The organism is Synechococcus sp. W55.2 (assembly GCF_047461635.1).
Lineage (GTDB): Bacteria > Cyanobacteriota > Cyanobacteriia > Thermostichales > Thermostichaceae > Thermostichus.
Window position 1 is genome coordinate 1 of record NZ_JANSHM010000004.1, and the last position, 92,468, is coordinate 92,468.

Annotated in this window: 80 protein-coding genes, 1 tRNA gene and 2 pseudogenes; 42 read left to right on the forward strand and 41 right to left on the reverse strand. The window is 58.4% G+C overall.

The features are described from left to right. Positions 1 to 120: 120 nt before the first annotated feature. Both NW828_RS01575 and NW828_RS01580 read left to right on the forward strand, forming a co-directional pair. Positions 121 to 894, forward strand: a pseudogene (locus NW828_RS01575) (cryptochrome/photolyase family protein); the annotation flags it as partial. Between the two features lie 166 nt (positions 895 to 1,060). Further along, positions 1,061 to 1,965 (forward strand): annotated as a pseudogene (locus tag NW828_RS01580) (IS630 transposase-related protein). A 68-nt stretch (positions 1,966 to 2,033) separates the two neighbouring features. Here NW828_RS01580 and glp read toward each other — a convergent pair. After that, the gene (gene glp / locus NW828_RS01585; RefSeq protein WP_414380990.1) at positions 2,034 to 3,293 is read right to left on the reverse strand and encodes a gephyrin-like molybdotransferase Glp; all 1,260 of its coding nucleotides are present in this window, start codon (positions 3,291 to 3,293) and stop codon (positions 2,034 to 2,036) included. Positions 3,294 to 3,625: 332 nt separating this feature from the next. Here glp and NW828_RS01590 point away from each other — a divergent pair, with 332 nt between their 5' ends. From NW828_RS01590 to NW828_RS01620, 7 genes are read left to right on the forward strand one after another with little or no spacing between them, the layout of a single operon-like run. Continuing rightward, positions 3,626 to 3,988: a cation:proton antiporter subunit C gene (locus NW828_RS01590; RefSeq protein WP_414341900.1), complete on the forward strand. Its 363-nt coding sequence runs from the start codon at positions 3,626 to 3,628 to the stop codon at positions 3,986 to 3,988. Then, positions 3,981 to 5,453, forward strand: coding sequence for a cation:proton antiporter (locus tag NW828_RS01595; protein WP_414380991.1), 1,473 nt, complete (start codon positions 3,981 to 3,983; stop codon positions 5,451 to 5,453). The genes NW828_RS01590 and NW828_RS01595 overlap by 8 nt, the downstream gene beginning before the upstream one ends. Then, complete coding sequence (locus NW828_RS01600) at positions 5,437 to 5,841, forward strand: Na+/H+ antiporter subunit E (protein ID WP_414380992.1); 405 nt, start codon at positions 5,437 to 5,439, stop codon at positions 5,839 to 5,841. Before NW828_RS01595 ends, NW828_RS01600 begins: the two co-directional genes overlap by 17 nt. Next, a complete protein-coding gene (locus tag NW828_RS01605; protein ID WP_011431878.1) occupies positions 5,838 to 6,089 on the forward strand; it encodes a hypothetical protein in 252 nt (83 codons plus the stop codon). The genes NW828_RS01600 and NW828_RS01605 overlap by 4 nt, the downstream gene beginning before the upstream one ends. 19 nt (positions 6,090 to 6,108) lie before the next feature. Further along, a complete protein-coding gene (locus NW828_RS01610; RefSeq protein WP_011431879.1) occupies positions 6,109 to 6,390 on the forward strand; it encodes a monovalent cation/H(+) antiporter subunit G in 282 nt (93 codons plus the stop codon). Between the two features lie 9 nt (positions 6,391 to 6,399). Then, complete coding sequence (locus NW828_RS01615) at positions 6,400 to 6,921, forward strand: DUF4040 domain-containing protein (RefSeq protein ID WP_414329833.1); 522 nt, start codon at positions 6,400 to 6,402, stop codon at positions 6,919 to 6,921. Next, positions 6,918 to 7,598, forward strand: a complete 681-nt coding sequence (locus tag NW828_RS01620; protein ID WP_414380993.1) for a Na(+)/H(+) antiporter subunit B — start codon at positions 6,918 to 6,920, stop codon at positions 7,596 to 7,598. The genes NW828_RS01615 and NW828_RS01620 overlap by 4 nt, the downstream gene beginning before the upstream one ends. On the opposite strand, the gene NW828_RS01625 is transcribed toward NW828_RS01620, so the two are convergent. Beyond that, positions 7,593 to 8,018 (reverse strand): type II toxin-antitoxin system VapC family toxin, encoded by a 426-nt coding sequence (locus tag NW828_RS01625; RefSeq protein WP_414348624.1) that lies wholly within the window; start codon positions 8,016 to 8,018, stop codon positions 7,593 to 7,595. The genes NW828_RS01620 and NW828_RS01625 overlap by 6 nt on opposite strands. Then, complete coding sequence (locus NW828_RS01630; protein WP_071818136.1) at positions 8,002 to 8,235, reverse strand: FitA-like ribbon-helix-helix domain-containing protein; 234 nt, start codon at positions 8,233 to 8,235, stop codon at positions 8,002 to 8,004. Before NW828_RS01630 ends, NW828_RS01625 begins: the two co-directional genes overlap by 17 nt. Before the next feature lie 278 nt (positions 8,236 to 8,513). Between NW828_RS01630 and carB the strand changes: the two genes are divergently transcribed. Next, positions 8,514 to 11,729: a carbamoyl-phosphate synthase large subunit gene (gene carB, locus NW828_RS01635; RefSeq protein ID WP_414380994.1), complete on the forward strand. Its 3,216-nt coding sequence runs from the start codon at positions 8,514 to 8,516 to the stop codon at positions 11,727 to 11,729. Positions 11,730 to 12,070: 341 nt separating this feature from the next. Next, positions 12,071 to 13,126, forward strand: coding sequence for a photosystem II q(b) protein (gene psbA / locus NW828_RS01640; RefSeq protein ID WP_414329388.1), 1,056 nt, complete (start codon positions 12,071 to 12,073; stop codon positions 13,124 to 13,126). Between the two features lie 6 nt (positions 13,127 to 13,132). Here psbA and NW828_RS01645 read toward each other — a convergent pair whose 3' ends face one another. The 3 genes from NW828_RS01645 to NW828_RS01655 form a co-directional block, all read right to left on the reverse strand. Next, positions 13,133 to 14,983: an aspartate kinase gene (locus NW828_RS01645; RefSeq protein ID WP_414380995.1), complete on the reverse strand. Its 1,851-nt coding sequence runs from the start codon at positions 14,981 to 14,983 to the stop codon at positions 13,133 to 13,135. Between the two features lie 44 nt (positions 14,984 to 15,027). Further along, positions 15,028 to 16,563, reverse strand: a complete 1,536-nt coding sequence (locus NW828_RS01650) for a site-2 protease family protein (protein ID WP_414380996.1) — start codon at positions 16,561 to 16,563, stop codon at positions 15,028 to 15,030. A gap of 238 nt (positions 16,564 to 16,801) precedes the next feature. Then, positions 16,802 to 17,056 carry a DUF751 family protein gene (locus NW828_RS01655; RefSeq protein WP_414356569.1) on the reverse strand — a complete coding sequence of 85 codons (255 nt, stop codon included), beginning with the start codon at positions 17,054 to 17,056 and terminating at the stop codon, positions 16,802 to 16,804. Between the two features lie 524 nt (positions 17,057 to 17,580). On the opposite strand from NW828_RS01655, the gene NW828_RS01660 reads away from it, so the two are divergent. Further along, the gene (locus NW828_RS01660) at positions 17,581 to 18,120 is read left to right on the forward strand and encodes a hypothetical protein (protein ID WP_414380997.1); all 540 of its coding nucleotides are present in this window, start codon (positions 17,581 to 17,583) and stop codon (positions 18,118 to 18,120) included. A 166-nt stretch (positions 18,121 to 18,286) separates the two neighbouring features. Next, the gene (locus NW828_RS01665) at positions 18,287 to 18,934 is read left to right on the forward strand and encodes a flavin prenyltransferase UbiX (RefSeq protein WP_414380998.1); all 648 of its coding nucleotides are present in this window, start codon (positions 18,287 to 18,289) and stop codon (positions 18,932 to 18,934) included. A 125-nt stretch (positions 18,935 to 19,059) separates the two neighbouring features. On the opposite strand, the gene NW828_RS01670 is transcribed toward NW828_RS01665, so the two are convergent. Beyond that, positions 19,060 to 20,166, reverse strand: coding sequence for an alpha/beta fold hydrolase (locus tag NW828_RS01670; RefSeq protein WP_414380999.1), 1,107 nt, complete (start codon positions 20,164 to 20,166; stop codon positions 19,060 to 19,062). Between the two features lie 99 nt (positions 20,167 to 20,265). Between NW828_RS01670 and NW828_RS01675 the strand changes: the two genes are divergently transcribed. From NW828_RS01675 to cbiE, 3 genes are read left to right on the forward strand one after another with little or no spacing between them, the layout of a single operon-like run. Further along, the gene (locus tag NW828_RS01675; protein WP_414341560.1) at positions 20,266 to 20,919 is read left to right on the forward strand and encodes a cobalt-precorrin-8X methylmutase; all 654 of its coding nucleotides are present in this window, start codon (positions 20,266 to 20,268) and stop codon (positions 20,917 to 20,919) included. Between the two features lie 33 nt (positions 20,920 to 20,952). Then, positions 20,953 to 21,699 (forward strand): hypothetical protein, encoded by a 747-nt coding sequence (locus NW828_RS01680; RefSeq protein WP_414381000.1) that lies wholly within the window; start codon positions 20,953 to 20,955, stop codon positions 21,697 to 21,699. Further along, positions 21,700 to 22,959: a precorrin-6y C5,15-methyltransferase (decarboxylating) subunit CbiE gene (gene cbiE, locus NW828_RS01685; RefSeq protein ID WP_414381001.1), complete on the forward strand. Its 1,260-nt coding sequence runs from the start codon at positions 21,700 to 21,702 to the stop codon at positions 22,957 to 22,959. It abuts the gene before it with no gap. A 46-nt stretch (positions 22,960 to 23,005) separates the two neighbouring features. Here cbiE and NW828_RS01690 read toward each other — a convergent pair whose 3' ends face one another. Further along, positions 23,006 to 23,608 carry an NYN domain-containing protein gene (locus tag NW828_RS01690; protein WP_414351935.1) on the reverse strand — a complete coding sequence of 201 codons (603 nt, stop codon included), beginning with the start codon at positions 23,606 to 23,608 and terminating at the stop codon, positions 23,006 to 23,008. Positions 23,609 to 23,912: 304 nt separating this feature from the next. Here NW828_RS01690 and sfsA point away from each other — a divergent pair, with 304 nt between their 5' ends. The 3 genes from sfsA to xth all read left to right on the forward strand — a co-directional run bounded on the left by sfsA (position 23,913) and on the right by xth (position 26,788). Further along, positions 23,913 to 24,632 carry a DNA/RNA nuclease SfsA gene (gene sfsA, locus NW828_RS01695; RefSeq protein WP_414381002.1) on the forward strand — a complete coding sequence of 240 codons (720 nt, stop codon included), beginning with the start codon at positions 23,913 to 23,915 and terminating at the stop codon, positions 24,630 to 24,632. Positions 24,633 to 24,730: 98 nt separating this feature from the next. Next, positions 24,731 to 25,990 (forward strand): GTP cyclohydrolase II, encoded by a 1,260-nt coding sequence (locus tag NW828_RS01700; protein ID WP_414381003.1) that lies wholly within the window; start codon positions 24,731 to 24,733, stop codon positions 25,988 to 25,990. Positions 25,991 to 26,002: 12 nt separating this feature from the next. Next, positions 26,003 to 26,788 carry an exodeoxyribonuclease III gene (gene xth, locus NW828_RS01705; RefSeq protein ID WP_414381004.1) on the forward strand — a complete coding sequence of 262 codons (786 nt, stop codon included), beginning with the start codon at positions 26,003 to 26,005 and terminating at the stop codon, positions 26,786 to 26,788. 157 nt (positions 26,789 to 26,945) lie between these two features. On the opposite strand, the gene NW828_RS01710 is transcribed toward xth, so the two are convergent. The 3 genes from NW828_RS01710 to NW828_RS01720 all read right to left on the reverse strand — a co-directional run bounded on the left by NW828_RS01710 (position 26,946) and on the right by NW828_RS01720 (position 28,379). After that, entirely contained in the window at positions 26,946 to 27,368 is a 423-nt protein-coding gene (locus tag NW828_RS01710; RefSeq protein ID WP_414343944.1) for a Spy/CpxP family protein refolding chaperone, read from the reverse strand. A gap of 109 nt (positions 27,369 to 27,477) precedes the next feature. Continuing rightward, entirely contained in the window at positions 27,478 to 27,828 is a 351-nt protein-coding gene (locus NW828_RS01715; protein ID WP_414343942.1) for a hypothetical protein, read from the reverse strand. Next, positions 27,825 to 28,379, reverse strand: coding sequence for a sigma-70 family RNA polymerase sigma factor (locus tag NW828_RS01720; RefSeq protein ID WP_414381005.1), 555 nt, complete (start codon positions 28,377 to 28,379; stop codon positions 27,825 to 27,827). Before NW828_RS01720 ends, NW828_RS01715 begins: the two co-directional genes overlap by 4 nt. Positions 28,380 to 28,822: 443 nt before the next feature. Here NW828_RS01720 and NW828_RS01725 point away from each other — a divergent pair, with 443 nt between their 5' ends. Together NW828_RS01725 and msrA are read left to right on the forward strand one after the other, a co-directional pair. Beyond that, a complete protein-coding gene (locus NW828_RS01725; RefSeq protein ID WP_414381006.1) occupies positions 28,823 to 29,755 on the forward strand; it encodes an ABC transporter permease in 933 nt (310 codons plus the stop codon). Positions 29,756 to 29,836: 81 nt separating this feature from the next. Beyond that, complete coding sequence (gene msrA / locus NW828_RS01730) at positions 29,837 to 30,505, forward strand: peptide-methionine (S)-S-oxide reductase MsrA (RefSeq protein WP_414381065.1); 669 nt, start codon at positions 29,837 to 29,839, stop codon at positions 30,503 to 30,505. A 16-nt stretch (positions 30,506 to 30,521) separates the two neighbouring features. Here the strand turns inward: msrA and cysW are convergent, their stop codons facing one another. From cysW to pflB, 10 genes are all read right to left on the reverse strand, one after another. Beyond that, on the reverse strand, positions 30,522 to 31,349 hold the full coding sequence (gene cysW / locus NW828_RS01735; RefSeq protein WP_414343939.1) for a sulfate ABC transporter permease subunit CysW: 828 nt from the start codon (positions 31,347 to 31,349) through the stop codon (positions 30,522 to 30,524). Next, complete coding sequence (cysT, locus tag NW828_RS01740; RefSeq protein WP_414381007.1) at positions 31,339 to 32,151, reverse strand: sulfate ABC transporter permease subunit CysT; 813 nt, start codon at positions 32,149 to 32,151, stop codon at positions 31,339 to 31,341. The genes cysW and cysT overlap by 11 nt, the downstream gene beginning before the upstream one ends. Positions 32,152 to 32,157: 6 nt before the next feature. Continuing rightward, positions 32,158 to 33,201 carry a sulfate/molybdate ABC transporter ATP-binding protein gene (locus NW828_RS01745; protein WP_414381008.1) on the reverse strand — a complete coding sequence of 348 codons (1,044 nt, stop codon included), beginning with the start codon at positions 33,199 to 33,201 and terminating at the stop codon, positions 32,158 to 32,160. A gap of 174 nt (positions 33,202 to 33,375) precedes the next feature. Then, complete coding sequence (locus tag NW828_RS01750) at positions 33,376 to 34,485, reverse strand: sulfate ABC transporter substrate-binding protein (protein ID WP_414381009.1); 1,110 nt, start codon at positions 34,483 to 34,485, stop codon at positions 33,376 to 33,378. A 153-nt stretch (positions 34,486 to 34,638) separates the two neighbouring features. Beyond that, positions 34,639 to 37,425 (reverse strand): GNAT family N-acetyltransferase, encoded by a 2,787-nt coding sequence (locus tag NW828_RS01755; protein WP_414381010.1) that lies wholly within the window; start codon positions 37,423 to 37,425, stop codon positions 34,639 to 34,641. A 10-nt stretch (positions 37,426 to 37,435) separates the two neighbouring features. After that, positions 37,436 to 40,066, reverse strand: coding sequence for a bifunctional acetaldehyde-CoA/alcohol dehydrogenase (gene adhE, locus NW828_RS01760; protein WP_414381011.1), 2,631 nt, complete (start codon positions 40,064 to 40,066; stop codon positions 37,436 to 37,438). Positions 40,067 to 40,158: 92 nt separating this feature from the next. Beyond that, positions 40,159 to 40,569 (reverse strand): OsmC family protein, encoded by a 411-nt coding sequence (locus NW828_RS01765; protein ID WP_414343934.1) that lies wholly within the window; start codon positions 40,567 to 40,569, stop codon positions 40,159 to 40,161. Positions 40,570 to 40,751: 182 nt separating this feature from the next. After that, positions 40,752 to 41,501, reverse strand: a complete 750-nt coding sequence (pflA, locus tag NW828_RS01770; protein WP_414381012.1) for a pyruvate formate-lyase-activating protein — start codon at positions 41,499 to 41,501, stop codon at positions 40,752 to 40,754. Between the two features lie 225 nt (positions 41,502 to 41,726). After that, positions 41,727 to 42,131 (reverse strand): pentapeptide repeat-containing protein, encoded by a 405-nt coding sequence (locus NW828_RS01775; RefSeq protein ID WP_414381013.1) that lies wholly within the window; start codon positions 42,129 to 42,131, stop codon positions 41,727 to 41,729. 86 nt (positions 42,132 to 42,217) lie between these two features. Further along, entirely contained in the window at positions 42,218 to 44,524 is a 2,307-nt protein-coding gene (gene pflB / locus NW828_RS01780) for a formate C-acetyltransferase (protein WP_414381014.1), read from the reverse strand. Positions 44,525 to 44,937: 413 nt separating this feature from the next. Here pflB and NW828_RS01785 point away from each other — a divergent pair, with 413 nt between their 5' ends. Next, complete coding sequence (locus tag NW828_RS01785) at positions 44,938 to 46,014, forward strand: VOC family protein (protein ID WP_414381016.1); 1,077 nt, start codon at positions 44,938 to 44,940, stop codon at positions 46,012 to 46,014. A gap of 91 nt (positions 46,015 to 46,105) precedes the next feature. On the opposite strand, the gene sufU is transcribed toward NW828_RS01785, so the two are convergent. The 5 genes from sufU to cobM all read right to left on the reverse strand — a co-directional run bounded on the left by sufU (position 46,106) and on the right by cobM (position 51,870). Next, positions 46,106 to 46,588: a Fe-S cluster assembly sulfur transfer protein SufU gene (gene sufU / locus NW828_RS01790; protein ID WP_011434254.1), complete on the reverse strand. Its 483-nt coding sequence runs from the start codon at positions 46,586 to 46,588 to the stop codon at positions 46,106 to 46,108. Between the two features lie 167 nt (positions 46,589 to 46,755). Further along, entirely contained in the window at positions 46,756 to 47,934 is a 1,179-nt protein-coding gene (locus NW828_RS01795; RefSeq protein WP_414381017.1) for an NAD(P)/FAD-dependent oxidoreductase, read from the reverse strand. Next, positions 47,931 to 48,758: a sulfurtransferase gene (locus NW828_RS01800; protein WP_414381019.1), complete on the reverse strand. Its 828-nt coding sequence runs from the start codon at positions 48,756 to 48,758 to the stop codon at positions 47,931 to 47,933. The genes NW828_RS01795 and NW828_RS01800 overlap by 4 nt, the downstream gene beginning before the upstream one ends. Before the next feature lie 38 nt (positions 48,759 to 48,796). Then, complete coding sequence (locus NW828_RS01805) at positions 48,797 to 50,881, reverse strand: tetratricopeptide repeat protein (protein ID WP_414381021.1); 2,085 nt, start codon at positions 50,879 to 50,881, stop codon at positions 48,797 to 48,799. A gap of 188 nt (positions 50,882 to 51,069) precedes the next feature. Then, the gene (gene cobM, locus NW828_RS01810) at positions 51,070 to 51,870 is read right to left on the reverse strand and encodes a precorrin-4 C(11)-methyltransferase (RefSeq protein ID WP_414381023.1); all 801 of its coding nucleotides are present in this window, start codon (positions 51,868 to 51,870) and stop codon (positions 51,070 to 51,072) included. A gap of 414 nt (positions 51,871 to 52,284) precedes the next feature. Between cobM and NW828_RS01815 the strand changes: the two genes are divergently transcribed. Beyond that, the gene (locus tag NW828_RS01815; RefSeq protein ID WP_148202775.1) at positions 52,285 to 52,644 is read left to right on the forward strand and encodes a DUF559 domain-containing protein; all 360 of its coding nucleotides are present in this window, start codon (positions 52,285 to 52,287) and stop codon (positions 52,642 to 52,644) included. A 40-nt stretch (positions 52,645 to 52,684) separates the two neighbouring features. On the opposite strand, the gene ispD is transcribed toward NW828_RS01815, so the two are convergent. The 4 genes from ispD to NW828_RS01835 form a co-directional block, all read right to left on the reverse strand. Next, positions 52,685 to 53,392 carry a 2-C-methyl-D-erythritol 4-phosphate cytidylyltransferase gene (gene ispD, locus NW828_RS01820; protein WP_414381026.1) on the reverse strand — a complete coding sequence of 236 codons (708 nt, stop codon included), beginning with the start codon at positions 53,390 to 53,392 and terminating at the stop codon, positions 52,685 to 52,687. Positions 53,393 to 53,541: 149 nt separating this feature from the next. Next, on the reverse strand, positions 53,542 to 54,948 hold the full coding sequence (locus NW828_RS01825) for an ammonium transporter (protein WP_414381028.1): 1,407 nt from the start codon (positions 54,946 to 54,948) through the stop codon (positions 53,542 to 53,544). Between the two features lie 160 nt (positions 54,949 to 55,108). After that, positions 55,109 to 55,447 (reverse strand): P-II family nitrogen regulator, encoded by a 339-nt coding sequence (locus NW828_RS01830; protein WP_011430352.1) that lies wholly within the window; start codon positions 55,445 to 55,447, stop codon positions 55,109 to 55,111. Positions 55,448 to 55,598: 151 nt separating this feature from the next. Beyond that, a complete protein-coding gene (locus NW828_RS01835; protein ID WP_414381030.1) occupies positions 55,599 to 57,014 on the reverse strand; it encodes an IctB family putative bicarbonate transporter in 1,416 nt (471 codons plus the stop codon). A 975-nt stretch (positions 57,015 to 57,989) separates the two neighbouring features. On the opposite strand from NW828_RS01835, the gene holA reads away from it, so the two are divergent. Continuing rightward, positions 57,990 to 58,982 (forward strand): DNA polymerase III subunit delta, encoded by a 993-nt coding sequence (gene holA, locus NW828_RS01840; RefSeq protein WP_414381032.1) that lies wholly within the window; start codon positions 57,990 to 57,992, stop codon positions 58,980 to 58,982. On the opposite strand, the gene NW828_RS01845 is transcribed toward holA, so the two are convergent. From NW828_RS01845 to NW828_RS01855, 3 genes are all read right to left on the reverse strand, one after another. Continuing rightward, a complete protein-coding gene (locus tag NW828_RS01845) occupies positions 58,970 to 59,581 on the reverse strand; it encodes a cytochrome c oxidase subunit 3 (RefSeq protein WP_414341934.1) in 612 nt (203 codons plus the stop codon). The two genes, holA and NW828_RS01845, sit on opposite strands and share 13 nt — an antisense overlap. Before the next feature lie 118 nt (positions 59,582 to 59,699). After that, positions 59,700 to 61,406, reverse strand: coding sequence for a cytochrome c oxidase subunit I (gene ctaD / locus NW828_RS01850; RefSeq protein ID WP_414381034.1), 1,707 nt, complete (start codon positions 61,404 to 61,406; stop codon positions 59,700 to 59,702). 77 nt (positions 61,407 to 61,483) lie between these two features. Next, positions 61,484 to 62,488, reverse strand: coding sequence for a cytochrome c oxidase subunit II (locus NW828_RS01855; RefSeq protein WP_414381036.1), 1,005 nt, complete (start codon positions 62,486 to 62,488; stop codon positions 61,484 to 61,486). A 492-nt stretch (positions 62,489 to 62,980) separates the two neighbouring features. On the opposite strand from NW828_RS01855, the gene NW828_RS01860 reads away from it, so the two are divergent. From NW828_RS01860 to NW828_RS01875, 4 genes are all read left to right on the forward strand, one after another. Further along, complete coding sequence (locus NW828_RS01860; protein ID WP_414381038.1) at positions 62,981 to 64,108, forward strand: FAD-binding oxidoreductase; 1,128 nt, start codon at positions 62,981 to 62,983, stop codon at positions 64,106 to 64,108. A gap of 260 nt (positions 64,109 to 64,368) precedes the next feature. Then, a complete protein-coding gene (locus NW828_RS01865) occupies positions 64,369 to 65,064 on the forward strand; it encodes a TPM domain-containing protein (protein WP_414329371.1) in 696 nt (231 codons plus the stop codon). Positions 65,065 to 65,147: 83 nt separating this feature from the next. Beyond that, positions 65,148 to 65,220 (forward strand) — tRNA-Thr (locus NW828_RS01870). 189 nt (positions 65,221 to 65,409) lie between these two features. Continuing rightward, the gene (locus tag NW828_RS01875) at positions 65,410 to 67,008 is read left to right on the forward strand and encodes a DUF6930 domain-containing protein (RefSeq protein WP_414381040.1); all 1,599 of its coding nucleotides are present in this window, start codon (positions 65,410 to 65,412) and stop codon (positions 67,006 to 67,008) included. A gap of 271 nt (positions 67,009 to 67,279) precedes the next feature. Here the strand turns inward: NW828_RS01875 and fni are convergent, their stop codons facing one another. Further along, complete coding sequence (fni, locus tag NW828_RS01880; protein ID WP_414381042.1) at positions 67,280 to 68,341, reverse strand: type 2 isopentenyl-diphosphate Delta-isomerase; 1,062 nt, start codon at positions 68,339 to 68,341, stop codon at positions 67,280 to 67,282. 275 nt (positions 68,342 to 68,616) lie between these two features. Here fni and NW828_RS01885 point away from each other — a divergent pair, with 275 nt between their 5' ends. Further along, the gene (locus NW828_RS01885; protein WP_414381044.1) at positions 68,617 to 69,411 is read left to right on the forward strand and encodes a response regulator transcription factor; all 795 of its coding nucleotides are present in this window, start codon (positions 68,617 to 68,619) and stop codon (positions 69,409 to 69,411) included. Positions 69,412 to 69,430: 19 nt separating this feature from the next. On the opposite strand, the gene NW828_RS01890 is transcribed toward NW828_RS01885, so the two are convergent. Further along, positions 69,431 to 70,477, reverse strand: a complete 1,047-nt coding sequence (locus NW828_RS01890) for a tetratricopeptide repeat protein (RefSeq protein WP_414381046.1) — start codon at positions 70,475 to 70,477, stop codon at positions 69,431 to 69,433. 412 nt (positions 70,478 to 70,889) lie between these two features. After that, a complete protein-coding gene (gene glgP, locus NW828_RS01895) occupies positions 70,890 to 73,490 on the reverse strand; it encodes an alpha-glucan family phosphorylase (protein ID WP_414381047.1) in 2,601 nt (866 codons plus the stop codon). Positions 73,491 to 73,642: 152 nt separating this feature from the next. Here glgP and mnmE point away from each other — a divergent pair, with 152 nt between their 5' ends. The 4 genes from mnmE (at position 73,643) to gpmI (ending at position 78,013) form a co-directional block, all read left to right on the forward strand. After that, on the forward strand, positions 73,643 to 75,022 hold the full coding sequence (gene mnmE, locus NW828_RS01900; protein WP_414381049.1) for a tRNA uridine-5-carboxymethylaminomethyl(34) synthesis GTPase MnmE: 1,380 nt from the start codon (positions 73,643 to 73,645) through the stop codon (positions 75,020 to 75,022). A 110-nt stretch (positions 75,023 to 75,132) separates the two neighbouring features. Continuing rightward, positions 75,133 to 75,633 (forward strand): DNA starvation/stationary phase protection protein Dps, encoded by a 501-nt coding sequence (gene dps / locus NW828_RS01905; protein ID WP_414344460.1) that lies wholly within the window; start codon positions 75,133 to 75,135, stop codon positions 75,631 to 75,633. A gap of 39 nt (positions 75,634 to 75,672) precedes the next feature. Continuing rightward, a complete protein-coding gene (locus NW828_RS01910; protein WP_011434229.1) occupies positions 75,673 to 76,191 on the forward strand; it encodes a tetratricopeptide repeat protein in 519 nt (172 codons plus the stop codon). 229 nt (positions 76,192 to 76,420) lie between these two features. Continuing rightward, on the forward strand, positions 76,421 to 78,013 hold the full coding sequence (gene gpmI / locus NW828_RS01915) for a 2,3-bisphosphoglycerate-independent phosphoglycerate mutase (protein ID WP_414381051.1): 1,593 nt from the start codon (positions 76,421 to 76,423) through the stop codon (positions 78,011 to 78,013). 13 nt (positions 78,014 to 78,026) lie between these two features. Here the strand turns inward: gpmI and NW828_RS01920 are convergent, their stop codons facing one another. Continuing rightward, positions 78,027 to 78,341: a hypothetical protein gene (locus NW828_RS01920; RefSeq protein WP_414381053.1), complete on the reverse strand. Its 315-nt coding sequence runs from the start codon at positions 78,339 to 78,341 to the stop codon at positions 78,027 to 78,029. Next, complete coding sequence (locus NW828_RS01925) at positions 78,338 to 78,925, reverse strand: DUF3177 family protein (RefSeq protein ID WP_011434226.1); 588 nt, start codon at positions 78,923 to 78,925, stop codon at positions 78,338 to 78,340. Before NW828_RS01925 ends, NW828_RS01920 begins: the two co-directional genes overlap by 4 nt. Before the next feature lie 517 nt (positions 78,926 to 79,442). Between NW828_RS01925 and NW828_RS01930 the strand changes: the two genes are divergently transcribed. From NW828_RS01930 to NW828_RS01965, 8 genes are all read left to right on the forward strand, one after another. Continuing rightward, positions 79,443 to 79,847 (forward strand): hypothetical protein, encoded by a 405-nt coding sequence (locus NW828_RS01930; protein WP_238376806.1) that lies wholly within the window; start codon positions 79,443 to 79,445, stop codon positions 79,845 to 79,847. Positions 79,848 to 79,852: 5 nt separating this feature from the next. Then, a complete protein-coding gene (gene atpB, locus NW828_RS01935; RefSeq protein WP_414330483.1) occupies positions 79,853 to 80,599 on the forward strand; it encodes a F0F1 ATP synthase subunit A in 747 nt (248 codons plus the stop codon). 221 nt (positions 80,600 to 80,820) lie between these two features. Continuing rightward, the gene (atpE, locus tag NW828_RS01940; RefSeq protein WP_235280127.1) at positions 80,821 to 81,066 is read left to right on the forward strand and encodes an ATP synthase F0 subunit C; all 246 of its coding nucleotides are present in this window, start codon (positions 80,821 to 80,823) and stop codon (positions 81,064 to 81,066) included. Positions 81,067 to 81,168: 102 nt separating this feature from the next. Beyond that, positions 81,169 to 81,642: a F0F1 ATP synthase subunit B' gene (locus NW828_RS01945; protein ID WP_414349846.1), complete on the forward strand. Its 474-nt coding sequence runs from the start codon at positions 81,169 to 81,171 to the stop codon at positions 81,640 to 81,642. Positions 81,643 to 81,677: 35 nt separating this feature from the next. Further along, complete coding sequence (locus NW828_RS01950; RefSeq protein ID WP_414381055.1) at positions 81,678 to 82,241, forward strand: F0F1 ATP synthase subunit B; 564 nt, start codon at positions 81,678 to 81,680, stop codon at positions 82,239 to 82,241. 20 nt (positions 82,242 to 82,261) lie between these two features. After that, positions 82,262 to 82,810 carry an ATP synthase F1 subunit delta gene (gene atpH / locus NW828_RS01955; RefSeq protein WP_414381057.1) on the forward strand — a complete coding sequence of 183 codons (549 nt, stop codon included), beginning with the start codon at positions 82,262 to 82,264 and terminating at the stop codon, positions 82,808 to 82,810. A 43-nt stretch (positions 82,811 to 82,853) separates the two neighbouring features. Further along, positions 82,854 to 84,374, forward strand: a complete 1,521-nt coding sequence (gene atpA / locus NW828_RS01960; protein WP_011434218.1) for a F0F1 ATP synthase subunit alpha — start codon at positions 82,854 to 82,856, stop codon at positions 84,372 to 84,374. A 61-nt stretch (positions 84,375 to 84,435) separates the two neighbouring features. Next, a complete protein-coding gene (locus NW828_RS01965; RefSeq protein WP_414330493.1) occupies positions 84,436 to 85,380 on the forward strand; it encodes a F0F1 ATP synthase subunit gamma in 945 nt (314 codons plus the stop codon). A 5-nt stretch (positions 85,381 to 85,385) separates the two neighbouring features. On the opposite strand, the gene NW828_RS01970 is transcribed toward NW828_RS01965, so the two are convergent. The 3 genes from NW828_RS01970 to NW828_RS01980 all read right to left on the reverse strand — a co-directional run bounded on the left by NW828_RS01970 (position 85,386) and on the right by NW828_RS01980 (position 89,674). Further along, entirely contained in the window at positions 85,386 to 87,086 is a 1,701-nt protein-coding gene (locus NW828_RS01970) for an ABC transporter permease (RefSeq protein ID WP_414381059.1), read from the reverse strand. 93 nt (positions 87,087 to 87,179) lie between these two features. After that, positions 87,180 to 88,448: an esterase-like activity of phytase family protein gene (locus NW828_RS01975; protein ID WP_414381060.1), complete on the reverse strand. Its 1,269-nt coding sequence runs from the start codon at positions 88,446 to 88,448 to the stop codon at positions 87,180 to 87,182. Positions 88,449 to 88,621: 173 nt separating this feature from the next. After that, positions 88,622 to 89,674 (reverse strand): Fe(3+) ABC transporter substrate-binding protein, encoded by a 1,053-nt coding sequence (locus tag NW828_RS01980; protein ID WP_414381062.1) that lies wholly within the window; start codon positions 89,672 to 89,674, stop codon positions 88,622 to 88,624. Between the two features lie 461 nt (positions 89,675 to 90,135). Between NW828_RS01980 and NW828_RS01985 the strand changes: the two genes are divergently transcribed. Further along, complete coding sequence (locus NW828_RS01985; protein ID WP_414381064.1) at positions 90,136 to 92,316, forward strand: NAD-binding protein; 2,181 nt, start codon at positions 90,136 to 90,138, stop codon at positions 92,314 to 92,316. The last annotated feature ends 152 nt before the right edge of the window (positions 92,317 to 92,468 follow it).

Sequence of the window (92,468 nt, forward strand, 5' to 3'; positions counted from 1 at the left end):
GTCTGCCCCCCGCGCACCCCAGCCGGGGGGCACGCCGCGGCTCACGCCTTTTTGTAATATTTTTGTCTGGGTTGGCTCTTTTTGCACAACCCCCGCCCCCCAAACTCCCGGGGTGAGCGGGGCACTTCTCTACTGAGCCCCCACTTGTGCTGGGGAACGATCGGCATTCGCCAGGTGTGGCAAGCCACGCGGGAGGTGGAAGCCGAGGTGCGCAGCCAAGAGGCCGAAAGCAGCTTGCAAACTTGGCGGCAGGAGCTGTGCTGGCGAGAGTTTTACAAGCATGTCTTGGCCCACTGGCCCCACGTGGAAACCGGAGCCTATCGACGAGCCTTTGATGCACTGGAGTGGGACAATCGGCAGGACTGGTTTCAGGCTTGGTGTGCGGGGCAGACGGGATACCCCATTGTGGATGCGGCCATGCGCCAACTGAACGAAACTGGCTGGATGCACAACCGCTGCCGCATGATTGTGGCCAGCTTCCTGACCAAGGATCTGCTTATCGATTGGCGCTGGGGGGAACGCTACTTTATGCAAAAGCTAGTGGATGGGGATCTGGCGGCCAATAACGGCGGTTGGCAGTGGAGCGCCAGTGTGGGCACGGATCCCAAGCCCCTGCGCATCTTCAACCCGGCCACGCAAGCAGCCCGCTATGACCCGGAAGGAGAGTACATCCGTCGCTATCTGCCGGAGCTGGCACGGCTGGATACGCCGGCTCTGCTGTGGGTGGGAGATGACCCCAAGGGAGCCTGGGCTTTGCGGGAACGGCGAAGTTGTGGCTATCCGGATCCCATTGTGGATCACAAGGTGCAGCAGCAGGCGTTCAAACGGCGCTACCAGGCGGTGCAGCAGGCCTACTCTAGGTCTGTTCGAGACGGTCTCCCCCCTCCTTCCTAGTCCTCTGTGCCGCTGCCCCCTCTCTCGACGACGGCAGACAAAAGGCAAGACAGGTGCCATTTGAAATGACCACAAAGCAGGTCTGTGTAGTTGTAGTCAATTCAGTTGACAATGAGACGGTGTTAAAGGCAAGATGACGTGGGGGTAGACCTCAGGAGGAAGCTTTATGACCTATAGCTTAGACCTGAGAGAGAGAGTCGTAGGGTATGTCCAGGAAGGGGGCAGCCCCACTGCAGCTGCACAGATGTACAAAGTCAGTCGTGCAACGGTTTATCGCTGGCTGAACCGAGAAGACCTGAGGCCGACAAAAGTCAAGACTCGGAAGCGAAAGATAGACTTGGTCGCTCTGCAGCAAGACGTAGAACAGTACCCAGAAGCTCGACTGAAGGATAGAGCCCAGAGGTTTGGCGTCCATCCCAGCGCTATTTACTATGCTCTTAGGAAGATGAAAACAACGCGAAAAAAAAGAGTTAAGGCACCGAGAGCGGGATTGGCAAGAGAGAATCCAAGAGAGAATCAACGACTCTAGGGTCTTGAGGGAGTTGGTTCAGAAGTATGGAAGTGAGAGTTTAGCTTACAATGGGCTCTGCACCGCTGACGCGAATGATGAGAGAATGACGGGACAGGGTTTGGGGAGATACGCACCTGTTTTATGCTTGGCCAAAGAGAGGGGAGAAAGTTTATGGGAAGAGAGAGAGCTGAGTAGCCGGTAGGAGGAAGGAGAGAGGGGGTTTGATAGCCCCGACGCTTTTTCAAGTAGCTCGAATGCGGAAGAATTTGAGGGACACTAAATGCCGAGTTTGGAGAGGACATCTGTATTGACTCTGAGCAATGGGCCGATTCAAAGGCCTAGGGCCTGCTCGGCGAACGGAAGGGAAGGATAAAGGATTTGATGAAAGCGGCAGGGCAGGAGGTGGTTTTTTGCTGAGGCCCTCGCCAGACTTGAATGAGATTGAGGGTGACTTTAGTGCTCTCAAGAGGGCAAGGATGCATGCTGATAGAGGAACTTCTGTGGATGAAGTGATAAGGCCTGCGGTCCGCTGTTGCAGACGGAACTGTTGTACTGGCTAGCGTCTCATTGTTATTTGGATTGACTATGGCGGCTATTCCAGCAGCAGCGAGAGGAGGGCTAGGGATCTTCAGGGCAGTTGCAGCACCTGAACGGGCGAACCGGCAGGGATCTGGGTTGTCCCTACTGGCAGCACAGCCAAGGCATTACAGCCGGCCAGACTGATGAGATTGCCGGAATTGAGGTTGGCGGCGGGCTGAAATTGGATCCCCTCAGGCCTGACCTGCAGCCGTCCCCAGAGATAGTGTTCCCGCTGACCGTCGGCATGCAGATCCACCGGGCTGAAGGCGGAGAGGATCTGCCAGTAGGGGGGCAGGGATCCGCCCATTTTTCGCAGGGCCGGGTGCAAAAAGCGCCAGAAGGTCACCAGGGCAGAGGCAGGGTTGCCCGGCAGGCCAAAGTAGAGCTTGGGGGGGCCGTGGGGATTGGGAAAACGAGCCACCGTCAGGGGTTTGCCCGGCTTGATGGCCACACTGCGGATGAAAATCTCGCCTCCCAACTCCTCCAGCACCTTTTCCACCAGGTCAAAATCCCCCACCGATACCCCTCCGGAAGAGATCACCCCATCGGCGGAGGCCAGGGCCTGCTGGACGACCTGCCGCAACACCTGGAGCCGATCCGGCACGATGCCCAACTGGATCGGGATCCCACCCGCTGCCTTGACCAGAGCCGCCAGGCCGTACTGGTTGGAATCCACGACCTGCCCCGGCCCCGGCACCTGCTGGATGGGCACCAACTCATCCCCTGTCGAGAACAGGGCCACCCGAGGCTGACGAAACACCGGCACCATCGCCTGTCGGATGGCAGCCAAAACGGCCAGCTCCGCTCCACCCAAAGCCTGCCCTGCCGGCAGGAGGGGATCCCCCTGGCGGGCAAAGTCTCCCTGAGGCCGGACAAATTGGCCCCGCTGCGGACGCTGCAAGAGGCGAACGGTTCCTGGCGAAGGTTGCTGCGTGTATTCCTGCATCACCACGGTGTCCGCACCGCTGGGCAAGAGGGAGCCGGTGTAGAGACGCACCGCTTGTCCAGGCTGGAGCTCTCGGGTGGGTGCCTTTCCGGCGGGGAGAGTCTCAATCACCTGCAGCTCACAAGGGATCCCCACTTGCACATCTTCATGGCGCACGGCATAGCCATCCATACTGGAGGTGGGATGGGCCGGAAAATCCTGGGGGCTATACACAGTTTGGCTGAGAACGCGGCCTTGGGCGGATCCCAGCTCCACCCACTCTGGGCCCAGCGGCTGAGCCGCCTGCAAAATCAGGGCTTCTGCTTCGGCCACCGGCAGCATCACGGCTTTTAAACCCCCTTCTCCAACACCTTTCTTCAGCATCCAGAAGTCGGTTCCGCCAAGGCCATTAAATTACAACTTAAACTGCGAACAGCAGCCATGAATTCCGACCTTGGCATGAGAGGTGTATGACCAGGATCCCACCAAGCCCCAGAGCTGGCAAGAAGTCGCAGCAAGTTGCCCATTGGGAGCTGCAGCTCTTTCGAATTCGGGATCCCGGTCTTGCTGGGGAGATGGGGATCCCGGCAGCGTTGCAGCCGGCCACAGGCTATCTGGCTGCTGTGACTGCGGAAGCTGGATACTGGTCACGTAGCGGGCGTAGCCTTGGAACGACTGAGCGACCAGATAGCTCGAGCGCAGCAAGCGAGGTGTCTATGTTAAATGCCGCCGTCATCCTCACGATCTTCCTTGGCTTCTGGGGAGTCGTGGTCAAGCGCAACCTCATTATGAAGATCCTATCTATGGATGTTATGAGCACCGGGGTCATCGCCTTCTTCGTGATCTGGGCAGCCCGGAGCGGTGTGTTCACCCCCATCTACAAACCCTGGCGCGAGCTGGACTATGCCGACCCGGTGCCTCAGGGGATCATCCTCACGGCCATCGTCATCGGCCTATCGGTACAAGCCTTGATGTTGGTGGGGGTGATGAAGCTCTCCCGCAATCATCCCACCCTCGAAGTCGAGAGCATCGAACAGGCAGTCGCGTCAGGGGCGCAGAGCACTTTTACCGATGACTGAGCTGACGCTGGTGTGGGTGGCATTGCCCTTTCTGCTGGCCTTCACAACCTACTTGATGCCGGCCCTGACCCGTCCCAGCTTGGTGGGGATGGCCGCGCTGACGGTGGCCTATGCGGTGCAGCAGGGGGGCTTGCCCGGCACAACCGCTGCGCCCTTGGAGCTGCAGCTTTTGGATCACTTCGGGGTGACGCTGCGGATCGATGCCAATGGAGCAGCGATGCTCTTGGCCCACGGCCTGGTCACGCTGGGGGTGGCCCTGTATTTGGATAGACGCTTTGCGGGCAGCCGCTTTCTGGCCATGCAGTTGCTGATCGTCCACGGTAGCGCCAATGCTGTCGTCATCAGTGCCGACCTGATCAGCGTCTACGTTTCCCTGGAGGTGCTCAGCATCGGCGTGTTTTTGCTGCTGACCTACGGGCGGCGGGCTGAGGGCCAACCCACAGTGGAAGAAAATGCTCCGCACCGCGATCGCCAGCTCTGGGTGGGGCTGCGCTACCTTTTCATGAGCAATGTGGCCATGCTCTTCTACCTGATGGGCGCAATCCTGGTCTATGTGCGCACGGGATCCCTGGCGATGAGCAGTTTGGCTATGGCCGACCCCACGGCCTTGGCGCTGATTGCTGTGGGTCTTTTGGCCAAGGGGGCGATCTTCGTTGCCGGCCTGTGGCTGCCCCTCACCTACGTTACCGCGGATCCCGTTGTTGCGGCGGTGCTCAGCGGTTTTACGACCAAAGCAGGAGCCATGGCTTTGGTGCGCTGCAGCGAGGCTTCGCCGGTCTTGGCCCAGGGGTTGCCCTACTTGAGCGCTGGTTCAGCCGTTTTCGGGATCCTACTGGCCCTGATGGCGAGCACGCCCCAGCACCTTCTCGCCTGGAGCTCGGTATCGCAGATGGGATTTGTGATTGCTGCCCCTCAATGGGCGGGTTTGTACGGTCTTGCCCATGGGTTGGCAAAGCCCTTGCTGTTTGTTGGAACAAGCGTGACCCATCCCTGGCGTTGGCCGATGCTGCTCTTGGGGACGGCTTCCCTGGCAGGGGTACCCGGCAGTTTGGGGTATGCGGCCAAGGCCCTCAGCTTGTCTGCTCTGGATCCCTGGCACGAGTGGCTGTTGGTGGGGGTTACCGTCGGCACCACTTGTTTAGGCGTGCGAGTGCTGCGGGCACCTGTTTCTCCAATGAAGGGGGCAACCACCTCTGCAACTCCTTGGCAAGATAAAGTGGCACTGGTGCTTTGGGGTGGGGGCTTGCTCTGGGGCTGGCTGCCGGCGGCCTTTGGCGCTGACAATCTTCTCAAGGCGCTCCTCAGTTTGGGCGTTGGGATCCCGCTGGGCTGGTTTTGGGAGCGGATCCCTTTGAAGGGAGGGTCGGTGAACGAAGGGCTGGAAGCAGTGGTGGGCGGCTTGAGCATAGTGTTGGTGCTGGTTTGGGCTCTGTTAGCTGTGGGGAACTATGGGACGCTACCCTGAGTTGGGTCTATTGGAGATCGGCCTGCGGCTCTTGATTTGGTTTTTGCTGACGGGCAATTTGAGCTGGGACAATGTGGCCATTGGGGTAGCGGCAACGTTGCTGCTGCCGCGCCAGGCTTTCGCACCGGTGCAATGGCGGGATTGGGGGCGAGTGCTCCAGGAAATTCTTCTCGCCATCCCAAGAGCCTACTGGGAAGCCTTCGAGATGATCCTCAAGCCCCACACTGTTGAGGAAGTTGTATACAAACAAACCCTGCCCAACCGTTCAGCAGGGCTGGTGTTTCTGGATATCTTTTTAATTACCTTCACGCCCAAAACCATCGTGCTCAATTGCAATGCCCAAGGCACTTATGAAGTCCATGTGCTCAAGCCGCGGGAGGACGTGTGAACCTACTGCTGTTTCTCCTGACCCTAACGCTGTGCTTGCCCCTGTATGCCGCTTGGCTGAAGGAAGATATTTGGCAGACGATGCTCGCCTTTGCCAGCCTGGCCACGAAGACGGCCATCCTGATTTTGGTGGTGTCGGTGGTGCGGGATGATTGGATGATCGGGATTGTGGGGGTTTTGATTTTGTCGGTGGGCAATGCGGCCTTAATGCTCTTGGCTCATGTACTGAAACGGCTGGAAATGCTTTAGAAAGGCCCTGGGGGTAGGTATGGAAGTCTGGGTGGAAGGTCTGAGCTATCTGTTGTTTGGGATTGGTGTGCTGTTTTGGTTGTGGGGAACGGCGCCGCTCCTTGGGGATCGCTCGATTTTATTTAAGCTGCACGGCCTTTCGGTGTCGGACACCCTGGGCTCTATGAGCATCATGCTGGGGCTGCTGTTGCGGATCCCACGGGAATGGCCCCTGTTGGTGTTGGCACTGATCTCCCTGGCTATTTGGAATACCATTCTGGGCTATGTGCTGGCGTTTTGCTCGCAGCGCAAGTCCCTATAGGAGGGCAGGATGGAAGAGACCCTGTTGCTGGTGATGGCGTTACTCCTGCCCCTGACGGCAAGCTTGGTGGTGACTCAGACCAATCCCTACCACGCCTTGGTAATGCGAGGGATCCTGGGGACGATTGCCGCCTTGATCTACGCGCTGTTTGGGGCGGCGGATGTGGCTCTGACCGAGGCGCTGGTGGGCACTATGCTTTCCATTACCCTCTACGCCATTGCGGTGCGCTCTTCGCTGAGTATGCGCCTGGGCGTTCTTGAAGGCAGCCCTGTGCTGGAGGCCAGTACCTCAGCAGCACGGCAGTTGTTACAGCAGATGCGCCAAGGGCTACAGCGGTACCACATGCGCTTGGAGTTGACCGCCTATGGGAGTTCGGAGGCGTTGGTGGCTGCTCTTCGCAGCCGGGAGGTACACACCATTGCCCTTGAGCCCGCCGGAGAAGCAGCAGAGTATCGCCTGGTTACACGCGTGCCCCGCCTGCAGGCCATTTTGGCGCAGCAAGCTCTGGCCACTGAGGTGATGGCGACATGAAGTGGGTGTATGGGATAGCGGTGTTGCTGGCAGCCCTACAGCTCATCGTGGGCGAGGCGGGATCCGTGTCCCCCAATCGCGCAGCGGGCGTAGCTTTAGTCGAGGCAGTGGAGATTCTGGCCAGCGAAAGCGGTGTGCCCAACACGGTGACGGGTCTCATTCTGCGCAACCGCCTCTACGATACGGTCTTTGAAGTGGTGGTGTTTTCTACGGCGATTTTGGGCGCCCAATACCTGCTGGCGGATGAGCAGCCGACAGCCAATGTAGCTCAATTTACCGATATTCCCTCGATTGTGTTGGCGCGAGTGGGGGCCACCATTTCGGCTTTGATCGCGGTGGAGCTGGCCATTCGAGGGCACCTGACGCCGGGCGGAGGCTTTGCTGCCGGGGTGGCGGGGGGGACGGCCATTGGCTTGGTGGCGATCACCGCCTCTTCCACCTGGATGGAGGCCATCTACAAACGGTGGCGGGCTGCGATGTGGGAGAAGCTGTCGGTGGTGACGTTTATCGGGGTGGCCGTGGTGGCTCTGGCCGGCTGGGAATTGCCCAGAGGGGAGTTGGGGGATCTGTTTAGCGGCGGTTGGATCCCGATTCTTAACATTTTGGTAGCCATCAAGGTGGCGCTGGGATCCTGGGCGGCAGTTTTGATCTTTATTCGCTACCGCGGCTTGTTATGAGGGTCTAAATGGGTTAATGAGAGGTACCCCTGTCCCGGCAAAATCACGGACATTGCGAGTAACCAGGGTAAGTCCGTAAACCAAGGCTGTAGCAGCCAGTTGTTTGTCAATTGCATTTTGAGAGTGAGGTACGCACAGGCTTCCCCATACCTGGGCTTCGGTAATTGTGAAATCAAGAATGTGATCGGCATAGTCATCGACAACCGTTTGCAGCCACCTCTCCAGAAGGTTGGCTTGCAGATGATCGCCGCGATGGCGCATGAGTTCAACGCCTCGGCGGAGTTCGCCCAGCGTGATCACGCTGATGTAGATGCGGGCCTCTTGCTCAATGGCAGTTTGAAGAAATTCTTGAACCCCGGAGTTGGCTTGACTGTGTTTGCGCAGCTCACTGATGACGTTAGTGTCAAGCAAATACGTCATGGGCAGTGTTATCTTGCACCCGCTCAAAGTCTGAATCGTTGCCAACGTTAGGTATCGATCTGAGCACTTCGGCAAAGGACTGTTTCGCAGGCTGGAGTAAGACTTGCTCTAGAATTTTGCGGTGTTCGGCCTCTGCACTAACGCCGTGACGACTAGCCCTTTGTTTGAGAGCTTTGACAATGGCTTCGTCAACATTGCGAACAATTAACGTGGCCATAGAGCGTTTCCTCGATCGGCAGATCCCTGGGCGGCTTTGCTGCGACGATAGCATTGATATCATCTAAAGTTCAAGTTTTCCCGTCTATTGATACTGATGAAGAAGCTGCCCTTTTGCGGGTTGCCCCAGAGAACTCCTGCCTGCCAGGGATCCAAGCTCTGCCTGCTGTGCATAGCCTTTGCAAGTGCAACACCCAAAAAAGAGGGATCCCGATGAGCAACTTGACCTGCAGGTGACCTCTACAATAGAAGGCTGACCCTGCCACCTCTGGGATCCCTATGCCGCGCCGCACCGATATCCACAAAATCTTGCTCATTGGAGCGGGGCCGATCGTCATTGGCCAAGCCTGCGAATTCGACTACTCGGGCACCCAAGCCTGCAAAGCCCTGCGGGAAGAGGGCTATGAGGTCGTTTTGGTCAACTCTAACCCCGCCACCATCATGACGGATCCCAGCATGGCGGAGCGCACCTACATCGAGCCGGTGACGGCGGACTTTGTGGCCAAAATTATCGAGCGGGAACGCCCTGATGCTTTGCTGCCCACCATGGGCGGCCAGACGGCCCTCAACGTGGCGGTGCAACTGGCCCAGCAAGGGATCCTGGAGCAGTACGGGGTGGAGTTGATTGGGGCCAAGCGGGAGGCCATTGAAAAAGCCGAAGACCGGGATCTCTTCAAGCAAGCCATGCAGCGGATTGGCTTGGCCGTGCCCCGCTCTGGCCTGGCCCACACCCTGGAAGAAGCCAAGCAGATTGCCCAGGAGATCGGCTATCCCCTCATCATCCGCCCGGCCTATACCCTGGGGGGCACCGGTGGTGGGGTGGCTTACAACCAGGAGGAGTTTGAAGAGATCTGCGCTGCCGGCTTGGAGGCCAGCCCCGTTTCCCAGATCTTGGTGGAGGAATCGGTCATCGGCTGGAAAGAGTTTGAGCTGGAGGTGATGCGGGATCTGGCGGATAACGTGGTGATCATCTGCTCCATAGAAAACATCGACCCGATGGGGGTGCACACTGGCGACTCCATCACCGTGGCCCCGGCCCAAACCCTCACCGACAAGGAATACCAGCGGCTGCGGGACTATGCCATCGCCATCATGCGCGAAATTGGCGTAGAGACCGGGGGATCCAACGTGCAATTTGCCGTCAACCCTGCCAACGGTGAGGTGCGGGTGATCGAGATGAACCCGCGGGTCTCCCGCTCTTCCGCTTTGGCCAGCAAGGCCACCGGCTTTCCCATCGCCAAAATTGCCGCCAAACTGGCAGTGGGCTACACGCTGCCGGAGATCCCCAACGACATCACCCGCAAAACTCCGGCCAGCTTCGAGCCCACCATCGACTATGTGGTCACCAAGATCCCTCGCTTTGCTTTTGAAAAATTCCCCGGCGCAGAGCCGGTTCTCACCACCCAGATGAAATCGGTGGGGGAGGCGATGGCCATTGGCCGCACTTTTCAAGAATCCATCCAGAAGGCCCTGCGCTCTTTGGAAATCGACCGTCCCGGTTTTGGCAGCGATAGGCCGGAGGTTTTCCCCAAGCCGGAGGAAGTGCGGGCCAACCTGCGCACCCCCAACCCCTTCCGCCTGCTCACCATCCGCACCGCTCTGCTCATGGGCTTTTCTGCCCAGGAAATTGCCCAGCTCACCCACATCGATCCCTGGTTTATCGACAAGCTACAGGAGTTGGTGGAGGTGGAGCAAGCCCTCAAGGGGCGGGAGCTGGGATCCCTGAGCGCTGACGACTTGAGACACCTCAAGCAAATGGGCTTCAGCGACCGACAAATTGCCCACCTCACTGGATCCACGGAACATCAGGTGCGGGCCTGCCGCAAAAGCCTGGGGGTGATCCCCACCTACAAAACTGTAGATACCTGCGCCGCCGAATTTGAGGCTGCTACCCCCTACCAGTACTCTACCTACGAGAGCGAGTCGGAGATTTTCCCGGCCCGCAAAGAGAAGGTGATGATCTTGGGAGGTGGCCCCAACCGCATCGGCCAGGGGATCGAATTCGACTACTGCTGTTGTCATGCTGCCTTTGCCCTCAGCCGCCTGGGTTACGAAGCGATCATGGTCAACTCCAACCCGGAAACCGTTTCTACCGACTACGACACCGCTGATCGCCTCTATTTTGAGCCGCTCACCCATGAAGAGGTGATGAACTTGGTGGATGCTGAGCAGCCGGTCGGCCTGATCGTGCAATTTGGCGGTCAAACTCCCCTCAAGCTGGCGCAGGGGCTGGCAGCAGCCCAGGCTCCCATCTGGGGAACTTCCCCCGACTCCATCGACATTGCTGAGGATCGGGGGCGCTTCGAGCGCATCTTGCGGGAGTTGGATATTCGCCAACCGGCCAACGGCATTGCCCGCAGCGTGGAAGAAAGCTTGGAAATTGCCCGCCGCATCGGCTATCCGGTGGTGGTGCGGCCCAGCTACGTCTTGGGGGGACGAGCCATGGAGATCGTCTATTCCGACCAAGACCTGCAGCGCTACATGCAACTGGCGGTGGCGGTGGATCCGGATCGTCCGGTGCTGGTGGATCAGTTCCTGGAAGAGGCGGTGGAGGTGGATGTGGATGCCATTGCCGACCGCACCGGCGCCGTAACCATCGGCGGCATTCTGGAGCACATCGAGCAGGCCGGGATCCACTCGGGCGATTCGGCCTGTGTATTGCCCAGCCGTACCCTCAGCCCCGACGTGCTGCAGGTGATTCGCCAATGGACGGTGAAGTTGGCCCAAGCTCTGAAGGTGGTGGGCCTGATCAACGTGCAATACGCCGTCCAAAAAGGTCAAGTCTATATCCTGGAGGCCAATCCGCGCGCCTCTCGCACCGTACCCTTCGTCAGCAAGGCTATCGGCCATCCGCTGGCAGACTACGCCGCTCAAGTGATGAGCGGCAAAACCCTAGCCGAGCTGGGCTTTACCCAGGAGGTGATCCCCTCCCACATTGCCGTCAAAGAAGCGGTTTTGCCCTTCCACAAGTTTCCCGGCACCGACACGCTGCTGGGGCCGGAGATGCGCTCCACCGGTGAGGTGATGGGCATTGACACGGACTTTGGCCGCGCTTACGCCAAAGCCCAACTGGCGGCGGGGCAGAATCTGCCTCTCCAGGGGACGGTGTTCATCAGCGTCAGCGACCGGGATAAACAGGCGGTCATCCCGGTAGCCCGCGAGTTTGTGGGGCTGGGCTTTCGCCTGTTGGCCACCGAAGGAACCCAAAAAGTTTTAGCCGAGCACGGGATCCCGGTGGACAAAGTCCTCAAACTGCACGAGGGACGGCCCCACGTCATCGACGCCATCAAAAATCACCAGATTCAGCTCATTATCAACACCCCTTCCGGTGTCGAGGCGCAGCAAGATGGCCAAAAGATCCGCCGCACTGCCCTGGCCTACAAGATCCCTCTGGTGACAACCCTGGCAGGAGCCAAAGCCACTGCGGCTGCCATCCGTGCTTTGCAGTCGGGATCCCTGCAGGTGAAGTGCTTGCAGGATTTTTTCTCTGTCTAGGATTCTGGAGGAAAAAAAGCAGGTCCCGGACGGCACCTCTTTCCTAAACCCATCCTTAAGAAACGTCTGCTCAAGCTTGGCTGCCATCAACTGCCAGTGACCGACCTTCGCCGGGAAGCTCTCAAAGACCTCCAAATTGCAACATATCGGTGCTGATTTGTATCGACAAATCCATTTTTTTCACATTCCCGTTGCGGAAGTTAGGGATCCCTGTCGGCATCCCTAAAACTGTCTAGCCTGAAAGGAGAGGATGCTTTTAGCGGTCGGCGCGGGAAGAGTTTTGCCCCGTTCAAGGAAGCCGACAAAGCAAAGAATGGTTTTGTCTCTTTAGGAGTTGGCCTATGAGTACGGTAATTCGCCGCTCCTCGGCTGCGCGGCAGCTCTGGAGTTGGAATGGCTTTTGCCAATGGATAACCAGCACCGAAAACCGGCTTTACATCGGCTGGTTTGGCGTATTGATGATCCCGACCTTGTTGGCAGCAGCCTTTTGTTTTGTAATCGCTTTTATTGCTGCTCCGCCGGTGGATGTGGATGGGATCCGCGAGCCGGTGATCGGCTCTTTGATAGGGGGGAACAATCTCATCTCGGCGGCGGTGGTGCCCACGTCGGCGGCCATCGGCTTGCACTTTTATCCCATTTGGGAAGCCGCCTCTTTGGATGAATGGCTCTACAACGGCGGCCCCTACCAACTGATCGTGCTCCATTTCCTGATCGGGGTGTGGTGCTACCTGGGCCGGCAGTGGGAGCTGAGCTATCGCTTGGGCATGCGTCCCTGGATTGCGGTGGCGTTTTCCGCTCCGGCGGCGGCGGCTACGGCAGTGCTCTTGGTCTACCCCATCGGCCAGGGCAGTTTCTCGGAGGGCTTGCCCCTGGGGATCGCCGGCACCTTCTACTTCATGCTGGCTTTCCAGGCGGAGCACAATATCCTCATGCACCCTGCTAGCTGGCTGGGGGTGGCCGGCGTCTTTGGCGGCGCTCTGCTGGCCTCCCTGCACGGCTCCCTGGTGATCTCCAGCCTAATCCGCGAGACCTCGGAAGAAGAGTCACAAAATGCCGGCTACCGCTTCGGGCAGGAGGAAGTCACCTACAACTTCCTGGCCGGGCACTACGCGTTCTTGGGGCGGCTGGGGTTCCCCGGCCTGGGCCTGAGAAACAGCCGTTCCGTCCACTTCTGGATGGCGGCCCTGCCCACAGTGGGGATTTGGGCGGCGGCAATAGGTATCGGCATAATGGCCTTTAACTTGAACGGCTTGAACTTCAACCAGTCCATCCTGGACAGCCAGGGCCGGTTCATCCCTACCTACGCCGATCTCCTCAACCGCGCCAATCTGGGGATCCAGGTGATGCACGCCCCCAACGCCCATCATTTTCCCTTGCTGCTGGCGGCTCAACCCTAAGGCAGGCTAGGGGCAGTCCAGCCGGAAAGCGCGGTGAATAGCTTGCAAGGCCGGGATCCCTCGATCCCGGCGCACTACACAGCTCACCTTGATCTCCGAGGTGGCGATCATCTCGATGTTGATTCCGGCTTCGGCCAGAGCTGCAAACAGGCGAGCAGCCACGCCAGGGTAGGTTTCCATCTCGGCGCCGACAATGCTGACCTTGGCAATGTCGTGATCCGCGTCAACTCCTGCCGCCTGGAGCTCTTCGGCCACCTGCCGGCAGACTGCCTCAGCAGCCATCGCTTGATCCTGAGGCACGGTAAAGGCAATGTCGGTACTGGGGATCCCGTTGTGGTAGCCCCGCTGGCTTTGGATGATGGTGTCCACGATGATCCCGGCAGCCGCCAAGCGCCCGAACAAATGGGCGGCAGTTCCCGGACGATCCGGCACTTTGCGAAGGCCCAGCCGCGATTGCTTCAAATCCAAGGCAACACCGCGTACCGGGTGGCTGTCTTGAGGGGCAGCCGGCATCTTTGCCCGATGCAAGTGGGGGATCACCTGGAACGACTCTCCCAGAGCCAAGGCGGCATCACCGGCCCGCTCCGCAGCCACCACACAGCTCACCTTGATCTCGGACATGGAGATCATCTGCAAATTGATCCCGGCCTCGGCCAGCACCTGGAACATTTGCGCCGCGATCCCAGGTCGGCCCATCATCCCCACCCCGGCAATGCTGACTTTGGCCACCGCCTCATCCACAATCACCGCTGCACACTGCAGCTCTTGGCCAATCCGCCGGGCAACGGCTGCAGCCTCGGTCACCTGCGACCGACTGACCGTAAAGGCAATGTCATTGGTGGGCTGGGGCACGGATCCCTGCGGCAAGGAGTCCGTCCCGCTGGCGTGAGCGGCTGTGAACTGGAGCGACTGCAAAATCAAATCCACATTCACCCCTGCCGCCGCGATCCCCTGAAAGAGCTGGGCGGCAATGCCAGGGCGATCCGGCACCCCCACCAACACCAACTTGGCCTGATCCCGATCCAGCTCCACCGTATCCACCGCCAGGCCCAGCTCGATACTGCTGTCGGCAGCACGAGGACGGGGGGGAGGAGAAAGAATGAGAGTGCCCTCGCATCCCGCCTGCAACGGCTCCAAGCTGGAGCGCACCCGCAGCTTCACACCGTAGTTGCGGGCAATCTCCACCGAGCGGGGATGCAGCACCTGGGCCCCCAAGCTGGCCAGCTCCAACATTTCATCACTGGTGATCTCCGGCAACAGCCTGGCCTCAGGCACCTTACGCGGATCCGTGGTGAAGATCCCCGGCACATCGGTGTAGATCTCACACAGCTCTGCTCCCAAAGCCACTGCCAAGGCCACCGCCGTGGTGTCGGATCCCCCCCGACCCAGGGTGGTGATCTCCAGCTCCGCCAGGCTGGTAATCCCCTGGAACCCGGCCACCACCACCACCTCTCCCCGCTCCAGATGCTGCCACAGGCGGTCGGTGTGGATGTGCAAAATGCGGGCCCGGCTGTAATCTCGAGTGGTGACAATGCCCACCTGGGCTGCCGTCATGGAAAGGGCAGGACACCCCAGGCGTTGCAGCGCCAAAGCCACCAGGGCAATGCTCACCTGCTCACCGGTGGAAAGGAGCATATCCCATTCCCGCAACTGAGCCGGCGTGGTCGGGGATCCCTGCAAGATCTGCTCCCCCAAGCCCACAAGGCGATCGGTTTCATCCCCCATCGCCGAGACCACCACCACCACCCGATGTCCCCGCTCCACCGTGTGGGCCACCCGTTGGGCCACGGCTTGGATACGCTCGACAGAGCCGACAGAGGTACCGCCGTACTTTTGAACGATTAAGCTGCGTTCCATGAGAGAAGAACGAGGTCAGGGGCGGTTTGGATCCTACCCCGGATCTAGGTCAAGCCCAGCCCATTTTGCAAAAACGGCGGCACCGGCAGCAGGATCAGCACCAGCAGCGTGAGCATCCCCAGCCCCAGCAGATCTCGGGCCTCGTCCAGTTCCGTCACATCGTTGAGGGCCGGCTCGTCGGCACTGGAAATCACAAACAGCAGCAGCGCCCAGAGCAACAACCAGGGCTGCACCGTCAAGGCCAGCAGCAGCACCAACCAGCGGGCTACCCGGCCTACATTCGCTCCCATCTGCTGTCCATACACCGCGTGGACAATGTGCCCCCCATCCAGTTGGCCCACCGGCATGAGGTTAAAGGCAATCACCACCAAGCCCAGCCAGCCGGCAAAGGCCAGCGGGTGCAGATCGATCACCTGCCCCGGCTGCAACTGATCCCCCAGCACCATGCGGGCCAGAATTGCCAGCAGCACCGATAGGCGCGGGTCAAGGCGATGAAAACTAATCGGGGTCGGCTGCCCCTCGGGCACCGCGGGAGGATCTACAGGCGCCGAAAACACCAGCCCCAGCAACAACATGCCCAAAGCAACAAGGCTCCCTGCCAGCGGCCCGGCGACGGCGATATCAAACAACACCTTGCGGTTGGGCACCGGCTCTTTCAACTGGATAAACGCCCCAAAAGTCCCTAGGACAAAAGGCACCGGGATGAAATAGGGCAGCGAGGTTTGGATGTGGTGGCGGCGGGCCACCCAGTAGCGAGTCCACTCATGGGATCCCAAAATGGCAAGGATCCCTAGAGCATAAGGCAACCCTTGCATCAGAGAGGGCAAATGCAGTAGCCGGTCAGGGCTGACCCCAGCCGCTTGGGCCCCAGCACTGAGGGTGGTCCAGAAGGTGAACAGCAATAACCCCAGAGCCAGCAGCGGGAACTCTCGACTGTCCGCCGGGGAGCGCCGCGCCGCCGGGTTGGGCACCAGGGCAAAAAAGGGCTTACCGGCAAACCCCTCCTGCAGCACCACCAAAAAGCGTTTGCCGAAAGTGGTTTCCACATTCTGCTGCACCCGCTCATAGGCTTCACTGGGATCCGCCCGCAAGTTGCCCCGGCAGATGATCGCCTGGGGACGGTACTCCACGTTTTGCAAATAAAAGACGCTCCAGGGGAAGCAGTGGCTCAGCTTTTCCCGCGGCACTTCGGAGATGGGGGTGTGGGCAAGAGCCACCGAGACCGGATCTGCGGCGCTGTCTTCTTCCTCTTCCTCCGGCTCAGGTTCTGCAGCCGGCGAGGGATCCGCTTCTGGGGATGCGTTTTCCACTTCGGGCCGAGGGTCTACGGTTGGGGGTCGAATGCCCCCTCGTCTCACCAAGGTCATGCTGGTAAAGTAGGAGGTGAGAAACAGCAGCAGCATCAGCAAGGGGGGCACCTCGTACTGGAACACCTGACGCCCCAGCACCCAGACCAAAGGGGGCAGCATCATCACCAGCCACAGGATCCGCCACGGCACCTTTGAGAGGCGGGCCACACTTTTTTGCAGCAGCAGGTAGGTTGCAGAACCCACCAGCGCCAACAGGATCCAATCTGCCATGAGTTCAAAAAACGGAGGAGAACACCTCTACCAAGCTAGCGGCAAATCCAATCCCCTTGCTACAGCTTGCAGCCGGGATCCCTCAAGAGCCCAATTGTTGCGTGGCCTGCTCAGAGGTGTCCACCGTATCTGCTGGATCCCCAATTTCCGGGCGAGCTTTTCGCTTTTCTTGCGGGCGGCGGGGCGAAAAAAGGAATCTCCTTGAGGCGTGCCTCTGCTTCCGGCGTCCACTGTACGGCTAACCCAGCAGCCATTCTGGCAAAAAGGTATTCCCTGTCATGCCTCGCAGGGTGAAATAAACAAACAGCAGCAACAGCAGGGATCCCAGCGTCACCATGGCCGCCGCTGTTGGACTTTTGCGATACAGGCTAACAAAAGGCTGGAGGCCGGCCCAGATCCCCCCCAGCAAAACGGTAATAAAGTAGGTGGGGTAACGGGAGACATTCTCCACAAATTGGTCTTCCAGTCTGCGGGGGGGCTGCGGCTGTGGCATGAGCAGCTCGGGCTCTAACTCCTTTCTCCTCAGTGTGCCATAGGTAGCTGTCAACCATCTGGAGGCTGGCCATCTTCAGGGAACTGGCGGCAACTCAAAAAGTGTAGTCATCTCAAACTAGATTGAGACACTCCCCAAACGCTCCGCGCCGCTGTCGCGACCCCCCAGCTCATCTCTCTGGGAGAGGGGGGTTGGAGAGCAAGGCAACGGAAATGTTTTATTTCCATTCAAAATGACTATAAATCTCCTCCATTGGCGCTCTTTTGGCAGCCGAGCAACCTCGGCTCCCCAGCCGCTGTGGCACCAACCGACCGGTAAGCAGCCTCTCTGCCGCTTGGCTCACAGCCTCCGCGAGGGAGAAAGTCCATCGTCCCCTCATATCAAAAAGAACATCTACTTCACGAAGAGTGGTTGGAGCGAAGGGGAGACTGCGCAGATTCAGGAAACCGAGAACCTGATATGGTAGGCGTTATCCTGCCTGATCTGCTCTTTTGCTCAGTGCAGCCTCCCCTCTTCATAGACTGATGCGAGAATTGCCCTCTGATCCTTCCAATCGTGCCGGCGTACCCTTTGGGGATCAGACCCTGGCTCTGATGCGCGTCCAGGAGGCCCTGGATCAATTGGAGGCAGCCATTCTCAGTAGCCCTCGCCTGTTTTGGTCTCGCACCCTTATTGAAGAGGAAAAGATTCTGGAGCAGTTAGACTTTATCCGCCTGAACCTGCCGACAGCCCTGGAGGAAGCGGAGGAACTGCTGCGCCAGCGGGATCGGATCTTGGCAGAGGCCAATCGCTACGCCCAAGAAATTGTGGCCGCGGCCCAACGTAGGGCTGAGCAGCTCCTCAACGAATCGGCGATTCTGCGACAGGCCCAAGCTCAGGCGGAGCAGTTATTGCAACAAGCCTATCAACATAGTGAGGAGGTGCGGCGACAGACACTGCAGGAATCGGAGCGCCTGCAGCGGGAGGCCCACCGTTACGTGGATCAGGTGTTGCAAGACTTGGAGTTGCGGTTGGTGGAGTCCTTGCGGGTGATCCGCAACGGGCGGCAAAATCTGCAAACCTAACAGCAAAGAGCCAGACTGCGACTTGAACGCTGCCTTCAACCTGTGCCAGGAGCATTTTTATCCCGCGTTGTGCAAGTCTTTTGGAGCGGTGGGTTAGGGATCTCCTGAGCAGGCGAGGGACGGCTCCCCTCGCTAGACTTGAGCAGAAGACGTTCCCCAGCGGCCCTTGACATCCTCTCTGCCCATCATCCTTGGCGTATCAGGCGCTTCAGGGATGCTCTATGCTGTGCGCGCTCTGCATGTTCTGCTCAGCCTGGACTACTGTGTCGAAGTGGTGGTCTCCAAAGCGGCCTATCAGGTGTGGCAGGGAGAACACGGGGTGCTGCTGCCGACAGACCCCCGCAAGCAGGCCCACTTTTGGCGACAACAAGCCGAGAGCAGCGGTGGATCCCTAGTTTGTCATCGCTGGCAGGATGTGGGGGCAACCATTGCCAGTGGCTCCTATCGCACGCAGGGGATGTTGGTGATCCCGTGCAGCATGGGTACAGTTGCCAAGTTGGCTGCCGGCTTGAGCTCGGATCTGCTGGAGCGGGCTGCTGATGTGCAGCTCAAGGAGGGACGACGCTTGGTGGTGGTGCCGCGGGAAACCCCCTTTAGCCTGATCCACCTGCGCAACTTGACCACTCTGGCAGAAGCGGGGGCGCGTATTGTCCCGGCCATTCCGGCTTGGTACCACCAGCCGCGCACCATCTTAGACTTGGTGGATTTTGTGGTGGTGAAGGCGCTGGATCAGTTCGGTATTAATGGCGATCTCATTCGCCGCTGGCAGGGGATGCGCCAGCATCAGATCCTCAAGCTGCCCCCTGATCTCTGAGCGGGATCCCTTTTCCCGGCGGCAGGCTGGGATTTGGCTTGGGGGTGTTCCAAGCTGGGGGGGCCCTGTGCCGATAGCCCTCACTTGTGGCACCTTGCCGGGAATAGCTCAGATCACTTGCTGAGCTAGCCGACTCGGGGATCCCGCCGAAGGTGGGTGGGCAAGTCAGGGCAGGTCTCCAGACTGGCCGCCCATTCCCCGATGAGGGTGTTGACCCAGTGAGGCAGCTCGTCGTGGGCGCAGTGGCCTACTCCCGGCAGCTTCACCAAGGCGAGGGCAGGCTGCCAGCGCTTAAATTGGTCTGCCAAAAAACTAGGCACTGCCGGATCTTCTTGGCCCCAGAGCAACAAGATGGGCGTTTTTAGGGTGGGCAGCAGGCGTTTGGGGCTGTCGAAGCGGCGGCAGAGAATGGCTCTCAGACCGTCCAAAAACACGTGGGCTGCCCCCGGTTCAAAGGCCGGTCTCTGGAAGATCTGCACCAGCTCCTCATCCACCTGCTCATCCCGCTTGTAGACGTTTTTGATCCAAGCCCGCAGCACCTCGGTTTGCCGCAGCCAGTTAAACAAATGGGGATAGGTGAGTGGGCAGCCCAAGACGGCCAGGATCCCGTCGCAAAGGAGCTGCACCAAGACATCCCAGGGAGGGGGTAATTCTTCGGGGTGAGGCCCATCGGCGCAGCTAATCAAGCACAGGCCCTTCACCATCTGGGGATAGCGGGCGGCGGCAATTACCCCCACCAAGCCCCCGATGGAATGGCCTACCAGGATGCTGGGCTGCTGGATGTGAGTTTGCCAAAACTCGTACACCTGCTCCACCCACAGATCAACGCTGTAGGCGATCTCCGGCTTGGCACTCTTGCCAAATCCCAGCAAGTCGAGGGCATAGACGGAGCGCTGGGATCCCAGAGGGACGATGTTGTGGCGCCAATGGCCCACCGAAGCCCCAAATCCGTGGATTAAAAGGGCCGGAGCTGCCGTTAAGTTGACTACACCGGCAGGGGTTTGGGCACGACTGGGAGTGTAAGTGAAATGGATGGGCCAGCCCCGCCAATGCCAGGTTTGGGGGTAGCCGTAGCGAGGCAAAGCCGACAAGGGATCCCTGTCGCTACCCGTTGGGGAAGGGGAGGGCGCATCAACAGAGGAGAAACCGGGATTGCCGACGGAATTGGCGCTGACCCGAGCAGAAGGGGAAGGATGGGAGTTGAGTCTGTGCAAGGGAGGAGTGGGTGACAACAATAGGCTCATCTCCAATTTAGGCTAGACCAATCTTAGTGGTTTTCTCGGCTCGCCCAAAGCTACTTTGCTACCGGTTCTTCTTTAGGACATGCCAGCATGACTGTGCCCCTGACTCCAGACCCAATGAATGAAGCCTTCCAGGTAGACCCAATCACTGCTGCCAGCTTCCGCCAGATCGATCAAGAGATTGGCCCCCACCCCTGGCAAGGGATCCCTTATGAGGTGGTGCGCCGTGCCATTCATGCCACTGCCGACTTTGAGCTGCGGGATCGCTTTTTCTTCGGCCCCAACGCCGTTGAACACGCCCTGGCAGCCCTACGGCAAAAGCAGCCTGTCATTGTCGATGTCAGGATGGTGGCAGCTGGGATCCAGTCAGGTCTGAAAGCCCAAGGGATCCCCCTCTACTGTGCTTTGGACTGGGTGGAGGAGCCCCGTTGGCCCGGTCAAACCCGCGCCGCCAATGGGATGGTGAACTTGGCACGCCGCTATCCAGAAGCCCTGTTTGTCGTTGGCAATGCCCCCACCGCGTTGCTGGCTTTGGTGGAGGAGATTCGGGCACAGCGGGTCAAGCCGGCTTTGGTGATCGGAGTGCCGGTGGGATTTGTGGCGGTGGAAGAGGCCAAGCAGGCGTTGGCGCAAACGGATGTTCCCCAGATTCGGGTGGAGGGCCGCAAAGGCGGATCCCCAGTTGCTGCTGCCATTGTCAATGCCCTTCTCTTGGCAGCTCAACGGGATCCCATCCCCAACTGACTAGAATTGAAGGGATATCTTCAGACCTTTCCCATGACCCCAGAACAAGAGGAGTGGCTGATTCGCAACCTTCAGCAACAACAAGAACAAATCCAAGAAATGCGAGCCGAGCAGCAGCGGTCGGCTGAGCGCTTTGAGGCTCAGATGGTTGAGATGCGGCAGGCCTTTGCAGCCCAAATCTCCGAGATCCGGGCTGAACAGCAACGATCTGCCGAGCGCTTTGAGGCCCAGATGGCCGAAATGCGGGCCGAGCAGCAGCGGTCGGCTGAGCGCTTTGAGGCTCAGATGGTTGAGATGCGGCAGGCCTTTGCAGCCCAAATCTCCGAGATCCGGGCTGAACAGCAACGATCTGCCGAGCGCTTTGAGGCCCAGATGGCCGAAATGCGGGCTGAACAGCAACGATCTGCCGAGCGCTTTGAGGCTCAGATGGCCGAAATGCGGGCCGAGCGGCAGGCTATGGAAGCCCAACTCCAGACCGAAATCCAGGAGATCAGGGCGTTGATCCAACAGAACCAGGAGCGGATTCGACAGAACGAAGAGCGGGGAGACGAGCTGGAGGTGGCCATACAGGAGTGCCGCCGAGATATGCAGGCTGGGTTTGCCGAACTGAGGGAAGCGCAAGCCATGATGATGGAGCAATTTCGGGAGCGCGATGGCCGCCTGATCGAGGCTCAACTCAGCTTTATTCGGGAGATGCGGGAAATGCAACGGGAAGTGGCGGAGCTGCGACTGGATTTTCTCAATCACATGCGCCAATACCACCCACCTGTCGAACGTTAAATGGCTACGGCAGCACCTGGGCGGTCACCTCAGCTTGCGGTCGTAGGGGTAGCGGGGGATGGCTCTGTGGCTTCCTGGGGGATCCCCCCCCTTTCCCAAGCCAGGGTTTTGGCAGGAGCCCCTCATCTGCTCCGGCACTTTACCGATCATCCGGCCCGCAAGATCCCGCTCACTGGGCCGGTGGAAAGTTGGATCCCGCTTTTGCAGCAGGAGATGGCTCAGGGATCCCTAGTTTTGTTGGCCAGCGGGGATCCGTTTTTCTTCGGGATCGGGCGGCTGTTGACGGAGTATTTCCCAGCGGAGCGGTTGGCCTTCTATCCGCAGGTGAGCTCGGTGCAGCTGGCCCTGAACCGCCTGCAGATCCCCTGGCAGGAGGCGACCATCCTCAGCCTGCACGGGCGGGGAGTGGAGCGGTTGGAAGCCGTTCTCAAGCAGGGATCCCCTGTGATCGTGGTGCTCACCGATCTGGAGCACACGCCGACGGTCTTGGCCCGCTTCATCTCCGACCTGCGGCTGCCGGTGCGCTACCAAGCCTGGGTATGTAGCCAACTGGGATCCCCTCAAGAACAGGTCGTGCCCCTCCAAGAAGGGGAAGACGCCGTTTTCCCCAGCCCCAACGTTGTGGTGCTGCGACGAGTAGAGCCGGAGCCAGATCCCCATCGCTGGCCTTTGGTCGGGATCCCGGACGACCAGTTCTACACCTTTCCCGACCAGCCCGGCTTGATCACCAAGCAGCCCATCCGCCTGCTCACCTTAGGATCCCTGCAGCTCCCCCAAGAGGGCGTGGTGTGGGATATCGGTGCCGGCACCGGCTCGGTGGCCATCGAAATAGCCCGCCTCTCTTCTCGGCTCCAGGTCTATGCTGTCGAGCGCAACGCCATGGGCATCTGTCTGATTCGGCGCAACCGGCAACGCTTTGGCCCAGAGAACCTGCAGGTGATCCCGGGGGCAGCCCCCCAAGTGTTGGCCGACCTGCCAGATCCGGATCGGGTGGTGCTGGGCGGCGGCGGCAAAGGGATCCGCGACCTGCTGCCGGTGGTGGAAGCCCGCCTGCGGCCTGGAGGGATCTTAGTGGCCAACTTCGCTACCCTAGAAACCTGCAGTGAAGCCCTGCAATGGCTGCGTTCTCGGGGCTGGCAAGTTCGAGTAGATCACGTTCAGATCTCCCGCTCTGCCGTCCTGGCCGAGGGCACCCGCTTTGCCCCCCTGAACCCGGTTTACCTGCTGCAAGGGATCCCTTCAAATTGGAAAGCCCAGTAAGCCCCCCGTTGCTCTGCTTTCCCTTCTCCCTGTGGGGGAGGGAAAGTTATCCCTCGTCCTCCTCATCGGCGGTGAACCCCGGTCGGTACAGGTAGGGAGAGGAGGGACGGTTGGTCTTCTTAATTTGGTCTTTGATGGATTCCAGGTCGATGTAGCGATCCGCCAAGTTGATCAGTTGATCGCTGGTCATGGAACGCAGGCTAACCACCTCCACTCGCGCCCCTTGGTAGCTGACGGCATTGACCGCGTAGGCCAAGTCCCCATCACCGCTCACCAGCACAGCCGTCTCATACCAGCGCACCAGCGACAGCATATCCACGGCAATTTCCACATCCAGGTTGGCTCTCTTGGATCCATCGGGCAACTGGGTTAGCTCTTTGGTAACCACGCGGTAGCCATTGCGGCGCATCCAGAGCAAAAACCCCTGCTGCTTTTCGTTATTGCGATCGACGCCGGTGTAGAAAAAAGAGCGCAAAAGGGGCGACCGACCACTCAGAGTCTTCAGCAGACGGGTGTAGTCGATCTCAATGCCCAGTTGCAGAGCGGCATAGAACAGATTGGATCCGTCGATGAATATGGCCACACGCCCACGGTTGTCCTGCAAGGGATCCGCAGGCTGAAAGCCGGGATCAGGATCAAGACGCAGCATTCGGGTTTTCTTCTCCAAGTTTTGACAAAAGGGCAGAAAAAAGAGGTGTTAAATGGGTTTAATCGCCAATACAGCTCTTTCCGGCAGCACTGACTACAGCTAATGCAGACGCCTCTCTTGTGCGATAGGGATCTTACTGCTTCCCAGAGTGATCTGCAGAATTCCCATGAAGTCGGAAAAAGCCGTAAAAGGCTGCCCCAAGCCTTGGGACACATGATTCACCCTAGCGCAGGAGAGACGATCCCCGGAGAAGATTTCCAAAATCCTAAAGAAAAAATACCTACGATAAGGAGAGGCTTTGGGGATGGAGTGCGGGGATGGGCCGGTACCTTACCGCTTTTCGAGCCCCTTGCACAGAGGGGTGCTGCGCAGCCGCTACAAGCGGTTTTTGGCCGATGTGGAGCTGGAAAACGGGCAACAGATCATCGCCCATTGCCCCAACACAGGGCCGATGAGTGGGGTCTGTCAGGTGGGGGCACCTGTGTACCTCTCCCATCACCCAGAGCCGAAACGGAAACTGGCCTACACCTGGGAGATGATCCAGGTGGATGGAGTATGGGTGGGGATCAACACCAGCTTGCCCAATCGCCTGGTGGACTGGGGGCTGGAGCGAGGGTGGTTTCCTCAATTGGCAGGGTTTTCTCGCCGGCAACGGGAGGTGACCTGCGGCAGGAGCAAAATCGACTTTCTGCTGACAGGAGACGCTGGCTCGGCCTATCTGGAGGTGAAGAACACCACCTGGGCTGTGGGATCCCGTGCGCTGTTTCCCGATACGGTGACCACCCGCGGCCAAAAACACCTGGAAGATCTGATCCAGATCCGCCAACAGGGTCAGCGGGCTCTGCTGATGTACTGGATCAATCGCGCCGATTGCACCGAGTTTGCCCCCGGCGAAGAACGGGATCCCCGCTATGCCCGTCTGTTTCGTGAGGCCCTGCAGGTCGGGGTAGAGATGTTGCCCTATCGGGTCGAGGTTTCGCCGGCAGGGATCCGCCCCTTGGGTTTGGCCAAAATCGTTGTCTAGGCACCCCAAAAGAAGGGTCAGGCTCTCTGGAAACGGCTGGGGATCGCCTATAATTCTGTTTTCTCCAGATTCTTCCATTTTCCAGGCATTTGAGGACCATGAGCGAACCTTCCTCCCGTCCTCATCACATTGTTCTCACCTCCCATCCCTCCCCTCATGGGACGCAAGCCCAGCCGATTCGCTGGGGATCCTTGGATCCACTGCAGCGGGGGCCGGTGGTGGGTAGCCTGACCAATCTTGCCCATCGCAATGTCATCGGCACCCATGCGGGAGCCTACGCTGTCTATCGGGCATTGGCTGTGGCCAGTGGCTCTTTGCAGGCGGATCACCGCGCCGATTTAACCAATACTGCCCCGGTGGTGTCGATTGGCCCTCACCCAAGCTGGGGAGATCCAGACCGGATTGTGTCTTTGGATCCCTGGGGAGCGGTTGTGGGAGAAGTCTTTGCCCCCCTCTATGCCCAGGGCTACGACATTCGTCCCACCATTGCCATTACCCAGGCCCACATCCACATGCCCGAACTGCAGGAGGCGGTCAACAAAGGGCGGTTGCGGGTGGATGGCCGGATCCTCAAAGACAATGGCAGCCTGGTGGTCACCAAAGCCGCAATCGAGCCGGTCTGGTACCTGCCGGGGATCGCCAAACGATTGCAGGTGAGCGAAAGCCTGCTGCGCCGCACCCTCTTCGAGCAAACGGGAGGCATGTTTCCAGAATTGGTGACCCGTCCAGACCTATCGGTGTTTTTGCCGCCCATCGGTGGCCAGACGGTGTACATCATCGGGCAGGTGGCTGCCATCACCGACCCGGCCTTGCCCCTGGCGGTGCGGGTTCACGACGAATGCAATGGTTCCGATGTGTTTGGCTCGGATATTTGCACCTGCCGCCCCTACCTGGTGCATGGCATTGAGGAATGCGTTAAGACGGCCCAGGCCGGTGGAGCTGGGGTGATTGTGTACCTGCGCAAAGAAGGCCGCGCCTTGGGGGAGGTGACCAAATTTTTGGTCTACAACGCCCGCAAGCGCCAGGAAGGAGGGGATCGGGCCGATGCCTACTTCGCCCGTACCGAGTGTGTGGCAGGGGTGCAAGACATCCGGTTTCAGGAGTTGATGCCGGATGTGCTCCATTGGCTGGGCATAACCCGAATCGATCGCCTGATTTCCATGAGCGACCTCAAGTATCGAGCCATCACCAACTCCGGCATTGAGGTTCTGCAGCGGGTGCCCATCCCAGAAGAGCTGATCCCGGCGGATGCCCGTGTGGAGATCGAGGCCAAAAAAGCTGCCGGCTACTACACCGAGGGGGAGGTGCTGGATGCGGAGCGGCTGGCCCAAATCCGAGGAAGAGCCTTGGTGGAGTGAGCGGGATCCCTCATGCAAGTGGCCACCTGGAATGTCAACTCCATTCGCACCCGGCTGCCTCAGGTTTTGGCTTGGCTGGACAGCCAGGGATCCCTGGATGTGCTCTGCCTGCAGGAGACCAAGGTGGTAGATGAGGACTTTCCCCGGGCGGCCTTTCAGGAGCGGGGCTTTCATGTGGAGGTCTACGGGCAAAAGTCCTACAACGGTGTGGCTCTGATCAGCCGGGATCCCCCGGAAAAAGTAGAACGGGGGTTTGGTGCGCTGCTGCCTTCGGCGGCAGATTTGGACGAGCAAAAGCGGCTGATGAGCGCCATCTACCGCGGGATCCGTATCCTCAACCTTTATGTGCCCAACGGTGCTGAGGTGGGATCGGAAAAATATGCCTACAAATTGCGTTGGCTGGCCACACTGAAGGATTACCTCGCCGTTGCCCTGAGCCAAGGGGATCCCATCCTGCTCTGCGGGGACTTTAACATTGCCCTGGAAGATCGGGATATTTATGATCCCCAAAAAGCGGGAGAAATCATGGCTTCCGAACCGGAGCGACAAGCCCTGCGGGAGATCCTGGCTTTAGGGTTTGAAGATGCGTTTCGCAGGTTCACCCCAGATCCCGGCCATTTTAGCTGGTGGGACTATCGCTCGGGGGGGTTTCAAAGGAATCGCGGCTGGCGCATTGATCATCATTATCTGTCTCGTGAGCTACAGGAGAAAGCCACCGCTTGCTGGATCGATGTTGAGCCACGGCGGGCCGAAAAACCCAGCGATCATGCCCCTGTCATTGTTGCCCTGGATATTTAAGCGCCTTGTTATAGTCATTTCAAGCTAGGTTGAGACACTCCCCAAACGCTCCCTGCCACTGCCTTCACCCCTTCTCTCAGAGGAAGAGGGGAGCCAGGCGGAAATGTTTCATTCCTGTTTAAATGACCATAACAGCTCATACCAACCAGCCATCCAATTAAAATGGAGCGGCCTCTTCGAGAATTTTCAGCAGGTGTTGCCGCTGTTCTGAGCTGAGGACCTGTCGCATTTCCAGAACTGCCTCAAAACGTTTGGCATTTACTTCTTGGCTTAGCTGTTGTACCCGCTGAAATTGAGCTGCCACTTCTGACTCAGGGGCATCGCCGACCAGCAACTCCCGCAATCGACCGCGGGCTGCCCTCAACTCCAAAATGCGCTCCAACAACTCTTCCTGTTTGCGGTGGCGGATCTGCTGCAATTGCCGCAACTGCTCGTCGGAGAGGTTCAGCTCCCGCAAATTGCGAGCAAAGGGGCGGCGCAAATCCATCATTCGCAGGGGGCGGGGTTGGCCCATCACCGGTTCACCCAGGGATCCCAGGTAGAGTGGCAAAATGGGGATCCAAATCCAAGCATTTCTCATGGTTCTTTGCAGGCTTTTTCTAAGAATCTGACCAAGAATCTGACCAAGGTCTCAGAAGTCTCAGCGGTGTAATGGTCAATGAAGGGGGATATTCGTGAGGCTGATGGATTTAGGATCCCTCTGGATCGCGTTCTATCCACCAAGTTTCGGTTTCTGTTCCCTCTGGGCTCAGCAAGCTTCCCCAAGTGCTCACCAAAAAACTTTCTAGGGCTTCGGTCTCCTGGGCCACCACCTGTACCTGCCAGCGCTGATAGCCAATCCAGCCCAGCAAAGCGCCCGCCAAAAGGGAAATGCCAACCCAACGCCAAGGGTGCTTGAGCCGGCCATGAAGTGGATGAGTCGCCACAACTTGAAGGATCTGCTCCTCCAGCCCAGAGGCCGCAGGGGGAGGGAGGGGGCGATATTGACGCAAAAAGTGGCGCAGCCGCTCGTCTGCTAGGGGGTTGGGGTGCTCACTCATGGGGTAATGCCCTCCTGAAGTAGGTGTTGACGGATGGTGGTACGGGCGTGAAACAGCCGGGACTTCACCGTTCCCACCGGGATCCCTAAAATCTCGGCGATTTCTTTCTGGGGCAGATCTTCTAGGTCGTGCAGAATCAGAACCATTCTGTGTTCAGGGCTAAGCTGAGCCATGCTTTGCTGTAGAGCCTGTTGGTAGTGCAAGTGCATCAGGTCGGGGCCAGGGTGAGCGATATCCGATCCGAGGGCCAGGTTTTGGGTTTGGGAGTGTTGCCGGGCGCAGCGCCGTCGCTGATCTGAGGCCACATTCCAGCAGATGCGATACAGCCAAGTGGAAAACTGGGCCGAGCCGCGAAACCGAGGCAACCCTTTCCAGGCACGAATAAACACTTCCTGTACCAGGTCATCCAAAAGATCGGCTCCACACAAGGGATAGAGGATATTCCGTACCGACTGCTGGTATTTGCGGTAGAGTTGGCGAAAGCTCTGGCTGTCGCCGTTGAGGCAGCGCTGGATCAGCTCCCAATCGGATGTATCCTTTGCCGCCTGCACGAGAGGACGCTCCCTTGTTCTCAACCTTGCTTTGTCTGACTCCCAATGCCCCCAAAAGGTTCAAAGGATCCCTGTCTACGATGGCCCTCCACTTTCCGCCAAGCAAGATATGGTCGTTTAGGCTAGAGTGAGACACCTGGGCTATACGAGAAAAGCCTTATGGCCCCATGCATTATTGCTCCGCAGCGCTGACGCGACGACGCGACCAATGTTTTAGGTGTGGGTGCAGTGTCCTAGTTTGAGTCGAAATGACCATACCGGCATCTTCTGATTGCCGTTTTCCCTCAAAGGATACCCGCCGGCAGGTGTAGACAAGCCAATTCCTCTTGCCTGTTCGCACTTTCTCAATCCCAATTCTGTTGAATTCTATTGGCTCGTCGACCTACAATTCCAATAACACCAAAAAGAGGGAATGAAAAGCTGATCTTCATGCCTGCCTGGCCATGGCCAAAACAACTCAGATAACCGATAAACCCGATCTGTTTGGATTCCTCTATCATCACCCGACGCTCATCCTTGCCATTCTGTTGGGGCCACCTCTCATTTGGTTACTGGTCTTTTACTTGGGGCCGCTGCTGGCGCTGCTGCTGCAAAGTTTTTATCATCTGGATCCCTTTACCGGCCTGATCCTGAGAAAGTTGACTTTGGCCACCTATCGGGAGCTGCTCACTCCTGCCAGCGTGGATATCTTTGTCCGCAGCTTGACTATGGCTTTGGCAGTGACCCTAGCTGCAATTGTGTTGGCTTTTCCTCTGGCTTATACCATGGTCAGACTGGCCTCTCCTCGCTGGAAGGACTTTTTGTACTTGTTGGTGCTTCTACCGCTTTGGTCTAGTTATTTGATTCGGGTTTATGCCTGGAAGTTGATCCTGGCCAAAGAAGGGATCCTTACCTATCTACTCACCCATGTGGGCCTACAGGGCTGGGTGGAAAAGATTTTGCAGTTGCCCGGGATCGGTGGGCCATCGCTGGCTGTATCCAACTTGGGTATTTTCTTGGTGTTTCTCTATGTTTGGCTGCCCTATATGATTCTGCCGATCCAGGCGGCTTTGGAGCGAGTGCCTGATAGCTTAATTGAGGCTTCTGCAGATTTGGGAGCTCAGGGTTGGCAAACGTTCCGCCATGTTACTCTTCCCCTCGCCTTGCCAGGGATCCTGGCCGGGTCGGTCTTCACCTTTTCCTTAACGCTAGGAGATTTTGTGGTGCCTTATTCTCTGGGCAATTCCAGCTATTTCATCGGGCAGGCAGTTCTCGCCTTTCAGGGCACCTCTGGCAACATTCCCTTGGCGGCAGCCTTCACGGTTGTGCCGATGGGGATCATGACCGTCTATCTGCTAGTGGCCAAGCGGCTGGGGGCTTTTGAATCGGTGAGCTGACCCGATCAAGGATTTTTCCAACACATGAGGAGCCAACTGAGCTAGACTGGTAACTGTTAACGAATGTATCGGGCTGTCCCTATGGTGCTCTTTGGCTTTGGCAAACTTGGCAAGAAACTGTCCCTGCCCAAACCGGAAGAAGCCTTGCCGGGCCGGGCCGAGCCGATGGTGATCGTGAATCGGCATTTTGTCAATGGCCATCCGCTGCAGCCGCCTTTTCCCGAGGGCATGGAGCTGGCCATGTTCGGCATGGGCTGCTTCTGGGGGGCAGAGCGCAAGTTTTGGCAGGTGCCAGGGGTGTTCAGCACAGCGGTGGGCTACGCTGGCGGGTTTACCCCCAACCCCACCTATGAAGAGGTCTGTACTGGCCTGACCGGCCACAACGAGGTGGTGCGGGTGGTTTACGACCCAGCTCAGGTCAGCTATGCCCAACTGCTGAAGGTGTTTTGGGAAAATCACGACCCTACCCAGGGGATGCGCCAAGGCAATGATGTGGGCACCCAATACCGCTCCGGCATCTATGTGTATTCTCCGGCGCAGCGGGAGCTGGCGGAAAAAACCCGCGATCTCTATCAGCAGGCCCTAACTGCCCAAGGCTACGGCCAGATCACCACCGAAATCCTGGATGCGCCTGAGTTTTACTACGCCGAAGACTACCACCAGCAATATCTGGCCAAGAATCCGCGCGGCTACTGCGGCCTGGGGGGCACTAAGGTTTGTCTGCCAGAGATCCTCACCGAGCCCGTCTGATCCACACCCTGACGGATCAAAAGATCCGGCGGGAATGGGATCCCCGCTCAAGGAACTCCCTAGCCACTAGGGTTACCACCGCCAGCAAGGAGAGCACCACCGCCGCCGCATAGGCTGAGCCGGTGGCATAACTGCGGTAGGCATCTTCCACGAACAGGGGCAAGGTCTGGGTGCGGCCAATGATGTTGCCGGAAACCACAGCCACAGCGCCGAACTCCCCCATGGCGCGGGCATTGGTCAAGATGACGCCGTACAGAAGGCCCCAGCGGATGTTGGGCAGGGTGATTCTCCAGAAGATCTGCCAGGGGGTCGCCCCCAGCGTTTTGGCGGCTTCTTCCTGGTCGGTGCCTGCCTCCTCCAACACCGGCAACACTTCCCGCGCCACAAAAGGAAGGGTGATGAAAGCCGTTGCCAACACAATGCCCGGAAATGCAAAGATAACCCTCCAGGATCCCAGCCAACCCTGACGCCCGAAGATGAGCACCAGCATTAGGCCAGCCACCACCGGGGAAATGGAAAAGGGCAGATCGATCAGGCTCAGCAGCAGCGCCCGCCCCGGAAAACGCCGATGAGCAATGGCCAAGGCAGCACAGAGGCCGAAAAAGGTATTGAGGGGCACAACGACCAGGGCGGTTAGCACCGTCAATCGCAGGGCACTGAGCAACTCCCGCTCTGTCAGGCGATGGAGAAAGGCTGGGATCCCTTCTCGAAACGCCTGATAGAAGATGTTCACCACCGGGATCCCGAGCAGCAGCGCGATGTAAAGCCCGACGATCCCGATCAACAGGCCCGACAGCCATGTTGAGGGCTTCGGTTTGACACCTGCTACCTCGTCAGGTTTCATGGCGACTTCCCCAGGCTTGCAGAAGGTTAATTACCACCAGCGACAGGAAAGAGATCCCCAACATCACCGTTCCGATCACGGTTGCCCCAGCATAGTCGTGTTGTTCCAGCCGCTGAATCACCAGCACCGCCGCAATCAAGTCCCGAAAGGGAATGCTGGAAGCGATGATCACCACAGAGCCGTATTCCCCCACGGCGCGGGAAAACCCTAGGGCTACCCCGGTGAGCACCGCCGGCAGGATCTGGGGCAGCACCACGCGCCGGAAGGTCTGAAAGCGGGAAGCCCCCAAACTCCAGGCTGCCTCTTCCACATCTTTCTCCAGCTCCTGCAACACCGGCTGCACCGTCCGCACCACAAAGGGAAAAGAAATAAACAGCATCGCCACCCCCACCCCCAAGCGGGTAAAGGAGATGCGGATCCCCAAGGGGGCCAAAAGGGATCCAATCCAGCCGTTGCTGCTGTAAACCGTTGCCAGGGTGAGGCCGGCCACGGCGGTGGGCAAAGCAAACGGCAGATCGATCAACCCCTCGAGAAGCTTTTTGCCGGGGAAGGCGTAGCGCACCAGCACCCAGGCAGTCAGGGTGCCCATCACGCCGTTGATCAGAGCCGCCAGCAACGCGGTTACAAAAGTAACTTCATAGGCGGAGAGGGCCACGGGAGCCGTCGCGATCCGCCAAAACTCCGCCCAGCCCACGCTGCTGGACTTGGCAATCAAGGCAGCCAGCGGCAGAATCAACATCAAGAAGAGATAGCCCAGGGTCAGCCGCCACGGCCAAGACAGTTGAGACAAAGCTTGCAGCAACGTTTCTCAAGCTCCCACCGGCATTGCGGTCATCTCGGTTTTTTTGACGGGAAAGGCTTTCACCACCTTGGGGCGCACATAGACCTGCTGCCCCACCTGCAGGGGTTGGTTGGCATATTGCTCGCGGCTGAGATGGGCCCACAGGGATCCGCCGTCGCTCAGAACCAGCTCTGCCTGAATCTCCCGCCCCAGGTGAATGATCTCTTTCACCCAAGCAGAGACGCCGCTGCTACTGGGGTTAACTTCAATCTGCACATCGTGGGGGCGCAAAAAAAGCTGATGCGGGCCGGTCTGCACCTCGGGAAGCTGGCAAGAGAGTTGGGAGCGGGGAGAAAGCTCGTTGACCGGGCCGACAAAGCTCATCACAAAGGGTGTAGCTGGATGGTCATAGATTTCTGCCGGGGATCCCACCTGTTCGATCCGCCCCTGGTTCATCACCACGATCTGATCCGCCACCTCCATGGCTTCCTCTTGATCATGGGTTACAAATACCGTTGTCACATGCACCTCATCGTGCAGGCGCCGCAACCACTTGCGCAGCTCTTTGCGGACTTTGGCATCCAGGGCCCCAAAGGGCTCATCCAACAGCAACACCTGCGGCTCCACCGCCAAAGCGCGGGCTAGGGCCACCCGCTGCCGCTGCCCCCCCGAGAGTTGAGAGGGGTAGCGATCCCCGAACCCCGATAGCTGCACCAGCTCCAGCAGCTCATCCACCCGTGCCCGAATCTCGGCCCGTGAAGCCTTGCGGATCTCCAAGCCAAAGGCGATGTTCTGCCGCACCGTCATGTGCTTGAACAGGGCGTAGTGCTGAAAAACAAAACCAATGTTGCGCTCCTGGACGCTGGCATGGGTAGCATCCCGCCCGGTGAGGAAAATCCGCCCCGTATCCGGCTTTTCTAGGCCGGCAATCAGGCGCAGCAGGGTGGATTTGCCAGAACCCGATGGCCCCAAGAGGGCAACCAGGGATCCCGTGGGAATGGTGAGATCGGTGGGGTGAAGGGCCTGAAACTGCCCAAAACGCTTCGATACCCCTTCGATGGTGATACCCATAGGTTCTGCCTAGCTAGTGGTTTGCCTGAGAAGTTGCTGGATGGTTGCCGGCTGAGTCTTCTTGAGAGGGTGAGGGCAGTTAAACTCGCGGCTAATCTACGGTAAACCTGTCAACAAACCGTTGATATAGCTCCCAAGATAACTTGAATGGGGATCCAAAACAAGGGAGACTCCCTACAACTGAGCTTGGATGCGGTCAAACAAGGCCCCATCGGCAAAAAAGCGGCTTTGGACAACCTCCCAGCCTCCCAGGTCGGCGACGGTAACCAGCTTCTCAACAGGAGGGTACCGCCAGGCAAACTCTTGGGCCACCGTCGGCTCCACCGGGCGAAAGCCCACCTCGGCAAAAGCCCGCTGCGCTTCTGGGGTGAATAGGTAGTCCACAAAGGCTTCGGCCACGGCACGGGTACCTTTGCGATCCACATTGGCATCCACCACGGCTACGGGGTTGTCGATGGAAATGTTGGGGTCGGGCACCACATAGGACAGGGATTGGCCGCGCAAGCCCGCCAGGATCACCTCATGTTCGTAGGTAATCAGGGCATCCCCTTGCCCTTTCTGGAAAAAAACATCGGTGGCCTCTCGTGAGTCCCGCGGCAAAATGCGGACATTCTTGTAGACCTGGGTGGTGAAGGCCAGGGCCTGAGGTTCAGGGACAGCGCTCCAGAGGGCTAAAAAGTTCCAGCGAGCCCCCCCTGAGGTTTTGGGGTTGGCGGTAACCACCTGCAAGCCTGGCCGAGCCAGATCCGGCCAAGAGCGGATCCCCTGGGGGTTGCCTTCCCGCGTCACAATCACCGCCACCGAGCGGGTGACGATCCCTTGGTTGGGGGTGCGGGCTTCCCACCCCGGCTGAATGAGACCGGCAGCCACGATGCGCTCCACATCCAAAGCCAGGGCCAAGGCCACCACATCGGCATCCAGCCCGTCAATAACTGCCCGCGATTGCGTTGCCGAGCCGCCGTAGCTGCTTTCTACGCGCACCTGTTGCCCCGTTTTCGCCAGCCAGTGGGCCTCAAAGGCAGGAACGATTTTCCGGTAAGCGTCTCGAGTTACCGCAAAGGAGGCCAGGAGAATCGCTACTTCCTCTCTGGATCCCCCTGAGCCCATACCGCTGACACAACCACTGAGGCCAAGAAGAAGGCCAAAAATTAGGGATCCCATCCCCAGCCACCGCCCCATGCTCACCGGCAGCCTGCGGATCCCGGCCCCAACTCTCCCAGACCAGACCACCTCGATTGCTGAGGGGATCCCCCATTTGTTCGCAGGTGTCCCTTCAGTGTTCATAGCAATCCCCAAAAACTTCTCTTCCTCCTCAGAGGGAGTCCGCCCTCACCCCCAACCCCGCTCCCAAAAGGGGAGGGGACCAGCGCCAGGACTCTTCCCGTCTTATTCTACGGTAAGCCAGTCGGTAAACCGTTTTTAGTTCTCTGGGGATCTCTAGGGGGAGCAGGTGGCGAGGATTGGCGGATCGGAGATTAAAGCCAGAGCAGCCTTGAGGATCCCGGGATCCTCTGGAGAAGGGCGCAACTGAAACCCCAGCCGCTGACACAGGCGGCGCATGGCCTCGTTTTCGCCAAGAACCTCGCCGGTGAGGTGCTGGATCCCTTCGCAGCGGGCCACCTGAATGAGGCGGGTCAACAGCTCTGTGCCAATCCCTTGCCGTTGGTAGGGATCCGCCACCAGCATGGCAAACTCTGCTTCTTGGGGAAAGCCATGTTTTCTGGAGAGGCGGCTGATGCCGAGGATTAAGGACTTCGTCCCGCTGACGCGATTGGCCTCTGGCTCCTGTTTTTCTGCTACTAAGGCAATCTCGCGGTCGTAATCGTTAAAGCAAATGCGGGTAAGGCGCTCGTGGGCGATGCGGGCGCTGTATTTGATCGGGTGGAAGTAGCGCAGATAGACGCTGTAATCAGAGACGTGGCGGTGAAAATCGATCACCAGAGGCTCATCTTCGGGGCGGATGGGGCGGATGGTGATGCCGTCCCGGAAGGGCCAGATGTACTGGGTGGGGTAGGGGCGGATGGCCAAAGGCACCTGGGGATCCTGCTCGGTTCGCAAAATGACGCGGGCATCCAAAGCCAGCAGGCCCTCGCTGGAAGCCAGCAGCGGATTGATGTCGATCTCTTTAATCTCCCGCTGCTCGGCCACCAGTTGGCTAAAGCGCACCAAGAGCTGTTCCAGGGCCTCCAGATCGACAGCTGGGCGTCCGCGTACCCCCCTGAGGGCCTTGTAGATGAGGGTGTTTTCCATCAGGCGCCGCGCCAAGGTGGTGTTGAGGGGGGGAAGGCCAATGGAGCGATCCTGAAACACCTCCACCAGTTGTCCGCCACTGCCAAACAGCAACACCGGCCCAAACTGGGGATCCTGGCTGCTCCCCAGGATCAGCTCATAGCCATCCGTGTCCACCATCGGCTGCACCGTGACCCCCTGGAAGTGCTCCGGCCCCGCTTTCTCGCTGACGTTGCGGAGGATTTGCCCGAAGGCCCGGCGCACCGCCTCAGCATCGGGCAGGTTGAGCTGCACGCCGCCCACATCGGTTTTGTGGGTGAGGGTGTGGGAGTAGAGCTTCACCACCACTGGGTAACCCATGGCCTCGGCAGCTTCCACTGCTGCTTCGGGGCTCTCGGCCACCCGCGTCGGCACCACGGGGATCCCGTAGGCGGCCAGGATTTCCTTAGATTCGACCTCCGTGAGAAGCGTGCGGCCTTCCCGCCTCGCCTGGGCAAGGGTTTGCTGCACTTTTTCCTGCTCCACTGGCCTGGTGGGAGCCAGGGTGGGGGTTTCGTAGAGGGCCTTGAGGTTGTCACTAAAGCGCCACAGATGGCTAAACACCCGCGCCGCTTGATCCGGGTAGCGGTAGGTGGGGATCCCGGCTTGGTTGAGGATGTGCTCGCCCGCATCCACGCCAGCTCCCCCCATCCAACTGGCCAGGATAGGCTGCCGGGATCCACTGCGCCGCCAGGTCTCCACCACTTTCTCGGCAGTGGCCGTGGGATCCGTCATGGCTTGGGGGGTGAGGATGACCAGGCAACCCTGGCTGCCGGGATCCCGCAACACCACTTCCAAAACTTGGGCAAAGCGCTCCGGATCTGCGTCCCCCAAAATATCAATGGGATTGCCGTGGCTCCAGTGGGGGGGCAAGAGCTGGTTAAGCTGCTCCAGGGTTTGGGGGGAGAGCTGGGCCAGGGATCCCCCGGCGCGGATGAGGGCATCGGTGGCCAGCACCCCTGGCCCGCCGGCATTGGTGAGGATGGTGAGGTGGGGCCCCTGGGGGCGGGGCTGTTTGGCCAGCACCTCCGCCAGGTCGAAGAGATCTTCAATGTGATCCACCCGCAGCACGCCGCAACGGCGGAAGGCCGCATCCAACACTGCGTCGCTGCCGGTGAGGGAGCCCGTGTGGGAAGCGGCTGCTTGGGCTGCCGCCTGGGTGCGCCCCGCCTTGATGACAATGATGGGCTTGCTCAGGGCCACCTCTCGGGCCGCGGACAGAAAAGAGCGGGCATCCCCGATGGATTCCATGTACAAGACAATGCTGTGGGTATGGGGATCCTCGCCCAAGTAGTCGATTAAGTCTCCCCAGCCCACATCCAGCATCGATCCCAGAGAGATAAAGGCGCTGAAGCCCACATTTTCCTGCAGGCTCCAGTCCAGGATCGAGGTGCACAGGGCCCCACTTTGGCTGATGAAGCCCACATTGCCGGGCCGGGCCATCTGGGCAGCAAAGGTGGCGTTTAAGCCCGTGTGGGGGTTTTGGATCCCCAGGCAGTTGGGGCCAATCAAGCGCAGCTTCCCAAGGACTCCGTCCCGCTGACGCGATTGGATAGTCTGCTGAATTTGCTTCTCCAGCTCCCAGCCAGCAGGGCCCGTTTCCTTGAAGCCTGCTGAAAGAACAATGGCGCCCTTGACCCCGGCTTCTACGCACTCCTGCACCACCTTGGGCACCCCCGCTGCCGGAATGGCGATAATGGCCAGATCCACCGGCTCCGGCAGAGCGGACAGCCGCTCGTAGGCCCGGATCCCCAACACCTGGTGCCGCTTGGGATTGACCGGGTAAACCGTGCCGCCAAAGGGGTGGCTAATGAGGTTCCACAACACCGTCCGCCCCACGCTGCCCTCCCGCTCCGTGGCCCCCACCACCGCCACCGAACGGGGCAGAAAAATGGGATTCAGGGGATGGGATCGGGCCCTCCAGATATCCACACTGGGATCCAGTCGTTGCCACATACCCTACTCCTTAGGCCAACACTGGTTCCGGCTGGTGGTAGAGGGCAGAATCCACCCGGCAGCCCCGATAGGCCAAAACGTACAGCTCCTTCATGTCTTGAATGAGGGGATAGCGGGGGTTGGCGCCGGTGCATTGGTCGTCAAAGGCTTGCTCCGCCATCGCCTCCAGACGGTCGTAAAACTCCCGCTCTTTCTCCCCCAGGGCCTCGCGAATGGTGGCTGGGATCCCCAGTTTCCGCTTGAGTTCTTCGATGGCCTCAATCAGGCGCATGACCTTTTCATCGTCATCCGCCCCGCCCAACTGCAGGTAATCGGCAATTTCAGCGTAGCGGTGCTTGGCGTTGGGATAGCGGTATTGGGGAAAGATGGCCTGCTTAAAGGGGGCGTCGGTGGCGTTGTAGCGGATGACGTGGGTAATCATCAGGGCGTTGGCCAGTCCGTGGGGCAGATGGAAGGTGGATCCCAGCTTGTGGGCCAGGGAGTGGCACACCCCCAAAAAGGCGTTGGCAAAGGCCATGCCGGCAATGGTGGCGGCGTAGTGAACTTTTTCTCGGGCTTCTGGATCTGCAGCACCTTTTTCATAGGCCCGCGGCAAGTAGGTCATGAGCAGCTTGATGGCTTGTAATGCCAGCCCATCGGTAAAATCGCTGGCCATCACCGACACATAGGCTTCCAGAGCGTGGGTGAGGGCATCGATACCCCCGTAAGCCGTCAGCTTCTTGGGCATCTTGAGGGTGAGATCCGGATCCACAATGGCCATGGTGGGGGTGAGGGCGTAGTCCGCCAGGGGGTATTTGATCCCCACCCGGTCATCGGTCACTACGGCAAAGGGCGTCACCTCGGATCCCGTGCCGGAAGTGGTGGGGATGCAGATGAGCTGAGCTTTTTGCCCCAGTGGCGGCAGCTCGTAAACCCGCTTGCGGATGTCCATAAAGCGCATCGCCAAGCCATCAAACTCCACCTGGGGCTGCTCGTACATCAGCCACATCACCTTGGCCGCATCCATCGGGGATCCCCCACCGACCGCAATAATCACATCCGGTTGAAACTGGCGCAACTGCTCCAGACCGCGATTGACGTTGCTGAGGGTGGGATCCGGCTCTACATCGTGGTACACATCCCAGCTCACGCGAATCTCATCCAAAACCTGGGTGATGGGATGCAATATGCCCAACTCAAAGAGCGGCTTATCGGTCACCAAAAAGGCGCGTTTTTTGCCGGCTAATTCCCGCAGAGCAATAGGCAGACATCCGGGCTTGAAGTAAATCTTGGGCGGGATCCGAAACCAGAGCATGTTTTCCCGACGTTGGGTTACCGTTTTAATGTTGAGCAGGTGGCGCGGCCCCACATTCTCGGAGATCGAATTGCCTCCCCAAGTGCCACAGCCCAAAGTCAGAGAGGGATCCAGCTTGAAGTTGTAGAGATCCCCGATTGCCCCCTGGGAAGAGGGAGTATTGATCAACACTCGCGCCGTTTGCAGGGCATTTTCAAAGTAGGCAATATCGTCCCGATTGGCGGGATCTGTATACAAAACAGAGGTGTGTCCCCGCCCGCCGAAATTGACCAGTTGGACAGCAACATCTACGGCGCTGTGGAAATCGTTGGCGCGGTAGAGGGCCAGAACAGGGGCCAATTTTTCGTAGGAGAAGGGCTCCTCCGGCCCCACCTTCTCCACTTCCCCAATCAGCAGTTTGGTGCCTTCGGGTACCTGGATACCGGCCAGGGCAGCGATGGTCTGCACCGACTGGCCCACAATGGCCGGATTTAGGCGACCGTCTTTGAGAAGGATGCGGCGCACGGCTTCGATTTGTTCCGGATCCAAAATGTAGGCCCCCCGATGGCCGAACTCGGCCTTGACCTGCTCGTAGATGGCATCCACCACCACCACTGCCTGTTCTGAGGCACAGATCATGCCGTTGTCGAAGGTCTTGCTCAACAAAATCGAGCTGACAGCCATGGGAATATCGGCACTGGCATCGATCACTGCCGGGGTATTGCCCGCTCCCACCCCCAAAGACGGGTGGCCCGAAGAGTAGGCCGCTTTAACCATGCCAGGCCCGCCGGTAGCCAAGATCAGCTTCACCTCAGGATGCTGCATTAAGGCCTGAGAAAGCTCGATGGTGGGCTCGTCGATCCAGCCGATCAACCCCACAGGAGCGCCCGCTGCCTCGGCAGCTTCTCTGACCACTTTGGCCGCGGCAATGGTGCATTGTTTAGCCCGCGGGTGGGGAGAAAAGATAATGCCGTTGCGGGTTTTTAGGGTGATCAGAGCCTTGAAAATGGTCGTTGACGTGGGGTTGGTTACCGGCACAATACCTGCCAAAAGACCCACCGGTTCAGCAATTCTCTCGTAGCCAAAACTCTCATCCCGCTCGATGACTCCACAGGTCTTTTCGTGTTTGTATTTGTTGTAAATGTATTCCGAGGCAAAGTGATTTTTGATCACCTTGTCCTCCACAATACCCATGCCGGTTTCCTGTACCGCCAGCTTTGCCAACGGGATCCGTTCGTTGTTGGCAGCCAGAGCGGCTTTGTGAAAAATCCGGTCTACCTGTTCTTGGGTGAAAGTTGCGTATTCAGCTTGGGCAGCCTTCACCTGCTGGATCAAGGTTTCCAGCTCGGCTAGATTGGTTACTGGCATCGGTGGATCCCTCCAAAACTCATCAAGACTTAGACGATAGGAACAATTGACAATCGGATAGTTGGAAATAGTCGAATAACCCGAATGGCAATCTAGGCGCCAACAGGAGCAGGAACTTGGATTTCGGTGGTCAGGGTGGGGGGATGGGTGAGCGTATTGTGAATGATGCAGGCATCAACTGCTTTTTCCAGCCCCTTTTGATGCCTTCCGTCCAGCGGGATCCCAGTTTTTACACGAATGTGAATGTTGTCTAGGCGAGCCGGATGCTCAACTTTCTCCGCCGTGACCACCACCTCTAGTCCACTGGGATCCAACTGCCGAGCTTCCAGATATTTGACGGCATAAAAACCAACACAGGCGCCCAGAGAAGCCAAAAACCATTCCGGCGGCGTCATTCCCTGATCTCGACCGTGATTGTCCAAAGGCTGATCGCTGAGAATGCGGTGCCCTCGGCTTTCCGCTTGGAACTGAACACCATCGCGGTAGGTGACGCAAACTTCCATTGGGGATCCCTCCTCTTAGGGTATTCTTCAGTTCACATAGAGTCCGTAAAGTTAGCCTGGGGATCAACTTGGATTCCAGTCAGCTCAGGGCCAATCTGGAGACGGTGCAGAGATTAACTGTGAATCACTTCGGATCTAAGCGTGACCTGGCTATGCTGACCCAAGCCGCAACTGCAGAATTGTCAAATAGCCACCAGTCCTTGATCCCGAAAGATTTGTAAGGCGTGATTCACCTGTTCGGGTGTGGGTGGATCGACATCGGCAAGGGTGTAAGGCAATCCCAATTGCTGCCATTTGTATTCCCCCATCTTGTGAAAGGGCAAAACTTCCACTCGCTCCACGTTGGATAAGGTGGCCACAAACTCGGCCAGACCCTTAATGTTTTCCTCGGGATCCGTCAAGCTGGGAACCAGCACAAAACGAATCCAGGTAGGCTTGTGGATCTGGTCTAAATAGCGGGCCAGATTAAGAGTGGGTTCTAGCGAAACGCCGGTAACCTTTCGATACAGCTCCGGCAGATAAGACTTGATATCCAGCAACACCAAATCTGTATGCTCCAACACAGGCTTGGCTGCTTCCAGTTGCCCATAGCCAGAAGTATCCAAAGCCGTGTGCAAGCCCAACTCATGACAGCGACGGAAGATCTCAGCTACAAAGGTGGGTTGCAGCAAAGGCTCTCCCCCGGTAGCCGTAACTCCCCCCCCTCGCAAGTAATTCTTGTAACGTTGGATCTCGGCAATTAAAGACTCAACCGTAACAAGCTGTCCCGCCTCCGGATCCCGACAGTCAGGGTTGTGGCAATACAAACAGCGAAGTGGACAACCCTGTGTAAAAATTACGAAGCGGATTCCTGGCCCATCGACGGTGCCACAGGTTTCCACCGAGTGAATGCGCCCAGCAATTGGTGTCAGGGGGTTCATAACGGTATCCATACTTTTATCCTGGATGACTTTTGCAAAATATCAATCAATCTTGAGGTTTTCTTCCAGATTGCTAACTCAGGTTAAATAGAACACAGTTTCCATTTCTCTTTGGATTAGGTTGGGACTAGATTTTTTTAGATCCCTAGGGTCTTTTAGCTAGACCGCTGCTATCCTGGCTGGAAGGGAGAAAGGGGGATAAAAAGCCGAAAGGGCAGCTTGGGGATCCCACCCAGCTCAGACCGATGGGTCGTGTGGGCTAGGCACGGAGGTATCCACCGTGATGCCGTGTAGGCGATGGGCCTTGGGATCGAAATCCTTCGGGAAATGGGTATAGGCATCGAAATCTGCGTGATCCAACAAGGCTCCTTCTAAGAGCGCCCCTCGGAAATTGCTGCCAAAGAGGAGACATCCCCGCAAATCGGCTCCCGATAGGTTAGCTCCGCTGAAGTCGGCATAGCTGAGATCGCACCCCCGCAAATTGGCCCCCGCCAAGTTGGCCCCACTGAAATCGGCATAGCTGAGATCGGCGCCAGCCAAATGGATCTCCTGCAGCTCAGCCCCCTGCAAATCGATCTCCCGAAAATCGCGCCGTCCTGAGGCATACTGGCTGACCAGATCCGCAGCGCTACAAACAGTCATGATCATCGGGCCTCCTCGGTTATCGATGGGGGATCCCTTCCATCGACCCCGGTATGGGCGGACTTCAGGGATCCCCGGCCTTGTTTTTAGCAGTGTTGATGGAACGTGCGGTTAATGACATCCAGTTGCTGCTCGCGCGTGAGCTTGATGAAGTTCACCGCATAGCCGGAAACCCGGATGGTGAGCTGTGGGTAGAGCTCCGGGTGCTCCATGGCATGCAGCAGGGTCTCGCGGTTGAGAACATTGACGTTGAGGTGGAAACCGCCATCCCGCATGTAGCCATCCAGCAGCCCCACTAGATTGGCAACCCGCTCCTCCGCTGTGCGACCCAGGGCCGCCGGCACAATCGAGAAGGTGTTGGAGATCCCATCCAGAGCGTCGTCGTAGGGCAGCTTGGCCACCGAAGCCAGCGACGCCACCGCCCCCTTGGTGTCCCGGCCGTGCATGGGGTTGGCCCCTGGGGCAAAGGGCTCGCCCGCTCGCCGCCCGTCGGGGGTGTTGCCGGTTTTCTTGCCGTAGACCACGTTGGAGGTGATGGTGAGGATGGACTGGGTGGGGATGGCATTGCGGTAGGTCTTGTGCTTGCGCAGCTCGGCCATGAAGGTCTGCACCAGTTGCACCGCAATGGAGTCAACCCGGTCATCGTTGTTGCCGTATTTGGGGAAGTCGCCCTCCACCGCGTAATCCACCACTAGGCCCCGCTCATCCCGGATGGCCCGTACCCGCGCGTATTTGATGGCGGATAGGGAGTCGGCTGTTACCGACAGGCCGGCCAACCCAAAGGCCATGGTGCGCAGCACGTCCCGGTCGTGCAGGGCCATCTCCAGGCGCTCGTAGCAGTACTTGTCGTGCATGTAGTGGATGATGTTCATGGTGTTGACGTAGGTTTTGGCCAGCCAGGCCATCATCTGCGCCATGCGCGGCCACACCTCGTCGTAGTCCAGGACATCGGCGGTGATGGGGGCGAAAGCAGGAGCCACCTGCTCGCCGGAGATCTCATCCCGACCGCCGTTGATGGCATAGAGCAGGCACTTGGCCAAGTTCACCCGCGCTCCAAAAAACTGCATCTGCTTGCCGATGCGCATGGCCGACACACAGCAGGCGATGCCGTAGTCATCCCCCCAGTAGGGGCGCATCAAGTCGTCGTTTTCGTACTGGATGGAGCTGGTTTCAATGGAGACCTTGGCGCAGTAGCGCTTGAAGGCTTCCGGCAGCCGCTCCGACCAAAGCACGGTCAAGTTGGGCTCGGGCGCTGGGCCAAGGTTGTAGAGGGTATGCAGCATGCGGAAGCTGGTTTTGGTAACCAAAGGCCGCCCATCCAGGCCCATGCCGCCGATGCACTCGGTAACCCAGGTGGGATCCCCGCTGAATAGCTCGTTGTACTCGGGCGTGCGCAAAAACCTGACCATGCGCAGCTTCATAACAAAGTGGTCAATGAGCTCCTGGGCCTCTTCCTCGGTGAGGATCCCGGCCTGCAGATCCCGCTCGATGTAGATGTCCAGGAAGGTGGACACCCGCCCCAAGGACATGGCCGCCCCGTTTTGCTCCTTGACGGCTGCCAGGTAGGCCAGGTACAGCCATTGGATGGCTTCGCGGGCGTTGGCTGCCGGACGGCCCAGGTCAAACCCGTAGCGGGATCCCATCTCTTTCAGCTCTTGCAGGGCTTTGATCTGCTCAGAGAGCTCCTCCCGCAGGCGGATGGTCTCTTCGTCCATCGTGTCCAGGTCTAGGCTGGCTTTTTGGGCCTGCTTGTCTTCGATGAGCCGATCCACCCCGTAGAGGGCCACCCGCCGATAGTCCCCGATGATGCGACCCCGACCGTAGGCATCGGGCAGGCCGGTGATGATCCCGGAGCGGCGGCAGCGGCGCATCTCCTCGGTGTAGGCGTCGAAAACCCCATCGTTGTGGGTTTTGCGGTACTGGGTGAAGATTTCCTTAACGCGGGGATCCAGCTCATAACCGTAGGCCTTGAGGGCCGTCTCTACCATGCGGATGCCGCCAAAGGGCATGATGGCCCGCTTCAGGGGTTTGTCCGTCTGCAGCCCCACAATTTGTTCCAACTCTGGGTCGATGTAACCAGGAGCGTGGCTGGTGATGGTTGAGGGAACGGCGGTATCGGCGTCCAGGATCCCTCGCTCTCGCTCCAGAGCCATCAAATCCTTGACCTTGGCCCACAGCCGCTGGGTGCGCTCGGTGGCTGCAGCTAAGAAGGTTTCATCACCGGTGTAGGGGGTGTAATTGCGCTGAATAAAGTCTCTGACGTCGATGGAGCGCTGCCAGGCTCCCGTTGCAAAATCGCTCAAAACTTTTTGACCGGCTGCGTTGGATCCCGTCCTTGGTTCTGCTTTCAATTCTGTAGGCGATGCTACAGAACGCTGCACACTGGCAACCATAACCATCCTCCCGGCTATCACGCCTGATAATCTATCGGCAAGGCGAGGTGGTACCTCAACATTTGCCCCACGCAGGCTCTCAAAAAGAGCTAAAGAAGTACCCACTCTCTGCAAGGCTTACAGGGATCCTACGAAGGGCTTTTAGCAACTCTTCCGTTTCTTTTTTGGGCGTTCTAAATACACCTCGCCTAATCCAATTTTAGTCCCTTGACCTCTGAGGATATTTTCGGTCGCGTGGTTTTTTAATCTTATTTTTATCCTGTTTTTTAATACTGTCTTAATACCTTCTTAATGTTGTTTCACGCTTTTCCGTCGGCAAATGGCGGGCCTATGCTGAGGTAGGGCGGCCCAGGTCGCCTGTTGCCGTGAGAACGTCAGGACACTCGGCGTTCGCATTAGCAGTGCCTTGCTCTATGAACCAGTCCAATCGAATCGTCCAAGGGATCCATCACCTGCACTTCTATCTTTGGGATCTGCCCCGTTGGCAGGAACACTTTTGTCAGGTTTGGGGCTTCCGAATGGAAGGACAGCTCGGCAGTACCCTCTGTCTGCGTCAGGGATCCCTGCGCTTGCGCCTATCTCAGCCGGCTCACGCCGGGGATGAGGTGGATCGCTATTTGCAGCAACATTCGCCTGGGGTGGTGGATGTGGCCTTGGCGGTGGAGGAGCAAGAGCTGTTGGGCTTGGCAGAGCTTTTGCAGAGGCGAGGAGCCCAAGTGGAGTGGATCCCGGCAGAAGAGGAAGGTGGCCCCACTCTGCGCCTGCGCACTCCTTATGGACTCAGGCATTCTTTGATCCCCGGCTCAGGGATCCCCGATTCAGCCCCTGCTGAGGAGAACCTGTTTTCCCACTGGGATCACCTGGTATTGAACGTGGAGCAGGGATCCCTGCAGGCAGCGGCAGATTGGTATGGGCAGGTGCTGGGTTGGCGGCCTTTGTATCGCTACAGCATCCGCACCAACACCTCTGGCCTAGAAAGTGTGGTGGTGGGAGATCCTGAAGCCGGGATCCAGTTGGCCATCAACGAGCCCACCTGTGCCGCTTCCCAGATCCAGGAGTTTTTGGATGCCCATCATGGCCCTGGCCTGCAACATGCGGCGTTGCACAGCTCAGATGTCTTCGCCAGTGTGCGCCGGCTGCGACAGGGAGGCGTAAACTTTCTGCAGGTGCCACCGGAGTACTACACAAACCTGGCAAGGGAGCTGGCCTCTGGAGCAGTACTCCCTTCTGGTGGGTTGCCCACCATCTCCTGGCACGACTTGGTGGAGCAGCAGCTCCTTTTGGATACCACCTTGCCTGCCTCTGATTCCCGACACCCCCCCCTGTTGTTGCAAACCTTCACTCAGCCTCTGTTTGGCCGGCCCACGTTTTTTTTCGAGGTCATCCAACGGTTGGGTGGAGCCACAGGCTTTGGCGAAGCCAACTTTCAAGCCCTGTTTGAAGCTCTAGAACGCCAACAGCGACAACGGCAGCAAGCCCTGGTCTGCTAACACCCTTGAGCACCAGGGGAATGTCTCCAGTTAATCAACACGATTGATTGCCCCTGAGTTTCCAGCCGATATTCGGGTATGCGGAAGGCGGTCAGTCGGTGTTTTCGTTGCTCACAAAGGCCGACCCATTGGCCTGGGGTTCGGGCGATTCCAGCGCGTATTTGAGCGCATGCCAGGCCAGGTTGGCGCATTTGATGCGCACTGGAAATTGGGCTACCCCTTTCATGGCGTTCAAAGCCCGTTGCTCCCGCGGGAACTCTTCGCCACCGCGCATCATGGCTTGGAAGCGCTCCACCAACTGCAGAGCTTCGGGGATGGTGCGCCCCCGCACCGCATCCGCCATGAGATCGGCAGAAGCCAGGGCAATGGCACAGCCTGCCCCCTCGAATTTGATATCGACAATCCGCTCCTGGCTGGGATCCAGTTGTAAGGTGAGGTCGATGGTGTCGCCACAGGAGGGGTTGTGGCCACGTTGGTGGCGGTGGACGGGATCCACTCTGCCGAAGTTGTGGGGCTTTTTGTACCGCTCCAGAATGACTTGCTGATAGAGTCCGCGCAGGTTATCTAGAGGCATTGTTGCTCCTGGTTGGTCGCTGCTCTGGCCGGTCGGCAAAAGTCGATCCGCTCATAGCCCATTGCCGCCGGGAATAGCCATAGTTCTCAGATATTCAGGATTTGGGAAGCGAGCCCGACCTGGCCCATCTGGTTTTGATCTTAACCCTGTTCTTGGTAGAGCTTGAGTCAGTAGAAAAACTCCTGCCAGCGCAGGGGCTTAAGTTTGCGCATGTACAGCCAATCAAAAAAGTTCTTCAGCACCGTGGCTGAATAGCCGCGCCAGACCAGCCTGCCTTTCTCGGCAACGGCAACGCGGTTCCCCACCGTTACACAAACAAAAACCGTGGCCTGCGGTCGGTAGGGGATCAGAGGTTGGCCGCGGATGAGCCGCAGCAGGTTTTGGGCTGCAATTGGCCCCTGGCGCACCGCGTACACGCCGATCTTGGGCAAGAGGCGGGATCCCCAAACAAAGTCAGCGCAGTCCCCCACCGCCAAGATGTGCTCTGAGCCTTGCACCCGCAGGTATTTGTCCACGAGCAGGGCTCCCGTCGGCCCTGTTGGCAAGCCGCAGGTGCTCAACCAGCTCGGCACCTGGAAGCCACCTGCCCACAGGCGGGTCTGAGCTATCAACTCGGTGCCATCCGAGAGCCACACGTGCTCCGGCCCAAAGGCTTTCACCTGACATCCGGCCCAGATTTCCACCCCCAGACGGCGGATTTCCCTTTCCACCGCCCGGCGGAAGGGTTCCGAGAAGCCCTCGACCAGATGGGCCTGGCGATGGATCAAGATCAGCCGGGCTTGAGCCGAGGGGATCCCTGTTTTTGCGCTCATCTGCCGACAAAGATCGTAGAGTTCCCCCATCAGCTCTGTGCCGGTACAGCCTCCTCCCGCTACCACAAAGGTCAGCAGGCCCGGCGTCCGATCCCCCTGGGCTGCCCGTTGCCAGCACTGCCGGATCCAGGTTTGGGCGGCCACCAATTGTTCTGCCGGTCGAATGGTGAAGGCATGTTGGATCCCATCGATGGGGCGCAACTCCCGGCCCACATTCACCAACAGATAGTCGTAGGCCAGAGTTTGGATCCCGGCTTCACTCTCCAGGGTCAGGGTTCGAGCTTCGGGTTGGATGTGGGTGACTCGCCCCGGCAAAAACTGGGCGCCGTTGGCTTGAATATGCTCCAGCAAAGGGATCCGCACCAGCTCCAGAGAAAACCGACCACTCAGCAGCCGCGTGGACATGCCTGAATTAACACTGTAGGGATAGGGGTTGATGGCGATCACCCGTGCCTGCCCTTTGAGCGCCCGCAAGGCGTCGATGGCTCCATAGCCACATCCGGCCAAGATCACAGTGGGCAGGGATCCCCTCATGGCTGGAGCGGGAACTCCTGGGGATCCCCGGCCGCCCATTCCAGGATGGAACCGGAATAGCTTTTGGCCTGCCGGCCCACGTGGGTTAAAACCACCGTGACCCAAGCGGAGCGAACCCCAGCTGTGCAGTAGGCAATGATCTCGGCTTCCGGAGGGATCCCGGCTTTTTGCAGGCGGGCGTGAATTGCAGCGGGCGGCAATAGGGATCCCGCCGCATCCATCAGCTCCTTGTAGTAGAGATGCACAGCGCCGGGGATGTGTCCACCGCGCGCCTCACCATAGGGGGTGGCTCCCTTGTATTCTTGGGCTTCGCGACTGTCGAGGATGGCCACACGGTCGGAGCCAAGGCTGGCCCGCAGAGTGTCCCGGTCGATCTCCCACCGGTCGGTTCGCTGCACTACAAAGTCGCCCCGTTGCGGTTCGTCGGCGCTTTGTCGGGTTGTGGTCAGCACTCCCTCCTTCACCAGGGCCGGATAGCCCCCGTCCACCATGACTGCCTGGGGATGACCCAAGCTGCGCAACATCCAAACCATCCGGCCATCTTCTCCCCAACCCCGCAGCGGATCGGCAACCACCACCACCGGACGTCCCTGAAACACGCCAAGGCCCTGTAGCTTTTCGGTGAGGAGGGCGTCATCTGCCAACAGCTTGCCGCTGTTGGCAGCCTCTGGTTGAGTAAACTCCGTCCAGTTCACCGGAATTGAACCCTTCAGGATCCCGTCGGCTTGCAATTCCGCACTGCGTGCATCCAGAAGCGTTGCCCCTTGTTGGATGAGCTGGATGGCGGTTGCAGGGCTGACCACCCAACCTGGCGTTGGTGTCATGGGTTGAGAGAACCTTAACTCGAAGATCCTATCCCACCTTACGGGACGAGTAGGCCGGTATGGGCCTCTTCCATCTGTTTGGAGAGAAGCCGTTGCAGGCTCACTCTGGCTTCGGAGAAGTTGGGAGCGATTTCCAAAGCCGAGCGAAAGTGTTCAATGGCCTGCTCCAGCTTGCCTTGGCGGGCAAGGATGGATCCCAGACGATAGTGAGCTGCTCCATAGCTGCCATTGCTGCGAATGGCCCGTCGATAGCTGGCCTCCGCCGAGGTTAGATCCCCCTTGATGCGCGCCACTTCGCCCAGGCCAAAGTGAGCTTCCGGCAACTCTGAATCTCCTTGGAGAGCCTGTTCAAACTGCTGCATAGCCTGCTGCAACTGTTGGGGCTGGATGAACTTGCGCCCAGAGGCATCCCGTTGTTTGGGGCCCAGGTAGGCTAGGCCAGTGGCGGCCATCGCTGCGTGCAGATCGGGGGCCAGCTCCAAAGCCCGCCGGTAGTTCTTCACAGCTTCGCTGTATTGCTCTTGGCTTGCCAACACCAGGCCCAAGCCGTAGTAGGCGCGAGCCTGCTGTCTTTTGAACTGGCCATTGAAGATCACCTGGCTGAACTCCTGGCTGGCTTGAGCCAGATGGCCTGCATGTACCATTGCCAAACCCAGATCCACCCGCACAGCGGCTGCCAACTCAGGAGCGAGATCCAGGTTGAGAGCAGTTCGGAAGGCTGCGATTGCCGCTTTTAGCTGTCCTTTGCGCATCAGCGCTTGTCCCATCACGGCGTGGCCCAGGCCCAGGCGATCATTCAACTCCAAAGCAGCCCAACAGGAATCGATGGCCTCGTCCCATTGCCCCAGCTTGAGGCGAACTTGAGCAATGCAGAGATGGGCCTCGCTGAAGTGGGGATCCAACCCCAGGGCCTTTTGTTGCTGGGCCAACGCTTCTGCCCAGTTGCCCTTCTCTGCCCAGGCTTGGCCGAGCAGGCTGAAGATCTCGGCTTGAGCGGATCCCTGGGTGAGGGGCAGCGCTTCGGGCAAATGGATCAAGACTTCATCCGGCTGATGCTGGGCCAACCACTGCCGCGCCAGGGCCTTCAGGGTTTCCACCAGGTGGGTGTTGATGCCGCTCCAGTTCGGGTTCAGGCGTTTGGCCTGTTGGTAGTGGCTCAATGCCTCCTGCAGTCGGTTGGTTTTCGCCAACAGATGGGCCAGCTCAACGTGGGCCTCGACATGATTCGGCTGTTGCCGCACGGCCTCCTGAAACCGCTCCACTGCCTCAGGAATTGGATTGGCCTGTAAAAAGGACAGCCCTTCTGTAAAGGGATCCTGGGATCCCTCTTCTCGCTCAAGGGTGTCATCGACACGCCGACCTTTCCACCCCAGCCAGCCCCCCCCTGCGGCCAAGATCAACAGCGGGATCCCCAGCCCCAGCGATCTGGCTCGGGCAGGAACATCGGCTTGCCCAAAAGAGCGCACCACCAACCCAGCCCCCAGCAGGAGAGACAAAGCCAGAGCTCCCCCCAAGAAGGGCCTTAGAGCAGGCCTGTGCAACCATTGATCAAGTGTCGGAAAGTTGGCCAGAACGTCGATAGGAGAACTGGGGCGAGCAGTTGTAGGCAGAGGGGTCGGGATCTCGGTCTGGGAAGGGGCATGGCCAACCGAGGCCTGGCTTGGAGCCGCTTCTGGCCGGCGCTCTTTCTGAATTTTGGGAACCGGTGCCCCCAGAGTTTTAACTTTGCGAAAATCGGAGTTGTGGTCGGGATCCACAACAGGTTTTTGGGCCTCCAGCACCCTGATCTCAGAAATCTTGGTGCCCGGTAATACAATCTGCGTGGCATCGGCACTGCTTTCCCCAGAGGACAAGTAGAAGACTTTTTTCCACTGCGGCTGTGTTTCCCCCTGAAGCCGACCGTACACCACCAGTTGGCTAACTCCCTGCACAGGCAAGCCCCCCAATTGGCTGGCAACTCGATGCAACACCATAGAGCGGCTAAACATCCCCTGCCGTGGGAGATCCACCATGAGGTAAAGGACATCTTGCTTCAGGGCCGAACGGGTTGGCAGGGGGGCCAGGGCCTTCTGCAGAGCCTTGATCAGGGTTTCCACGCTGCGAGCAGCAGATGAGCCAGCCATAAAGTTAGAGTTCGCAAAGTTAAGTTAGAGAGTGAAAAAGTGGTCTTGTAACAACTCCAATCCAAGAGGGATCCACTTCTCTCGGCAAAAACGAGTACCCCCTCGCCAGAAGTCCAGGCCTCTGACCTCATCTTGCTGCCTCATTGTGCTCAATCTGCCGGAGTCCGTCAATATACTGAAAGAGCCTGTTACAAACGGGGCTGCCGGCCCATTCTGGGACGGAAGAGGTGGGTGTGGTCAGGGCTGTAGAGCCGCGAGCGGGCAGATCTGGAGCTTGACAAGCCTTTCAAGGCAGGGCTGACGAGATAGAGCACTGTGCGTTCTAAGCCGGCTTGCCGGGTGAGGGCGGCCATCTCGGCCAGGGATCCCAGCCAGATTCGTTCGTCCGGCCAACCCAAGCGATAACAAACGGCAACCGGGGTATCGGCGGGGTAGTGAGCCAGCAGATCTGCCTGCGCTTGTTCTACGTGGCGGGCGCTCAGATATAGACACAAAGAGGCGCGGTGGGCTGCCAGACTGGCCAGGGCTTCTGCTTCCGGTACCTGGGTGCGACCGCTGGCGCGGGTGAGGATAATCGTCTGTACCAACTTGGGTATGGTCAACTCCACCTGCAAACGGGCGGCTGCCAATTGAAAGGCGCTTACTCCCGGCACGATCTCAAAAGGGATCCCTGCCTCCGCCAGCCGGATCAGCAGCTCGTGCAGAGCGCCGTAAAGGCAGGGATCCCCATCCTGCAGCCGCACCACCCGCCGCCCCGCCTTGACCCGTTCCACAATTTGCGGCAGCAGCGTTTCCAGCGTGAAGGAGCGGGTGTCAATGGCCTCAACCCCAGGGCGACAATGGGCCAGCACTCCCTCTGGCACCAAAGAACCTGTGTAGAACACTACATCGGCTTCCGCCAGCAGTCTTTGCCCCCGCAGGGTAATCAGCTCCGGATCCCCGGGGCCAGCCCCGACAATGTAGACAGGCCACGACGTCGGTTCGCGCATTTGCTTGCTTCCTACCCCTTCAAGGGCCTCTTTGAAGATCCCTTTTCCAAAGTCTTTTCAAACTGGATTCCAAGGGAACTTATCTGGAGGCTCAAGCATGCAAGATCACGACAGGCACTCGCATCCCATCTTAAGGTACGTTCGGAAAGACTATTATCCCTACGTTGTTTTACCCCAGCCGATTGCTCTCCTCTTGAGGGGGCCAGATCTCCCACCTTGCCCGCTGGAGCCGGAGCCGCCACAGATGCCGGAGCGCCCAACGGAACCTGAACTACCTCGAATGCCGGAACGCCCTGTTAGGCCAAATCTACCCGAGCTACCCCAGCCTTTGATGGGCAAGCTGCAATCGGCATGGGCAACTGGTGCTGGTGCATAGAGCAGTCTAGTGTCCGGTGCTATACCCCTGATATCGCAATGCAGGTATCTAGAGATGGAAAAAGATCACTCGTTTTACTCATTGACATTGAAATTGATGAGCCATGGTTTCTTGAAGGTAATCTGTGTAGGCCAGCCCATACTGTGAATGATCCTAAGCAAAGTAAGCGTGATGCTTATCTAGCGGATAGAGGCTGGGTTGTAGTTCGGTTCTCAGAACGGCAAGTTTATGAAGAAAGTGAAAAGTGCATTAATCTCATCTTTTGCTTGGTTTCAGGTGTCTTGGGTGCATTAGATTCTAAACAGCCAGACTTATCATTTTCATTTCCAACGGACCACAAGAGATGGGGTGATCAAAGTGCTCTTAGTGAACCTAGATTTCCTCCTTCCTACTTTTAATTCCCAAGGTTGAGACTGGCCCTACCGGGATTGAATTGAGCTAACGCGCTGGTCCGAGACGCTGCTGCAGGATTTGTGCGGCCAGCAACACATCCAGGGGGGTGGTTAGCTTCAGATTGGATTCCTCCCCTTCGACGATGTAGACTGGCCAACCCAGCTTCTCGAATAGGGCTGCATCATCGGTTACCTGCCAACCCTGGGCCAGAGCCTCCCGATGGGCTTGCCATAGCATCGACAGGCGAAACCCCTGCGGCGTTTGCGCTGCCCACAGCCGGCTGCGTTCTGGGGTTGACTGAATTTGGATCCCTTTTGGGCCTGCCTCAGCGACTTTAATCGTGTCCTTGACAGGGATCCCCGCGATGAGACCATCCACCTGCTGCAAAGCAGCACTACAGCGATCGAACAACTTAGGGGTAGCTAGGCAGCGGGCCCCATCGTGGATCAACACCCGCTCTACTGTTCCCAGGTTATAGAGATACTCAACCCCCCTGTAAACCGACTCCTGCCGCGTCGCCCCCCCTTGTAAAAGCTGCACCGGCGTGGACAGATCCATTGCCGCCAGGATCTGCTCGATGGCCGGCCAATCGCCGGGTTGGGAGAGAATGCCGATCCACTCGATGGAGCTGGCTCGATCCGCAGCCTGCAACGTCCAAGCCAAAATCGGCTGACCCAAGAGCGGCAGCAACAGCTTATTGACCGCAGCCCCCATTCGCTTGCCGCTGCCAGCCGCCGGGATCAGAAGGTGCATGGGATCCAAAAGCGCATTCAACCGGATCCCAGTGTACTGCTTGAGGTCAACAAGCCACAAAAGAGAGGGCCAGACCTGACCCCCTCTCTTGATTTTCAGTCCCGTGTCGCTCAGATCCGACAGCCTCCCGTCGAACCGAGCGCAACAGCTCAAGCTCCCTCCACCTCGGTGGCAGCAGTAACGAAGTCGGGGTAGGCTATGTTGCCGTGCTCGCCCACATCCAAACCGGCAATCTCTTCCTCGGCGCTGACGCGCAAGCCAACAGTTACCTTGAGGATTAAAAACAGGATTAGACAGGTGATGAAGGGCCAGAAGAAGAGAGCGAGAGCGCCTACCACCTGCACGCCGAACTGTGCCCAGGTAACCTCTGAATTGGCGTGGGCAAACCAAGGGATCCCTGCTGCCAACACCCCCCAGATACCACAGGTGCCATGCACGGAAACCGCGCCCACTGGGTCATCAATTTTCAGCGCCGTATCCAAAATCACCGCGGAGAGCACCACGAGGATTCCGGCCACCAAGCCAATGATCAAGGCCCCCAGCGGATGAACTGTATTGCAAGGGGCAGTGATGCCCACCAAGCCGGCCAGGACACCGTTGGCGGCAAAGGTCATATCCGGCTTGCCAAAATGAACCCAAGAGGTGAACATCGCCCCAATTGCTCCAGCCGAAGCTGCCAGCAGCGTATTCATGGCAATCCAGCCAATATCGACAGAGGCTGCAGTGGTGGAACCGGCATTAAACCCGATCCAGCCAAAGGCGAGGATAAACACTCCCAGCATCCCCAGCGGCAGGTTGTGGCCAGGGATCGCCCGCGGTTCTCCATTAGGGCCGTACTTGCCAATGCGAGGGCCGAGCACAATGGCGCCTGCCAAGGCCGCAGCGCCCCCTACCAAATGCACCACCCCCGATCCAGCGAAATCAATGTAGCCCAGATTTTCCAGCCAGCCGGCTGTGCCGCCGTTGTAGTCGCCGAACAGCCCGTTCCAGGCCCAACCCCCAGAGATGGGGTAGATTAGCCCAGAAATAACGATGGAGTAGATCAAGTAGGCCAAGAACTTGGTGCGCTCCGCCATGGCTCCGGAAACAATGGTGGCGGCAGTGGCGGCAAACACCAGCTGGAAAACAAAAAAGGTGAAAGGCCAGCCGTCTGCCTCGTAAGCCTGCTGCCAGCCAAAAGCAAACCAGTCGGTGCCGAAGAAGCCAGCACTTTTGCCGAACATGAGGCCAAACCCAATCAACCAGAAGGCGCAACAGCCCATGCAGAAGTCCATCAAGTTCTTCATCATGATGTTGGCGGCGTTCTTGGCGCGGGTAAAGCCCGTCTCTACCATGGCGAACCCCGCCTGCATGAAGAACACCAAGGCTGCTGCCGCGATCGTCCAAACAGTGTCAGCGTGTTTCTGAACTGCCTCGGCCTCTTGAGCAAAGGCAGTTCCCTGGCCGAATAGAAAGACCAGCGCAGCCATTAGAGCAGCAGTCAGACTCCACCTGGCCGGTCGCCAGAGCCACTGGGGCACCTGGCTCTTGAGGTTTTGGATCATTGTTGTACTCATGCTTTTCGACTCACCTAAAGGGACAGTACTTCTCAAAAGAAGTTACCCGGAAAGTGGGGCAAGAACACCTCATCAACCTCATCAGAGATACAGCAAAAGAGACATGCAGCAAACCCCCACAAGGCTCAGGACAGGTAGCCCAAACCCCAAAGATCCCTCCTTACAGGGCATCTTGGTTGAGTTCGCCAGTGCGGATGCGGATGGTTTTTTCGACGGGGCTGATGAAAATCTTGCCGTCCCCAATTTCGCCGGTGCGAGCCGCTGCAATCAGCTTCTCCACCACCGTATCCACCAGGTCATCTTCGACCACGATCTCCACTTTCAGCTTTTGTAGGAACTCTACCGTGTACTCGGATCCCCGGTAACGCTCGGTTTGTCCCTTTTGCCGGCCAAAACCCCGTACTTCACTTACGGTCATGCCGACAATCCCGGCATTGACCAAAGCAATTTTGACCTCATCCAACTTAAATGGCCGGATCACGGCCTCGATTTTTTTCATCTGCCTCCTGCACCCTGAACAGTTCCGCTAATTTCTAACACTACCAACACCTGTGAATTGTAAAAACGGATACATTTTTTATCTCCTACTGAAGATGCTTACCACTCTGGGTTGGCTCCCGTCAAGACTGGAAGGTCAAGCTTAAGCTACCCTAACGGGAGGAAGCCTCCGATGGGGTCTCACCAACATCCACGGGCGGCTGAGGGCTAAGAGAGGCCAAGCTGGCTGTAATGAGCGCTACCGCAAGCCACCACAGCATTTGTACCTGTGGACGATACCAGATGGTATCCACCAAGCCGTGGACCATCATGCCGGTGCAAGCGGCCAAGCCCGCTGCCACCCACAGACCCTGGGGATCCCGCAAGTTGAGCAAAGTTTTCCAGCATCTCCAGCCGTGATCCCAGAGCACCAAGAGGAACCAGGCGAAAGTTAAGGAGCCGATGAAGCCAGTCTCTACGGTGAGCTGCAGCGGCACTGAATAGGCTCCAAGGGCGCTGAAGTTGCCTCGTTGGTAGAGGGGATAGACGCGGTTAAAGGCAACATTACCGGGGCCGATCCCCAAGATGGGAAAGTCGCGGATCATCTCCAGCACCGCCGCCCAGACATTGAGGCGAAAGTTGTTGCTGGTATCCAACCGCCCCCAAAAAATGCTCTGCACCCGCAGCCGCAGGGAGCGTACCGTCAGGATCCCGAGCAACAGAGCAGCCCCCCCTCCGCCCAACAGGGCCGGCAAGGCCCAACGCCGCCAGCGGGCTGGCAAATCGACAGAATGCCACTGTGCCAACAGCACGGCCATCAGGGTGAGCGTGGCCAGCCCCCCAATCCAGGCGCCACGACTGTAGGTGAGCAACAGGCAAATCAGGTTCACCGCCGTCGTAAACCCGGCCAGGAGTTTCGCCCCCCAACTGGGCCAAATCCAAGTGGCGGCCAGCCCCAGAGGAATGACCGGGATCAAGTAGCCCCCATACAGATTTGGATTGCGCAGATAGCTGTACACCCGCGTCAGACCCGCCAAACCCGACTCCGGATCCACCCAGGTGGCCAGTTCCGCTGCCCCATATAAGTATTGCCGCAGGCCATGGATCCCCATCACCAAGCTAACCAAAAGCAGGGATCCAACGATCCCATCTCGGAATTGGGGTTTGCGCAGCAGACGATGCAACAACAGATAACCAGCCAGGTAGAGAGTCAACTTCAGCCAGCCATCCCGTGCTGCGTAGGCAACCGGAGAGAGAATCGTTGCCAAGGTGGCAATTCCCCAGAAAAGGCCCAGGGGCAGATGCAGCGGCAGCCCAATCGGCGTTTCCACCAAAGCGCACAGGCCCACCAGAGCAGCCATAGCCAGCAAAATCAGGCCCAGGATGCCGGTGGAGCTTTGCGCAGAGAAAACCCAGTAAAGCAGTACCAGCCCCAGGCCGATGCGGTCGGAAGTTTGAACCAATATGCTGCTCTTCCCCCAACTTTGCAGGGATCCCAATAGGCGGCCCAAAAGGCTCCCCTGCTGCCAAGCCTTGATGGGAAAGTCGCGCAGCAGAAAACCCTGCCACAGTTGCGTTGCTCGTTCCATAATCCTCTGGGGCGTGTTGGGCCCAAATCCCCACACCTCAAGTCATCCTACTGGTTTCACCAGCGGGACAAAGCTTTAGTCTATATCCCCAGAGGCAAAGAGACAATGAAGAAGAGCGCAACTTCTTATCGCGCCAGCCGGACAAAGTCCTCGTTAACAAAAATAAAGAATCGGCTAACTCACAAGACTCTACAAGACGAAAAGCATCGAAGAATTGTCAAAGAAGAATTGTCAAAGTTGAGTTTTCGGCCTTAAGAACAAATCGCTATAGAATGCAAAGAAAGAGTAACGAGAAAAACCACAAGAAAGATCTGTCCCAATTTCTAAGTAAGTGTTGGATCGCCGCAGTCAAAAATCCTCCTGAATTACCACAGATTAATTCTCGAAAGACTCTTCAGGCAACATAGGCTAAAGCTTGACCTTGGGATCCTCTTTTGCACTGATTGCTGAGACTCGAAGAGATCTGATCGCCTAGGGAGGATAGACTTTTTGACTCAGATTGACCTTCCTTCGCTTTGGTTTTGTTTTGGGAATTGAGGTTGGAATAGTGAATCTGAACACGAGTGGGGCGGCCCAGCCCTAGGGCAGATCCCATGCAACGGGCTAAGATTTGCACCTTAAACTCAAACTCGCCAATGCCATCCATAATCTTTAACCCTGCAGTCTCCGCTCCTAATTCAACTGTAGGAGAAGGTCTACGAAACCTCTTCAGTGGGAATACAGAACTTTTTGAGCTGCGGAGACTTCTGGATTATGAAAGTTATGTAAAGATGCCTTTGTTTTCGCCAGACAGGGCGAGTACTTGACCTATTCTTAAACAACTTGAGTCAAGCTGGGCTCGGTATCTTCACTTGGACTGACTCCCTCCACCAAGTTGAGCAGGGATCCCAGCCAAATCGCTTAGACAAGGTGAGCTGGCTTACGCAAAATGGAGGAAGTAGGGGAAAAGCATCTCGTAAATCACTCGGTCGAAGCGTGCCCGTTTACCTGTACTGGGGGGATGATACCTATCGCCTGATGCAGGCGGTGCAGCAGTTGCGCGACCAAGTGCTGGATCCCCACTGGGCTGCTTTTAACTACGATCGCCTGCCGCCGGAATCCACGGTTGCCGGGCTCAACCAAGCCATGACCCCGCCGCTGGGATCCAGCGCCCGCTTGGTTTGGCTGGAAGAGACGACGCTCACCCACCATTGCTCGGAAGATCTGTGGGAAGAAGTGGAGCGCACACTGGCCCAGTTGCCCCCCACCACCCATTTGCTCTTGACCACCAGCAGCAAACCGGATGGGCGCCTGAAATCCACCAAAATCCTCAAAAAAACGGCCATTGTCCGCGAGTTTTCGCAACTGGCCCCTTGGGATGAGGAGGGCATTCTCCAGCAGGTGCAGCGGGAAGCTGAACAACGGGATCTGGCCCTCAGCCCGGCAGCCGCCCAGAAATTGGCCGAGGCGGTGGGCAATGACTCCCGTCGCTTGGCGATGGAATTGGAAAAGCTGGCCCTGTTTACGGCAGGTCAACAGGATCCCATTTCTCCTGAACAAGTCGAGGCGTTAGTTCCCGCCAGCGCCTACAACAGCTTTCAATTGGCGGGATCCCTGCGCAAAGGGAATCTGGAACAAGCCCTACGCATCTTGACCCATCTGCTGGATCACAACGAGCCGGCCCTGAGGATTCTGGCGGTGTTGGTAGGCCAATTTCGCACCTGGCTATGGGTGCGGCTGCTGCTGGATCAGGGAGAACGGGATCCCAAGGTCATCGCCCAGAAAGCAGAAATCGGGAATCCCAATCGGGTTTACTTTCTGCAAAAAGAGGTGGGATCCCTGAAGACCACAGCTTTACTGAAAGCAATGCAGCAGCTTTTGCAATTGGAATACAACCTCAAGCAAGGACAGCCGGAACGAGATGCCTTTCAAGAAGCGCTGATCCAAATCGTGGCTATATTGGGTGAAGGCCGAGCTCAGAGCAAGTAGAGCAGAATAAACAGCACAACCCAAACCCCATCCACAAAGTGCCAGTAGATCTCGGCAGCTTCGACGCCAAAATGATGTTGGGCGCTGTAGTGGCCGGGTTTAAAGGAGCGCCAGAGCACCGCCAAAATGAACAACAACCCCGCCAGCACGTGAAGACCGTGAAACCCCGTTAAAACATAGAAGGTGCTGGCAAACAAATTGGTGGTGAGGCCAAACTCCAGGTTGCTGTACTCATAGAGTTGCCCTGCCAGGAAAACCGCCCCCATCAGCGCTGTGAGGGCAAACCACAGCCGCAGACCCCTGACATCATCGGCCTTGATGGCCGACCCAGCTTTGTGAATGACGAAGCTGCTGGAGAGCAAGATCACCGTGTTGATCCCAGGCAAAAGCAATTCCCGCTCTGGGGTTCCCTCCGGCGGCCACACCGGGGCGGTGAGGCTATAGGCCAGGTAGGCCATGAACAGCCCTAGGAAAAGACAGCCTTCTGCCACCAAAAACATCAAGATGCCAAAGACGCGATGATCTGGGTGCTCAGCATGGGCAGTGTGGGCCCTTGAGTGGCCAACCATCAGCGTTTCAGAGGCAAGGGATCCTTGCATATTCCTTTCCACCTAAATTCCTGAATTCCTGAGACTTCTTGAGGCTGTACAAGCAGCCCAGCCAAGACTGGAATACCCAGTGAGCAGGGGATCAGCCGCCCACCGGGCATCCGGCCTGCTAAGAAGAAGTAGGCTCCGCTTCTGCCAGCGCCAGCTCCCGCAAGCTCTGCAACTGAGCAGCAAAGTAGTCCAGCGTCTCTTTGCTGTGCAAGCCGTAGTCGTAGGGGCCGGTCAGCAAAATGGGATCCCCATAGAAGTTGTGGGCAGGCGGCGGCGAAGCAGTCGTCCACTCCAGGGTGAGAGCCTGCCAGGGGTTGTCTCCCGCCTTGGGCCCGGCCACCCAGGAGTAGATGGCGTTAACCAAAAAGGGCAGGGTGGAAATGGCCAGAACAAAGGCCCCCACCGAGCTGATCCAGTTGAGGTCGGCAAATTGGGGATCGTACTGGGCCACCCGGCGGGGCATCCCCATCAGGCCCAGCTTGTGCATCGGCAAGAAGCACATGTTAAGGCCGACAAAGGTCAACACAAAGTGCACCCGCCCCCAAAACTCGTTCAGCAGCCGCCCCGTCATCTTGGGGAACCAGTGGTAGATGCCGGCATAGATCCCAAAGACGCTGCCGCCAAACAACACGTAGTGTAGGTGGGCCACCACAAAGTAGGTGTCGTGAACGTGGATATCCAGAGGCACCGAGGCGAGGATAATCCCGCCCAAGCCGCCGATCACGAACATCGAGACAAAACCCATGCCAAACAGCATGGCCGAGCGGAAGTGGATTTTGCCGCCCCACAAAGTGGCCAGCCAGCTAAACACCTTGATCCCAGTGGGAACGGCAATGGCCATGGTGGCGATCATGAAGAACACCCGCATCCAGTCAGGGGTGCCGCTGGTGAACATGTGGTGAGCCCAGACGATCAACCCCAAAAAGCAGATGGCCAAGCTGGAGTAGGCGATGGCTTTGTAAGCAAAGATGGGCTTGCGGGCATGCACCGGCAAAATCTCGGAGATCATGCCAAAGACCGGCAAGATCATGATGTAAACCGCCGGGTGGGAGTAGAACCAGAACATGTGCTGGTACACCACCGGATCCCCGCCGCCGCTGGGGTTGAAAAAGGCCGTGCCCGCCAACAGGTCAAAGCTGAGCAAGATCAACGCACCAGCCAAAACTGGCGTTGCAATGAGGGTGAGAACAGAGGCTGCCAGCATGGCCCAACAAAACAGGGGCATGTCTTCCATCTTCATGCCGGGCATGCGCATCTTCAGAATGGTGGTGATGAAGTTAACCGCCGCCAGGATGGAAGAGGTTCCTGCCAACAAAATGCTCAGGATCCAGAGTTCTTCCCCCACCTTGCCGCTGATCAAGCTGAGGGGGGGGTAGGAAGTCCAGCCGGCAGCCGGAGCCTCTATGAACAGGCTGGCCAAAAGCAGGATCCCTGTGGGCGGAACCAGCCAAAAGGCCACTGCATTCAGCTTGGGGAAGGCCATATCCCGCGCCCCGATCATCAGCGGTACCAGGTAGTTGCCAAAGCCCCCCACCAAAGCAGGCACGATCCACAAAAAGATCATGATCGTGGCGTGCAGGGTAAAGGCACCGTTGTACCGCTCAAAGCCGAGAAAGTCCGCCTCCGGGGTAGCCAGCTCTGCCCGTACTGCCGTCGCCAGCGCCCCTCCCACTAAGTAGAAGAAAAAGGTGGTCACCAAGTACTGGATCCCGATGACCTTGTGATCGGTGGAGAAGGTAAAGAAGCGCCACCAAGGCTCAGCAGGAAGTTCCAGTTCAACCTTCGGTGCAGCAACAAGTCTTGGGCTGTCTTGCAGCTGGGTCATTGCACAAAAGCTCCTATATCGCGTTGGCAGAATGTTGTTCCCACAAGCGCAGGCCAAAGGGGCGTCAGGGATCCCGGCTAGCCTGCGGAAGGAAGGGATCCAGAATGGGACTGGAGAGACTTCAAATCTGAGGGGGAGACGCCCAAACGCTGGTGGTGGACATGGGCAAAGGCAGACTCGGCCTCAGGGGAGCCTGGCCGAGGAGAGGGATGGACTGGCGAGAAATCTGAAACGAGGGCCAAGGTGCTGCCCTCGCCACGGGCGGCCAAAACTTGCTCCTGCTGCCAGCGCTCGAAGTCTTCCGGCGTATCCACAAACAATTGCCCTGCCATCACCCCATGATAGGGGCCGCACAGCTCTGCGCAGATGATGGGGTACTGCCCCAGTTGAGTGGGCACAAACTCCAGGTGGGTCTCTCGGCCAGGGATGACATCCTGCTTGAGGCGAAACTGCGGCACCCAGAAGGCATGGTTCACATCCAGAGCCGTCATATCCAAGCGCACCCGCTTGTTTAGAGGAAGGTGCAGCTCGCTGGCCACCAGGCCGGAATCCGGGTAGGTGAACATCCAAGCATATTGCATGCCCTGCACTTGAACGACCAGATCCGGCTGGCCCATCTCCTTCCCGGGTAGCACCGCAGGCGTGTAGGCGTAGCCGGGATCCCCCGCCTTAGCTTCGTGGGAAGACTCCATCGCCATGGCCGCGTGGATATGGCCGCCGACGTGAGCACCCCCGTAAACAGCTTGATAGACATCTAGGCTGGCCAAGCCCAACCAAAGAATGATCACCGCCGGCACCGCCGTCCACACGATCTCCAACAGCACGTTGCCGTGGCTGGGATCCCCGTCGCCTTTGTCGCCTCGCCGCTTGCGGTAGCGGACAATACAGTAGAGAAGTACACCCTGTACCACCAAAAAGATCCCTGTGGCAATGGTTATGGTGCTGTTAAAGAGGCTGTCGAACAAGGGGGCTGATTCGGCAGCAGATTCGGGAAGCAGATGGTGGTTTTGCCCGTACCAAAGGCTTGCCAGGGTCAGGAGAATCCCCATACCCACCAAGATGATGTTGCTAATCGCACTCACGACTGCTTTTCCCCAATACAGAGAGCATCTACCCTAGCAGACAATCCGCCCACAGCGTTTGCAGACTACGTTTTCTACTGTTGCCGTTTTTTGTTTTTGTTTACATTGCTTACAGGGCTTACAAAATTTTTGCCTATGGAGCCCGATCCGCTGTGCACGGACTTCCCACCGCTATCAAATACTAGTTCGCGGGGGAAAGAAAGTTGTGTAGACTTATGGATCTCTTCAGGATCTTCCTGGGTGAGCAGCGGCGAGACAGAGCTTTGGTTCCGAGATTTTCGGCAGACCTGTGTAAGGGCGGTACCACATTGAAGGCTGGCTCTGGTTGAGGGTCATCTCTCCAAGCTGAGATTTTTGCTGGCTGTAGACTGAGGTAGGGTGGGATAACCCCGCAATTGGGCTGGTTTGGACAGGTTTTCTCTCTTTAATCTCTGCTTCTGTTTAATCTCTGCTTCGCTTTCCCCAATGTCTTCTCCCCATTCACTGGCGACCTTGCTATCTGATCCAGGGGATCCCTTGCCGATCCAGACTCCATCAACGGTCTCGGAATTGGCCGGAATCTTAAAGGAGTGCCAAGGGCGGAAAGTGCTGCCGCTGGGGCAGGGGAGCAAGTGGGGCTGGGCCCACTCTGTGGAGCCGGTGGATTTGGTTCTCAGCACGCGCGGCTTACGCCGGCTCATCGACCATGCGGCTGCTGATCTCACCGTCACGGTGGAAGCTGGCATGACTTTGGCGGAACTGCAACACATCTTGGCCGAGCGGGGGCAATGGTGGCCGGTGGATCCCCTCTATCCGGAGCGGGCTACCCTGGGGGGCATTATCGCCACTGCCGATACGGGTTCTCTGCGCTGGCGTTACGGTGGGATCCGCGACTTGCTACTGGGCATGACCTGGGTGCGGGCGGATGGGGAGGTGGCCAAAGCGGGCGGGCGGGTTGTTAAGAATGTTGCCGGCTATGACCTGATGAAGCTGTTCACTGGATCCCTGGGCAGCTTGGGAATTTTGACCCAGGTGAGCCTGCGGCTTTACCCCTTGCCGCCAGCTCAGTCTACTTTGCTGGCCATAGGATCTTTGCCGGAGCTGGAGGTCCTGTGTCAGCAGGTGCTGACCGGCCCTGTTAACCCTGTGGGGGTGGATCTCTGGCTGAGGGCAGAGGGATCCCAGGTTTGGCTCAGCTTTCATGGATCGGAGCGAGCAATCGCCCAACAGATGGCCCAAACGCGGCGGCTGGCCCCTGCAGGGCTGACTTTGCAGGAAGTGAATCCCGGCTCTCTGTCCCTGCCTCAACCCGGCTCAGGAGCAGTGCTGGCCAAGTTCGGGTGCCTGCCCAGTCAGAGCTTGGCAACACTGGAGCAGTTTCAAACCCTGTTTCCTGGAGCTCAGGTGCAACTGCACCGAGGCTGTGGGCTAGGACGGGCTTGGCTGGTTCAGCCAGAAGTGGGATCCCTAATGCAACTGCAACGCTACCTCAAGTCCGCAGGCGGATTTCTCCTGCTTCTGGAGGCTCCGCCAGCTCTGAAGAGGGCTCTTGCCCATGACTTTGGCCCGGCTGCAAGTCTGATGCGCAAGCTGAAGCAGCACTTCGACCCCGCCGGCACCTTTAGCCCCAGCTTGATATAAACATCGCCCTCGCCACCGCTGCTTCCTCGGGATCCCTCTGGCCAAACGTCTTGTTCCGGTGCATGATAGATCTATAAGAAATTGAAACATTTCTTAACATCATTTCTCAGTATCTCAGCGTCAAAGCTAAGAGAGGGATCAGCATGAGCATCGAGTGGCAACGGATACTCCACATTGGGGTGGGCTTTTGCCTTGGGCTGTTGATTGCGGTGGGTGGGGGATCCCTGACCTGGGCGCAACCTGCCCTGCCGGTGGTGCCGATGGAGCTGCCTCAGCCGCCCGTGCCGGTCTTGGACTTGGCGGATCAGTTGACCAGCAATCAGGAAGCTCAACTGGCCCAGCATCTGAACAAGTTAGAGCAAGACACCGGCTGGAAGCTGCGGGTGCTGACTCAGTTCGACCAAACACCGGGTCGTCAGGTGAAGGAATACTGGGGCTTGAATGAGCGCAGCGTTCTGATGGTGGCGGATCCCAGGGGGGGCAACTTACTGGCGTTTAATGTGGGGGATGCTGTGCGCGAGATCTTGCCACGTACCTTTTGGATTGAGCTGCAATCTCGCTTTGGCAATCAATTCTACGTGCGGGAGCACGGCACCCACCGCGCCATCTTAGAGACCGTTGATGTCTTGGATCGCTGCTTTCATCAGGGGGGCTGCCGCGTGGTGCCCGGCCTGCCTCAGGAGCAGTGGATCCTAACGCTGGTGACCTCGATTTTGGGCGGGATTGTCTTCGGGTTTGCCGGCAAGCCCCGCCATGCGGAGGAGCTGTTTAACTGGCGTTGGGCCTTGCTCATTTCTCCCCTGTGGTTCATTCTGTTCGGGGCCTTCGGTATCGGGCCGGTGGTCACACGCACGCAGGATTGGATCCCGGTGTTGCGCAACGTCTTGGGGTTTCTGGCAGGGGCTTTGGTGATCTACCTGGCTCCCATTGCTCGCCCGGCAGTGGATCGGCAGTAGCCGACTCTTGAAGTCGGATGGGCGTCCTTCCCTGCGAGCTCCAGTTCGCAGGGGACAAATGCTAGAATCGGTGAGCAGAAATTGCTGGTGTAGCTCAGTTGGTAGAGCACTCGACTTGTAATCGAGCGGTCGTCAGTTCGAATCTGACCATCAGCTTCTGGTGCCATGGAACTTGGCTCTGCTGTCTCCTCTCGCTGAAGCCGAACTCAGCTTCTACACTGGTGGTTAGATTGGCATTAGCGGGATCCCTGGGTCTTGTTGACAGGAGGCCAAGGCCGTTCCCTGCTCAGTTTGGCATACCTACTCAGCCGATTGGGTTGTTCTCCTGATTCTCCTTGGATGTCTATGTCCGGTCTCCCAGCCGCTACGGTTCGTCGATTGCAAAAGCTGCCCCAGGTGCCCTCCGTGTGGGAAGGGGATCGCCACAAGCTCTCAGGATCGCCACCCATGGGATCCCAGACAGAGGGGGAGTGCATTCTTTGGGTGGATGGCGTTCAGGGCGTGGTACGGGCCATGGAAGTGGTGCCCGCCGATTCTGGCTTTGAGCCGATGGTGCGAACCTTGATTGTGGCCATGGAGCGGCCCCATGCTGCCTCACCTGCTCGCCCCCAGAAGATCATCGTGCGGGATCGAGAGGTGCAATTTTTCTTGCGCGGCATTCTGCACCAGCTGGACATTAAGGTGGAATGCCAGCCGGAATTGCCTCTAATCGATGAGATCCTTCAGAGCTTTGAAGAGGCCAACGAACGGATCCCTCCCCCTCTGCCGGAACACTATGTTGAGTTGCTGGCCGGCAAAGCCCTTACCCTCTGGCGAGATGCTCCCTGGGATTACCTAGAGGATCACCAAATCTTGGCCATCGACCTAGATCACTGGGACATCCAAACCCTTTATGTCTCGGTCATGGGGCGGTTGGGCATGGAGTATGGGGTGCTTTTTTATCGCTCGCTGCCCTCTCTTAAACAGTTTCGCCAGGATGCGGCCCAGCCGGCCACTCCCGAAGAAATGGAGGAGGCTTTCCTCAGGCAAGATTGTCTCTATCTCACCTTCCAAGCTGGCAATCCTGAACTCAACGAACTGCCGGATCTGGACTTGGCAGAGTTGGATCCCGAGGAAATTGAGCCGAACTTTGGCACCATTCACCCCCTGGAAGGCTTGCGCGTGACTTTGCAGGAGGACGAGGCAGCGGTCTTATCGGTGGCCTTGGAAGCCTTGCATCGCTTCTTCAAGCAGTACCACCGCAAGCTGGAAGATGACTTTCGACCCTATCAAGGCCGGTACCGCATTCCCAATCCCCAAGAGAAGGGGACAACCCTTTCGGTGCAGGTGCGCACCCTGCCGGACGTGGCCGAAGAGCTGCTGCAGCTGGAAGGGGAGGCGGAAGAACCTGCCCAAACCCTGCTGCGGGATGATTTGGTGCCGGAAGGGGCGCAGATAGGTCTGGGGGTCTTGCCGTGGACAACGGTGGAAATGCTGCGGCGCACGGGGCAATGGCATCCCCTCCCCCAAAGCAAGCTGGTGAAAAATGGAGAAGGGCTGCCGGTGGTGATTGTGCGCACCTCTCGATCAAAAGCAAAGCAGCTCATCGAGAATTTGCGTGGGGAAGGTGGGCCGCAAGGCGTTTGTTTCAACACAGGGGTGGATCCCTTCGATGGCGATCGCTACGACTTGGAAATTGTGCAAACGGGCAATCGCGATCTGCACCTGTTTGGAGAGTTTCCCGAAGATGATCCCGTTCACTCCATGGCTCGCAAGCGCTGGGAGCGGCGTTGCCGGGATACGGGTGGCTATTGCGGCTTGGTGGTGGCGATGGGGGTGAATTCTACGCGCCCAGAGCTGCAAGTGCGCCACATTCTGGCCTTGTTTGAGATGCAGGCTTTGAACCCAACGGGACTGGGACTGGGGCCGATGGTGCGAATTAGCCGAGAATTGCCTTTGCCTTGACCGTCCAGATGGAGGCAGGTTAGGTGCTGCTGGTAACCTGAGCAACTTTCTCCCAGCCGGGATCCCTTCTTTCTATCTCTGGCAGGTTTACCGGGCGGTGATTCGGTTTTTCCAGGGATCCACGCTATCTTGGCTCTGGTTCTCTCCTGGGTGCTGACCGGCAAAATAGCTCGACAAAGCATCTCGACAAAGCATCTCGACAAAGCATACAGTGGCCCTATCATCTGGGGGCTCTGGTATTGACCCTCAGTTTGTGGCAAGTGCTTGGAGTTTAGGGCAAGGGATCCCAAGTATCCTGCCGCCGCAGGGTAGCTTGTCGCAGCCGAGCCAAGTTGGCCGATCCAGTGCAAAAGGCAACAATGCGCAGCTCCTCGATCACGGCGCGAAAGGTGTCCACCACTGCCTGCATCTGTCCTTGGGAGACGGCGTGTAAAGCGGGGGCGGCCATACCCACCACATCGGCTCCCAGACGGATAGCTTTGGCCGCGTCGATGCCATTGCGGATGCCGCCGCTGGCCACCAGGGGTAAGTCCGGCAGCAGGCGACGAATTTCCAGCAGGGACAAAGCCGTTGGGATCCCCCAATCCCTAAAGCTGTGGGCGATGCGTTTCTTGAGAGCATCTGGTTGGCGATGGGCCTCCACCTCGCTCCAACTGGTGCCGCCCGCTCCCGCCACATCTAGGGCCGCCACACCGCATTCGGCCAGCCGCTGGGCTACCTTAGCACTGAGGCCATTGCCCACTTCCTTCACCACCACGGGCACCGGTAACTGCGCCACCAACCGTTCGATGCGGCCATACAATCCACGCCAGTCGGGATCCCCTTGGGGCTGAACCGCCTCCTGGAGAGGATTGAGGTGCAGAATCAGCGCATCCGCCTCGATCATCTCCACCGCCCGTCGCGCCTGCTCCAACCCATAGCCGTAGTTGAGCTGAACGGCACCCAGGTTGGCCAGCAGCAGAATATTCGGGGCCACTTGGCGCACCTGGTAAGTCCGGGCCAGCTCTGGATGTTCCAAAGCTGCCCGCTGGGATCCCACCCCCATGGCAATACCCAACTGTTGGGCAGCGGCGGCCAGTTGTCGGTTTAGCTCATGGGCAGCCTCTGTTCCCCCCGTCATGCTGCTGATGAGCAGGGGTGCCTGTAGGCGTTTTCCCAAGAATTCGCAGCTTAGGTCGATCTCCGGCAACAGCAGCTCCGGCAGCGCCACATGCTCAAAGAAAAACCGCTCAAACCCGGTGCGGATCCCTTTGGCAGCCACATCCTGCTGCAGAACAATGTCCAGGTGATCCTGTTTGCGCTCGGAAATGGGGGGGAGAGAATCGGCCATCATGTCAGCAGTGCGGAGCACCTTGGTCTTGGTAGAGATTGTCAGTCTATAACGCCGCGCGCTGCCAAAAGCGAACAGCATTGCCCGTTCGCGCTAGCGGGACGGAGTCCAAGGTGACTCGCTATCTACTGGGACAGCAGTGCGGTTCCCGGTAGGGTGCCGGAGGCATAGCACTGTCGCGTCAGCGGTGCGGTTCCCGGTAGGGTGCCGGAGGCATAGCACTGTCGCGTCAGCGGTGCGGAGCACTATGATGTGGGCGGGATCCCAACCGAACAGCCATGCAACCCTTGCACATCTTGCTGGCAGAAGGCAACCCTCATCTGCGCAGCTTGCTGTGTTGGCATTTGCAACAGGCCGGACACCAAGTTTGGGAAGCAGAGACCCTTCGCCAAGCAAAGACTCTGCTGCAACACCAGCCCATTCACCTGCTGATTTTGGATGCGGAGCTGTCCAACCGCGGCGGGCTGCAATTGTGCCGGTGGGCCCATCGCCAGTACGATCTGCTGATTTTGCTACTCTCCCACCGGGGATCCGAAGCGGACATTATCGCCGGCCTAGAAGCAGGAGCGGACGATTACCTCACCAAGCCCTTTAGTATGCAACTGCTGGATGCCCACCTTCTAGCCTTGGCTCGGCGGCGACAGCGGCATATTCCTCCCACCTTTCTGCAGTACGGGGATCTCAAAATTGACCTGGTGCAACGGCGCGTCGCCTTGGCTGGGGAAGGGATCGACCTCACGCCCCAGGAGTTTAGCCTGCTGATGGTGCTGGTGCAGGCGGACGGGGATCCCGTCTCTCGTCTAGAGCTACTAGAGCGAGCATGGCCGGATTCCACCGATAACCCTCGCACCGTCGATACCCATATCCTCTCGTTGCGCAAAAAGCTGGAACGGGATCCGCGCCAGCCCAGCTTGATCCACACAGTGCGCAATGTCGGCTACTGCTTTGGCCTCAGCCCCCCGCTGCTTCAGGAACAGAAAACTCTGTCAGCCGCTGCAGGCGATTCAGGATCTGGGCCTCAGCGGCAGCGTCGTGGAGTCGCAGCGTCAGGCAAAGCACCTACTAAGGAATAGCTAGTTAACGTCAATTCCGCTAGGCAGAATCGGGATTGCTAAGTTGCAGCAGAGACCGGCGTACCCGCTGCTCCAGAGCCAGGTTGTGATGTTGGCGGCTGACCTGCAAAGCTGCCTGCAAATCCGAAAAAGCTGTTGCTTTATCTCCCATATTCCAGTAGGCCAGCCCTCGTCCGTACAAGCCATACTCGTCGGAGAGGTCGATGCGGTTCATATCCGCTTCCAGGCGAAAGGCCCGCTCGTAGTCGTCCAAAGCCGCTTTGATCTCCCCCAGCGCATAGAGAAGGTTGCCCCTGCTGTAGAGGACGTTGGGCTGTTGGGGTTCTATTTCTAGGCTGCGGCTGAGGTCGGCAATGGCCTCGTCAAAGTAATCACCACAGGCGTAGGTCACCCCCCGCTGGTAGTAGTGGGCTGGGCTGGGATCCCAGTAAATAGCCTGCGACCAATCGGACAAAGCCGCCTCCCAGGTGCCCAGGTAGCTGTGTAAACGGGCCCGCTGGGAATGGGCAAGCGCTGAGGTGGGATCCAAGCGAATGGCTTCATCCAGATGAGCTAGGGCCAAAGGCAGGGATCCCTGTTGCACGAGCAGGTTGGCCAAGCTGAGGTGGTGGGGGACGTTGGGGTGTAGGCGCACCAGCTCAGCAAACTCCGCCGTTGCTCCCTGGAGATCCCCCTGAGATTGACGAATCAGCCCGCGATAAAAATAGGGTTCTGGTCGCCGCGGGGCCAACCGGATCGCCTGGCCGAAATCCTCCAGGGCCTGGGGAACTTGGCCGAGGGCAAAGTAGGCTTCTCCCCGCAAAATGTAGGCGTTGGCCAGGCAGGGATCCCGTTGCAGAGCCAAGCTGAGCTGTTCAATAGCCCCCAGCAAATCCCGGTTCAGCCACCGTTCTCGACCACGGTTGTAGGCCAAGATGGCCGGACGGGTAAAGGCAGAGATGGCGGCTGCACCCACCAGGCCCATCACTGCCAAAAGACGATCCTGCCGCCAGCTGGCCATGCTCCCCAGCAACAGGGCAACCGCAATCAAAAGGCGCAAACCGGCAGAGTCGTGGGCTCTGAACATACTGCTCTGCACCGCTGTTACGAGCGTATCCTGTTTTTTTAATCTGCTCGCGAGCTTCTCTCTGATTCTGCCCGATTCGGCAGCGAAAAACGCCGAACAGCTCAAGCCCAAAAAGCTCCCGTAGCTCACTTGGATCAAGAGTAGAAAGGGGATCCCCGTGCTCCTCCCAACCCTTTAGCTTGTGGGGGTGTGGGGGTAGCTAAGCCCCGCACTGTACCCGTAGCGTCAGTGTCGGGATACAGATACCCCCACATGGTGTATGATGAGAGTAGTTGCACAAAACGGCTTTGCCGGAATCTGGTGCAGCTACGCGGTGGGACATCCCGTGTCTGCTCGCAGAGGGTTCTTGCGTAGGCTCCCCGATGAAGCGAGAAGCCCACACTGTACCCGTAGGGTCAGTGATGGGAGTATGTCACGCCCAGAGCATCAACCGCAGCTCATAGGGATCGTGCATATCGGGGTGAAAGGGCAGCAAGCGGATGGCTAACCCTTGCAAGCCGCTGGCCTCATAGCAAATCTGGCCGGAAAAGATGGCCCGATCCTCCAGCGTCTCCACATAGCGCAGGGAGATTGCCTGTCCTTTCTGAATCTGGCCATCATCCTTGACCGGCCCCTGATAAGCTTGCACAATCACATCCTGAGGTTGCAGGGATCCCAGCCGCACTTCCACCGTCACGGTGAGGGGATCCCTGGCCATCACCACTTGGTCATCCTGTGCCAAGGCAAGGCCGGCAGCGGCAGCTTTCTTCGGGGTTTCGATCTGGACGTTGAGAACCTGGATGTTGTACCAATGCTCCTGCAGGTGGTTTTGCCAACGAACGAACTGGCGGGCCGACTCGAAGTGGTCACGGCGCATGCGGTCGAAGTAGTTGCTGAGAGGAATGTAGGCTCGCTGGACGTACTCCAACACCATGCGCTGCGTGCTGAACTGGGGGCAATTGAGGCGAATCGCCTGCTTCATGCGCTGGATCCACTGATGGGGTAGGCCATCGCTGCCGCGCTGGTAGAAGAGAGGGGCAACCTCTTGTTCCAGCAGGTCGTAGAGGGCATTCGACTCCACCTCATCTTGATAGGCGCGATCCTCATACTCCTCACCGCGACCAATGGGCCAGCCGGTCTGGTAATAGTCAGCCTCGTCCCACCAGCCGTCCAAAATACTGAGGTTCTGTCCACCGTTGGCTGCCGCCTTCATGCCACTGGTGCCGCTGGCCTCCCGGGGGCGCAAGGGGTTGTTCAGCCACACATCCACCCCGGCCACCATCAAGCTGGTGACATACATGTCGTAGTCCTCAATGAAAACCAAGCGCTGGCGAAACTCCGGCTGCCGCGACACCTGCACGATCTGGCGGATCAGCTCTTTGCCGGGTATGTCGCGGGGGTGGGCCTTGCCGGCAAAGATAAACTGCATCGGGTACTGAGGATGGTTGAGCAAAGCCTTGAGCCGTTCCAGGTTGTGGAACAAAAGGGTGGCCCGCTTGTAGGTGGCAAAGCGGCGGGCAAACCCAATGGTAAGCACCTCCGGGTTGAGGGCCTCAGAGGCCCGTTGGATCTCAGCCGCTGAGGCAGCCCGTTTCTGGAGCTGTTCCATCAAGCGCTCGCGGGTAAAGTTAATCAGGCGGGAGCGGCTGCGCTCGTGGGCCCGCCACAATTCCCCATCCGGAATCCGATCCACCTTTTGCCAGAGGGGATCCGAAGGAGGAGCCTCTGCCCAATCCGGCCCCAGGTAGCGGTCGTAGAGGGCTTGGTTCTCCTCCCCCACCCAGGTGCGGACATGTACCCCGTTGGTGATGGAAGTAATCGGCACTTCTTCCAGCGGGATCCCAGGCCACAGCCGGCTGAACATCTTGCGGGAAACCGCCCCATGCAGCTTGCTCACACCGTTCACAAAAGAGGCCATGTTGATGGCCAGCACTGCCATGCTGAAGGGAGATTGGAAGTCGCCAGTATTTTCCCGTCCCAAAGCCAAAAAGCGCTCCCGGCTCAGGCCCATCTGGCTGTAGTAGAAGCCGAGGTAGTAATCGATCTTGTCGGGCGGGAATAGGTCGATCCCGGCAGGTACCGGCGTGTGGGTGGTAAACATCTGGCTGGACTTGGCCACCTGCCAGGCCTCTTCAAAGCTCAGCCCCTGCTCCACCATCAACAGGCGAATCCGCTCTACTGCCAAAAAGGCCGAGTGCCCTTCGTTCATGTGGTAGACGGTGGGATGGATGCCAAGGGCGCGCAAAGCCCGCACGCCGCCGATCCCCAGCATCATCTCCTGGTGGATGCGCAGATCTTGGTCGCCACCGTACAGCTCATCGGTGATGTCTTGGTCGTACTGGCTGTTGGGCTCGATGTTGGTGTCCAGAAGATAGAGGGGCACCCTCCCCACCGTCACCTTCCAAATGCGGGCGAACACCTTGCGGTTGGGATAATCCACCTCAATGCGAATTTCGCGGCCCTCCGCATCTCTCTGCAGCTCCAGGGGCATGTTAAAGAAATCGTTAACTGGGTAGCGTTCCTGCTGCCAGCCGTCGGGGTTGAGGTACTGGCGGAAATACCCCTTTTGGTAGAGCAAGCCCACACCCACCAGGGGCAAGCCCAGGTCGCTGGCCGCCTTGAGGTGATCCCCGGCCAAAACCCCCAAGCCGCCTGAGTAGAGGGGTAGACAATCGGCCAAGCCAAACTCGGCCGAAAAATAAGCGTAGCACTCCCCTTCCACCGCTTGGGCCGAACGATACTTGCGGTACCAAGTGTCTTCCTGCAGATAGCTCTGCAGTTGTTGGCTGGCCCGTTCCAACTGGGCCAAAAAGCCGGGATCCTCCGCCAATTCATCCAGCCGTTCCTGCCGGATCCGACCCAGAAGAGCCACCGGGTTGTGGGCACAGGCATCCCACAGATCGGGATCCATGCGCCGGAATAGGCTGCGGGTTTCTACGTTCCAACTAAAATGCAGGTTGTAAGCCAACAAGCGCAGACTTTCCAGCGGAGTAGGCAGGTAGGGAGTGACCTTAAACGTGCGTAGCGGCTTCATAAAGAATCCGGGAAGAGCGTTGTTTCCACTGTCAGGCTACCTTGCCCTCAGCCTGAGGGCGTGGCTTTTTAACTTGAATGTCGATTTGTAATCCAGTGGATGCTGAGCTGTAATCCAACGGCTGCTCGAACTCCCTCAGGGCTCTATTTGGGATGGATCCGACTGCGCCCCTGGCCGATACGATCGCTGCCATTGCCACTGCGGTAGTGCCTGAACAGGGCAGTGTGGGGATTGTGCGCCTTTCCGGGTCACGAGCCCTTCCCATTGTCCAAGCCATCTTTACCCCTGCCCGCCGCAACGCAGTCTGGGAGAGCCATCGGCTCCTCTACGGCTGGATCCGCGACGAGAAAGGCCAAATCCTAGACGAAGCGCTGGCCGTTTGGATGCAGGCCCCCCGTTCTTACACCCGCGAAGATGTGACAGAGCTGCATTGCCACGGTGGCATCATGGTGGTTCAGGCCACGTTGCAACAATGCCTGCGGCAGGGGGCGCGGCTGGCTCAGCCGGGGGAGTTTAGCCTGCGCGCTTTTCTGAATGGCCGCATTGACCTCACCCAGGCCGAGAGTGTGGCCGATCTGGTGGCGGCCCGCTCCCCTCAGGCGGCCCGGATGGCCCTAGCAGGCTTGCAGGGTAAGTTAGGGGGATCCATTCGCGCCCTGCGCCAGGAGCTGCTGGGTTTGTTGGCAGAAATTGAGGCTCGCCTCGACTTTGAAGAGGATCTGCCCCCCTTGGATGTTGCCGCTTGGCAGGCCCGGCTCCAAGCTATTCAAGCCCAGATGCAAGCCCTGCTGGCCACGGCAGAACGGGGACAACTGCTGCGCACCGGGGTGAAGGTGGCCATTGTCGGGAGGCCCAATGTGGGCAAGTCCAGCCTGCTCAATGCTTGGTCAGGACAGGATCGGGCCATCGTCACCGATCTGCCCGGCACCACCCGCGACGTGGTGGAATCCCACCTGGTGGTGAAAGGGATCCCCGTTCAACTGCTGGACACTGCCGGCATCCGCGCCACCGAAGATCCGGTGGAACGGCTGGGGGTGGAGCGCTCCCAACGCCTAGCCCAGGCTGCCGATGTGCTGGTACTGGTCATCGACGCCCAAGCGGGCTGGACGGCTGCCGACGCCGCCATCTACGAGTCGATCCGCCATCGCCCCCTCATCCTGGTGATCAACAAAACCGACCTCGCCCCGCCAGAGGGGATCCCTCTCCCCCCCGAAATTGCCCACCGCGTCCCCACGGTTGCCGCCCAAGGGAAAGGGATCCCGGAGCTGGAAAAAGCCCTGGAGCAGCTCGTCACCCAGGGACGTCCCCAGCCCAATCTGGAGATAAGCCTGAACCAGCGGCAGGCCGCTGCCCTCCAACAAGCCCAAGCCAGCCTGGAACAGGTGGGGCAGGCCATCCAAGCTCAGCTCCCCCTGGACTTTTGGAGCATCGACCTACGGGGCGCCCTGCATGCCCTTGGCCAGATCACTGGCGAGGAGATCTCGGAATCGGTGCTGGATCAGATCTTCAGCCGCTTCTGCATCGGCAAGTAACTCTATAGACTCCTCCTAACTCATACTCATTTTGAGTTTGTGTTACTATGGGCTCAGTTGGGAAGCCGAAGCGGATCCCCGATAATGGAAACACAATTAGGAGATTAGGCATGGTTACCGCCGAGAAAACCCGTCTCTACCCCACCCAGATCGATTTGCCAGCAGAGGCTCGCGCGCAACTGGTGGAGCTGCTCAACCAGTCCTTGGCAGACACGTTGGATCTGAAGACGCAGGTGAAACAGGCCCACTGGAACGTTAAAGGCATGCACTTCATCGCCTTGCACGAGATGTTCGACACTTTTGCCAGCACCCTGGAAAACTACGTGGACATGCTGGCGGAACGGGTTACGGCGCTGGGGGGCATCGCCCGCGGCACGGCTCGCATCGTTGCCCAAACCTCCACCTTGCCGGAGTACGATCTGGCCGCTGAAGAGGGTCGGGATCACCTGCAGGCTTTGGCAGCCCGTTACGCTCAATATGCAGCTTCCGTCCGCCGCAACATTGACCGCACCACCGAACTGGGGGATGCCGACACAGCAGACCTGTTCACCGAGATCTCGCGCCAGATTGACAAAGATCTTTGGTTTATCGAGGCTCACCTGCAGGCGTGACGCCAGCGAGGCCAGTCACAGGCAAGTGGATCAAGCAAAATGGGCGTTAACGTTCCCCTCCTGTATTTGGTGGCTCTGGCCAGTATCCTCGGCGTGGCGGGCTTCTTTGTCCTGCGGGAGGTGCTGCGGGTACGGGCCCAGGAAAAGGTCATCCGTGAGCTGCAGCCCCGCCTGAGCAAAGGCAAGGGATCCCCGCAGGAGCACTACGAGTTGGGCAGCGTCTATTTGCAAAAAGGCCTCTACGACCAGGCGGTTGCCCAGCTTAAAAAAGCCCTAGAAGTGGCCGGGGAGAACATTCCCCCCGTCTGCAACGCCCTCGGTTTTGCCTACTTCAGCCAGGGGCAGTACGACTTGGCCATCCGTTACTACAAGGATGCCGTGGCTGCGGATCCCGGTTATGTAACTGCTTGGAACAATCTGGCCCATGCCTATGAGAAGAAAAATCTCTATGGCCCAAGCCTGGAAGCTTACGAAACTGCCCTGAAGTTGGATCCCCGAAATGCCATTGCTAAGCGGCGCTCGGAGTCTCTGCGCAAACGGTTGCAGCCCAGCCCCTGAGGATCCCATCTGCAATTTCATCCGCAGAAATACTCTTGACCGCATACTCTTGACCGCAGCACAGTTGTCCATAGGAGTTGGCTCTAAAGACTCCATCCTGCCTGTGCAGGCACTTCCTTATCCTCTCAAAAGAAGATTGATAATATTGAAATCTTGAGCGCAAATGTAAGATCCGGTATCGTGTTGCCTGGGCTGGTATTATGTCTTAAATAAAACGAGAGGCCATTTCATGGATTCGCAATCGGTAGCACCTGTGGTTTTGGTGATCCTGGATGGCTGGGGTTATCGGGATGCTCTCGATGGCAACGCGGTGCTGGCTGCGGAAACCCCTGTCCTGGATAGCCTTTGGGCTGCCTATCCCCACACCCTGCTGCAAGCTTCGGGTCGGGCCGTGGGCCTGCCGGCAGGACAGATGGGCAACTCTGAAGTCGGGCACCTGACCTTGGGGGCAGGGCGGGTGGTGCCGCAGGAATTGGTGCGCATCAGCGACGCGATAGAGACAGGATCCCTTTTCCAGGATCCCTTGTTGATGCAAGTTTGTCGCCAGCTCAGAGAGCGAGGGGGCCGTTTTCACTTCGTTGGCCTTTGCTCCGAGGGGGGGGTTCACTCCCACATCGACCATCTCTATGGGTTGCTCAAGCTGGCGGCCCAGGCTGAGATTCCGGCCTATGTCCACGCCATCACCGATGGCCGCGACACCTTGCCCCGCGATGGTGCCAGGGTTCTGGCCGCCCTGGAAAAAGAGCTGCAATGGCTAGGCAATGGCGTCATCGCCACCCTGAGCGGACGCTACTACGCCATGGATCGGGATCGCCGTTGGGAGCGCACCCAAAAGGCCTACGAGATCATGACCCAAGACGGCCCTGGCCGTGGACAAAGCGCCGCGGAGGTGATGGAAGCTTTCTATGCCCAGGATCTCACAGACGAGTTCATCCCGCCCACCCGCCTGGCTCCGGGGGCTGTGCAGCCGGGAGATGCGGTGCTTTTCTTCAACTTCCGCCCAGATCGCGCCCGCCAACTTACCCAAGCCTTTGTCTGCCCAGACTTTTCGGGTTTTCAACGCCCCTTGCTGCCGGCTCTCACCTTCATCACCATGACTCAGTACGAGGCGGATCTGCCGGTGCAGGTGCTGTTCAAGCCCCAGAACCTGAATCACCTGCTGGGCCAAGTGGTGAGCGAGGCCGGCCTCAAGCAATTGCGCATTGCCGAGACGGAAAAATACGCCCATGTCACCTACTTCTTCAACGGCGGCATTGAGCAGCCCTTCCCCGGCGAGGATCGCATCCTGGTGCAAAGCCCGCTGGTGACCACCTACGACCAGGTGCCAGAGATGTCGGCAGTGGAAGTGACCGACAAGGCGATAGAGGCCATCGCCCGCCGCGAATACAGCCTGGTGGTGCTCAACTATGCCAATCCCGACATGGTGGGCCACACCGGCAACTACGAAGCCACCATCCGCGCTTTGGAGACGGTAGATCGCTGTTTGGGCCGGCTGCTGGCGGCAGTGGTAGATGCGGGAGGCACTACTTTGATCCTGGCGGATCATGGCAATGCAGAGCTGATGTGGGATGAGAACGGCAACCCCTGGACGGCCCACACCACCAACCCCGTTCCCTGCATTCTGGTGGAGGGGGAAAGGCGTAAAATCCCCGGCTGTGGCGGCGATGTCAAGTTGCGCTCCGACGGCACTTTGGCCGACGTGGCCCCCACCCTGCTGGAGATCTTGGGCCTGCCTCAGCCCCCCGAAATGACAGGACGTTCGCTTTTGCAGCCGGCAGAATACACCATCCTCCAGCGGCAACCCAGCCCTGTGGGGCGCTAGATCCAGGGATCCCTTACTCCGTCACTGGGATCCCTTCTTGGGCCAGCCATGCTGTTAGCTCTCCCCAGTTGCGATAGACAGCCAGAACCCGTGAGCGATCGGGGTGATAGGGGGCAGCCAAGCGCTCCAACTGCAAAAAGCGGGCCTGGGGAGGGATCACCGCCGCTTCGGGATCGGGGGGAGTGGGTCGGCGCAAGGAGCTGCTGTAGCCGCGGTAGATCAGCACCAGATCAGACTCTCCCTCGCTTTCCACCTCCACCTGCAGCACCTCTTGCGGGTGGTCTTGGCTATAGCGCTCCAAGGCCAAGGGCCAAGGCAGGGCCCTCATGCTTCCAGTTCCCCCTTATCAGTTCCGGGTCGCAGCCGCCAGACAAAGTAGAGGCTGTAGAGCAGGTAGGCCACCAGCCCCCAGGCCCCCACGCTCCCCAGCAGCTCCGGCGATACATTGGGATGGAAGATCTCCCGAAACCCCAGCGGTGGCCCAAACCAAGCCCGGCACTCCTCTGGCAGAGAAGTGCGGAAAGCACAGGGCACAAAGGCCCCCGAAAAGAGGATCCCGGCCCCCATATAACCAGTCAGGCCCCACCGCCAGAGCAAAAAGGCTCGCGCCGCCCAGGTTCTCGACTGCTCGAGAGCAGCACTCCAGTCCCGCCAAAACCAAAGACAAACCAAGATCAACAGCCGCGCCATTGCTCCACTGAGAAAGCTGACGGGCAGGCCCCCAATCATCAGGTACACCGTCACCGCCAAGAGGCTCGATACCCGCCAATAAACGATCAATAGCTGAATCAAGGGCCGCAACCCCACCGCAAAAGCCCAAATCAGCAGCAGCAATGGCATCACCACCGTCAGCGCCACTGCCAAGCGGTAGTCCAGCCAGATTGCATCCACCAGCCAACTCTGGGGAGTCATCCTCACCCTCTGCCACTCCTGCCCCTTAGTATATGAAACCTGGGGGATCCAGGACGGGACACAGAGAGTTACGGAATGTTAACGCCTGCTGACCATCCCCAGCAAAACTTTACACCAGACAGCTTTCAGAAAGTTTTCCATTTTGCCGCTACCGATCCCCGAAAGTGGTAGATTCTTAGCTAGCTCCTCAGAGGAGTATCCCTGTCGTTCGGAAGGCCAGCTGCCTGTCTGAGCGACCAGCGGAGTCTCCTTCAGGCCTTGGCCCAACTTAATCTCATTAAGTATTGTTACTTAATCGTGTTATCTTGGGTTAAGGTCAAACCTTGAGAGGCATGACCTCGGAACCATGGCCCGTTCTTCCAGACTCCTCTCTCACAGTTCTACCCGTTGGAAGGCGACCCAGTGGAAGCCCAGACCACTGCCTCCCTTGGAGAATGCACCTCCTTCTCCGAAGCGGGAGGAAGAGACAGGGGATCCAGTTGCGTCAGAGCCACCCCTTGCCCTGGGGAAGCCCGATTTGGCGAGGAAGGTGAAGGGTGGAGCTAGGGGGGCAGCAGTTGCTGGCAGCGGGAGCTATGAAGCGCTGCAGCTGTGGCTGGTGCTGGTTACCTTGGGGGTAAGTCTGGCCATTGCCGTGGGAGTGGCCCTGGTTTACTCTCTGGGGGTAGCTGCCAACTACTTGCTGGGGGCGGTTGTTGGCGTGGTTTATCTGCGCATGCTGGGCCGCGGCGTAGCGGAGCTGGGCAAAAGCCGCAACCGTTTGGGGGTGACGCGTTTGGCTCTGTTTGTCGGGCTGATCGTTTTAGCCACTCAGGTGAAGTCTTTACAGATATTGCCCATTTTCCTGGGGTTCATGACCTACAAGGTCACCCTGCTCATTCATCTTGTCCAGACCTTGACCCGTTCATCTTCTTCTGTGTGATGCCCATGAACCTGTCCTTCTCCTCTCCTCCTCTTTTGGCAGAACTCGAGGTCGGCCATCACCTTTACTGGCACCTGGGCAAATTCACGGTTCACGGGCAGGTTTTGATCGCCAGCTGGATCGCCATTGCCCTGATCTTGACGGTGGTTATCTTGGGCACCCGTCAACTGCAGCGGGAGCCGGCTGGTCTGCAAAACTTTGTCGAGTATGCCCTGGAATTTGTGCAGAGCATTGCCCGTGCCCAGATTGGCGAGAAAAACTTCCGGCCCTGGGTACCCTATGTCGGCACCTTGTTCCTGTTTATCTTTGTCTCCAACTGGATGGGCAACCTCTTCCCGTGGAAGCTGATTCCTCTGCCGGAAGGGGAGCTGGCCTCTCCCACCAACGACATCAACACCACTGCCGGGTTGGCGCTGCTCACCAGCATCATGTATTTCGTGGCCGGCATCAGCAAGCGGGGGCTGTCTTACTTCAAAAAATACATCGAGCCTACCCCGATTCTGCTGCCCATCAATGTTTTGGAAGATTTCACCAAGCCCCTCTCCCTGAGTTTCCGTCTGTTCGGCAACATCCTGGCAGAAGAGCTGGTGATAGCGGTGTTGGTGTTGCTGGTGCCTCTGTTTATCCCAGTGCCGGTGATGATTTTGTTTCTGTTTACGGGGGCAATTCAGGCTTTGATCTTCTCAACCCTCTCGGCAGCTTACATTGGAGAGGCGCTGGAAGGTCATGGAGGAGGGGATCACCACGATTGATCCCGCTGGTCGGTCGATCCATCTTGAACTTTTTCGGGAGGATCATCTCAAATGGGTCAGCGCAAGGGATCCCTTCTTTTGGTAAGGTTTGTTGGGGCTGACAGATTGGTTCTGAAAGCCGCCGACAAGGGAGTGATTTGAGGCTGTAGTGTATCAGACCCAATCACCTCTGAAGCTCAAGAGACGTTGTTGTTGTGTCAATCACCAAGGAGCATCTCACTATGGATCCGTTAACCTCTGCTGCTTCTGTTCTGGCTGCTGCTCTGGCCATTGGTCTGGGATCCCTGGGCCCTGGGATCGGACAGGGGAACGCCGCTGCTGCTGCGATGGAAGGGGTGGCCCGCCAACCTGAGGCGGAAGACAAGATCCGCGGCAACCTGCTGGTTAGCCTGGCCTTCATGGAAGCTCTGACCATCTACGGCTTGGTGGTGGCTTTGGTGCTCTTGTTTGCCAACCCCTTCGCCTAGTGTCCTACGGGGGCGGGCCGCAGCGATGGCCGAGGTGAGCCATATCCGCCCCCCAACCCGGCCTGACGGTAGACCTAAGTTTCTGTTGGGGTCATAACACCCATGCTCTTCCAAACTCTATTGGCTGTTGAAGCGGCTGAAAAAGGTGGTCTTTTCGATCTGGATGCCACCCTGCCCCTGATTGCCATTCAGTTTTTGCTGTTGGTGGCAGTGCTCAACTCCCTCTTCTATGAGCCGGTTACGCGGGCTATCGACAGCCGCAGCGACTACATCCGCACCACTCAAGCGGAAGCCCAAGAGCGGTTGGACAAGGCGGTGTCGTTGACCCGACAGTATGAGTCTGAGATCAGCCAGGCCCGCTTGCAAGCCCAGCAGGTGATCGCTGAGGCAGAGGCTGCAGCTGCTCGCATTCGTTCCGAGAAACTGGCTGCTGTGCAGGCAGAGATCCAGCAGAAGCTGGAGGCGGCGCGGCTACAGGTCGAGCAAGAGAAGCAGGCAGCCCTCGAACAGCTGCAGCAGCAGGTGGATGCCATTGCCGCCCAGATTACCCAGAAACTGTTGGGCAGTGCTCGTTAGATCGCTGGTTGGAAGTACTTTTGGAGGAGCTTGCGATGCCTGTGTGGAGTTGGGTGGCCGGTTGGATCTTGGCTGTGGCCGAGACCACGGAGCTACTCCCAGAAGCCAAGGCAGGAGAGGGGGATCTCTTGGCCAAGATTCTCGAGAGCAACCTGATCAACATCGCGATCATTCTCACCTTGCTGTTTATCTTGGGTCGCAAAGTGGTGGGAGAAGCCCTGGCCAAGCGGCGGGAGGGGATCCTAGAAGAACTGCGGCAGGCGGAGCAGCGCAAGCGGGAAGCCATCGAGAGGCTGGCGGAGGAGCAGCAAAAGCTGGCCCAGGCTCAGCAGGAGGCTGAACGTATCCGCAAGCAGGCGGAAGCCAACGCCGAAGCCCGTCGGCAAGAGTTGTTGGAGCAGGCGGAGCGGGAAGTGGAGCGGCTGCGGGCCAATGCTGAGAAAGAGTTGTCCAGCGAGCAGGAGCGGATTCTTCAAGAGTTGCGTCGGCAGATCGTTCGCCAAGCCTTGAGCAAGGTGGAGCAGGAGCTGCCGCAGCACCTCAACGAAGAGACCCACCGCAGCCTGATCGAGAAAGGGATCCAAATGATTGCCCGCTAACTCTCAAGGAGGAGAAAGGTATGATCAGCAGCACAATGGCTGAGAAGGTGGTGGATCCCTATGCCGAGGCTCTCATTGCCCTTGGATCTGGCCAGGGATTGCTGGACACTTTTGCCGCCGATATGCGCTTTATTGCCGAGGTTCTGCGGGCTGCGCCGGAGCTGGGCCAGTTTCTCGCCAACCCGGTGATCAAGGCCGAGGCCAAAAAGAACCTGTTGCAGCAGGTGTTTGCCGAGCAGATCCACCCTCTGCTGCTCAATGCGCTGAAGTTGTTGACCGACCGCCGCCGTATCATGTTTCTCGGGGCCGTCTGCCGGCGCTTTTTGGATCTGCAACGGAAGCTCCAGAACATTGTCCTGGCCGAAGTGACGACGGCGATACCCTTGACGGAAGCTCAGCAGCAATCGATTCGCGAGCGGGTGATGGACTTCACGCGGGCCAGCGGCGTGGAGTTGCAAACTGCTCAGGATCCAGAGCTGCTGGGAGGGGTGGTCATCAAGATCGGATCCCAGGTGATCGACCTCAGCTTGCGTGGACAGTTGCGTCGGCTGGCCTTGCAGTTGGCCTAAGTTGGTTTTTGAGGATCCCTTCCCATTACTTGAGAGGACTGCTATGCCTACCATTCGCCCAGACGAGATTAGCACCATCATCAAACAGCAGATTGAGCAGTACAACCAGGAGATGCAGGTCTCCAATGTGGGGACAGTTCTGCAGGTGGGGGATGGCATTGCCCGCATCTACGGTTTGGATAAGGTGATGGCCAGCGAGCTGCTGGAATTTGAGGATGGCACCACCGGTATTGCCCTCAACCTGGAAGAAGACAACATCGGTGCCGTGCTGATCGGCTCCGGGCGGAATATCCAAGAGGGATCCACCGTCAAATCCACGGGCAAGATTGCCAGCATCCCGGTGGGGGAAGCCCTCTTGGGCCGCGTGGTGGATCCCCTGTGCAACCCCCTCGACGGCAAAGGCCCGATCCAGTGTACGGAGTCTCGCCTGATCGAATCTCCGGCACCTGGCATTGTCGATCGCCGCTCTGTGTACGAGCCCCTGCAAACCGGCATTACCGCCATCGATGCCCTGATCCCCATCGGGCGGGGGCAGCGGGAACTGATCATCGGCGACCGCCAAACCGGCAAGACCACCGTTGCTGTGGACACAATCCTGAACCAAAAAGGGCAGGATGTGATCTGCATTTACGTGGCCATTGGTCAGAAGCAGAGCACCATCGCCCAGGTGGTGGGCATCCTGACCGAGCGAGGGGCTATGGACTACAGCATTGTGGTGGCTGCCGGCGCCGATAGCCCGGCCCCGTTGCAGTGGCTGGCCCCCTACTGTGGCGCCACCATTGCTGAATACTTCATGTACCAGGGCAAACACACCCTGGTGGTCTATGACGACCTCTCCAAGCAGGCGGTGGCTTATCGGCAAATGTCGCTGCTGCTGCGCCGTCCACCCGGTCGGGAAGCTTATCCTGGGGATGTGTTCTACCTGCACTCGCGGCTATTGGAGCGAGCCGCCAAGCTGAGCAGCCAACTGGGAGAGGGATCCATGACGGCACTGCCGATCGTGGAAACCCAGGCCAATGACGTGTCGGCCTACATTCCCACCAATGTTATCTCCATCACCGATGGGCAGATCTTCTTGGAATCGGATCTGTTCAACGCTGGCATCCGCCCGGCCATCAACGTCGGGATTTCCGTCAGCCGCGTCGGCTCGGCAGCTCAGACCAAGGCGATGAAAAAGGTGGCTGGCTCCATCAAGGTGGAACTGGCGCAATACCGCGATCTGGAGGCCTTTGCCCAATTTGCCTCTGACCTGGATGAGGCTACCCAAAAGCAACTGGCCCGCGGCCAACGGCTGCAGGAGTTGCTGAAGCAGCCACAGTACTCTCCCCTGTCTCTGGATCAGCAGGTGGCCATTATCTATGCGGGAACACGAGGCTATTTGGATGACATTCCGGTGGAGAAGGTCTCCAGCTTCAAACAGGGCCTTTTGGCTTACCTGGGCACCACCCATCCCAAGTATGGCGAGATCGTCCTCTCCACCAAGCAGCTCACCGACGAGGCAGAAGAAATCTTGAAAACGGCCATCACAGAGTTCAAGCAGAGCTTCGTGGCCAAGGCGGCCTAGGGTGACGCGGATCTCTCCTGGCCCGGATCCCTGTCGACCACCAAAATAGAGGGAGTAGGTTATGGCAAACCTCAAGCGCATCCGCGATCGCATCAAGGCGGTGAAAAACACCCGCAAAATTACCGAGGCCATGCGGCTGGTGGCAGCAGCTCGGGTGCGGCGCGCCCAAGAGCAAGTGATGGCCACCCGTCCCTTCGCCGACCGGCTGGCCCAGGTTTTCTATCGACTGCAGACGCGGCTGCGACTGGAGGATGTCAACTTGCCTCTGCTGAAGCAGCGGCCCATCCAGACGGTGGGGCTGTTGGTGGTGGCCGGGGATCGGGGCTTGTGCGGAGCCTACAACGCCAACGTGATTAAGCGCACCGAGGAGCGGGTTCGCGAGCTGCAGGAGACAGGGCAGCAGGTGCAGCTTTACCTGGTGGGCCGCAAGGCGGTGCAGTATTTCCAGCGGCGCTCCGCTCCCATCGCCAAGACCTACGTGAATTTGTCGCAGATCCCCACGGCGGCTGAGGCTGCCCAGATTGGGGATCAGCTCCTCTCGGCCTTCTTGTCGGAGAAGGTGGACAAGGTAGAGCTGCTCTATACCCGCTTTGTCTCTTTGATCAGCTCCCGTCCGGTGGTGCAATCCCTGTTGCCCCTCGATCCGTCGCGGTTGGCCACTCAAGACGATGAAATTTTTCGTCTTTTGGTGCGGGGCGGAGAGTTTACTGTCGAGCGCAGCAAAGTCATCGCAGCGGTCTCGGCCCCACCTCAGGACATGATCTTTGAGCAGGATCCCGTGCAGATTTTGGATGCACTGCTGCCGCTGTACCTGAACAACCAGTTGCTACGGGCCTTGCAGGAGGCGGCGGCCAGCGAATTGGCAGCTCGCATGACGGCCATGAACAACGCCAGCGACAATGCCAGCGAGCTCATTCGCACGCTGGGTCTTGCCTACAACAAAGCTCGCCAGGCGGCTATTACCCAGGAGATCCTGGAGGTGGTGGCCGGAGCGGAGGCCTTGTAGGGTTCTCAAAGGAGATCCCCTGAGGAGCCGAGGTTGCGTTGCCGCGCCATCTGGGAGTTGAGCAGAACCACCGGCAAAATCCCCACTAAGACAATGGCCAAAGCCGGTGCCCCTGCCTCCGCGAGACGCTCATCGGCTGCCAAGCGGTAGGTTTGCACCGCCAAGGTGTCGAAGTTGAAGGGCCGCAGCACCATCGTGGCCGGCAGCTCCTTCATCACATCCACAAATACCAGCAGCATAGCCCCCAAGAGGCCACCCCTCATCAAGGGCAAATGCACCTGCCACAGGGTGCCCAGGGATCCCTGTCCCAGGCTGCGGGCTGCCTCATCCAAACTGGGGGGAATGCGCAGCAGCGTGGCCTCGACGGTGGCCAAAGCCACGGCCAAAAACCGCACCAGGTAGCCGAACACCAAAGCCGTGAGGGTGCCACTGATCACCAGGCCAGGTGGCTGTTGCAGCACCACCTGCCGCAGGTAGCTCAGCAGTTGATCCAACCACCCTAGGGGAATCAGAACCCCCACTGCAATCACCACCCCAGGCAGCGCATAGCCCAGAGAAGACAACTGCACTGCCAGCCGCAGGCCCCACGGGGATCCCGCCCGTCCTAGCCCCTGCATGCGCAGCCCGTAAAGCACCACCACCGACACGGAAACAGCAATGATAGCCGTGATGGTGGATAGCCAAAAGCTGTTCTGGGCGTAGCTCCAAAAGCGGCGACCCAACTCCCCCTGCCGCAGGGTCATGTGGAGCAGAATCAAGGCCGGCACGACGAAGCCCAGCCCAATTGGGATCCCACAGGCCAGCCAGGCCCCCACCGCCCGGATCCCTTGTAGGCGGTAACGGGTTGGGGTGGGTTTGAACCCTTGGCGATAGTAGCGCGCCCGCCGGCGGGAGAATTGCTCCACCGCCATCAGCAGCAGCACCAGCAGCAACAGCAGAGCGGAAAGCTGAGCCGCCGCCACCGGATTGCCCAGGGCCGTCCAGGTGCGGTAGATGCCGGTTGTAAAGGTATCTACCCCGAAATAGCTGACGGTGCCGAAATCGTTGAGGGTTTCCATCAAGGCCAGCAGACAGCCGGCCACGATCCCCGGTCGGGCCAGCGGCAAAGCCACCTTGAAAAAGCTAGCCCAAGGCCCGTAGCCCAAGGAGCGGCTTACCTCTAAGCAGGCCACCGATTGCTCCTGAAAGGCCAGCCGGGCCGAGAGGTAAACATAGGGATAGAGGGTGAGGATCAGCAGCAGGATCGCCCCCCACAACGAGCGAATGTTAGGGAACCAGTAGTCGCCGATCCCCCAACCTGTTACCCGCCGCAGCCAGATCTGGAAACCGCCGGTTACCTGCAAAAAATCGGTGTAGGCGTAGGCCAACACATAGGTGGGGGCCGCCAGGGGCAGCACCAACATCCACTCCAGCCAGGCCCGCCCCCAAAACTGACACATGGTCACCAGCCAGGCAGTGCCACTGCCCACCAGGATGACCCCCGCCGCCACCCCTGCCATCATCACCAGGCTATTGCGCACATAAAGCCCCAAGACCGTATCGGCCAGGTGCTCCCAAACCTGCCGCTCGTCCGCAAAAAGGCTGAGCAACACCGTAAGGACAGGAACGAGAATGAGACCGCTGAGGGTCAGAGTCAGAAGCGCCCAGCCGTTCAGAGGAAAGAAGCCACTTCCCGGCAGAGATTTGCTCAACAACTTCAACCTCATCTCTTTGTCCATCTCAACAGGCGGGAGCTACCTCTTGAGCAACTCCTGGGGAAGAAAAGGGGATCCTCCAGGGATCCCCAACCAAGTTTTCTCTCAAAACAAGCTCTTGGGCAGCTTAACGAAATAAACGATGTTCTCGTCTTGCTTGTTACCAAGGTAAGGCATAGTTTTTTCTTGAACCGCGCCCTTTTCCGAGACGATGCCAAAGTCGTCGTCGTTAACTATCGCTAGGGTAGTTGAGTTGAGAATGGCCAACCCCTCGGGCTTGTCGTGGGGATAATTGGGGATCGACATAATGTCAAATACTTCTTCTTTGGAAACGGGCTTGATCCCCGCTGCAATGATTTCCTCTTGGGTTAACTGCTCCAGAGTCTTGCCGTTAACCAGCAGGCCATTTGGACCAGGATCAAAGACATCCGTGGCAGCGGCAGTATCGATTTTGTAGATCTTCTTCGTAACCTCTTTGTCCTCTCCCGGCGTTTTGCCATCCCGTTCGAGAACCAGGAAGGTTGTGTCGGTAATGGCGACAATTTCGCTAACAGCGGTGCCAGTTCCCTCTAAAGGATAGAGGTATTCTTTGAACTTGCCCGTGGCCAGTTCATAGAAGAGTATCCTGCAAACAGTTGCGGTCTTTTGAACATCTTTGTTGGGGTTCAAAAGCGGAGACTGCATGATGCCGACCAAGTATTTCTGATCGGGCGTCAGAGTTAGCCCCTCCATGCCGCGATTGGGGCGCCGATTTTTGTAAACTTCTGGAAGCTTTTTGCCGCCAACTCCACTTCCAAAAGGATTTAGCCACTCGATGGCCTTGCCATTGGAATCAAAATGGATCAAGTGAGGTCCGTATTCGTCGGCAATCCAAAAGCTTCCATCTTTGGCCACCGCGATCCCCTCTGGATCGATACCTTTGGGATCCGGCGCAAGCTGCTTGCCGCTGAGATCGTAGGCATTCTCTCCCGTTCCCCCCGAGTCAGATGGATTGGGGATCCCGGTGAGATTTTTGCCTGTCTCGTCTTGCAGCAGGATGACCCTGTCCAACTTGAAGCCCTTGCCGTCCAAAGACAATCTGGCAACTTGAGGGGTAAAGTCTGGCTTAGGGAAAATCTTGTCGTTTGACTCAGCTCCATCAATATTGGGACCGCGATCGGTGAGCACATAAAAATATTGGCCATCAAAGGCAAGGCCAGAGCCAAACCCACCATTGTAGATTTTGACGCCGTTTTCTGTGTTCAAAAGCAGATCCCGCTTTGGAACAGGAGCCTTTTCGGGAAGGTTTTCAATTGCCTTTGCCGGGCTATTGGTGTAGAAAGAAGTTAAAGAAAGCAGGAGCAAGAACAAGCCTGCTGTTCGCAGTTGTTTCATTTGGCAAACCTCCAGAAGCTTTTAAAAAAGAAAGACAGGACGCCTGAGCGGCCTCGAACGGAAGCAACGCCGTCCTAGAGTATCGACGCTTGGCCAAGAACCGTCAAGCTGCTTAACGTTCACGGCGTCAAGCAATGAAAGGCTGTACTCAGGGCCTGTCCTGGAGGCCTGATCTACTTCCAACCGGCCCGATCCATTACCTTTAGGGCATCAGGGGTGACGCGGCCAATGCTGGCGGCGTTGATCGTATCTTCCTTAAAGGTGCCAAAGCTGGCCACCACCGAGTCGATCTCGGCCCCTGGCAGCACTGGATACTCGTTGTTGCCCTGGGCAAAAATGGCCTGCGCCTCTGGCCCGGAGAGAAACTCCAAAAATTGGATGGCCGCTTCTTTGTTGGGAGCTGTTTTCAGAATGCCGGCCCCGCTGATGTTGACGTGGGTGCCACGATCCTGCTGGTTGGGGAAGAAGACGCCGATTTTCTCGGCTACGGCGCGCTCTTCTGGATTGTCGGATTTGATCAAACGCGCCAGATAGTAGGTGTTGACCAGGGCCACGTCTCCTACGCCAGCGGCTACGGCTTTGATTTGATCAATATCTCCCCCCTCCGGCGGACGGGCAAAGTTGGCCACCAAGCCCCGGGCCCATTGCTCCGTTTCCGGGATCCCGTGGGCCAAGATGATCGAAGCCGTCAAGGATTGGCTGTAAACGTTGCTGGAGGAGCGGGTGAGCACCTTGCCCCGCCATTTGGGGTTTGCCAAGTCCTCATAGGTGGACAACTCCTTGGGATCCACCTTGTCTTTGTTGTACATGATCACCCGGGCTCGTTTGGTGAGGCCAAACCAGTACCCCTCTGGATCCCGCAGAGACTCGGGAATATTTTTGGAGAGCGTCTCCGACTGGATGGGTTGAAACCAGCCCTCGTTCTGAGCGCGCCACAACCGGGCAATATCCACCGTCATGAAGATGTCGGCGGGGCTGTTGGATCCCTCGCTGCGGATGCGCTGGACGATCTCATCGGCGTTGCCCTGCACCCAATTCACGGTAATGCCCGTTTTCTGCTTGAAAAGTTCGTACAATTTCTCGTCTGTGCCGTAGTGCCGCGAGGTGTAGAGGTTCACTTCCTGATTGGCGCCATGGGCCGGACGCAGAAGAGACCCTGCTGCCAGAGCCGCAGAACCTAGCGTGGCTCCACTGACAAATTGCCGTCGCGATAAGCGCATACCCAACTCCTAAGTTCAAAAACATCTCAAGAGACAGAGCTCCACCGGCCAAGCTGGCCATGCCTCTCTCTGAGAAAAAACCTGAAAGCTACGCCCAAAGGACAAAGGCGGTTCCCGCAAATCTCACTCCGTTGACCCTCATCTTAGGCCAGCTTTATTGAGACTTTTATTCAAGAACCTCGCCTTGGGGCAATGATAGAGGATCTCAAGTACCAGGTCAAGCTCTTGGGAGTTGTTCTCACTTCTCACCCTTTGGGATGAAACTGGGTGGCTTCCCCTTGTCCTCGACAGCGCCTGAGATGGCCAGCAACGCAGCCGGTCTTGTTGAGCAACGGGTCTCTACCCAGGGCTTTGCGGTCAGCGGTATTGACAGCACTCGCGAAAGCTGAAGAGGCTTCGGGTATAAAGGGAGCAGGGTAGATGACAGAGCTATGGTGAGCTCCCTTTCGAGATCGCCTCATGCACAGGTGCAAGAGAATAGCAGGGATCCGGGCGTCTCTATCCTGGTCTGCGGCTACAACGATTTGGTGGAGCTCACTCTCCAAGCCCTAGAAGCTTTTGGACATCGCGCTGTAGTAGTTGCTCCCGATCTGCCCCCTCATTTGGAAGAGCAGTGGCAATACCTACAGGCGGATCCCCGCCAGCCGGGGGTGTTGCAGCGGGCTGGGATCGAGCGGGTCAAGGTGGCGCTGCTGCTGGAGGACGATGACCAAGCCAACTTTGAGCTGGCTTTGCTGATTCGAGATCTCAACCCACAGGTGCGCGTCGTCTCGCGTCTGTTCAACCACAGCCTTGCCCGCTATCTCGACTCGGTTTTGCCACAGCATTTTTCCCTATCGGTGGCGGCTTTGGCTGCCCCGGCTTTTGCCCTCAAGGCCGTTTCCGACGAATTTGTTGGCTACTTTGAGCTGCCCCAGTTGGAAGCCCAGCCGGCCACACTCCCGCCAGAGCTGGCAGATCCGGCTTACTTTGTCTCAGACCGAGAGACCACCCTCTGGAACGTGGTAGAGCTGACCATCGGATACAACTCCCGCCTGCTGCATATGCCCCTCTCGGAGCTGGAGGAAACTTTTGGGGCGCGGGTGCTGTTTCATTACCCGGTGGATGGGCTTTCTGACTTTTCCAAACAGCGAGTTTTCGACGACTTTGACCACGAGGCAGAGCTGCTGGAGGGGGATCGCGTTTTGGTCATTTGCGATCCCAGAGCCTACCTGCAACTGTTGGAACGCAACGGGCGACGGGGCTCCTCACGGGCACAGCGCTGGGCCAGCGGCCAGATGCAGGACAAGCGACAACAACGGCAAGGCAGGTCGTTGGGGCGGGGATCCCTTGGGTCTTGGCTGCGCAGAGGAGTGCAGGGACTCCTACAGGTCAAGCCCATCGTGCGCACCCTCACCTTCACCTTGGGGGCCATGCTGGTGCTGGGGGTGATCAACTTCAGGATGATCGGCAAACCCCTCATCGATGGGCTTTTGCTGACGATCGTGGTGCTGACAGGGGGCTACGGGGATATTGAGGCTTTTCAACAGCCGGAAACACCGCTGGGGGTGAAGGTGCTGGCGGTGATGATGACCTTGGTGGGGGCTGCCCTGGTGGGGTTGATTTACGGCTTGGTGACCGACAAATTGGTGAGCAGTCGCTTTGGCTTGGGTCGGGCTGCCCGTATGCCCAAAGAGGATCATGTGGTGATCGCAGGGTTGGGGCGGCTGAGCTATTTGGTGCTGCAGTTGTTGCGGCAGATGGGCTACGAGGTGGTGGTGGTGGATCCCAATAGCGAGAACCCTCTCTTGGAGGCAGCGGAACGGGAGGGAGCGGTGGTGGTTCGTGGGGATTATGCCCTGGCAAGCACGCTGCAGCAGGCTCGCATTCAAGGCAGCCGCTGCCTGATCTGCACCACCCCTGACGATCTCACCAACCTGGAGACGGCCCTGACGGCCCACAGCCTGCAGCCGGGGATCCGCACCATTTTGCGGGTTACCGATCCCGAATTGGCGGCTCGCATGCAGCGCCACATGCAGACCCTGGGGATCAGCTACAGTGCTACCGGGTTGGGGGCACGGGCTTTTGCCACAGCAGCACTGGTGGGATCCGTCTACGGCACTCTGGCTTGGCAGGGGGAAACTCTGCTGGTGACGCTGCTGGAGGTCTCGGCCGATTGCCACTACCTGGGGCTATCCTTGCGCCAACTGGCCCAGGACTATGACCTGGTGATCTTGCTGCATCGCTCCCGACCGGGGAAACCCTGTGTTTTTCCCAAGATCTGGCAAAAAGAGGGCAAGACCCTGTTGAAAGAAGGCGATCAACTCTATGTGATGGGAACGGTGGAATCCCTGATTCGCTTAACCCAAGGACGGCCTCTTCCCCCAGAGCTGTATCAGGTGCGCCTCCTAGAGTATCGCAACCCCTATTTTGAAGAGGATATCCTCTCGGCTTTATCGTTCTACGCACGCCTGCCCAAAACGGCCCTGAAACCCCTATTGGGCTGTCTGCCGGCGGTGGTGAGCCCACCCCTTCCCCGCGACAAGGCGATCAAGTTGGCCCGCCAACTGCGCAAAATGAGCACTGAAGTGCAGGTGTTTGCCCAGGCGCAGCCTGACCATCGGATCCCTGCAGCCATGAACGAAAACAGCGAGAGTAATCTGAATTGATTTGGACACTGTTCTGTTTATTGGTCTATTCTGCACTCCGTAGTCCAAAACATCTCGTTATGGGCAGTTGGACATTCAGCTAGAAATCGCAGGAGCCCCGCACTGTACCCGTAGGGTCAGTGCCGGGAGGAATGCGGAAGTCACAATAGAAC

Bases quoted from the DNA above. Each gene is read 5' to 3' on its own strand.
- glp (WP_414380990.1), bottom strand. From the start codon at position 3,293: ATGCTGAAGAAAGGTGTTGGAGAAGGGGGTTTAAAAGCCGTGATGCTG.
- NW828_RS01590 (WP_414341900.1), top strand. From the start codon at position 3,626: ATGTTAAATGCCGCCGTCATCCTCACGATCTTCCTTGGCTTCTGGGGA.
- NW828_RS01595 (WP_414380991.1), top strand. From the start codon at position 3,981: ATGACTGAGCTGACGCTGGTGTGGGTGGCATTGCCCTTTCTGCTGGCC.
- NW828_RS01600 (WP_414380992.1), top strand. From the start codon at position 5,437: ATGGGACGCTACCCTGAGTTGGGTCTATTGGAGATCGGCCTGCGGCTC.
- NW828_RS01610 (WP_011431879.1), top strand. From the start codon at position 6,109: ATGGAAGTCTGGGTGGAAGGTCTGAGCTATCTGTTGTTTGGGATTGGT.
- NW828_RS01615 (WP_414329833.1), top strand. From the start codon at position 6,400: ATGGAAGAGACCCTGTTGCTGGTGATGGCGTTACTCCTGCCCCTGACG.
- NW828_RS01620 (WP_414380993.1), top strand. From the start codon at position 6,918: ATGAAGTGGGTGTATGGGATAGCGGTGTTGCTGGCAGCCCTACAGCTC.
- NW828_RS01625 (WP_414348624.1), bottom strand. From the start codon at position 8,018: ATGACGTATTTGCTTGACACTAACGTCATCAGTGAGCTGCGCAAACAC.
- NW828_RS01630 (WP_071818136.1), bottom strand. From the start codon at position 8,235: ATGGCCACGTTAATTGTTCGCAATGTTGACGAAGCCATTGTCAAAGCT.
- carB (WP_414380994.1), top strand. From the start codon at position 8,514: ATGCCGCGCCGCACCGATATCCACAAAATCTTGCTCATTGGAGCGGGG.
- psbA (WP_414329388.1), top strand. From the start codon at position 12,071: ATGAGTACGGTAATTCGCCGCTCCTCGGCTGCGCGGCAGCTCTGGAGT.
- NW828_RS01645 (WP_414380995.1), bottom strand. From the start codon at position 14,983: ATGGAACGCAGCTTAATCGTTCAAAAGTACGGCGGTACCTCTGTCGGC.
- NW828_RS01650 (WP_414380996.1), bottom strand. From the start codon at position 16,563: ATGGCAGATTGGATCCTGTTGGCGCTGGTGGGTTCTGCAACCTACCTG.
- NW828_RS01655 (WP_414356569.1), bottom strand. From the start codon at position 17,056: ATGCCACAGCCGCAGCCCCCCCGCAGACTGGAAGACCAATTTGTGGAG.
- NW828_RS01660 (WP_414380997.1), top strand. From the start codon at position 17,581: ATGCGAGAATTGCCCTCTGATCCTTCCAATCGTGCCGGCGTACCCTTT.
- NW828_RS01675 (WP_414341560.1), top strand. From the start codon at position 20,266: ATGACTGTGCCCCTGACTCCAGACCCAATGAATGAAGCCTTCCAGGTA.
- NW828_RS01680 (WP_414381000.1), top strand. From the start codon at position 20,953: ATGACCCCAGAACAAGAGGAGTGGCTGATTCGCAACCTTCAGCAACAA.
- cbiE (WP_414381001.1), top strand. From the start codon at position 21,700: ATGGCTACGGCAGCACCTGGGCGGTCACCTCAGCTTGCGGTCGTAGGG.
- NW828_RS01690 (WP_414351935.1), bottom strand. From the start codon at position 23,608: ATGCTGCGTCTTGATCCTGATCCCGGCTTTCAGCCTGCGGATCCCTTG.
- sfsA (WP_414381002.1), top strand. From the start codon at position 23,913: ATGGAGTGCGGGGATGGGCCGGTACCTTACCGCTTTTCGAGCCCCTTG.
- NW828_RS01700 (WP_414381003.1), top strand. From the start codon at position 24,731: ATGAGCGAACCTTCCTCCCGTCCTCATCACATTGTTCTCACCTCCCAT.
- xth (WP_414381004.1), top strand. From the start codon at position 26,003: ATGCAAGTGGCCACCTGGAATGTCAACTCCATTCGCACCCGGCTGCCT.
- NW828_RS01710 (WP_414343944.1), bottom strand. From the start codon at position 27,368: ATGAGAAATGCTTGGATTTGGATCCCCATTTTGCCACTCTACCTGGGA.
- NW828_RS01715 (WP_414343942.1), bottom strand. From the start codon at position 27,828: ATGAGTGAGCACCCCAACCCCCTAGCAGACGAGCGGCTGCGCCACTTT.
- NW828_RS01725 (WP_414381006.1), top strand. From the start codon at position 28,823: ATGGCCAAAACAACTCAGATAACCGATAAACCCGATCTGTTTGGATTC.
- msrA (WP_414381065.1), top strand. From the start codon at position 29,837: ATGGTGCTCTTTGGCTTTGGCAAACTTGGCAAGAAACTGTCCCTGCCC.
- cysW (WP_414343939.1), bottom strand. From the start codon at position 31,349: ATGAAACCTGACGAGGTAGCAGGTGTCAAACCGAAGCCCTCAACATGG.
- NW828_RS01745 (WP_414381008.1), bottom strand. From the start codon at position 33,201: ATGGGTATCACCATCGAAGGGGTATCGAAGCGTTTTGGGCAGTTTCAG.
- NW828_RS01750 (WP_414381009.1), bottom strand. From the start codon at position 34,485: ATGAACACTGAAGGGACACCTGCGAACAAATGGGGGATCCCCTCAGCA.
- NW828_RS01755 (WP_414381010.1), bottom strand. From the start codon at position 37,425: ATGTGGCAACGACTGGATCCCAGTGTGGATATCTGGAGGGCCCGATCC.
- adhE (WP_414381011.1), bottom strand. From the start codon at position 40,066: ATGCCAGTAACCAATCTAGCCGAGCTGGAAACCTTGATCCAGCAGGTG.
- NW828_RS01765 (WP_414343934.1), bottom strand. From the start codon at position 40,569: ATGGAAGTTTGCGTCACCTACCGCGATGGTGTTCAGTTCCAAGCGGAA.
- pflA (WP_414381012.1), bottom strand. From the start codon at position 41,501: ATGGATACCGTTATGAACCCCCTGACACCAATTGCTGGGCGCATTCAC.
- NW828_RS01775 (WP_414381013.1), bottom strand. From the start codon at position 42,131: ATGACTGTTTGTAGCGCTGCGGATCTGGTCAGCCAGTATGCCTCAGGA.
- pflB (WP_414381014.1), bottom strand. From the start codon at position 44,524: ATGGTTGCCAGTGTGCAGCGTTCTGTAGCATCGCCTACAGAATTGAAA.
- NW828_RS01785 (WP_414381016.1), top strand. From the start codon at position 44,938: ATGAACCAGTCCAATCGAATCGTCCAAGGGATCCATCACCTGCACTTC.
- sufU (WP_011434254.1), bottom strand. From the start codon at position 46,588: ATGCCTCTAGATAACCTGCGCGGACTCTATCAGCAAGTCATTCTGGAG.
- NW828_RS01795 (WP_414381017.1), bottom strand. From the start codon at position 47,934: ATGAGGGGATCCCTGCCCACTGTGATCTTGGCCGGATGTGGCTATGGA.
- NW828_RS01800 (WP_414381019.1), bottom strand. From the start codon at position 48,758: ATGACACCAACGCCAGGTTGGGTGGTCAGCCCTGCAACCGCCATCCAG.
- NW828_RS01805 (WP_414381021.1), bottom strand. From the start codon at position 50,881: ATGGCTGGCTCATCTGCTGCTCGCAGCGTGGAAACCCTGATCAAGGCT.
- cobM (WP_414381023.1), bottom strand. From the start codon at position 51,870: ATGCGCGAACCGACGTCGTGGCCTGTCTACATTGTCGGGGCTGGCCCC.
- NW828_RS01815 (WP_148202775.1), top strand. From the start codon at position 52,285: ATGCAGGTATCTAGAGATGGAAAAAGATCACTCGTTTTACTCATTGAC.
- ispD (WP_414381026.1), bottom strand. From the start codon at position 53,392: ATGCACCTTCTGATCCCGGCGGCTGGCAGCGGCAAGCGAATGGGGGCT.
- NW828_RS01825 (WP_414381028.1), bottom strand. From the start codon at position 54,948: ATGAGTACAACAATGATCCAAAACCTCAAGAGCCAGGTGCCCCAGTGG.
- NW828_RS01830 (WP_011430352.1), bottom strand. From the start codon at position 55,447: ATGAAAAAAATCGAGGCCGTGATCCGGCCATTTAAGTTGGATGAGGTC.
- NW828_RS01835 (WP_414381030.1), bottom strand. From the start codon at position 57,014: ATGGAACGAGCAACGCAACTGTGGCAGGGTTTTCTGCTGCGCGACTTT.
- NW828_RS01845 (WP_414341934.1), bottom strand. From the start codon at position 59,581: ATGCAAGGATCCCTTGCCTCTGAAACGCTGATGGTTGGCCACTCAAGG.
- ctaD (WP_414381034.1), bottom strand. From the start codon at position 61,406: ATGACCCAGCTGCAAGACAGCCCAAGACTTGTTGCTGCACCGAAGGTT.
- NW828_RS01865 (WP_414329371.1), top strand. From the start codon at position 64,369: ATGGAGCTGCCTCAGCCGCCCGTGCCGGTCTTGGACTTGGCGGATCAG.
- NW828_RS01875 (WP_414381040.1), top strand. From the start codon at position 65,410: ATGTCCGGTCTCCCAGCCGCTACGGTTCGTCGATTGCAAAAGCTGCCC.
- fni (WP_414381042.1), bottom strand. From the start codon at position 68,341: ATGATGGCCGATTCTCTCCCCCCCATTTCCGAGCGCAAACAGGATCAC.
- NW828_RS01885 (WP_414381044.1), top strand. From the start codon at position 68,617: ATGCAACCCTTGCACATCTTGCTGGCAGAAGGCAACCCTCATCTGCGC.
- NW828_RS01890 (WP_414381046.1), bottom strand. From the start codon at position 70,477: ATGTTCAGAGCCCACGACTCTGCCGGTTTGCGCCTTTTGATTGCGGTT.
- glgP (WP_414381047.1), bottom strand. From the start codon at position 73,490: ATGAAGCCGCTACGCACGTTTAAGGTCACTCCCTACCTGCCTACTCCG.
- mnmE (WP_414381049.1), top strand. From the start codon at position 73,643: ATGGATCCGACTGCGCCCCTGGCCGATACGATCGCTGCCATTGCCACT.
- dps (WP_414344460.1), top strand. From the start codon at position 75,133: ATGGTTACCGCCGAGAAAACCCGTCTCTACCCCACCCAGATCGATTTG.
- NW828_RS01910 (WP_011434229.1), top strand. From the start codon at position 75,673: ATGGGCGTTAACGTTCCCCTCCTGTATTTGGTGGCTCTGGCCAGTATC.
- gpmI (WP_414381051.1), top strand. From the start codon at position 76,421: ATGGATTCGCAATCGGTAGCACCTGTGGTTTTGGTGATCCTGGATGGC.
- NW828_RS01920 (WP_414381053.1), bottom strand. From the start codon at position 78,341: ATGAGGGCCCTGCCTTGGCCCTTGGCCTTGGAGCGCTATAGCCAAGAC.
- NW828_RS01925 (WP_011434226.1), bottom strand. From the start codon at position 78,925: ATGACTCCCCAGAGTTGGCTGGTGGATGCAATCTGGCTGGACTACCGC.
- atpB (WP_414330483.1), top strand. From the start codon at position 79,853: ATGAACCTGTCCTTCTCCTCTCCTCCTCTTTTGGCAGAACTCGAGGTC.
- atpE (WP_235280127.1), top strand. From the start codon at position 80,821: ATGGATCCGTTAACCTCTGCTGCTTCTGTTCTGGCTGCTGCTCTGGCC.
- NW828_RS01945 (WP_414349846.1), top strand. From the start codon at position 81,169: ATGCTCTTCCAAACTCTATTGGCTGTTGAAGCGGCTGAAAAAGGTGGT.
- NW828_RS01950 (WP_414381055.1), top strand. From the start codon at position 81,678: ATGCCTGTGTGGAGTTGGGTGGCCGGTTGGATCTTGGCTGTGGCCGAG.
- atpH (WP_414381057.1), top strand. From the start codon at position 82,262: ATGATCAGCAGCACAATGGCTGAGAAGGTGGTGGATCCCTATGCCGAG.
- atpA (WP_011434218.1), top strand. From the start codon at position 82,854: ATGCCTACCATTCGCCCAGACGAGATTAGCACCATCATCAAACAGCAG.
- NW828_RS01965 (WP_414330493.1), top strand. From the start codon at position 84,436: ATGGCAAACCTCAAGCGCATCCGCGATCGCATCAAGGCGGTGAAAAAC.
- NW828_RS01970 (WP_414381059.1), bottom strand. From the start codon at position 87,086: ATGAGGTTGAAGTTGTTGAGCAAATCTCTGCCGGGAAGTGGCTTCTTT.
- NW828_RS01975 (WP_414381060.1), bottom strand. From the start codon at position 88,448: ATGAAACAACTGCGAACAGCAGGCTTGTTCTTGCTCCTGCTTTCTTTA.